We start from the raw sequence: 115343 nt of genomic DNA, 5'->3' as shown, positions 1-115343 counted from the left end.
TCACAACAGCCACGGCAATGCCGGGCACGTCAAAAGCTTTAAGAGCAATCTGCGCCAGGCTGTCGATTTTGGCCGGGGTCATCTGGGCTTTTACGCTTAGCGAGCAAGTGATGGTAGCTAAGGATAGGATGTATTTAAGTTTCATTGCGTGGTGTAGTTGAATGCTAAATATAGGCAAAGTACGGCACATCAATAAACTATTTTGGGCATTGCCTTCGCCCGGGTTTTACGCTCATACTGCGCAGGCCTTATTCACGGGCCGGTATCCGCTTCACCCCCTAATGCGGGTTAAGTGTTTTGTTGCGCTTCGTTAAAACCGATTTGAACCCCACAATCGTTTTCCACATCAATCCAAAAATTCCGGATAACCTTATCTTTGCTCCATGCTGCACGAAGACCAAACATTCACCAAGATCTCCGCCGACCAACTTACATCCGCCCAAACTTACGAGCATTGCAAATTTATCAGCTGCAATTTCACCAATGCCAACCTGGATGGCCTGGTTTTTATGGATTGCACCTTCGAGGATTGTAACCTGCTGCTGGTCAGCGTGGGCAACACCGGTTTTCAAAACATTGTGTTTAAACGCTGCAAACTAAGCGGTGTAAACTTTAGCAAGGCCCTCGACTTTTTGTTCGAGGTGCACTTTGAGGGCAGTATCCTGGATAACGCCATCTTCTACCAAAAGAAAAACAAAAAAGCAAAGTTTACCGATTGTTCCATGATAGAGACCGACCTCACCGAGACGGATCTCACCGATGCCAAACTGATCAACTGCAACCTGCACCGCGCTTTCTTCAGTCGTACCATTCTAAAAGGTGCCGACCTCCGCTCCTCCTACAATTTCACTATCGATCCGGATGACAATGCCATCAAAAAAGCCCATTTCTCTCTGCATGGTTTGCCGGGATTATTGGCCAAGTATGATATTAAGATAGAAGGGTAAGGTTCAACCAACTCTTACAACAATAACAATAATCAGAGCAACCCTTCTCTTTTTCTTCCTGTATTCGGTACACCCATCCATCGCAGACTCATTTACGTAAGTAAATAAGTTGCGCCGGGTATTTTACACGCCCGAAACAATTTAAGTCATATTACTATTGTACCTCTATACATTGCCCTCTTTTATATGCCATCTATAGCTTCAGTATCAGGCGTAAGCCTTCCCTATAAAGTAAAACAGCAGGATGTAAAGGCCCAGGCCCGTGCCTTGTTTGTAGAACATTTCCCGCAGGTGGACCGCCTGATGCCCGCCTTTGATAATACGGAAATTGTTACACGCAACTTCTGCAAACCCATCACCTACTATGCCGAATCCAACACTTTCGAGCAGCGTAACGATGACTATATTACCAATGCCCTGGAGTATTCTATTCGGGCTATCGAAGATGCGGTTGCAAAAGCTGGCGTAAACAAAGAGGGTATTACCGACCTGATCTTCGTTTCTACCACAGGCCTGGCAACGCCAAGCATCGATGCGCTCATCATTAATAAAATGCGCCTCAACCCGCATATTAACCGTATCCCCGTTTGGGGGCTGGGCTGTGGCGGGGGAGTATCGGGTATGGCCAAGGCAAACACGCTTGCAAAAGCAAATCCCGATGCGGTGGTGTTGCTGGTAGCAGTGGAACTATGTTCGCTTACCCTCATTAAAAACGATTACAGTAAAAGCAATTTTATTGGCAGCAGTTTGTTTAGCGATGGTATAGCCGCGGTTATTGTAAAAGGCGATAATCATAAAACGGAAGAGAAGATCAGGATCCTGGCAGCAAGCAGCAAGCTTTATTACGATTCGTTGGAGGTAATGGGCTGGGATTTTAAGGACACAGGTTTTAAGGTACTGTTCTCCAAAGATATCCCTACCTTCATCCACGAGAATATCCGGAGCGATATCGACGCCTTCCTGGCCAAACAAAACCTGGAGCTGGGGGATATCAAAAATTTTGTTTTTCACCCCGGCGGCAAAAAGGTGTTGGATGCTTACGCGGATGCCCTGCAGGTGGAAGGCGATTTTTTGCACAACACGCGCCAGGTTATGAACGAAAACGGCAACATGAGCAGCGTAACGGCGCTCTATGTATTGGAAAAATTTATGGCCGAAGGTTACGAAGATGGTTACGGATTGATGCTGGCCATGGGTCCCGGTTTTAGCAGCGAGATGGTTTTACTGGATATGAAAAACTAACCTATGTATTTCACACTATTTATCTGCTTCGTTATATTCCAGCGATTGCTGGAACTGGTTGTAGCAAGGCGCAACGAGTCCTGGGCCCGCGCGCAAGGCGCAGAAGAATTTGGCAAGGCGCATTATCCATTCATCGTGGCGCTGCACACAGCCTTTATCATCAGCATGATTGCCGAATACTTTTACCTCGGCGGCGAGTTTAGCCTGTTTATGCTCATTATCTTCCTGCTGCTTATCTCCCTCAAAATATGGACGATAGGCTCATTAGGCAAATACTGGAACACCAAAATACTCCGCATTCCCAATTCGGCTTTCGTGCGCAAAGGTCCCTATAAAATGTTCAAGCACCCCAATTACTTCATCGTTATCTGCGAGATCATTGTTATCCCCCTTGTATTTCACCTTTACGCTACTGCTATTGTGTTCAGCCTGCTAAATGCTGTTATGCTAACGGTAAGGATACGGGAAGAGGAGCGGGTTTGGGGTGTGTAGGTTTGATGTATTCGTTATCTGTTAGTGCGTTATGGTCGGTTGTGCGCTGTTAGGAACGGGTTTCGTGTAGGCTTGTTCAATCTATTAGATACGAGAGAGAATAATTCTGCGGAAATTCTCTGCCCTATTCCGTGATAAAATACATGCAGGAGAACCTAACAAATTCCTAAAAAACCGGCATCAGGAACGTTTGGGTGGCACAGACTCTGAACGCTCACTAACTTTCACAAAACGGAACGTGGCCGGCACTTTTCTTTGGTTCGTTTCTTTTGATGCCAAAAGAAATGAACATCCACAGGTTTAGCATAAATCATAATCCGCTCCTAACAAGGCACAATAGAACAATCAGCAGAAACCGCTCCGACTTTGCAAAACGTATGACATCGCTCCAAATGCCTAAATCTCTCTTGCATCCCTCCCCAAAATCCCCTAAATTTAATCACCACTTATGAAGAAGCTCTTAACCGGCCTTATCGCCCTAATTTTTACCCTTCCGGCCCTCGCGCAAACCGATTCGGGTAAATATAAAGATTTTAACGCTTTCAATAACGAAGTGCTAAAAGGCCATGTAAAAAAAAAGGAGGCTCAGATCGTTATTAGCAGGTTTGTACAACAGGTAACAAAAGACTATTTATTGCATGGCCAACCCGGCGTTGCGCAGCAATGGATCTTCCCTTTACAGAGCTACAACTACCGCGCCGCAGGCGGCACAAACGGCAACGGCTATAACGATAAAGGCTTCAATTACATCGACGGCAACAAACACGGCGCCCACCCCGCTCATGATATTTTCATCAACGATAAAAACCAGGATTGCCTGGACGACCGCACGGGTCAGCCGGTAAACGTAATGGCCATAGCACCGGGCATTGTTGTAGCCTGCACCAACGAGTGGGACCCGGCCGGCGATATGCGGGGCGGCAAATACATTTGGATCTATCACCCCGGTTTAAATGCCGATGCCGGCTACTTCTCTTACTACGCTCATAACCGCGCCATTTTTGTCAACCCGGGCGATTATGTTAAAGCCGGACAAAAAATAGCGGAGGTTGGCCGCACAGGCCTTAATGCCTACAAAAAACGTTCGCCAACGCACCTCCATTTCTCTACCTTTAAATTGGTTCAGAATATCCCGGTTCCATTTAATAGCTTTAAGCAACTTAAAACAGCAGCAAGCAAATGAAATACCTTATTGCCATAACCTTATTCGCCTGCATTAGCTTTATCCCGGCAGATAAAATTTCCAGCCGCTTTAAAATACCCGCCGGCTATCGGCAAGTGGCAGTTACCCCCGGTAGCTTTGGTGCCTATCTGCAAAATCTGCCGCTTTTACCCTCGGGCACCCATGCCAAAACTTATGCGGGCGACATTGCCCGTACCGACGCATATACCGCTGCTATTATTGATATGAGTATTGGCAGCCAGGACCTGCAGCAATGCGCCGACGCTGTTATGCGGCTCCGTGCCGAATACCTTTTTCAAAAGCAGGATTACCAAGCCATCAGCTTTAATTTCACCAGCGGCTTTAAATGCGATTTTGAGCATTATGCCAACGGCTACCGCTACAGCAAAGAACGCTGGGCATTCAAAGCAAAAAAGGATTATAGCTATACTAATTTTATACGTTATATGACTTTGGTATTCAGCTACGCGGGCACCCTCTCGCTGGAAAAGGAACTGAAACCCGTGCCCGACGCCAATGAACTAAAGGCCGGCGATGTATTCATTCACGGCGGTTCGCCGGGGCATTGCTTTATTATTTTGAATGTTGCGGAGAATGCGGTTCATAAAAAAGTATTCCTGCTGGCGCAGAGTTTTATGCCCGCGCAAAATATACAGGTATTACAAAACGATAGCCCCTGGTTCACCCTTGGTGAAACGGCTGCTATCCCCTACGGCGAATTGGTGGATAAAAAATATTTGCGGAGGTTTTAGGGTTTAGAGGCCAAAGAGCGCTTGCATTATTTGTAGTGTTAACAATACACTATTATCCGGTTGCTACCCAATATTTTAGCATTCCCTTACTAATAAGAATATAGCTATTCCTCGTACCTTTCCCCTATAAAAATGCGCTTTTCAAACTATCTTTTGCCAAAACGGGCACGGCTATTGCCTTACCGACAATGAAAAAAAGGATTCAACTATGCGACATTTGCTCACAGACGCGCTCCACATATTTATCATTTTCATGATCGCCGCCTTTGTTATTGGCGGCATAATGGCCGTAGCGGGTACGTTCGATCATTGGGGTTCACGCTACATTCTCAAACGCCGCCGCAAACGTTTAATGCGTAACCGCCGCGCCGATAATAGCGACAACAAACAACAAAAGGTTAACACCACCCCCTACTATTCTACAGACGAAGACCGGGCGGTTACCGGCCAAAAAAGCAAATATGTTTAGCTGTAGTTTTGCATTTAACAATATGCGGCCTCCTTTAACAAGGGAGGCTTTTTTTATAGCAAAATGCGCAGGGCGCCCCACATCGGCGCGTGCAGCTCATTCAACTGTCGAGTGTGTTTCTCTTCGGCACCATAGCACAATCCCAGACACGTTATAAATATTTAAAACACCACAGGGCCAATGGGGTTACAGATAATACATAACACATATATATTATACGTGTTACATATTAAACCTTAGCCCCGTAAACCTATCTACATACACATAACAACAAAAGAGACCTCATGAAAAAATTAGTATTAGCAGCCATTTTAGTTGCATCAGCATTTACAACAACGTTTGCGCAAACTGTGGATCTGCGCCGCAAAATAGAAGTTACAGGTATTGCCGAAATGGAGGTTACTCCCGATATCATCAACGTAACCATCACCCTGAAAGAATACCTGGATGGTAAAAAGAAAACAACCATCTCGCAACTGGAGAGCCAGCTGGAGAAAGCCGTTGCCGAAGCCGGGATAGCTAAGGAAGACTTTACCGTTAACAGCCTTTCATCATGGAATTATGCCACTGAGAAGAAGAAGAACCCTGATTTCTTAGCAAGCAAAGCCTATGGCATCAAATTTCGCGATCTGAACAAATTCGACCAGATCCTGAGCAAGATAGACGCTAAAGGCATCCAGGCAACCAATATTGATAGCTACGACTATTCTAAGATAAATTCGTTGAAGAACGACCTTAAATTAAAGGCGCTTTTAGCAGCGCGCGATAAGGCAGCATTTTTAGTTGCAGGCCTTGGCGATAAATTGGGCAGCGCAATAAATATTACTGAGAACGATAACAGTAGCTTCCCGCAGTCAAGAATGTATATGGCTAAATCATTTAGTGCTGCAGACGCTACGCCCGAGTCTGACATCGATTTTAAGAAGATCAAACTAAGCTTCCAGATTCAAGCTGTTTTCGAAATAAAATAACCTTCTAAGATATTTTTCCTACGCCGGGCTTAATTTTTAAGTCTGGCGTTTTTTTTGCCCGTTTATTAATATAAATACAATCATTAATAGTTAAATAATATGAATTTTATAGGTAAAAAGGCTTGATAATATAAAAAGTACATTTTACCTTTACGTACCCTATTTCATTTGAGCATGATTCGTTCGCGTACTAAAAAGGTGCTTTTGGTAGCCCCAAAAGCTTTCCCCGATGCGTTAATGGCCGGTTACAATACCGTGCGCCAGGTCTCTGTCCAAACAGCGATCTTCCCGTCCATCCATGAGGTGAAGCCCGACGTGATTTTGTTTGATTACGAGCACATGGGGGCTGAATTCGAAAAGGTGCTCCGCCGCCTGCAATCCAACAGTTTTTATCGTAACATTAAAATTTGCTGCTACAAAAACAAAGAACACACCCGCATAGATGGGATGCTTAAAGTGTTAGGCGTAAGCCACTTTTTTTACCAGGAAGATTTAGAAAGAGTATCAAAAAGCAAAGCGGCCCTCAACGCCGTAAACAGCGTAATAGATGCATCGTTAGTTAACTGGGTAGCCGGGGTTGCTTAAGTAGCTTATTGGTGCGGCACTGGTCGCTAATATAATTCCCTCCCTTGGGAGGGTAGGGAGGGGTTTCGCCGCCATGCTTATTCGCTAACCCCTCCCTGCACTACACATTCTTGCGCACCTCCTCCAAGGAGGGATTAGCTGCACCGGCGTCAATATTTCTTGTCTTAATTCTTGTCTCTTGATTCTTGCCTATCCCCTCCCCAAACTTTTACACGCCGGTAACACATTTATAATAAAATGCTGTTAAACTTGTACGCTTTATAACGGCTATCTGTAAACCTCATATTGTTGTAATATTTGGAGCGATGATTTTATAACAGCTTAAATCGTATCAGCATAAAATGAAGATCGGAATTGTTTGTTACCCTACATTTGGCGGTAGCGGGGTTGTAGCCACAGAATTAGGTAAGGGCCTGGCCGACAGGGGACACCAGGTTCATTTCGTTACCTATAACCAGCCCGCACGGCTGGATCTTTTCTCGGAGAACCTTTTTTACCACGAGGTTGCCGTATCCAATTATCCATTGTTTGATTTTCCGCCTTATGAGCTTGCCCTGGCCAGCCGTTTGGTAGACGTGGTACGCTTCGAAAAACTCGACGTACTGCACGTACATTACGCCATCCCTCATGCCTCAGCAGCCTTTATGGCACAACAAATACTGCTTACCTATGGCATCAATATCCCTTTTATAACTACCCTGCACGGTACGGATATCACGTTGGTTGGGCAAGACCGCACCTATAAACCCGTAGTTACCTTCTCCATCAACAAATCCAACGGTGTAACCGCCGTATCTGCACATCTGCGAGATGATACTTATAAGTACTTTAAGATAGAGAAAGACATTAAGGTTATCCCAAACTTTATTGATCTTACCCGCTTTAGCCTCAAACCAAAGGACCACTTTAAAAAGGCTATTGCGCCAAACGGCGAGAAGGTTTTGGTACACACCTCCAACTTTCGCAAAGTAAAACGTACCGAAGATGTGGTGAAGATATTTGCCGAAGTGGTAAAAACGATCCCTGCTAAACTGCTGATGGTTGGCGATGGCGGCGAACGCTCAATTTGCGAACAATTGGGCCGCGACCTGGGCATCTCCGAACATATACGCTTCTTGGGCAAACAGGATGCGATTGAGGAAATTCTGTCCGTGTCCGACCTTTTCCTGATGCCATCCGTATCAGAAAGCTTCGGTTTAGCCGCTTTAGAGGCCATGGCCTGCAAGGTGCCTGTTATCAGCAGCAACGCTGGTGGCTTGCCCGAACTGAACGTAGAAGGCGTTACAGGCTTCCTGAGAGACGTTGGCGACGTGGCCGGCATGGCAGAGCGCGCCATTTATATTTTGGAAGATGAGGAGCGCCTTAACCAGTTTAAAGAGAACGCCCTTGCCCGCGCCAAAGAATTTGAGCTAAGCAACATCCTGCCCGAGTACGAAAACTATTACAAAGAAGTAATAGAGAAGAGCAAACAGGAGCAGGGCTAATATTCTGCTTCATGGTGAGCCTATCGAATCATTAGCGCATAATATCCATTACGTATAACTTGGGCCGACGCGGAGTTAAATGTTTTCACATTTCGCGGTTTAACCCACACTATAATAAATTACGGCCGTAACCTTTTGGCAGGATTTGTGTTATGTTGCTATAGTATTATATATAAAGAAACCATGAAAAAGATATTCCAAACATCCCTTGCTATTTTAGCTCTAAGCTTTGTTTTTACAGCGTGTTCAACCCCGCAAAATACCAACACTACGCCATCTACCGAAACATCGGCCACCAGCGTATCGCGCGGTAAATTTGTTGGCACTTGGACATTGACAAACGTTACTTACGACGGCCTTGTACCAAACGCGGTACAAAACGTTTTCGACCAGGGAGCACCAAGCGCATTTATTGGCAGCACCTGGAAGTTCACTAACAGCGGCAATGGTGTTTATACCTTAACCAACGGGCAGTCGCAAACTATCTTCTGGTCGGTATTTAATGGTGGTACCACAGGTACCCAGTTGCAGTTTAAAAAATTATACGAAGGTGATAAGGCCAAAAACGTACAGGAAGGTTACCGCCTTAACGTCGGCACCGTTAGCGGTACTGGTATGACGCTGATGTCGCCCGTTGCAGTAGGCAGCGGCACCGGATATATTGTTTATACCTTTGTGAAAGCGTAATATTTAGTTGAAGGTTTAAAGTTAAACCGGAGCTATTAAAGAGCCGAAAGTTAAACACCTTTACAAGAAAGCCGAAAGCATTATGCTTTCGGCTTTCTGTTTTATATCCAGTCAACTTTTTACTTTCGACTTTTTACTTTCAACTAATTCGCTGGTGCAAATTTTAAACACACCGGGTTACCAATATCTATCTTGTAAACAATGCCCAGCATTTTACCGGTGGTTTTATCCAGGCGATAAACATAAACCGAGTCGCTGTTTTGATTGGCTACGATGAGGAAAGTACCGGTAGGATCGATAACGAAGTTACGTGGAGCTTTGCCATTGGTAGCGCGACGATCCACAAAGGTAAGCTCGCCGGTTTCCTGGTTAATGGAAAACACCGAAATGTCATTGGCGTCGCCACGGTTGCTGGCGTAAAGGAACAAGCCGTTTGGCGATACATGGATATCTGCCGCGCCGGTTGCGCCGGTAAAGCCATCCCTAAGCAGCGTAACGCTTTGTTTTTGGGTAAGCTTACCGTTGTTATAGTCAAACATGGTAACGGCGCTGCCCATCTCCTGTATCAGGTACAGGTGCTTCTTATCTGCCGAAAAATCTATGTGGCGCGGACCACCACCGGGGGTGATTGCCACAAATGCAGGTTTAACACCTGTTAAGGGGCTCGATTTACCGGCTTTGTAGCGGGTAATATGCAACTTATCGGTACCCAAGTCGGTGTAAAAAACGTATTTTTCATCGGGACTAAGCACAGCAGTATGCACGTGAGCTTTCTCCTGCCTCTCTTTATTAGGGCCGAATGGACCGTCGTCCTTGATGGTTTGCACCGCCTGGCCTATAGAACCATCCTCGTTTAAAGGCAATACTGCAATGTTACCACCACTGTAGTTGGCCACAAACAGGCTTTTATTTGCTTTATCAACCGATACATAGCAGGGTGAGCCACCGAGGGTAGATTGTTTATTGATGAATTTTAAAGTCCCCATCTTCGGGTCGAAGTTGAAAGAGCTTACCTCGCCCTGGTCGTTCTCATTGACCGAGTATACAAATTTACTATCGGCAGATACGGCAAGATACGATGGATTGCTCACGCCGTCTATCTGGCTCAGGTAGGCCAGCCTGCCGGTTTCGGCATAAAAGCGGAACACCGAGATGCCCTTACTGGTTCCGCTGGTGTAAGTACCAACCACCAGGTCGAACGTTTTTGGTAAAGGTTTAGGTTTCTGTGCAAAAGCCGCTACCGGCAAGAGTATGGCAACAATTAGCGAGAAGTTTTTCATTGATCAAATATTGGTTTATGCGTGCAAGTTAATAAAATCTGTCTGAATCAGAATTCGCAGAATTTTAGAATATACAGAATGTAAAAACACTGCGCTATTTTGGGTATGACAAACAATTTTGAAAAACGTTTAACGAGACCCGCTTTCCATCCGAAACTGAAATGCTGAACCCGCGGTAGGGATTGGCGAGGATGCCGGCCTCGAGCTTAATGCCCTGTGCCTGTATGAGCAGAAAGCCCGGGCTAAAAGCACTGCCATTATTAGATTAAAGACGGCAAGATTAAAGACACAAAAAAAGGCCCCATAAATGGAGCCTCAATATATTCTGAAAATTCTAAAATTCTTTAAATTCTGATTCAGATTACGTTAACTGTATCAGGTGCTTTAGTTGGATCACTTCTTTCTCATCCAAAAATCTCCAGCGACCGCGGGGCAAATCTTTCTTGGTTAGGTTGGCGTAAACCGACCTGTCCAATTTCACCACATCGTAATCAAGGCTTTCGAAAATACGGCGCACAATGCGGTTTTTACCGCTGTGGATCTGTATGCCTACTTCTTTTTTGGTACCGCCGGCAACGTAAGAGATGCTATCGGCCTTTATAAAACCATCCTCCAGCTCTAAACCGAAAGAGATCTTGTTCAGGTCGCCCTGGCTAAGCGCCTTGTTCAGTTCTACGTTATATAGTTTTGTGATGCTGTTACGTGGGTGCGAAAGTTTATCGGCAAGGTCGCCGTCGTTGGTCATGAGTAATAAACCGGTTGTGTTACGGTCAAGGCGACCAACGGGGTAAATACGTTCTTTACTGGCTTTCTCTACCAGGTGCATTACGGTACGGCGCTCCTGCGGGTCGTCGGTAGTTGTAATGTAGTCTTTTGGTTTGTTCAGCAGTACGTACACCATTTTCTCGCGCTTAAGGGCCTCGCCGTTGTAGCGTACCAGGTCCTTCATCGGGTCAACCTTGTGTCCAAGCTCACTGATCACTTCACCGTTTACCGATACCACACCTGCGGCGATCAGTTCATCGGCCTTACGGCGACTACAAATACCTGCATTGGCAATGTAACGGTTAAGGCGTATTTGCCCGTCGTCCTTAGCTTTTGGGGCAGCAGGGTTTTTACGCCCACGCATGGTGCGGGTAGGTCCGTCCGTCGCAGGGCGGTCCTCATCGCGTTTCTTAAAGCCTGATGTAGTGTTCGCGAAATCCTTTTTACCGGTACCGCTGGCACTACTTGTTTTTGGCGTACGGTTATATGGTTTACGCTCGCCGCTGGTATCGCCAAAGGCACGCTTTGGTTTATCCTCGCCGCCGAAGCTGCGTTTTGGGCGGTCGCTATCGGTGCCGGTTGTACGGCTGCCGTATGGCTTATCCTTACCGAATGTTTTTTTGTTGGGGAACGATGAGGGGCCTAAACCACGTTTAGGGCGATCGTCGCCGCTATCGCCCGTTGGGCGGCCGCTGTATGGGCGGTCTTTAGGGCTGAAAGTTTTGCGCTCGTCGCCGCCGAAGCTGCGTTTCGGGCGGTCGCTGTCGCCGGTTGGGCGGCCGCTGTATGGCCTTCCTTTTGGTGCAAATGCTTTTTTCTCGCCACCGCTAAATGACGAACCTGATGATGTGCCGCGTTTTGGGCGCTCGCTGTCTCCTTCGGTACGGTCTGCGTATGGTTTTGAGTTCGTTGATGACCTCTTATCGGTACTGTAATGGTTCTTACTGTCGGCACCGCGGCTACCGTAAGGCTTGCCTGCTGATGAAGATGAGGTACGTTTTGATGGTCCGTCGCCTGATTTTGGGCGTGCTGAGGATCTGTTTGGCTTGTCGTCGCGACTACCGATTGGCTTCTTAAATACCATGTTATTTTTAATTTGCGCTTTCGCAGCGTGAGGGTCAAAATTACGAAAATATACCGGCTTTTAATTAAAAAAATCAAAAAACTATATGGGGTCAAAAACGGTGTTTAAAGTAGTTTAAAGCACGTTTTTAGACGGTTCCGGAAAACGGTCAGTACACTATCCCCCTACTAAGTGGTTGACAATGTGATTTATATAGCATACCTTTGCAGCACATCATACCAAATGTTTAATTAATGAGTAAACTCGAAATGCTAAAAAAACACTTAATTACGTGCTCCGTAATCCTGGTGCTGGTTACCATTTCCGCGCTTAACATCTTCGGTACAAAACCTGTACTTTTAACAAAAACTACTCCAAAAATTAAAACTTATATGCCGGCTTCGCTTGTATTTTACAAGACCGAAGAAGCTGAGGCAGGTTTTAGTTTCGCTAATGAGGCGTTGCCGCTTAATGACAAACGGGTAGACCTAAAACTGAAAAAATCAATCACAAAAAACAGGTTCCGCAATGTGCAATCTAACATCCTGCACAGTAAGGCCGACAAGCTTTTCCCCATCATCGAACCTATCCTTAAAGCCTACGGTATCCCCGAAGACTTTAAGTTTGTTCCCCTGGTAGAGAGCGGTTTATGCGAAGGTACATCGCCAAAGGGCGCACGTGGTATATGGCAGTTTATGCCAGGCACCGCACGCTCCTACGGACTTAAAGTACGCGACGGAATAGATGAACGCCTTAACGTGCGCAAATCAACCATCGCTGCCTGCCGGTACATTAAAGAACTGTACGGCGAATTTAACAGTTGGACGCTTGCCGCCGCCGCTTACAACAACGGCAGCATTAAACTGGCCCGCGCTATTAACAAGCAAAATGAGGATAACTATTTCCGCATGAGCCTTAACCGCGAAACTGGCAGCTACGTTTACAAGCTTATTGCCATGAAAGAGATCATCAACAAGCCGCGCAAGTACGGCTACAACAACTACTATGGATATCTGCAAAAGCCGATACCCTACATGGTTGCATCAAATTAATTAGTAATTCCTTAAAAAATTACGGAGCACATGCAAAAAGCCGTCCCACAGTTGGGGCGGCTTTTTTTTTATGGGTTTCAATTATCGTCCTCAAAGGAGCTCTTCCTCCCGCCCACGGTGTTTTTACCCTTTTTAATTCGGTATTTATACCCACCTTCAATTAGTTTATTATCAAAAACTTAGAGGAATAAAAAACCCTAACAATACCAGCTTTATGACAACACCTATCACCCAACCAGCTACCGAAGCAGACGCACCTGGATCTGAAGATTCCACTCCCATTACAGGCGAAGAAATCCCCGCCGATGCCGCCGCCATCGAAACGCCGCCTCCCGGTACTTTTACCAACAAGCAGCTGTACAATTTGGAAAACTTGAAAATCTACATCGATCTGTTAAAATGGGTGGTCATCTCAGTTGTTTTTGGATGGATCAGCCTGCAGTTTAGCCAGGCCATTCATGACAGAAAGCAGGGTGCCGAAGAAATTGGGCTATATGACGACTACCTGAAATATGTGATCAACAGCAAACTGGACGATTCGTACCAACTGGCGCGCTATTTTTCTAAAGTAACCGCTTCAGAAGACCTGCGCAAAGGATGGGAAAGATACTTTCAGGCGATTGAGCCGGAATACCTCACCTATAAACGTAAGACTGATAGCGCGAAACGGCCTATCGACTCCTTAGCGCTATTACTGCCCACTAAACATGGGGTTGACAGTGCAGCGCTTAGCAAGCAAATAACCACCTACAGCGCCAAGCTGGTTAACATAGAAGACAACTATAACAAGGTACTTATTGGCGAAGACAGGTCGGTTGCTAATTTAAGCCAGACCACTGTATATATCCAATATGGCAAAAATAAAAACGGGGCCGAAAAATTAGCTACCCTGATAAAAACCTTTGGCTGTATTGTGCCCGCAATAGATAATAAGCTTTTGTATACCAAACCGAACGCGGAGATCAGATACTTTACTAAGGCGGATAAGATTAACGCCACCGAGTTAAAAGCCCGCATCAAAAACGCCAACCCCGGTTACGATATCCCGATAGTACCTTTTTTCGGTGTAAAAAATGCCAAACCGTATACGCTTGAGCTATGGCTCAATTAAACTGATAAGTTTTATTGAGCCATAGCTCAAGCCTGGTGGCTTGCAGCTCTTTTGCATAGCCACCACTTACTATCCTGCGCATCACTCAACACCTTGCCATCTCGAACGAGCCGCAGTGGAGCGCGCGCCACTGCGGGGAGAGACCTTATAAGCCCCGCTATCTCCACATAAAATTACTCCAAATGCAGGGCGTCGAAGTTTTCTCTTTCGCGCCCTGCTCTTGCCTCCCCTTGCTCTATCGGATGACGACCGGGGCGGGCGCTATTCCTCCAACCCTATTCACCACTCTCCACTCACCACTCCCTCCTCCCCTTTCAAAATTTTTTTTTATCTTCGTTTGCCCTTGCCCCCGGCCTTAACATAATTGTGTTGTATGCTGTTCAACTCGCTGCATTTTGTTGTATTCTTCCTGGTTGTTACGCCGCTTTACTTTATTTTACCGCATAAGTTCCGTTGGATATTGCTGCTGACTGCCAGCTGCTATTTCTACATGACGTTTATCCCCATCTACATCCTCATCCTCATTTTCACCATCATTGTAGATTATTTCGCAGGGATTCTGATAGAAAAATCGGAGGGGCGCGAGCGGAAATTCTACCTCATTATATCACTGGTGGCCAACATTGGCGTACTGGCGTTTTTTAAATACTTCAACTTTTTAAACGAGAACCTTACCCTGCTCATGGGCGAGTTTGGGTTGAGTAACGTCGTACCTTACCTATCCATTATATTGCCGGTTGGCTTAAGTTTCCACACCTTCCAGGCCATGAGCTATACCATTGAGGTGTATCGCGGCAATCAGAGCGCCGAGAAGCATTTTGGTATTTACTCGCTTTATGTAATGTTTTACCCGCAGCTGGTTGCCGGCCCTATAGAGCGCCCGCAGAACCTGCTGCACCAGTTTTACGAGAAACACCCCATCACCTATGAGAATTTTTCCATCGGGTTTAAAATGATCCTTTGGGGCTTTTTCCAAAAGTTGGTGGTGGCCGACAGGCTCTCGATATTTGTATCCGCGGTATATCAAAACCCGGGGGCTTACAGTTCCTCCATGCTGTTGGTGGCTATCCTTTTCTTCGCCTTCCAGATCTATGCCGATTTTGCCGGCTACTCTAATATCGCTCTCGGCACGGCCCGCGTTATGGGCTTTAAGCTGATGACGAACTTTAACACCCCGTTCTTCAGCACCAGCGTTACCGAGTACTGGCGCAGATGGCACATCTCGCTCAACACCTGGTTTAGCGACTACCTGTTCACCCCCATTATGATAGCCAACCGCGACTGGGGTAAAGCTGCCGTTGTTTTTGCGCTGATGATAACCTTTGGGCTAAGCGGCCTATGGCACGGCGCCGGGTGGACCTACATAGTTTACGGCCTGCTGCATGGCGTGGCGGTTACCTATGAGTTCCTCACCAAAAAGTTCCGCAAAAAGCTATCCAAGGCTATCCCGGCTGTAATTTATAGCAACCTAAGCATGCTGCTGGTATTTATTTATGTATGCCTTACCTGGGTATTTTTCCGCGCGCAAAGCTTTAGCGATGCACTCATTGTGTTGAAACGGCTGTTTGCTTTCCAGGGGAGTTTCTTCGTGTTCGATAATAATTTAGGGGTGATCATTTACTCGCTGGTAGCCATTGCCATACTGCTTGCGTATGATCTGAGCGTGCATTTAAACCACGGCAAGAGTTACTTTTTATATCACAAATCGGCCACGGTGCGCATGGCTACTTATTGCTTTATACTGGTAACCATAGTGCTTATTGGTGTGTTTGATGGCGGGCAGTTTATCTATTTCAAATTCTAAACATGGCGGATTATAAACTCATACTAAAACGCTTTGCGATCCTCATCATAGCCCTCTTTGTGCTGGATCTGGGCATCGGTGCTGTGCTCAAACATTTCTACTTCACCAAAAAGAACGGGGCAGATTACCGCACCAATAACGTTATTAATACTGTTAAGGCAGATGTGCTGGTGTTTGGTTCCTCCAAAGCGGCTTATCATTATGATACCGAAATTATAGGCGACAGCCTGCACCTTTCGGTTTATAACGCCGGCCGCGACCTGAGTTACATTTACTACCACTATGCCCTGTTAGAGGCCGCCCTGAAGCGTTACAGCCCCAAGCTGGTAGTACTGGATACCCGCGCCAACGAGTTTCAGCAGTTTAAGAACGGCGAGGACCGCGACCGCCTCAACGTACTGCTGCCCTACTACGATTCGCACCCTGAGATCCGCGAAGTTTGCTTGTTGCGCGGCGATTTTGAACGTTACAAACTGCTCTCTAAAATGTACCCCTACAATTCGCTTATCCTGAGCGAACTGGTTGAGCTGCTGCCGATAGCACGCTACAAAAAAGACGATTCGGAGAACGGCTACATTGCCAAACACGGGCAGTTTAAGGGCGGCCTGCAGCCTTACCTGGTGAATGACGCCGTAGATACCACCGCCGCCCGCTACTACAAAAAATTTGTGGAACTGTGCAAGGCAAAGAACATCCCGCTGGTGGTCACCATGTCGCCTATCTATCAAAATATTAATGCGGCGGCAAACCGCAACGTGCAGTATGTAGTGCAGGTTTGTAAGCACAACAACGTACCCGTGCTGAACTACCTGCGCGATACCACTTTTAACAACGAAGGGTATTATTACGATGCACTGCACCTTAACCGGGAGGGATCGGTTGTGTATAGCAGCATGGTTGCAAGCAGGTTAAAGCAGTTCCTCACTCATAAATAAAGCTTATTATTGCAGCATGAAGGATTTTGCCAACCTGAAACGCAACCTCAAGAAAGATGCATCGGCACTAAAGCCCATAAAAGTGGCGCTGCTGGGCGATACCGCCACCCAGTTCCTGGCTAAAGCGATACAGGGCGCGGGTTACGAATATGGCTACAACCTGCAACTATGGGAAGCCGATTTTAACCAGGTAGAACGCCAGGTAGCCGACCCATCTTCTGAGCTGCACGAATACGATGCCGAAGTGGTCATCATCTTTCAATCATCCCACAAACTACTGGGCAAATACAATAAATTTAAGGCAAACCACACCGCTTTTGCTGCCGATGAACTGAACGGTATCAAAGCCCTGTATGATACCCTTGCCTCGGTAAACCCGAAGGTGAAACTCATTTACTATAACTATACCGAGATAGACGATAACGTGTTTGGCAATTACGCCAACAAGGTTACCTCCTCCTTCCTTTTTCAGCTGCGGAAGCTGAATGTGCTGCTAATGGAGTACGCAGCAGAAGTATCTAACTTCCATATCTGCGATATTTCTTCGGTGCAGAATTTGGTAGGCAAAGCAGCCTTTTTCCAGCCATCGGTTTATATCAATTCGGAGATGGTTTTAAGCCTTGAGGTGCTTGCCCCCATCGCTTACAAAACCCTGGGCATCATCAGTGCCTTGCAGGGCAAGTTCAATAAATGCGTTATCCTCGATCTGGATAATACCACCTGGGGCGGCATCATTGGCGACGATGGCATCGAGAACATCCAGATAGGCGCGCTTGGCATTGGCAAGGCATTCTCCGAGTTTCAGTACTGGGTAAAGAAGCTAAAGAACCGCGGAATCATCGTAGCCGTGTGCAGCAAGAATACCGAGAGCATCGCTATAGAACCTTTCGAGAAACACCCGGATATGGTGCTGAAGATGGAGGACATTGCCGTTTTTGTAGCTAACTGGGAAAACAAGGTGGATAATATCCGCAAGATCCAGGGCATCCTCAACATCGGGTTCGATTCAATGGTGTTCCTGGATGATAACCCCTTTGAACGTAACATGGTGCGCGAGAACATCCCGCAGCTTACCGTACCCGAACTCCCCGAAGACCCTGCCGAGTACCTCGAATACCTGTACACACTCAACATCTTCGAAACCGTTTCCTTTACCGAAGACGATGCCACCCGTACCAAACAGTACCAGGTAGAAGCGCAGCGTGCCACCCTGTTCGAAAAATTCACCAACGAGGACGATTTTCTGCAAAACCTGGCTATGGTAAGCGTTGTGGAGCCGTTCACTAAGTTCAACACCCCGAGGGTGGCACAGCTATCGCAACGCAGCAACCAGTTTAACCTGCGCACTGTACGCTACACTGAGGCAGACCTCGAAACTCTCGCCGCATCGCCCGATCATTTTACCTTCTCGTTTACCTTAGAAGATAAGTTCGGTAATAACGGGCTTATTTGCGTACTGATACTCCAGCAGGAAAGTGAAGATCTACTCTTTATAGATACCTGGCTGATGAGTTGCCGGGTGCTTAAACGGGGTATGGAGAACTTCACGCTGAACACCGTCGCCAATTTCGCGCAGCAAAAAGGCTATAAATATTTAAAAGGCGGGTATATTGCCACGCCAAAGAACGGCATGGTGGCAGATCATTACAGCAAACTGGGTTTCGAGCCGGATGGCGATAATTGGCTGCTGAACCTCACCCAATATCAAAACAAAAAAAGTTTCATCGACAAAAAATAACACCCGTGGAAAGACAACAGATTTTAGACCAGGTTACCGATATCTTTCGTGATGTGCTGGATAACGACGACATTACCCTTACCGACGCCACCACCGCCCGCGATGTGGAAGACTGGGACTCCCTTAACCACATCCAACTGGTAGTGGGCATAGAAAAACACTTCAAGATCCGTTTCACCGCCAAAGAGATCCATAGCTGGCAAAATGTAGGGGAACTGGTAGATAGTGTAGCGGCTAAGTTGTAACCCAACAGGGATTAAACGAATTTGGACTATTTATCGGGCCTTTTTTAATTCCCGTTCCCAGCTACCCACTACCGGCTTCCCTTTAAAAACGTAGTGCGCGTTAAACACCACCACCGCTAAAAATATAATGCAGTAGGCGGTGAATTGCAGCAGGCTGATATGCTCGTGATACACCACATTGGCCAGCGCGAAGGCGATAATAGGGTTGATGTTGAGTAACATGCCCACGGTAGAGGAGTTGAGCCCCTTTAACGCGTACAGTTTAAAAACAGCGGGATAATGGTAAACGCCACGGCAATAACTTCTATATACAGCCAAAACTTGCCTTCGGTAGGGACCGGACCGCTGTAGGCCGGGTAAAAAAACAACAGCAAAATGGCCGACAACCCAATGTGGAACGTTAACAGTATAAACTTATCGAACCCGGTGTTCTTCCGCTGGCTCACCAGGTAGCCGGCATACGTAAATCCAATGATTACGCCGTAAACCATATCCATAATATTGGCGTACGATAGTAGCAGGCAGCCCAAAATGCTCAGCGCCACCGCCGCGCGCTGAAACTTGTTCAGCTTCTCGCGCAGTAAAAAGAAGGCCAGCAGGGTGGTTAAAATGGGGCAAACCAAATACGCCAGCGACGTAGCTTTAATGCTGACATGGTTGAGCACATAAATAAACGAGAACCAGTTAATATTTAAAAACACGCTGCCACCCACGTTCAGCAGCACTACGCTGCGCTTTTGGGCGTAGGGCAGGGCTTTGAATTTTGCAACTGTTTCTGCCAGGGCCTTCCGCTTAAAAAGCGCGGTGATCAGCAGCATAAGTATGGCGCAGCTAAAAATGCGGTAGAACAAAATATCAACCGAAGCATACGCCTTTAGCGGCTTTAGCACCAGGCTAAAAAAGCCCCAGGTAGCGTAAGCGAATATAGCGGCCAGGTAATATTTTGCGTTCGTCACGGTGATGTACGTTTGCGTTTTGCGCGCAAATATCTACAAAAGCCATGGGCATTACCGCCATAGGAGTGTTAAATTAGGGCAACAGCGCCGGGAGGTTGAATGGTTTGAAGTGGGTTTATGCTTTACCAAGCGTCGACCTTTAAGACGATAATGAAAAGCACTTACAGAAGCATTTATGCCCCGGCAGCCCCGCTTTTACTGCAAGCCGCCGGTAGAAGCGGGCTTTCCGTGCAATCGGGTTTATGTGGGGAGGGGGTTGTGCGGTTGGGTTGGAGAAGTCACGAGTACGCCACGCGCTGGGCCTGCGCTGCATACTCGCGCCAAAGGGGAGGGACACTTGTATTTAGATTGATGTCCTGCGCTAAACTTCGACGGATGAAATGACGGTAGTTAACTTAATATGCTCAAATTGTGTAAACGAAAAGTCATAGCAGGAGAACTAACCCTAAATGTTTTCGCGAGTTTGTCGATGAGTTGAAGTTCGGAAAGTTCCGAATAAAAATTATTGTTCCTTACCTCACATTCAATTAGATGTTCGGGCATAAGTATAGCTGCAGCGAACGCATTTGCTTCTTGTTCTTGAATTAATTCAATTTGAGTATAATTTCTATCATTGCGTCGTCTATACATTACTATGAAGTCTTTATCAACAAATACGTCATTGTGGTTTTTTCTGTGTAATATATAATGACCTAATTCATGGGCAATTGTGAATCTTGATCGTTGTTCCGAGTGATCTTTATTATATCCAATAGTTCCAACGTCATTGTTTAGGACTAAAACACCCGACATTTCATTGCCAAAATCATAGGGCATGACAGATACCCCCAATGAACTTGCTATTTTTTTTATATCAATGGGTGTTTTTTTAAAACCAGCACTTTCTATCAGACCCAATGCCAATTCTTCTATTTTTCGTGTTCGAACAAATGAGATTGCCATAATTATTATGTCTGTTTGATGTTGTTTATAGTTTCAATAAAGCCTTTAACTTTTTCTATCGATGAAAAATCACCTCCAGCCTTATTGACTTTATCGGTTACCTTATTGCTAATAATATCAACGCTTTTTTCAGGCATTAGTTTATCGATAGATACTTTTAAATAGTCAGAAATCTTAAATAGGGTATAAATTTGAACTTTTTGTTTTCCTTTTTCAATATTAACAATTGAAATCCTCGACAAGCCTAAATGCTTGGCTAACGTTTCTTGGCTTAAACTCTCCTTTTTTCTAAAATTCTTAATCGATTCGCCAAGATTCTTATAAAAGGTTACCTCTTCCTCTATCACGTATCTAATATACAAACAATGTTTGAATAATAGCATTTAAAATTGTTTTTATTTTAGTACGTAAGTATTACTTACGTACTAAAATAAAAAGTAAACAAAATTTGGTTTTTTAAAATGTAGATTTTATCTTTACGGCTCATAATTAATTAATTAAAATATGGCAACCAACGGCAAAACAGGAGATGGGCATCGTAATGGTGCAGTAAGGCAACGTAGTCAGGCTTATAACCCAGTTACTGAAACTTGGACTAAGCGGGATACAACAACGGGTAGATTTATGGATGGCAAAGCCGATGGCACACCATTCAAAGGCGTAAGAAAGGAAAAGTAAGGTGAAGAAAAACCTAAACAAAGTGCCTGATATATTTAGAGTAAAAATAGAAGGTTCCAATAGCAATTTATTCGTAGCATCAACGACATTAGAAGCCACAAAAAGCGAAATATTATCAGGCAGGTATATTGATTTAGGTTTGTCAATTTCTGAACAAGGTCAATTAGTCGTTATTGGTGAAGTTTATCCGGTAGCTGAAAAGGGAAGATATTCAAAGCGGAATAGAGATGGTTATTTCACAACCCGGAAGGATTTGCCCAAAATATCAAAGACGTTCTACTGTGGAGAACGTCCGATATTTGGCGATTATTCAAAGGGGACCTTTTCTCTTAACGTTACTAAATTAGTTTATCAAAAGGATTTTACCCCTCCTGCTGACTTAACTATGTCATTAGAACTGATTAAAACCTATCCGTCAAACAATGAAGAAAATTATGTTTTTAAACTAAGCGTAAATAATATTTTGGACAAAAGAAGGGATAGCTTTTATATCGACCTACTTTTCTGTGCTAATATTTTACAGGAAAATATATTTCAATCCGATGTCTTTGAATCGCAAGCAAACAGCGCTGAGTATTTACGTACGCTGCGTATAGGTTGGGAGTTACTTCCATTTGGGGACGCCGATTTACTTGACAGTATATTTGGGGGTAGCAGCGGGGGGCGATTAACTGACGGGCAAAAGACCACGATACAGGAACGATACAATTACCTGGAGTCTTTGGGTCCAATAGCTTGGATTAAAGGTGTTAGTGGAATGCGTAGGTATTTTGGAGCGAAATTCGCAGATAATTTAGTAGTTCTTGAAAACATGGACTACGGTAATGCTATATATATAATGTTTGATAACTGGGAACAACTTAGCCAGTTGAGTAGAACTGAACTATTGCAGCGATCAAATAAAGACTTTGAACGAATTAAGCATAACGGTACAGGTTGGAGAACGAAGCTTAAAATGATTATTGATAGTAAGTTATCAAGGAATTAAAATAGTGATAACAAAGAATACAGATTAATATAGAATATAAGAAATATGGCTTATTCAAGAGAGAGTATGTATTACGATGATTATAAGTGGTCGGCAAGAGCTGATCACGACAATCCTAAGATCATCGGGGGAACTGACCACGCGGAGCTGAATCGCACGGAAGGATATGAAATGTTATATTTTATTAACAGCTTGGCGAGGTCGTGGAATTGGAATGACAACTTAGCATCCTATAGAAATTTGGAGAAAATCATCAGAAATGATGTGCCGTCAAGCATGCGCACTCATTCAGGAATAAAATCTTGGATTGAAGCACATCATAAACAAATTTAATGTGCCCCGCTGGCACGCGAGAAACAGCAATAGCTATTCATTAGCGATTTTGTTTCAGGGAAAAGACTAAGTAAGATACTTTAAACTTGAAATATGTATCCTCATAAAGAACAAGAAATAATTGCCAAAGCGAGAAATTTAACTGTGCATCCTAACGATCACCCAGACAATGCCATGGTTATAACGACTCATCTATTCGAACCTACAGTCGAGTATAGCGTGACGTTTTATAAAGCCAAAGTAGCGGGAGAGATAGGATGGGCCGTTCAAGGAATTAGGGTAATAGGATGAGCAAATTCTTGATTTCTACTTTCTCAGTACCGCAAGCGTTCCCGTCTTGTAGTCTCCGTTGGCACGCGTGCGCCAGTTATAATGTTTTTTCCGCATGCAATTCTGGTCCTGCGGGCGGTTAAACTAAACCTGATAGGAGAGGATACCGGCTTTGTGGCTAAGGCTTGCGCAGTATGAGCGGAAAGCGGGGCTACCGCAACCCAAGCACCATTGCTATTGCTTTTCCATCGGTGGTTCTACAGGTTCACAGTTACTCGCGGTTATTGCATGGCGTTTACCTGTATGCTAAGGTTGCCACGCCGCGCTCGCAATGACAGGGTGGAGATGGGGCTGTGAGTGCTTCGACAGGCTCAGCATGACAACCCTACACCAGCACCAGGCCTTCTTCCAAGGCTTTTTCATAGGTAGGTTCGTCGAACTTGTAGTAGGTGGGCGAGCGGTGGCCGCCGATGCTGCGCTTTTCGTCCAGTTTGGTGAGCAGGCCAAGCGCCATGAGTTTATTGGGGAAATTGGTGGCGTTGAGTTTTTTTCCGGAGAGCACTTCGTACAAAAGCTTGATCTCTTTTAAGGTGAATTTGGGCTGCAACAGGTTTTTACCTATCGGGAAGTGGTACAGGTCTATCCACATAGATGATATGGCGGCTTTAACCATTTCGCCATGGTCGAAACCCAGTTCGGGCAGGCTGTCTATAGAGAACCAGGCGCACTCGCTGGAAACAAAATCGGGTTTCGGCTGGGCGTTCACAATATCTGTGATGGCATAAAACCCTACCGAAACGGTTTCGGCCAGCAGCCAGCTATCGGGCTCTATTTTAAAGCCGAGCAACTCGTTAAACTTATCCTCATCAAGCAACCCCGGCGAACTGGTGCGCCCCGGGTTGCCAAAGGTTTTAAATTGTTTCAGGAACAGGTTGTCGAGCCCCGTCCGCTCGGCGGTAACCCTTGCCGCGGCCTCGTCTAAATTTTCGGCCCGTTTTACAAAGCCACCGGGCAGGCACCATTTGGTTATCACTTTGTTTTTGCAAAGCAGGAGCTTCAGCTCGCCGTCGTGGTAGCCAAAAATGGCACAGTCTATACTTAAGCCCGGGCGGTAATCTATATAGCCCTTATTAAAAAAATGCTGTATTTGCTGTAAGGTCTCCATCCACAATAAAGGTGGTGAAAATTTATTTATTAAATTTTAATAAATGTAAAACTTATTTTCTACCTTCATTTATTAAGTTCTAATAAATTATAAGCCCCGGTTAACGGATATTTCATGAAAGCATTAAAAATTGTACTCTGGTCAGTACTGGCAATTATTGTTTTGGCAGTTGGCGGCATGGCGCTGTTTGCGTATAAGGTTACGCACGGCTTCCCGGTTTCGTACGAAACGGAGGTGCCTGTTATCAGTTTCCCGGCAGGCCAGCCCGCGGTGTTGCTGTTCTCCAAAACGACCGGTTTTCGCCACGGCGAATCGATAGAGGCGGGGAAAGTGGCCTTTTCAGCAATGGCGAAGAAGAATAACTGGTTTTTATACAGTACCGAGGATGGCGGCGTATTCAACACGGCGCAACTGGCCAAATTTGATGTGGTTATTTTTAACAACTGCACCGGCCGACTGCTTAACGATGAGCAGCAGGAAGCCCTCGAAGTTTACGTGAAGCAGGGTGGCAACTGGCTGGGCATCCACGGCGCGGGCGATAATTCGCACCAATGGGCCTGGTACGCGCAGAATTTGGTAGGCGCAGGGTTCTCGCATCATCCCATAGAAAAGCACCTGCAGGAGGCTGCCGTTACGCTTAACCCGTTACCCGATAGCGCACTAATACAAGGCCTGCCAAAAACCTGGCCCCAAACCGACGAATGGTATGTGTTTTTTGATAACCCGCGTACCCACGGCGCGCACGTGATCTGGTCTATCGATAGCGAAAAGATTAATCCCAGCGGTAACATCCTTTTTGTAAAGGATAAGAACTTCGGTATGGGGAAAGACCACCCGGTGGCCTGGTACCGCACGGTAGATAAAGGGCTTGCCTTTTACACCTCCATCGGCCATGATGCTTCGGCGTGGAAACAGGCACCTTTTATTAGCCTATTGGAAAACGAGGTGAAGCGCGCAGTAAAAAAGTAAGTAATCAATAATAAGTAACCAATTTAATAACCCTGATCTATAAACAACAACATGAGAAAATTCAACTTAATGCTGGCCGGCTTAATGGCTTTTATGTTCATCGCTACAAAAGTACAAGCGCAAACAACTCCCGGTTTTTACGCCGGTAAATGGGACGTACTGATAAAAGGCACGCCCAATGGCGATGTGACCCTGCGTTTCACCCTTACCGAAAAAGACGGTAAACTGGATGGCAGCTTTGTGGACCCGGAAAGCAAAAAAGATGTACCGGTAAGCAAAATAGAGGTTGCAGAAGGCAAAGCAACTATTTACTTCACCATATCCACTTACGATGTTAACCTGGCTATGGACAAAGTTGACGACACCCACATTAAGGGCAGTCTGATGGGTATGTTCGATTCCACCGGCGAGCGGGTGAAACCATAAGGAATAGCTTTTTTAATTATACTGATCGTAGGACCGTATCCGGCATAGCCGGGTGCGGTTTTTTGCTGTAGAATAACCTTGCGTGCTTTTTTTCAACACAATAGCTTTTATTTTATGGTAATGATTTACATAACTTAATCTATCTTCGCAGTCAAAATTTTACAATAGTATTTACATGGCAAAGGCATCTGAAATTAAAGTAGGAAATATTTTACGCTACAACGGCGAATTAGTAATTACCACCGAAGTAATGCACCGTACACCGGGCAAGGGCGGCGCGTTTTATCTGGATAAGTTTCGTAACATTAAAACTGGGCGAATTGTAGAGGCCCGCCTTGGTACCGATGAGCAGGTGGAAATTTGCCGCGTGGAAACCAACGATTACCAGTACCTGTACGAAGAAGGCGATTACCTGGTAATTATGGATAACACCACTTACGATCAGCATAGCATCCCTAAAACGTTATTTGGCCCGGCGGTTAAATTTTTGAAGGAAGGCATGAGCGTTGTGGTTTCGTTTGAGAGCGAGGAGCCTATAATGGCAACCGCACCAAACTTCGTAGAACTGGAAGTTACCTACACCGAGCCTGCTGTAAAAGGCGATACCTCATCTGGCGCGTTAAAATCTGCGACTACAGAAAACGGCGTGGAGATAAAAGTTCCGCTGTTTGTAAATCAGGGCGATAAAGTAAAAGTAGATACCCGCACCGGCGAATACGTGGAGCGCGTAAAATAAACGCAACCAATTAAAATAATGAACGGCCATCTGCACAAAACAGGTGGCCGTTTTTGTTGGCGGGATTTTGTAAGAGGTAATGATGTGTGATGATTATGCTGCCCTTTAGTGGGCCGGGGATAAAAAAGTAAAGCCCCTGATGGGCAGGGGCCTTTACTAACCAATTATAAACCTAAATTATGAGAAGACTTGTTACGCGTAATTAATATTACTTCGTGTAAAGTAAACACTAAGTAATTCAATATCCAAATGTTTTCTTGATTTTTTTTGCGCGCATACTTTTGCCGCCGGATCGTGGCTGGCTAACTTAAAAGGAGGGTTGTAAATAAGTGTAGTCGGGCTTATTTCCCTACTCCGTTTTGTTTGAGCAGTTTGATGATCTGCTGGCCGCGCAAGCGGCTTCCCTGCGGTATCAAATGATATTCGGTGTCATAAAAAAGGCTGTCGGGCAAAACCGAATCTTCGGGGTGGTTCAGCATGGTTATGCTCATGTTTTTTCTAAACTCGGCATCAATGGATGCAATGAGCTTAGATTTGGCGTTGTAAGCGAGCTGGTCCAGGCTGGGGTATATAAAATAAACCCTGATGTGGTGCGCATCGGCAAAGCTTTTAAAATCGTTCAGCAGAGGTATATCGGGGTTCTTTTGATAATCCAATACAAACTTTTTAAGGAAGTCGTGTGATGGGTGCGGGGCAAAATTGCGCACCACATCGCCGTTTTGGTTAAACGAACCGCGCGAGTAAACCACGTTTGTAGGGAAATGGCGTATTTGGTGCCCGGTAAAGTGCGAAAACGTGATGAAGAAGTTTTTCTGCAGGTCGTTTATAAAAAAATCGTGCAGGAACTGCGCGGGCGTTTGCTTAAAGTATTTACCGGCAGGTGGGTAAATGCGCTGGGCCTCTTTTTTAAACTTATAGTCGCCATATACCGATAGGTAATACTCCGGGGAAATTACAATAATATCATTTGGGCGGGCAATGTCGCGCAGTTCGTTCAGCATAAAATCTAACCCCAGGCTGGCGTTTAGGCCCATATTCACCACTGGCAAACCGGTTGCATTTTGGATGCTCTTGCTATCGGTACCAAAGGCCACGTTAGAGCCACCACAGAAGATGATTCGCGGCGACGTGAGTTTTTCAGCGTAGGCGTGTTTATCTACCATAGCGCCGAGGTAGCCATCGCTGCCCATTGCTTTGGTAGGGAAGTAGTTGCGGTTCATCACAAAAACCAGCAATACCACCAACAGCACAAAAAAAAGGCAATTCAAAATGAGCTTTTTCATATCAAAACTGAAAGTAAACAAACTGCTGAGATACGCCCGTAAAATAAAATATGCATACGACAACCGAGAGGTAAAACACCCACCTCACGGGTTTGGGCCAGCCGAGGCCCGTTTTGGCGATGGCAAACTGATGTTCGCGCCCAATCCATTCTACTACCGTAAACAATACCACCAACACGATAACCGCGCCCACATTTACCGTGCCGCCCATAAAAGATTCGCCGGTAGGCAGCACCAGTATCGACCTCGAAAATATACCGCTGATATAGCTAAACGCGTGCGGTATATCTTCCGCCCGGAAAAATATCCAGGCGAATACCGTTAAGGTGAAGGTAAGGCTCATTTTCAGCACATCGGTAAGGCGGGGCAGCAATTTGCCCTGTGCCACGGTTTCTATATTGTTTCGGTTGCGTTTCAGCAGCAACAGCGGCATAAAGTACAGGGCGTTTAAAGCGCCCCAGGCAATAAACGTCCAGCTGGCACCGTGCCACAGGCCGCTAACAATAAAAATGATGAAGATATTGCGTACCTGGTTTAGCTTGCTGCCCTTGCTGCCGCCCAGGGGTATGTACAGGTAATCTCTAAACCAGGATGATAGCGAAATATGCCAGCGCCGCCAAAACTCGGCGATATCGCGCGAAAAGTAGGGGAATGCAAAGTTACGGATCAGTTCGATGCCGAAAAGCCGGGCCGTACCCAGCGCGATATCAGAGTAACCTGAAAAGTCGCAATAGATCTGGAAGGCGAAAAATACGGCACCCATTGCCAGCACGCTGCCGGGGTAATGGGTATAATTGTTAAACACCATGTTGGCGTATTCGGCGCAGTTATCGGCAATCACTATCTTTTTAAACAGGCCCCACATGATCTGCCGCAGCCCGTCGGTGGCGGTGGTGTAGCTAAACTCGCGCTTTGCCTTTATTTGCGGTAGCAGGTGCGTGGCCCGTTCAATAGGGCCGGCTACCAGCAGCGGGAAAAAGCTGACAAAGAGAGAGTAATCGACAAAGTTTTTGGTTGGTTCGATGCGTTTTTTGTAGATATCGAAGATGTAGGATAGTCCGTGGAAAGTATAAAAGGAAATACCTACGGGCAATACCACATCTATCACCCCGAAGTTTGATCGGAACCCGAAACCGGAGAGCAGGGCTGCGAAGCTGTCTGTAAAGAAATTGTAGTATTTAAATACGCATAAAAAGCCCAGGTTGATGATAACGCTGAGCCACAGCCAGAATTTTTTAAGCGCTTTGCTTTCGGCCTCGTGTACTTTAATACCTGTGGAGTAATCCAAAAAGGTAGAGAACATGAGCAGGAAGAGGAAGCGATAATCCCAAAAAGCGTAGAAAAAGTAACTGGCCACCAGCAATAAAACATTCTGGAAGCGCAGGTGCTTACTGCCTATAAGCCAGTAAAGTATAAAAACAATGGGAAGAAAAACAGCGAAGCTGAGGGAGTTAAACAGCATATTATGATAATACGAACCATCGCAAAAAAACGATAGCGGGCGCTGTTACTAAGATAGGGTTTCTTTTGGAAGTTTCAAAAAAGGGGAAGAGGAGGTTTTAACCCGGGCGTACGCGAAGAGGATTGTCAGGAGAGGCATAGAGACTGTCAAGGGGGTTTATTGGCAACCAATGTGAAAGATTATGCATGGTGGCGAACCACCCCCGCCTTTGCGCTTATGACCAGCACGGTGATGGGTTGTTAGTATCCTTTTATGTGCAGAGGCTGGCGCGGGGTTCGACGAGGGTGGAAAAAAACAAACAAGAATTAAGACCGAAAGTACCGATAGAGGGTACGGTGGGAGAAGCAAAAAATCGGGTCGAAAAAAAAGGCTAAAAATCACCCTCGAAAAATGATAAAAAGGCATGTAATTTTCCTTTTTTTGTGCAAAAAAGACCAAAAACATGGAAGTTTTAGCAAGTATTTTTGGCGGGTAGCCAATAGCATCCAATGCCGTCCGGGTGCAGGTAAAAGGGTCCAACCCGTCCATCATTTAAAAATTGCACGCTTTGGACGGACGTTCAACAACGCAAAATTTTACATAAACAGTATCTTTTGGGCGGTGCTAACTGTATGAAAATCCGTCACTTTTAAGTATATTTGCCAAAATTTTTAGTATAACCGTTGCCCGCGCAAACCGGGGCGCATGTTATACGTTTTCCAAAGTATATATGAGTGAAAAAACAATAGACCTGGGCGAGCAAAGCGAAGTTGAAGTATACGGTGCCCGGGTGCATAACCTCAAAAATATCGATGTGTCGTTCCCGCGCAATAAACTGGTGGTTATCACCGGGTTAAGCGGCAGCGGCAAAAGCAGCCTGGCCTTTGATACCATCTACGCCGAGGGTCAGCGCCGCTATATGGAAACGTTTTCGGCTTACTCGCGCCAGTTCATGGGCGGCATGGAAAGGCCTGATGTAGATAAGGTTAGCGGGCTTAGTCCGGTGATTGCCATTGAGCAAAAAACCACCAGCAAAAACCCGCGCAGTACCGTGGGTACCATTACCGAGATCTACGATTTTATGCGCCTGCTTTTTGCCCGTGCGGGGGATGCTTACAGCTACACCACTGGCGAAAAAATGGAGCGTATGAGCGAGGACCAGATCCTGCGCACCATTATGGAAAAATTTGACGGTCAGCCGGTTAACATCCTGGCCCCAGTGGTAAAAGCCCGTAAAGGCCACTACAGGGAGCTGTTCGAGCAGATCCGCAAGCAAGGTTTCCTAAAGGTTTACATAGACGGCGCCATTGCTGATGTAGAACCCAAAATGCAGGTAGACCGTTACAAGATCCACGATATTGATATTGTGGTAGACCGCCTGGTGGTGAGCGAAGCAGATAGCAAACGGCTGTACCAATCTGTACAACAAGCACTTAAAATAGCCAAGGGCATCATCCGTATATCGGATAAAGATAATAATGTGGCTTATTTCAGTAAGTTTCTGATGGACCCGGTATCTGGCATTTCCTACGATGAGCCGCAACCAAATACCTTCTCGTTCAACTCACCGTATGGTGCCTGCGAAAAGTGCAACGGCCTGGGCTATATCTTCGAGGTAGACGAAGCTTCGGTAGTGCCTAACCCAAAACTAAGCATCCTTAACGGCGGCCTTGCTCCCATCGGCGAATACCGCGAAACCTGGATCTTCCAGGTATTGAAAGCGCTGGCCAAAAAATATGAGTTCAGCCTGAGCACCCCGATAGAAAAACTTACCCGCGAGCAACTGGACATCATCCTGAACGGTTCGCCGGATATGATCTCGGTAGCCGTAGAATACAACAAGTGGAACGTTCAAAACTACCAGATAACCTTTGATGGCATCATCCGGATGCTGGAAGAGCAGCAGGAACGCCGCAACGACGAGGGTATGGACGATATGGAGAACTACCGCGTACTCCGTACCTGCCCTACCTGCCATGGCGCGAGATTGAAGAAAGAATCGCTGCATTTTAAGGTGGATGAGAAGAACATCTTCGAGCTGGCCACCATGGATATCACCACCCTGAGCAAGTGGTACGAGGGGCTGGAAACCCGCCTTACCGAACGCCAGAACGTTATTGCCAAAGAGATACTAAAAGAGATCCGTGCCCGCATCGGCTTTTTGCTGGATGTTGGTTTGAGCTATTTAACCCTTGACCGTACCGCTAAAACTCTCTCGGGCGGCGAGGCACAGCGCATCCGATTGGCTACGCAGATAGGCTCCCAACTGATGAACGTAATGTACATACTGGATGAGCCGAGCATCGGCTTGCACCAACGCGATAATGAGCGCCTGATCAACGCGCTCAAAAACCTGCGTGACCTCGGCAACACCGTACTTGTGGTGGAGCACGATAAGGATATGATACTGGAAGCCGACCACGTAATAGACATGGGCCCGGCAGCCGGCGTACACGGCGGGCAGATAGTAGCACAAGGCACCCCAGCAGAACTGATGGCTTGCCATACGCTCACTACCTCATACATCAACGGCGAGCGGGAAATTGCCATACCGGCAAAACGCCGCGAGGGCAATGGCAAAACCCTGAGCCTTAAAAAAGCTACCGGGCATAACCTCAAGAAGGTATCGGTAGATTTCCCATTAGGTAAACTCATTGGTGTAACCGGCGTATCGGGCAGTGGTAAATCCAGCCTGATTACCGAGACGCTGTACCCAATACTGAATCAGCACTTCTTCCGGGCCAAAAAAACACCGCTGCCTTATGATAAAATTGAGGGGTTGGATAATGTGGATAAAGTAATTGAGATAGATCAAACACCAATAGGGCGCACACCAAGGAGTAACCCGGCTACGTATACAGGCGTATTTTCGGATATCCGTAACCTGTTTGTTGCTCTGCCCGAGTCGAGGATTAGGGGGTACAAGCCCGGTCGTTTCTCGTTCAACGTAAAGGGTGGCCGCTGCGAAACCTGCCAGGGTGCCGGGCAAAAAGTGATAGAAATGAACTTTCTGCCGGATGTGCAGGTTCCTTGCGAAGAATGCGGAGGCCGCCGTTACAACCGAGAAACGCTGGAAGTACGCTACCGCGGCAAATCCATCAGCGATGTGCTGGATATGAGTATTGAGGATGCTACCCCGTTCTTTGAGCATATCCCTGCCATCTATCGTAAGGTAAAAACCTTGTTCGATGTGGGATTAGGGTATATCACGCTTGGGCAGTCGTCTACCACCCTATCCGGCGGTGAGGCGCAACGCGTAAAGCTGGCTACCGAACTCTCCAAAAAAGACACCGGCAATACTTTTTATATCCTGGATGAACCTACCACAGGCTTGCATTTCGAGGACATAAATGTATTGCTTGGCGTGATAAACCAACTGGTTGACAAGGGCAATACGGTGCTGGTAATAGAACACAATCTCGACGTAATAAAAACGGTTGACCATGTGATAGATCTCGGCCCGGAAGGCGGCTCCGGCGGTGGTAAAATATTGTACAACGGCACGCCCGAAGGCTTGTGTAAAGTGAAAGATAGCTTTACCGGACAGTTCCTGAAAAAGGAGATGGGCATCAAGTAAAAGAATAACGGTATATTGTGGATTGAAATAATGCCGATGAAACGAAGCAGAATTATTTTAGCCACAATTGCCTTGCTGTTTGGCATTGCCACTACATTTGCTTTTACCCAACAGGATGATGTTTTCCTCAGTTATCGCATCGACCCAAAGAAACAGGAAATAAAGCTTTACTGGCAAAACAAGCAGGGGCAAAATTTCGCCAGTATCCAAAACCTGAAGACATCGCTCGAAAAAAACAAGCAAACGCTGCTCTTCGCCATGAACGGCGGGATGTATAAGCCAGGTGGTTCGCCGCAGGGCTTATACATTCAAAATAAGGTAATGCTGTCGCAATTGGATACCATCACCGCAAGCGGCAAGCGCGACATTGAAGATGTTATTTCGCGTACAGGAGCAACTTTAAAGTTAGATGCGTTTAAAAGGCTAACCGAGAAGGTAAAGGAAGTTATATTTAATAGGATAACTCATTGTCCCACCCAAACAAAACCTCAAACTCCTGCCTTTATGTTAATATGCTGCCTCTTTTAGTTGCCTCCCAAATTCGCGAAGCGGATGCTTATACCATAGCCAACGAGCCTATCAGTTCTGTTGACCTGATGGAGCGCGCATCCAAGGCTTTTGTGGGCTGGTTCATCAACCACTTTCCGGATAAAGGGAAAAGTATTTCGGTTTACTCCGGTACGGGCAATAATGGTGGCGATGGCCTGGCGATAGCGCGCTTGCTGGATGATCATGGCTACAACCTCATCAACATCAAAATAATCCGCTTTAGCGATACGGCAAGCGATGATTTTAATGCCAACCTCAAGCGTCTCGGCAAAATAAAAGCTACAGAACTAAAAGCAGGCGATGCTATTCCCGAAGAAAACTGCGATATCATTATAGATGCTATGCTGGGCAGCGGATTAAACAAGCCCCTTGCAGGCGATTATAAAAAACTGGTAGAATATTTAAATAGTTTAGAAAAAATAGTTGTCGCGGTAGATGTACCTACCGGGTTTTTCACGGATGGCGAAATACCTGAGAATGCGGTTATCCTGAAATCGGACTTGGTGATCACCTTTCAGCAACCTAAGATCAATTTTTTATTACCCGAATCGGGACCGTACATCGATTGCTGTGAAGTGGTAAAGATAGGTTTGAGCGAAACATTCATTAACTCTATTAATACCTCTTATTTATTTGTGGAAGAATCCGATGCCCGCAAAATGATCAGGCATCGCCACCGTTTTAGCAACAAGGGTACTTACGGACATGCGCTTATTATAGCAGGCAAGGACGAAACCATGGGGGCGGCACTGCTATCTGCCTCCGCTTGCGCACATGCAGGGGCCGGCCTTACCACTGCCTGTATCCCGCAGAGCGGATTAATTGCGCTAAACACCTCGATGCCCGAAATAATGGCTGTTCCGAGAATAGATAAACACTTACCCGAAATTGCCTGGGATAAATACAGTTCGATAGCCATTGGCCCCGGTTTAGGTACCGATGCGGCTGCTTTGAAGTTGCTAAAAGCTATCCTCAAAAATTATAATAAACCGGTTGTGGTTGATGCGGATGCACTCAATTTGTTGTCGGCCAATAAAACTTTATTAAAAAAACTCCCGGCGGGTAGCATCCTCACCCCGCACATGAAAGAGTTTGACAGGCTTTTCGGCACACATACCAGCTGGTGGCAGCGCCTGCAAACCGCTAAAGAAAAGGCTGCGGAATTTAATATAAATATCGTTCTTAAAAACGACTACACCATATCCGCCACACCAGGCGGCAAGCTGTATTTCAATTCTACCGGTAACGCCGCTATGGCCACCGGTGGCATGGGCGATGTACTTACAGGTATTATCTCCTCATTATTGGCGCAAAAATATTCGCCGCAGGACGCCTGTTTATTAGGGATCTACATCCATGGGAAAGCAGGAGACGAACTGGCCCTGCCAAACCGGATGTACGTTACGCTCCCCAATAAGGTGATTAGTCAGTTGCCAATTACCATGGTAAAATTAAAGGCATAAAAAAAGGGATGTAAGTATCAAACATCCCTTTTTTCTTATTAACTATTAACTGATCTTATAAAGAACTAAATACTTCAAACTAAGTATGTATATGACGATGGAAAATCATAATAGTTACTCTAACAGTGCAATTTATTTAAAGTTTTAACAAATTTTAACAAATTAAAAAATCCCGGCGCCTTCGGGCTACGGGATTTTCAACTTTTTATAGGCCCTAACTATTTTGATGCACCCGAAGCTACCATTTCTGTAATGGTTGGGTTAACGCTTCCGCCCATCGGTTCGATGGTTACTGCAAATGCATCAGCCGCTGCTATGGCTTTCATTTCTTTCATGCCCGATGTATCAATGCTGTTAGCGGTATCAAATACACCCAGGTCTACCGGTTTGCCGCCCACCAATGCCCAAAGCTGGTACTGGTGCTGCGTATCATGATCGGGCAGTTTCATGCTCTTCATATCTACTATAATTTTCTTATTTACGGTGTTCCAGGCGAGTGTCACGGCTGCAGAAGGCGCCTTAGCGGTTCCTTTTAGCCTCAACACGCGATAAATAGTGTCGCGGTATATATCCAGTTCTTTATCCTTAAAGCTTGCCTCGTTAGCAATCTTTTGCTTATCCAGCTGCATTGCGGTAAGCTGTGTGTTGGTATCCTGCAATTTGTTATACATGGTAACCAAACCATACACGCTTATAACCAATAAGGTAAGGCAGGCAGCAAACGCGTATTTAAAAAACGTGGTTTGCCTTGCCGGCATGGCTATCACGTTGTCTGCGTTCCTTTCGTCGTCTTCAAAAATTTCATCGGTGCGGGTGTGGGCTTTTGTGAATACTCTGTCGTCGCCCAAGTTGGTGACCATGCTTCCCATGATCCTACTTCTCAATCCTTCGGACGGCTCCACGGCGTGCTCTTCAGCAAACAACTCCATCGACCGTTCAATATCCTCAATCTCTGCCTTAACGGCTGTATGCTCAGCGGCCATCTTCTCCACTTGCAACCTTTCGTCCGGGCTTATATCGCCCAAAACGTAAAGTTCCAATATCCCCGATTCTATATACTCCTTGATGGTTTCCACTTTCAATTAAAATGTTTTCTGAGCTGCAGAATTGCCATCCGTAATCGTGTTTTAATGGTCCCCAGGGGTACGCCAAGTTCTTCGGCAGCTTCCACATGGGTGTAACCTTTAAAATACACGAGATCGAGAATAGACTTTTGTTCGGGCTTTAGCGTAGATACTAATTCCCTGATACCAAGCAGCTCAGGCTTGTAAACGGTATTTCTTTGTTCGTCTATGAAAGTTACGTTATTTTCAAGCTCATGGTTTTTGGCCTGGTTCTTAAAATCTTTAGAGCGTATTTTATCGATAGCCAAATTGCGGGCAACATTCACCATCCAGGTAAATAAACGCCCTTTTTCGGCACTATAGCCCGAAAAAGAATTCCAAATTTTTACGAAAGTTTCTTGCAAAACATCTTCGGCAACCGGGATATCGGTAATAATACGGGATATCACACCGAATAGCGATGCGGAATACATATCGTATAGCGCTTCTACCGCGATCTTCTCGCGGTTACGAAGGGCCGATACAAGCTCCTCCTCGGATAGTGATATTTTTCGTTTTCTGCTCAACTTGGGCGAAAGATAGACAGGATTAATTACATTTCAAACAAATGCTTTTCAGCATGATAGGATGAACGAACCAGCGGCCCACTCTCTACATATCTAAATCCTTTTTTCAATCCCCATTCCTTGTAGCTGGCAAACTGATCCGGGTGGATCCAATCAATAACCGGGTGGTGGTTACGGGTTGGCTGCAAGTACTGGCCCAGCGTTAAAATATGTACCCCGGCGTCCAGCAGATCGTCCATGGCTTCTAAAACATCTTCTTCCTTTTCGCCCAACCCGAGCATAATACCCGATTTGGTGCGTAAACCGGTTTCTGATACATGGCGCAAGGCTTCCAGGCTACGATCATACTTAGCCTGTATGCGCACCTCTTTAGTTAAGCGGCGAACGGTTTCCAGGTTGTGCGATACCACTTCTGGCCGGGTTTCCAGCACACGGGCCAAATTATCCCAATTGCCACGGAAATCGGGCAGCAGGGTTTCTAAAGTTGTTTCGGGGCTTTCGCGGCGGATGGCGTTGATGGTTTCCGCCCAAATAATAGAGCCACCATCTTTTAAATCATCACGGTCTACAGAGGTTATTACGCAATGCTTTACCTGCATCAGCTTTACCGAGTTGGCTACGCGGTTAGGCTCGTCGATATCAACAGCCAGCGGGCGGCCGGTTGCTACCGCGCAAAAAGAGCAGCTGCGGGTACAAATGTTACCCAATATCATAAATGTTGCTGTGCCTGCTCCCCAGCACTCGCCCATGTTGGGGCAATTGCCGCTTTCGCAAATGGTATGCAGCTTATGGGTATCCACCAAACCGCGTACATGAGCGTATTCTTTCCCTACCGGGAGCCTAACTCTAAGCCAATCGGGCTTGCGTTGGGGCTGATTAGCGGGCACTACGGGCAAATCAATCATAGTGCAAAAGTAATTAAAAACCCCCTAACCCCCTAAAGAGGGAACAGAAGTTTTAATTACAAATAATAATATTACAGTTTAATGTAAAAGCTTTAAATTGGTAATCGTTTTAGGCAGTTTTCAATTTACCTAAACCCATAGATACGAAACCCGATGGCAGAAAAGAAAGTTAGAAAGACGCCGGAAATATTCAGAAATATTATTTCTCCATCCAGTAATATGCCTCTTTTAGAATTCTACAAGGGATATTACGAATGCATATACCTGATATTACATCCTTTTTACAAAGTTGTAAAAAATAAAAATGAGGCGTTTTCGAAAAAGGAATGGCCTGGCAAGGAGAAAATTACAAAGCTCACAAAAAGCGTTTCATGGGCTGAGGTTATAGAACTTTCAGGGTTGCCTAATATCAAGACTGTGGATATCGCTTTGCGAAATTCCACTTACAGCCTAGCTAAGAAGCATCAAAATGAGAACCAGTCAAAAATGCTTAACGATACCTGCCAGAGGTATAATTTATTAGAACCAAATCACGGGGATTTTAGCGAATTACTAATTGATGATATGCTAAAGCCTCTTTTGGAGCTTGGGCACGAATGGGTTTTTATTGGAGATGAGTTTGGGCACGAGCGTAAACTTCAATATATCAATGATATTATTCGCAATAAAGTTGACGTGAACTATCACCACGAAAATTGGTACACTCCTCAAAATGAAATATTATATACAACGCATTGGGATAGCCATTTCACATTGCTGTGTTCTGATAGGGAGACCACTAAAAAAATACTTGAGATACGTCCATTCGAGGGCTTTTACTGTGACGCCGATACTGGAGTCTACTGGAGCTTGACATAAAAAAAGCCCCGTAAGCTGTTAACCTACAGGGCATATATAGTCTTATTGTATGGCTTCCTGATTCCTGACCTCTTGATTCTATGAAAGAACGCTCACCGTTTCATCAACAGAGATACCGCCGTGCGATTGATCCAGCACACATTCGCCATCTTTTATCAGCAGTAATTGAGGCGATTCGTGGTGAACCTGGAAATCCTGGGCAATTTTAGCGGAAATATCGCGATGTTTAATAAGGTCTAAAAAGTAGAGGGGCATATCTCCCGGCAGGTCTTCCCAATCCAGCTCGAAACGCCTTTTAGCCATCATGCTGATGCTGCAGCGCGTGCTGTGTTTAAATATCAAGCTGTAACCTTGCTGTTGTTTTATATTATCAAGCTGAGAAGCCGTCTCCAACGATATCCATTCCATAGCGCAAAAATAAAAGTATAAACCCGTTTAAAAGTAAATACAATGTAAAACTGCGTTAAGTTTTAAGCATGGGGTAAAAAATGACAATTAGCCGCTTACTTTCTGTTTGGGTACGAGCCGTAAGCGGGGCATAGTTTGTTTGAGCAAGAGGAAACGCTGATGCCAACTAAAAGGGCCATAACAATTATGTAAACTATCTTTTTCATTCTATGGGTTTATAATAACTCTGTTTTATACGCTTTTAGCCTTGCAAAGTTTCAGCCAATTTAGCCATTTTTATGGCAGTTACTGCAGCTTCGTCGCCCTTATTGCCGTGTTTGCCACCTGCCCTATCTATCGCCTGCTGCTGGTTGTCAGTAGTAAGCACTCCAAATATAACAGGTTTTGAATATTTTATAGCAACATTGCTTACACCATTTGCAACCGCGTTACAAATAAAATCAAAATGGCGGGTTTCGCCTTGTATTACACAGCCCAGGCATATCACGGCATCAAACTTCCCGGTTTGTAAAAGCAGTTCGGCGCCGCTGGTAAGCTCAAAGCTGCCGGGTACCGGGTAGCTATGGATGTTCTTCTCCTTAGCGCCATATTTTACCAAGCTATTGTATGCGCCCTGGTAAAGCGCGTTGGTAATTTCGGCGTTCCATTCGGCAACAACAATACCAAAGGTAAACGCCTCTGCCGAAGGGATCTCGGTAGCGGTAGAAAAATCGGAAAGGTTTTTTAATGCTGAAGACATAGTTTGATTTCGGATTTGAGATTTTCGATTTCGGATTTGGGATTTTCCCGTTAGTTCAGATTGTAGTAAAACAAAAATGTTCGATCTCTGATCTATTTGTGAATATATGCTATCCAGTTATAAATCCGAAATCGAACATTCGACATCCGAAATAAGTATTGCTACTTAGCTTCTGCGCGTGCTATGTAAGCGTCGATGCTTTGGGCTTCGGTGCTTGTTGGGTAATCGGTTTTTATCTTTTTGTAAGTATCAACTGCCGATTTGTTGTCGTTTTTAGCTTCGTAAACCAAACCTAATTTTTTCAGGTAAACCGGAGAAAGGAATTGGTTGTTAGCTTTATCAATCGCTTTTTTGAAGTAGGTTTCCGCTTTGTCGTAATCTTTCAATTCCACGTAAGCATCACCTGTGCCGCCGTAAGCTTCAGCTGCAACCATCATATCGTCACCACGGTAGTTATTAAAGTTATCTATCGCTTTGCGGTATTCGCCTTTGTTTAAATAAGCAACGCCTAAGTAAAAGTAAGCAAGGTTTGCGGTTTTTGTGTTGCTGTAGTCGGCAACAATTTTTTCTAAACCAGGGTAGCTGTCGGCACCATTAATAGCTTTATCCCAATTCTTTTTAGCCCAGTAATCCTGTGCTACGTGTATTTGGTTGGCGGCTTTCACTTCCCTGTCGCCCAGGTAAAATTTGGTATAAGCTATGTATATCACTACCATTAACACGATAGCGCCTGCTATAAATAATAAGCTTTTTTGATTCTCCTGAACAAAGCTGCCACTCTTCACTGTTTCTGTATTTGCTGGCGTAGCCTTTGTTTTCAACTCGGTTGCTGACATTTGTATTTAAAAATTAAGTTTGCAAAACTACGGTTTTCAAAACTTTTAACAAATAATTATTTTTGCTTAGTTAATTGTTGATTTGATTGATTATGAGCGTGTTTTTGTCTGAACTCGAATTAAACCAATTTATGGAATTCATCTAATTAAGAGTTTTACGGCTGCGTTTAAAGCGTTAAGTTCTGCCCATTCAAAAAATTCGTTTAATTCGAGTTCAGACAGACCATTTATGGCGTTGCCTTCGGCCCGCGCTTTTCGTTACAACTCCTCATTTCGCGCCGCTGATAGAAGCGCCGCTGCATTCCGGGGTTTCCACTGCAATCGCTAACGCATTTTTAACCATGATTTTATTGATCTAACGACTAATAATGGTCATGTGTCGTCCTAACTAAATCTGTGAAATCAACCTACAATCGGTGTAATCCCCCAAACTAATTGCGTAATTTTGCCATCCCATGTACCTGCAGCAACTTTCCTTTTTAAATTTTAAGAATTATACCGAAGCCGAGCTTACCCTCAGCACCGGCGTTAATGCTTTTGTAGGGAATAATGGTGCTGGCAAAACCAACCTGCTGGATGCGGTACACTACCTCAGCCTGTGTAAAAGCTATTTTAACCCAATAGATAGCCAGCAGATAAAACAAGGCGCCGATTTCTTTATGATCAACGGCGTTTTTGAGAAGAACGGCAATAAAGAGGTAGTGGCCTGCGGCGTAAAACGCAATCAGAAAAAACAATTCAAGCGCAATAAAAAAGATTACCAGCGCCTTGCAGATCATATAGGGCTGCTCCCATTGGTAATGGTATCGCCATATGATATCAGCATTATTATTGAAGGCAGCGAAGAGCGCCGCAAATTCATTGATAACGTGATCTCGCAAACGGATAACCACTATCTGGACGAGCTGATCGCCTACAATAAATTCCTGGCGAACCGGAACGCCATGCTGAAGCTGATAGCCGATACCGGCCGGTACGACCCCGATCTGCTGGCTGTGCTGGATGAGCAGCTCACCGCCTCGGGCGCGCGCATATTTGAAAAGCGCAGGGCGTTTATGGAAAGCTTCACCCCTATTTTTAACCAGCATTATAGTTTTATAAGCGGCGATGCAGAACAGGTGGAACTGGTGTATGAGTCGCAATTATTAAATGATAACATGGCAAGCCTGTTGAAGAAGACCATTGAGCGCGACCGGATATTGGAGCGCACTACCAGTGGCATCCATAAGGATGATCTTCAATTCAACATCCATGCCATGCCCATGAAAAAATTCGGGTCGCAGGGGCAGCAAAAATCCTTCCTCATAGCGCTAAAACTTGCGCAGTATACCTTTCTTACCCAAAAGAAAGGTTTTAAACCGCTTTTGCTGTTGGATGATATATTTGATAAGCTGGATGAGGGCCGGGTAACCAAACTCATGCAGATGGTGAGCAATAATGATTTTGGGCAGGTGCTCATCACCGATACCAGCATTAGCCGGGTGCAGAATATATTTGAGGCGATAAACGTGGATGTAAAATTATTTAAAGTAGCGGAGGGAAACATTGATGCGTAAAACAAACGACAAATCGCTTAAAGAAGCTATTGAACAAATGCTGAACGTTTACAAAATAAAGCGCCGGTACGATGAAACCCATGTAGTGGCCGCCTGGCCAGACCTGGTGGGCAAATCGGTAGCAAACCGCACAAAGGAGCTATTCATCAGAGATAAGAAACTTTTTTTACGGATAGAATCATCGGTAATAAAAAATGAACTGGTGATGATGCGCAGCCAAATCATCGCCAAAATAAACGATGAAGCTAAAACGGTACTGGTAGAAGAAATTGTGTTTTTGTAAACTACTTCCGGCCTAAGCGGATGCGTGAAGAGATCCCGCGCAGGGCATCATCCATAATATGCGAGAAAGCTAAAAGAAAGATCCCCGGGAAGATGAACGCGAATTGCGCTTCGGGGTGGTACCTGAAAATATCCAGAGACACCAATAAAATAGTCACAATTATTACCGAATAAACAACGTACTTGAATAATGCTTTCATGACTGTGACCTGCTAACTGGCGCGTGTTGGAGTAACAACGTAAAGTTAAAAACAAATATTGTACAAAGCAAGGTCAAATAAAAATAAACCGGCTGTAATAAACAGTATTACAGCCGGTTGAAGTATACTGGTTGTTAGAATTTTTCGAAAGCCGAGAAGAAGAAACTGCCTTCAATTTCAGCGTTTTCGTCAGAGTCAGATCCGTGCACTGCGTTTGCCTCGATAGATTTTGCAAACAGGTTACGGATGGTGCCTTTATCAGCTTTAGATGGATCGGTAGCGCCAATTAACGTACGGAAATCCGCGATAGCGTTATCTTTCTCTAAAATAGCCGCTACGATAGGTCCCGAAGACATAAAACTTACCAGGTCGGCATAAAAACCGCGTTCGCTGTGTACCGCGTAAAATTCGCCGGCTTTTTGCGCGCTTAAAGCTGTGTATTTTAGCGCTACTATCTTAAAACCTGCTTTGGTGATATGATCTAAAATAGCGCCAATGTGGCCGTTAGCAACTGCATCCGGCTTTATCATTGTAAATGTTCTGTTGGTTTTCATTTTTTGGAGTTAATCTCTTAATTAGATTATTAAAATTGGCGCAAAAATAGCGTTTTACAACTGAAACATAAAGCTTTTACTGCTAAATAAGCTGTTTGTATTTAATTAATTTATTTAGCTTTGCACTTCTTTTTAAAATTGATGTTGGATTTAGCCTCGCTTGCAGAACTTTTAGCTCAGCCCCAAAAAATAGTTATTACTACCCATCACAAACCCGATGGTGATGCGATGGGTTCATCGTTAGGATTGTATAATTATTTAATACAACTTGGGCACCACGCTACCGTTATTGCCCCAACAGATTATCCCGACTTTTTGGCCTGGATGCCTGGTAACGAAGAGGTAATGATCTACACCGAGCATACCGAAGAAGCTGCCGTTTTGATAGCAGATGCCGACATCATTTTTTGCCTCGATTTTAACAACCTCAGCCGCATTAACCAAATGGGTGAACTGGTAGGTGCAAGCAGTGCCTACAAAGTAATGATCGACCATCACCTGGAACCACAGGATTTTGATGATTACCGTTATTGGGATATTAAGGCTTGTGCTACCGCGCAACTGGTGTACACCTTCATCGCAAACGAGCTTGGCCGCAAAGATCTGATAGATAAAGACGTAGCCACCTGCTTATATACAGGCATCCTTACCGATTCCGCCTCCTTCCGTTTACCAAATACCACATCAGATGTGCACCGGATAGTTGCCGAACTGATAGACTGCGGCGCGGTAAACTGGCGCATCCACGAATTGATATACAACAGCGCATCAGAAAACCGATTGCGCTTTATAGGGCATTGCCTGGCCAACTGCCTGGAAATACTGCCCGAATACAATACCGCCATAATTGCCGTTAGTAAAACAGACCTTGCTAAGTTTGATGTTAATACAGGCGATACCGAGGGCATCGTAAATTATGCCCTATCTATAGCCAGCATAAAACTGGGCGCATTCATTGTGGAGCGCAACGATATGGTAAAACTATCGTTACGTAGCAAAGAAGAGTTCCCGGCAAACGAAATTTGTAAAAAATATTTCAATGGCGGCGGGCACCGCAATGCGGCGGGCGGGCAATCAAATGATAGCTTTGCGGTCGTAGTACAAAAATTCAAATCAATATTACCAGACTATAAAAAACTATTAATACAGTAAAAACTAAAATGAGGAAAAATGTAATGCTTATCGCGCTTGCAACAATAGGGTTAGCAAGTTGTAAAGGTGGATTTAAACAGGCCGACGGTGGTTTGTTATATGATATAACCGTAGATAAATCGGGCCCAACCATTAAAACAGGCGACTTTATGAGCCTGAATCTTGTATTAAAAACCGAAGGAGATTCGGTTGTATACAGCACTTACGAATCTGGCCGCCCAGTGTTGGCCCCAATGCCAAAAGAACAGAAAAAAGGTGATATCACTACCGGTTTCCTGCTGCTGAGCGAAGGCGACAGTGCAACCTTTAAAATGAATATCGATTCGGTATTTAAAAAAGGCCAGCCAAAACCTCCCGGCATTAAAGGCAAATACATTATTTACAATGTTAAAGTAGATAAAGTAATTCCTCGTGGAAACCTTAGCGAAGTTGTTTTTCAGGGCCGTATATCTGAGTTTGTTAAAGCACAGTCAGAATTGATTAAGAAAAGCGAGCCTGCAAAAATTAAAAAGTATATTGAAGACAACAAGCTAAAAACTACTGTTACGCCATCGGGCTTAAACTATGTGATAACTACACCAGGCACTGGCTCAGCTATTGCAAAGGGCGATACCGCTGTTGTAAATTACGCCGGCACACTGTTAAACGGTAAAATGTTTGATAGCAGCCTGAAAGAAAACGCTGCAAAGGTTTCTGCTTACACCAAACAGCCTGCAGACCCACGCCGCGTTTACGCGCCTATGCACCTTGCAGTAGGCGAAGGCAAAGTGATAAGAGGTTGGGACGAAGGCTTACTGTTGCTAAACAAAGGCGCGAAAGCAACTTTTGTAATCCCGTCAGACCTTGGCTGGGGCGAACAAGGCGCGCCGCCTATGATCCCTGCTTTTGCAATTACCGTGTTTACTGTAGAAGTTGTTGACATTATTCACGCAAATCCGAACGCTCCAAAACCTGCAGCACCACAACCGCCTGCATTTAGATAATATTTAACCCCACTACAGCCTTCCGTTCTAAAACGGAGGGCTTTTTTATTATGAAAAAAGCTATTTATACATTGTTGCTGCTTACCGGTTTTGCGGTAACAGCCAATGCGCAGGGCTTAAAAACCCTCCCAAGCGGCATACAGTACCAGATACTTACCCCAAACACCGGCGAAAAAGTTAAAGCGAGCGATGTGGTTACCTTCCACGTTACTCAACGCACCGACAAAGATTCGATACTGTTTAGCAGCTACAAAATGGGGCAGCCGGTTAAAGTACAGGCACAGCCGTCGCGTAACCCGGGCGACTTGATGGATATTTTGCCTTTATTGGCAGTTGGCGACAGCGCCATTGTGAAAATACCTGTTGATACCATTTTTAAAGGTAATGATGCGCAGCGCCCGGCTTTTTTAGCCAAAGGCGGCAACATTTTATGCACCTTAAAAATTGTACAGATCCAAACATTAGCCGATGCCATTGCCGAGCGTAATGCAGGAGTTGCTAAATTAAAAGCCGCCGAAGGTACCCAGGGCGATGCTTACATAAAAAAACACGGTTTGGTTACAAAAGCTACCCCATCGGGCTTGCGTTATGTGATCACCAAAACAGGTGTTGGCCCTTACGCCCGTAAAGGCGACTCTTTAATGGTACACTACGCCGGGCGTTTAACCACCGAGGAAGTATTTGATACCAGCATTGAATCGGTTGCGAAAGCCGCCGGTACATACCAGCAAGGGAACCCATACCAGCCGCTAACATTTGTACTTGGCGTACAGCCTTTAATTGCAGGTTGGGTAGAAGGTTTGCAGTTGCTTAACAAAGGCGCTAAAGCAACGTTCATCATTCCATCGGCCATTGGTTATGGCGAGCAGGGCAGCGGCATTATTAAGCCGTATAGCACCCTCGTGTTTGATGTGGAGATGGTGAGCGTTATCCCCGGCAAACATCCTGTTGTGAAACCAGCAGTTGCTACCAAGGGCAAAACACCGTTTAAAAAGCGACCTATTGTAAAAAAGAAAAATTAATAAACATAAAAAGCCTCCCGCAACGGAGGCTTTTTTATTTTTGCAGCATGGTATTAACAGATACGCATACTCATTTGTATTACGAAACCATCGATACAAAACGGCAGGCCTTAATGCAGCGCTGCTTTGATAACGGTGTTACCCGGCTGTTTTTGCCTAACGTTGATGCAGCTTCTATCCCCCTGATGGCTGATTTGCTGGATGCTTACCCCGATAACTGCTTTGCCATGCTTGGCTTGCACCCCTGTTCGGTAAAAGAGGATTGGGAACACCAGCTGATGCTGATGCAGCCCATACTTCACCAGCAAAAAATTTACGCTATTGGCGAAATAGGGATTGACCTTTATTGGGATAAAACCTTGGTGACTGAGCAAACCCATGCCTTTAAACTGCAAATAAAATGGGCTAAACAGTTAAAGTTGCCGATAGTGATCCACTGTCGCGATGCTTTTGATGAGGTTTACGAAGTATTAATGCAAGAACAGGACGAGCACCTGCGCGGCATATTCCACTGCTTTAGCGGCACGCTGGAGCAGGCCCAAAAAGTTATTACCCTCGGTTTTTATTTGGGGATAGGCGGCGTTGTAACGTATAAAAACGCGGGGTTAGACAAATTCTTACCACAAATTGACCTGAAGCATATCGTTTTAGAAACTGATTCTCCGTATCTTACCCCTGTTCCGTACCGGGGAAAACCTAACGAAAGCTCTTATTTAACATACATAGCCCAAAAAGTTGCGGAACTGTATCAAATTACTGTAGAAGAAGTGGCAAACACCACCACCGAAAATTCCAAACAGATCTTCGGGGTGTAATTATTTATTAAAAGTATAAACCTGAGCAATGAGCCAAATACTGATCATCTATACCGGCGGCACTATTGGTATGATGACCGACCCGATAACCAAAGTACTGGTACCCATCAATTTTGAGCAGATAATGGATAATGTGCCCGAATTGGAGAAACTTAACTGTAAAATTAAGGTTCATTCTTTCGAGCAGATTATCGATTCATCAAACATGAACCCACAGGTTTGGAGCGAGCTGGCAGGATTGATAGAAGCCAGCTACGACGAGGTGGACGGTTTCGTAATTTTGCATGGTTCGGACACCATGGCGTATACAGCATCGGCGTTGAGCTTTATGCTGCAAAATTTAGATAAGCCGGTAATTTTTACCGGTTCACAACTTCCTATCAGCGCCGTACGTACGGATGCCAAGGAAAACCTGATGACCGCCATAGAAATAGCCAAAGCTAAAAAGAACGATAAAAGTCGCGTACCCGAAGTTTGTATCTATTTTGATTATAAACTATTCCGTGGTAACCGTGCATTTAAATATAACTCCTCAAAATTCGAAGCGTTCCGCTCGCCCAATTATCCTATCCTGGCCGAGTCGGGCGTACACCTGCGTTTCAGCGCGAATGACATCCGCCAGCCGGGCGAAGGTCCGCTAAAAGTGCATAATAACCTGGTAAGCGATGTAGCGGTACTAAAACTGTATCCCGGCATCAGCCCCAAAGTAGTAGAAACCATTTTAGGCGCGGATGTACGCGGTATTGTAATGGAGACCTTCGGCGCCGGCAACACCACTACCGACCAATGGTTTATAGACCTGCTGAAAGCAGCCATAGACGCCGGAAAAGTGATATTGGATATCTCCCAATGTAAAGTGGGCACCGTAGAACTTGGCCGCTATGAAACCAGCAAGGAACTTAAAGATATGGGCATAGCCAGCGGATTCGACATGACCTTTGAAGCAGCCGTTACCAAAATGATGTACCTCCTCGGCGAGATAGACGACCCGCAGGAAGTAAAGCGCTGTTTGGAAAAAGACCTGAGAGGCGAGCTGACGGAGTCCTAAATCCCATCAAACCACAATATTTATTGTTAATAACCAAAAAAAGCCACCCTTTACACGGTGGCTTTGACTGAATATATGTTGAACTTTTGCAAAAGTATTACTTACAAGATAGCTAATTCTGCTTTAGCCGGGGTAAACCTGTTGGTGATCTTCTCTGTTTTGCTGATTGAAGCTAAATCAGTGTTGTTAACGGTTGCAGACTGATCACGAACCAGGTTATACTCGCTTACGTTACCGGTAACATCTGCTTTAGCGTGGTCGTTTACGGTGATGTTTGCTTTAAAAGCATCAAGGTTCAATTTTGCTGATGCGTTGTTGTACAGGTTAACATCCAGGTCTATCTTAGACAGGTTACCGAAAGATTTTACTTCAGCGTTGTCATAAGCAGAGATGCTGCGCAGGTCGGCGGCTGTAACCCAAACCACTAAGGTTTTTGCGTTGTATGATGCGATGCGCAGTACACCGTTCTCGTTTTTAACCACCGCGCTCTCTGCGTAGTAACGGTTGTAAACTTTTACCTGGTCGGCAGTACCATCTGACACGAACAGCTGCACATTACCGCGGATCTCTATTTTGTTGATCTGGCTTAAGTTTGTTAAAACGGTTGCTACTTCTTCCGGGTTATTATTTGCTGCAGCGAAGCTGGTTGTTATAGTACCTATGGCTAAAGTGAAGATGGTTGCTATGGTTAAAAATGTTGTTTTCATGATTCCTAATATTTTGATTGTGAGTGCTATTTGTGTTTTTCGTTTTATTAAATACACCAATATGACGCCCTCACATAGGAAACGTTACAGCGCAATACGACCAATTAGACGTACGGGGGAATTACATCGGTGAACGGCTGAAATAGGTCGGCGAAAAGCATGGAGAAAAACGTGCAGATGAGCAAATTTCAGATGTACAGATGAGATTCAGCGATTGGATATAAGCGTTTAAGCCGGAGTACCTTGTGCCGGGTAGCGCTTCCTAAAACAAACTCAAGCCCACATTCCAGCCAAAAAACCAGTTGGCTCTTTTATTCGGGTTGAAATTGTGGTGCAGGTTTAGCCGCGGCGATTTTTATGGCACCGGTGTTTCTGTTGGCCCGGTATCGGCTTAATACCGGCATAGCGTATTTCTTAAACAGCCATGTAATTAATTCTATCATCATTGTGTATGTTTTGCTTTTATACACCTAGTACAATGATGGCAGGGTTTACCCCTATTGTGCTCCCAACTTTTAACACGATTTAGGGATTAAAAGATTTGACAGGATATAGCAGCCCGGGCGACGACATTTTTTTTTTAAAATCTAAAATTATTTTACCTTAACTATTGCAACGTACGTTTTCAATACATACCTTTGGTTTATGATGTTGTTTAAGAAAGATAAACCCGCTGATAACGTACCTACCAAAACCGAGATGGATGTGCTGCAAATACTTTGGCAGGATGGCCCTTCAACGGTGCGTTTTGTGCATGATAAGCTGAACGAGCAAAAAGAAGCGGTGATATATACCTCTACCCTGAAGCTGATGCAGGTGATGAAAGAAAAAGGTATGTTGGAGCGCGACGAGACCAACATGAAACACATTTACAGCGCCGCGCTGGAAGAAGCCAAAGTGAAAGGCAACATGCTGGGCCGCTTTGTAGATTCCATGTACAATGGCTCGGCAAGCAGCCTGATGGTTGCTTTACTGGGTAACGATAAAACATCAGAAGAAGAATTGCAGAAGATAAAAGAGTTGCTTAACAAAATGGACAAAGCCCAATAATACGCAAAACCATGCACCTGCTTACCCTCATCACCACCAACCGCGTTATCCAGGCATTTAGCTGGATGCTCATCCACTCGTTATGGCAGGGCTTGCTGCTGGCGATGGTTGCCGCGCTGGTATTGATGGCCACCCGCAAGGCAAGCGCGGCAGTAAGGTACAACCTGGTGCTTGCGCAGTTCGCGCTTTTTATAGGGGCATGTATTTACACGTTTGCCTGGGTTTGGAACCGGGAGACGGCGCAGGTGCTTACGCAGCCGTTTAACGGCAAATTAGCAGCGGATGCCACCGTACTGTTTAATATAGATACCCGCAGTATCAGCCAGTTTGGCTATGCCTGTATCAGTTACTTTACTGTGAACGCGCCTATGGTGGTGCTGGTTTGGTTTATCCTGTTTCTGTTCCGTTCGGTAAAGTTTATAGGTGGGCTGGTATTTATCCAAAGGGCGCGGCACCGCGATATTGCAGCATCCAATATTTACTGGCAGCAGCGCATGGCGATACTCTGCGAAAAACTGCAGTTGAAACGAGCAGTACAATTACTGGAATCGGGCTATGTAAAAGTACCTTTTGTAATAGGCCATTTAAAGCCGGTGATACTGATGCCAATGGGCTTGTTGGCAGGGCTTCCACCCGAACAGATAGAGGCTGTACTACTGCACGAACTGGCACACATCCGCCGGAACGATTACGTGGTGAACTTTTTGCAAACCATCACCGAAACGGTGTTCTTCTTTAATCCCGGACTAATGTGGATCTCGTCGCTGCTGCGCGATGAGCGCGAGAATTGCTGCGACGACATTGCCCTGGCGCAAACCAAAAACAAGCGCGAATTTGTACAGGCGCTCATCAGCTTTAAGGAATATTCGCTGTATGGCGCGGTTTGCCAGGTGGCTTTCCCCGGTAAAAAGAACCATTTGCTGCAACGCGTAAGCCGCATTTTGCAAAACCAAAACAAGGCGCTTGGTACCGCCGAAAAGGTTTTCTTTATGGCCGGTGTATTGATCCTCTCGACAATGGTGGCAACGGCGGCTATTACACAAATAAGGGTGATCGCTCATCGCGAAGCAAAACCAAAGATGGTAGTTACACAGCGGGCTATTCAACCGAAAAATGCAGTATCGGAGCCAGTAAGCATCGTTAAGAAAGAAGATAAGAACAAAGCAAAAGAGCCGCTTCCTCTCATTCAAAAAACTGAACCTGCAGCTTTTGATAATGCCATGGTATCGGCCAAGGAGAAAGCAGATATGGAAATCGTTTTAAAGCAAAAGTATGCTTCTGAACTGGCCAAAATGGAAGCAGACCGCGCTAAAGAAGTTTACGACAGGACCTTGTACGAAAGCCAAACCAACGCCAATACACCTGCAAAACAAAAAGACCAGGCCGAACTTGACCAACTGCAAGCCAAACGCGATAAAGAGCAAGCCGAACGCGATATGAAGCAGGCCGCAATTGACCAGGCACAAGCAGCCAAAGACCAGATCCAAGCCAAACGCGATCAGGAGCAAGCCATCCGGGATCAGCAACAGGCTGGTAAAGACCAGGAACAAGCCAAAAAAGACCAGCAACGAGTACAGCAAAATCAAAAAAACAACCTCAGCATTCAACTGTAAACACAACACCGCTAAAACTTTAGCGTGGGGAAAGCGCGCCCTGCCCTGTAGCAAATAGCAACAAGCAAAACCAACCGGCACCGCATTTTTTAAAACTCACCAATGGTGAGGCGGAATTGTATTGCCCAATTTTTAACCTTTAGATCAAATAAAATGAAAACAAAATTTTTAAAACAAGGCCTTTTACTGGCCGCAATGGCCGCGACTACCCTAAGCTATGGGCAGGCGAAGAAAAAAACAGTCCGCGATAATTCGCCTAACAGCAATTACATGACCACCTCGCGCAGCAACGGGCAAGAGGTGGAGGAGTTTCGCACCAACTGGAATGGCGTAATTTACAAAGCCAAATTTGTGATCGATAAAATGACAGAGCTTTATATAGATGGCGAACAGATCCCCGCCGCTAAATGGGGTGATTACAGCACCGTGCTCACCAAAATAAAGGAGCAGATAAAGCGGGATAAGATCCAGGCTAAGAAAGACCAGGAACAGGCCGCCCGTGACATGGTGCAAGCCAAACGCGACCAGGAGCAGGCGGGTCGTGATCAACTGCAGGCTAAGCGCGATGCGGAACAAGCGCAGAAAGACGCCTTACAAGCAAAACGTGATGCCGAGCAGGCACAAAGAGACCAGGCCGGTGCCGGTGAGGCGCAGGTGCAAGCCAAACGCGATCAGGAACGGGCTAAGCTTGACCAGTTACAGGCAAAAAAAGACCAGGAGCAGGCAGCAAAAGATATGGTGCAAGCAAAACGCGACCAGGAGCAAGCCGCTAAAGACCAGATCCAGGCTAAAAAGGATCAGGAACAAGCGCGTCAGGATCAATTGCTGATGAAAGCTTTGATTGGCGACCTTATTAAAGACAAAATTATAGATAATGAAAAGAGCTTGCACGACCTCACCCTCAACAACGAGGAGATGACCGTGAACGGAAAAAAACAGCCCGAAGCTGTTTTTGCAAAGTATAAAGAGAAATACAAACGCTTCACACATCTTAACTTCAGCTATGGTAATGCTGATGGGGTGCATACTTACCAGGGTTTACATATTAGCAACTAATACACGATTTAGGGTTTTTAGGATTAACACGATTTGTCTCAATAAGGTCCTGATTGCTGCCCATATTTCTTATCCCCCTCGGCCACCGTGTGCCCAGGGAGGGATTTAAAACGGCTTTTACTTACCAAACTTGGGTAAAACGTTAGTGGTAGCAGCGGACATTTTTACTTTGTAGCGGTACATGCCTGCAAAGTTGTCCTCCTCTTTTAAAAACTCGTGGTTCTTTTTGCTTATCCAGAAGGTTTCCGTGGCGTGGCGGCCGGCGTTATCGCTTTCATTGAACAAGATCCAGCAATCAACTTTTTGGTTATCGTAGGTGGTAATTACTTCGCTTCCGGTTACTTTGTAGATAATGTACTCAGGTTTACTATAGCCCGCGTCGTAGAAATTAATGGCGAACGTTTTACCGGCGGCCAGAGGCAGCATCTCAAAAGTTTCCATATCCAGGTTCCAGTTGTAGCAGGGCCCGGTAAAATCAAGCGAGTAGGTTTTGGCTGTGTTTGCGGCCACCGTATCGGCACCTACAATTTTCTGGTTGCTCCAGTTAAAGGATTTGTTTTTGCCGTTCACCGTTTCCGAATGGTAGATGGGCGAAAAATCGCTGGCCTTGTTTACCGAATATACCGTGCGGTAGCTGGTGGTATCGCCGCCATACCAGTGCTGGTTGGTAACAAATACTTTCTGCCCGTTTTGGGTTTCTATTTTAGTATCGCGTAGCCAAAGCCAAAACCGCATTACTTTAGGGCTTTTTGGATTTTGGAAATAAACTATGTATTGGCGCACCCCCGGTTTCAGGCTGGCGGTGTTCAGGCGGTTATCTTTCAGGCGAATGGTGTCTACCTGTTGTGCCAGCGTATATTTCGGCTGTGCCGATAAAAATAAGGTGATCAGGCAAATTACGATGGCAGGTATAGTGCAGTTAGTTTTCATGTTATTGAATTGTTAATGGTTTTAAGTTTCTTATTTATCGAGGCAAATTTGTGCCTCTTCAAAAGCATTCCGAAATCGTTTCAACCCTATACCCATTATATTTAGCGTTTGGCCTCCTCAATTCAATAGGCGGTAAAACAGCGGCCTAAACCGCCAATTGGTGTAAGCATTGACAAAACAACCCTTTCTATTGAATAAATAAGACCCGGCGTTTAAAACTATCGTGGGGCACCAAAAAGCTTCGTATTTTTAAACATGAAATTATTCTCCGGTAAGCTTACCGCCATCCAATTGCAGCAAGCCGTTTGGGTATCTGTTTTTGTGGTGATCATGCTCTCCCTGTTACCGATGGACCCCTTTGGGCAGGCGTTTGCTTATGCTATTATATACACCGCTTTTTACGCCGCCATTATTTATGGTAACATCCTTTGGCTTTTCCCAAAGCTTTACCAAAAAGGGCGCTTTGTATGGTATGTACTGGCTGTTATTGTATTCCTTTTTGCGGTGGGTATCATCCGGGGCTTTATTACGCTTACGGTTTACAACACCTTCTTTGCCCCCAAGCCCGAGGCAATGACCTTTAAAATACTATCAGGTTTTATTGTAGGCGGCATACTCATTTTCCTGCTTAGCTTTATCTTCCGCATTGCGATAGCTTATTTCGATCTGAAGCGCCAATCCGAAGAGATCATCGTACAAAAAACACAGGCCGAACTCAACCTGCTCAAATCTCAGGTGCAGCCGCATTTCCTGTTCAATACACTCAATAACATTTATTATGAAGCTTATTTGGAAGCGCCGCGCACGGCAGGGCTGATAGAGCAGCTCTCCAACATCATGCGCTATTTTGTGGATGAAAGCCCTAAGCAAGTGGTATCCATCGGTACCGAGATCCTGTTTATTGAGAATTATATTGAGCTGGAGAAGATCCGCATCCGGTACGAGATCCATCTTACGTTCAGCAATAATTGCGACGCCACACTCAGCATCCCGCCAATGCTGCTGATGACATTTGTGGAGAATGTTTTTAAGCACGGCATCGATAAATCGAGCGTGGATAATAAAATAGATATCTCTCTTGTACAGGAAAACGGCAGGCTGATCTTCACCACGGAGAACACTATCCCGGATGTGCCGCTAAACCCCAACTCCACCGGCTTTGGTATAGAAAATCTGCGCAAACGGCTGGTGTTATTGTACAAAGATGATTTTGACCTATCCACCAAAAATAAAGGCGATATTTACGTAGCCCGCTTAAACATCCCGCTGCTATGAATTTAAGGTGCATCATTATAGACGACGAGCCCAATGCGGTTAGCTTGCTGGAAGTGCTTATAGGCCAAACCACCCAATGGCAGCTTTTGGGTAAATGCTATAACGCTTTGGAGGCGATAGAATTCTTAAAAAAGCACACCGTTGACTTTATTTTTCTGGATATCAATATGCCGCACCTTACCGGCATGGAACTGGCGGGACTGCTGCCAAAGGACACTAAAATTGTGTTCACCACTGCCTATGCCGAGCACGCCGCCGAAAGCTACGCCTACCAAACCATTGATTACCTGCTGAAGCCTATCACCCTGAAACGCTTTGTGGCTGCCACGCAAAAAATAGATGCCTGTTTCGGCAAACATGCATCCCCGCCGGAGTCCATCACCACCAAGCCGGAAGCCGACTACTTCTTTTTTAAAACCGGCAAAACGCTGCGCAAGATCTTGCTGGACGAAGTGCTTTATTTCGAAAGCGAAAAAGAATACGTGCGCCTGGTAACCGGCACCGAAGAACTGCTGATATACCGCCGTTTAAAAGATATTGAGGAGCAACTACCGCAGCCATTTGTACGGGTGCACAATTCGTACATTGTAAACACACGCTTGCTCAATAAGATTCAGGATAACCACATTTACATCGGCACCAAACAGATCCCCGTTAGCGACAAATTCCGCGAAGGGTTTATGGAGGTGATACGGCAGCGGATATTTTAGCCAATTAGTACACGAATTAAATCGATGTAATTGGTGCTATAAATCGGTGTAATCTAAAATCACTACCTTTGCGGTAATGCAATCAGTATCAGAAACACAATCGGTGCCATCGCTTTTAAAACCGGTGGAATCCCCGTGGGAGAAGGGCTATAACAATTATGGCCCGTGGCTTAAGGAGAAGTACAAGGGGCACCGTGTATTTAAGGTTATTGTAGATGGAGGCTTCACCTGCCCCAACCGCGATGGCAGCAAAGGCTATGGTGGCTGCACATATTGCAATGTAGATTCGTTTACGCCATCGGTTAGTCGCAATGCCCCTACCGTGCGCGAGCAGGTGATACAGGGTATGGAACGCGCCCGCAACGGCAACAAGGCCGATAAATTCATCATCTACTTTCAGCCCAATACCAATACTTATGCCCCGGCGCATTATTTAAAAATGATGTATGATGAAGCACTAAGCTACGGTACCGAGGACATTGTTGGCCTGAGCGTAGGCACCCGTCCCGATTGCATCGACGCCGAAAAAATAGCCTTACTGGAAAGTTATACAGATAGGTTTGATGTAGACCTGGAGATGGGCATGGAAAGCATTTACGATGAAACACTTAACCAGATCAACCGCGGCTGCAGCCACGATGAATTGCTGAAAGCACTAAAACTGACCGAGAACACCAAACTGGATGTTTGCGTGCATACCATCTTCGGTTTCCCATGGGAAAGCCACGAGATGATGCTGAAATATGCCGACGAGATCAATCGCCACGCGCAGATAAAATTCGTAAAATTCCACCACCTGCATATTGTAGAGGGCAGCGTAATGGGCGTAAAATACAAACGCGAGCCCTTCAAACTTTTCGGGCTGGATGAGTATGCGGAGTTTTTATGCGAACTGTTGCCGCGCGTTAGGCCGGATATCATTATTCAGCGCCTCTTCGGCCTCAGCGATCGCGAATTACTCATAGCCCCTAACTGGGGCTTGAAAAAAAGCGAGATCCAATATTACATCGACCAAAAGATATTGAATAAAGGGGTGGTACAGGGTTCGGCGCTTTAAGCGCATCCTTCCAATTTGTGATTCTATGTTTGCATAAGGTAAAATGGTTTATTTTTCTGTTAAGCTAAAATCACCCCGCGTTTCAGGAATAAAGCCAGTCCGTGGCGCAAATTTTGCATATCCTCCGATATAAAAATTATCTTTAGGGACGAAAAAACTGATCCGTTTTGGCGCAAAAACCTTTACTTACCTATATTCCGGCTCTTACCGGGGTACGCGCACTTGCTGCATACCTCGTTTTTATATCTCATTACGCTTACGCGTTTGATGAGAACTTTCCCCATGCTGTGCAACGTTTTCTTAACGAATTCCACATCGGGGTAACAATCTTCTTCACGCTTTCGGGTTTTTTAATTGCTTTCCGTTATTTCGATAGCTTTGAGTTAAGCAGCGGTTGGTTTAAACAATACCTTAAAAACCGTGTTGCCCGCATCTATCCCATGTACTTTTTGCTCACGCTGGCGGCTTTCGTTTCTTTCTATTTTACGCATGACGAAAAGGTGACCAATGGTTTCGCAAGCCCCATCGGTTTGTTCCTGATGCATATTACCTTTGTACGCGGCTTTTTCGATCAGCTAAAATTCACCGGCATTGCCCAGGGCTGGAGCTTAACGGTAGAAGAATGCTTTTACTTTTCGGCCCCGTTTATCTTTTACTTCGCGCAGCGCTACAAAAAATTCTACATCCAACCCCTCATTATTACCGGCATCGGCGCCTTACTGGTACTTATATTCCGCAATGTTAACTGGTACGGTTTCTTCAGCAATTTTACGTTTATGATGCTGTACACCTTTTTGGGGCGCTGCTTCGAGTTCTTTGTGGGCATCCAACTGGCGCTTATCGTTCGCAAAAAAAAGCTGGATGGCAGCAGCAAGCAAAAGCTTACTTATCTTGGTTTTGTGCTGATATTTGCCTGTGTATGGTTCATGAGTACATTGCCCATACCTAAGGGCGAAATTGCAGGGCTTCACCATCCGCTGGGTATTATCACCAATAACTACCTGCTGTCGGTAAGTATCGCCTTGTTTTTTTACGGCCTGCTTACCGAGACATCCCTCCTGAAAAAAATATTATCAAATAAATTTGTGGAGCTACTGGGCAAAAGCTCCTACATATTTTACCTCATCCATTTAGGCTGGATGTATGATGGCTTGCACTTTAGTTTCAACTGGCTTAACGACTGGGTGTTCGAGCTTTACGATAAATGGGGCGTTGACTGGAGCTCGCCTTTTCAATACGATAATTTAAATGTGCTGTACGCTTTTATCATCCTCAACGGGGTATCTGTTTTGTTGTTTAAACTCATAGAAGAACCGCTGAACCACTACATTCGCCAATCCAATTTTTTGATCAGGAACAAAAAGCGCGCAGTATCCGTATAAAACCAGGCTTTAAAAAAGAGAATCATAAAAATGCAATTACTACGAGGGTTTAAATTTTATGTTGTTACCGTAAGCATCATCCTGGCAGGCTGCTATAGCACCTTTGCACAAGACGAAAAAAAGGAAGAGGGTGAAGTATTTATAGAGGTAAAACCGGGTTCTAAAAACGCCCTCTTTAAAGGCGACGACAACATTGAATTTAAGCTGAAGTTAAAAAGCACCTACAAGGATAACCAGGACGGCAAGCTTACCTATAACGTCCTGAGCGACGATTTCAGGCAGCTATCAACCAATAGTATGCCGGTGCATCTCATCAAAAACTCGTCGGAAACGTATAGCGTTCTGCTGCCAAAGCGCATCCCGGGTTTTTACCGCGTACACTTTATGTTTAACCTTACCACTTATGACGATACCGTAAAACGCGTGTTCGGCATCGACCCCGAAAAAATAAAAACCGCCCTGCACAAACCTGCCGATTTCGAAGCGTTTTGGAAAGGCACCATCGATACCTTAAAAAGCATTAAACCGGAGTTTAAGTTCACCGAGGATAAGAAAAGATCGACCAAAGAAAAAATTGTTTACCTGGCCGAGATGAAATCCTGGGAAGGCATCACCATCCGTGGATGGCTTACCGTGCCAAAGGGCGGCAAAAACTACCCGGTTTTATACCGTGTGCCCGGCTATACCATTGAGATGAAGCCCGATTATGATAAAGAGGATTTCGCGGTATTTACCATTAACGTACGCGGTAACGGTAACAGCCGTGATGTAATAGCGCCCGATTATAAGCAATACAATTTAGTGAATATAGAAAGCCGTGATAAGTACATCTATCGTGGCGCCTATATGGATTGCCTGCGTGGTGTAGATTTTATTGCCGCCAACGCTTCTAAGCTGCGCCTCAACCCCGAAAAGATAGTGGTAGAGGGTGGTAGCCAGGGCGGGGCACTTGCCGTGTTTGTAGCTGCTATGGATAAGCGTGTAAAGCTTTGCACTTTCCAGGTGCCATTATATGCCGATATGCACGACTCCTACGCCATTGGCAGTTCGTATCCTACTGATACCTGGCCAACGCTTGTTTTTCATGATTACATAAAAAAACACGCGGGCTTCAGCAAAGAAAAACTACTTGCCGTTTGGGATTATTACGACCCGCAAAACTTTGCCGACAAAGTAAAATGCAAAGTACTGATGGGCATAGGCTTACTTGATGAATTTTGCCCGCCGCGATGCAGCTTTGGCATGTTTAATAAATTTGCCAGCACCAGTAACGAATATTTTGTTGTTGCAGATAAAGCGCACGAGGTTAACTTTACATACTTTACATTTCAATATTACTGGCTGAAAGAAGATTTCAGGATGCCGTAAACAGCACATACCATGAAAAGAATTTACATATTTTGTTTATTACTGGTTATCATCGGCTCGGCCCGCCAGCAGGCTTTTGCAGGCTGGCCTATAGGCAAGTACCGCAACATTGTGGTGCCATCCTTCAACTACTACACCTCTAAGGATGTATACAACTCCAGCGGTAAAAAGGTAAAACCAGCGGGGAACAGTTCATTCACCAGCTATGCTTACGGCTTATATGTTGGCTATGGCATCACCCGCCGCTTAGATCTCATCGTAAACGTTTTAGCGCCCGACCAAAACAGCCAGTATACTACTGCGGCAGGTACTACTTACCAGGAAAGTTTTGGTTTTGGCGATATCCAGGCAGGTTTAAGCTACGCGCTTGTTAATTTTGATTATAAGGCGTATTTCTCGGTACAGGTATCGGGCATAGCACCGCTTTATAAACATGATGAGGATGTGCTCGACCTGGGTTACGGCGTTTTTGGTTCCGAAGTAAAGTTTATGTACACCGGCAGCTTTAATAAAAACTTTTTACGAGGCTGCTATTTTAACGTAGAGGCCGGTTATCGCCGTTACTTTGATAAGCAGGGGCCAAATGTTATTGTATACTCGGCTTTGTTAGGCATCCCCATCAATAAAAAAAACCAGGTAAGTTTTGAAATTGGCGGTCAAAACTCCTCCAGCTCCAACAAATCTTTCAGCCAGAACCTGAGCGTGAACCGGGATTTCGCTTTCACCAAGGGAGCTGTAAATGTGGGGCATACTTTTACACGCCGTATTTCGGTTTTCGCAAGCGGATTTTACACCTTTATGGGTAGAAATGCAGGTGTAGGCTACGGCGGCGCATTGCAGGCGGTATTGAAAATATAATTTTAGGATTACACAGATTAGGAATCGATTTCACACATTTTAATACTGCCAAACAGGTCGCATTTCTTTGCGGCCTGTTTGGTTAAATGACTATTCCCTGGTTTTAAAACTGGAAATAGATAAAGGATTTGCTTGATTCCTGACTGAGGAAGATCATCACCAGCATGAACGACCACGCCAACGCCACACCCCACCATGGCAGCTTACCTGCTGTTTTTAGCACGGTAGTTTTGCGCATGGTCCAATGGCATACCAGCATCAGTGTTATTACAACTGCTACTTTTACAATGGCAATGCTGGTTAATAAAGGCGCAGTACCGGGCCGGGGAGCAAACATGGCGTTAAGTAGTACCCATGCCCCACCAAACGTTGCCGAACGGAAAAATACCCAGGTAATACAAACCAGGAAAAACGTAAGCAATGCTTTTAAGAAATTCTCTTTGATCTTAACTCCCGGGATAACAGAAGCCGTAGCCACAACTGCATCATCCGAAGATAAATTTGTTGCCTTGCGGCGACTGTCTTGCATAGCTTTTTCTATCCAGAGGAACAATCCATGCAGGCCGCCCCAAACTACAAACGTCCAGTTGGCACCATGCCAAAGCCCGCCGATCAGCATCGTGATCATCAGATTGATGTAGGTACGGAAATGCCCTTTACGGTTACCGCCCAATGGGATGTACAGGTAATCGCGCAGCCATGACGAGAGCGTGATATGCCACCTGCGCCAGAAATCAGAAAAACCGATAGCCGCGTATGGGTACGCAAAATTTTGCGGAAGTACAAAGCCCAGGCACAGAGCAACACCAATAGCCGCTGTAGAATAACCGGCAAAATCAAAAAATATTTGTCCCGAGAAGGCGAGCACACCTGCCCAGGCATCAAGCGAGCCCAGGGGCGCATGAGCACCAAATACGGCATCGGCAGTTGCGGCCAGCATGTTATCGGCCAGGGCCACTTTCATAAAAATACCGAGCGTTAACAATAGCAAACCATCCAGCAGTTGCTGTTTAGTGGCTTTACGTTCAGTCTCGAACTGTGGCACCAACTGCGGCGGGCGTACAATAGGCCCTGCCACCAAATGCGGAAAGAAGGTAACGAATAGCGAAAAATCCAACATCGATTTTACCGGTTTGCTTTCGCGCTTGTACATATCTATCGTATAGCAAAGGGTGGTAAAAGTATAGAACGAGATACCGGCAGGTAAAATAATGCTTGGTTGCGCCGGGTGATAATCAAAGCCCAGTACATTACAAAGCGCCACAAAATTCTCTAAAAAGAAGGTTCCGTATTTAAAGAAGCACAGCATACCCAGGTTGCCTATAAGGCTAACTACAAGCAGCGCATGGCGTTTCACCTTGTTCTGTTGCGTATATAAAGCGCGCCCCACAAAAAAGTCTACCACGGTTGATAGCCAAAGCAGCAGTATAAAGGGTGGGTTCCAGGCGGCGTAGAATATGTAGCTGGCGAGCAGCAGATTGATTTTTTTTACCTTCCAGGATAAAGGAAGATTATGTAGTAGCAGCATTACTGCAAAAAATACTACAAAGGTATAGGAGTTAAAAACCATGATGAGATAGGTGTAGAATTAATATTTGTATTGTATAATTATAGTTTCCAGTCGGTTTGCTGTTTAAGCGCGGCTATCATGCCATTGGTATACACTACGGCGTCGCTGGGCTTCAGGTGCGAAAATTCGGGGCAAACTAAGTTGGCCAATGCCGGGTAATCTTTAAAAAACACCCCTTTGCAGCCGGTTGTTACAATAAGCCTGTCCCAATATTTAGCGCGAGGGTAGCCCATGCTTTCGCCCATAAAAAACGGACCGCTGGATGGTGTGCGTAAGAATACCACATCACCGCCGCGCGCTTTTATCTTATCCACATCCTGCTTAACCGAAGCCAGGATGACATCGAGTGCCTTACCGGTTACGGGCGGCGTTGGGTCCATCTTGGCTACAAAACCCCATATACCGCGCACCTTATTAATACGGTTGGTATCGGCCAAAAACGCGGCGCTCATGGCAGTTTGCCGGCTGTATGCGGTTTCACCAAAGCCAACCGGGAAATCGAGCCCGGCGTAAACGCCCATGCGATTGGGCACGTACAGGTGGGTAAGCAAACCGTTAAGCGAGTAAAAATCCTGATTTAGCATTACCAGGTTTGCTTCGAGGTATTTATCAACCGCGAAACTCGCCGCTTGTGCAGGCGTGCGCTTTGTATAGTAGTTTATACCGGCCATTGGTGATATGGCCAAACGCGGCGACTGGCTAAAAAACAACACTTCGGTAATATCTACAACCAATCTGCCTTTAAATTCAGGGTCGTTAGCGAGGTTGGTGAGCAGGGCACGCGGCGAAGAACCCACCATAGCCAATTGCACCGCCTGGGTTTTGGTTGCGCTTTCCCAGGTTGGGATATCCAGGTCATATTTAATGCGCGATGAGCCGATAAATACAGTTGCCTTGTTTGATGGTTGGTAAACCATGGCGCGGCTATTGGCCCATAGTTCGGGTCCGTCATCAAAATTAGGTTTAAGTCCTTTGCTTCGTAGAAATAATTCCCAGCATACGGCAGCACTTACTGTAAGTGCCAGCGCTAATAGTAGTGATTTTACAGGTAGGTTTAATTTCATTTTATTATAAGTTAATTAATTAAAAATAACCAATACATAAACTATTGTAAGTTAGGTATTTAGTTTTTAAATATAAAATATTAAATATATTTTAATTATTGTTTAATATTTTCCAATGGCCATTTTAGTGGGAGTAGACTTTCGAAAAAATAAATTCGTTACAGGGATTGTAAAAAAGCGTTACTGATTTGCAGACACATCAGCGCGGGGTGTAAAATAAAAAGGGCCGCAAATAATGCAGCCCTTCCAAATACTATTGTAGTAAATAAAATCTATACGGTGTATTTCCCAAATATCTCTTCTACTGTTTTCACTCTAAATTCAAACACTTTTCTAATTTTTTCGCGCACCAAAACGGCGTTGGTTAGCTGGCCAATTACACCAAAAGGGATGGCGTAATGCAGTAGATCAGTCATCTCCACCCCGCCGGGGATCTCTTTAAAATGGTGCTGATGATGCCATAAAGCATAAGGCCCAAAGCGCTGCTCGTCCACAAAGTATTTGCCCGGTTCTACATGTGTTATTTCGGTCATCCAATTGAGTTTAATACCCAACAGGGGCGACACCTTGTAGGTAATGATCATTCCGGGATACATTTTGCCGTCGCCGTTATAATCGCTGGTTACCACAAAGTTCATTTCGGGCGGGGTAATTTTAGCCAGGTTATGCGGCGACGAAAAAAAATCCCATGCCTCATCCAAAGTGATTGGCAGGTTTTGCTTAAGCTTTAAAACGTATGTTTTCACAATGGAGATTAACGCATTTTAGTTTGCCCCGGTTTTACGTCCGGTAATTATTGCTCCGTTGTGGCAATCGGCAGATCCCTGCGGCTCCATTCACTCCATGACCCTACATAGAGCTTCGGCCCGGTAATGCCCGCATGTTCCATCCCAAGCAGCGTGTGGCAGGCCGTAACGCCCGACCCACAATGCACAATCACGTTCTGCGGCTTTACATCGCCAATGGTGTCTTTATAAAGCGTTTCGAGGGCTTTAGAGGTAAGGTATTTCCCCTCCGGCGATAGGCTGGTACTGTAAAACAAATTCACCGCGCCGGGTATATGCCCCGCAACAAGGTCCAGCGGCTCGGTGATGCCCTGGTAGCGTACGCCTTCGCGCACATCAATCACCACCCGATTATCATCCTTAGCGGCCTTTTTTACCTCTTCTATATCAACCGTGTTGGTGTACTCGGCAGCTATGGGGTAGGTACCTACCGCAGCGTTCTGGTATTCGCCGGTGGTTAATTGGATCCCGGCATCAGTGGCGGCCTTTAAGCCACCGTTGATCACCTGTACATTGGTGTGCCCTATCGACCGCAGCATCCACCAGAGGCGTGCTCCGCCCATGGCAGCGGCCTTATCATCGTAAACTATTATATGGCTATCGGGCATAACACCCCAGCGGGCCAGCGTTGCGGCAAAATCTTCCAGGGCTGGCAAAGGGTGGCGGCCACCGTTGGCAGCATTCTCGGGATGGCTGGCCAGGTCGGCATCCAGTCCGGCGAAAACGGCTTTGGGCAGGTGCCCGGCAAGGTAGCGGTCGTGCGCATCGGCACCGCCGCGTACATCTATTAATATGGCAGAGCCATCCAGGATATGAGGATCGGTAATTTCAATAAGCGGCGACATAGGTATTAGCGATTAGAGTGGCGTTTTGTTCAACTCAAATATCGAACACCGAATGCAGAATATCGAATAATGAAGGAAAAAAAAGAAACGTCATGTTGAACTTGTTTCAACACCCCATCATAAAAGTTGCCGCTATGCTACGCGGATCTGCTTAATCGCGAGCTTTGCATAAGGGGTGCCGAAATAAATTCGGCATGGCGAGGAGGCAAATCAACTTCTAAATTCGAAATTGAAAATCCGAAATCCGAAATTTTTTCCTCCCCTCCCTATTGCACCATCTTATTGGCGCAGCACGAACTTGCAAATGCTTCCGGCTTGGCTTTGAACACGAAACCCATGCTGAGGATGTAACCCATGGCCTCGTGCAGCGCCTGGTTGCTTTTAAACATGGGGTTAGTGTTGATGTCGGCATGTACTTCCAGCTCAACCTCATACAGGTCCAGCAGGTCGCAGAGTTGGTAGGCAATGTCTATGGATTTTTGCACTTCGTTAAGCATCCGCTCTTTGATGGTCATTTTTTGGGAGGTACGCTCCTGGTGGATGAACATAAAGGCGCCGCGTGCTTCGCGGATAAAGACGATAACTGTAGCAAAATCGGTAACGGAACCTTTTACCTGCGAATCGGTACCAATGCAGACTTTTAGCTTGTTGCCGAGAGCGGTTTCGCGCTCTATGGCAGCCTCTACTTCTTCTAAAATGGGGGTTTGAATGATCTCTCCGCTAAATTTTTTCCAGGCCATAAAAATATTTTTAGATGATTTTTAGTACTGACCTTTTTACGGTCTATAAAAATAAGCGATTAACTATTACTTAAACGTTACGAACCGGTAATTTATTTGTTAACATTTTGCTGAATATTAACACGTTAGGGGATGTGAGGATGTGCAGATTTCAGATGAGTCATTGAGCCATTGGGTATGTCGCGATTGTTAGGGCTGCTTCTCTACACTACCGAATCCCCAAAAAGTGTTCACGAGCCACACCGTGAACATCGTGAACACTTTTAAGTACCTTATAATCAATTATTTGAAAAATACCGATTGGTGACAAAATCGTGTCACCACTGCTGTTGGGTGCTATATTTGCACTCGTTGGGGCAAAGCCGCCCGGCATTGTTAAGCACGAGTAGCCCGGTGCTTTGGCCAACGCGGATACTCGCGCCAAGATGGGGGGGGGGGGGAAGGGAGTTCATGGTTGATGGTTCGTAGTTCATCGTACGATTGCACAGGAAGAGAAATATTGAGTGGAAGTGCGGATGGAGTGGGGTTGTTCTCCTTTCTTGAATCTTGTTTCTTAAGTCTTGAATCTAAATATGGGCGTTGCCTGCAGCCGGGCTATACGTTGCAACTCCTCATTCCGCGCCGCTGATAGAAGCGGCGGATTATTCCAATAGAAAATGGCTTACCATTTAGGGGAAACGGTAGAATTGAAACGATGTGTTCTCAGGGAAGTGTAAATTTAAAGGCATTAGCTATTTGCGTATCCCAATTTTTGATACATGGCATCAGCCAAATTATTTATACGGTCTATTTTTTTCTCATTGGTAAATTTCACCAAGTTTATAATGTCCTTGTTTTTTAGCTCGGAGCTGATACGGCCCAAAAATTTACTCGCAAAAACAGTTAACCAGATACTCGTTGGACGATATTGCATTAATTTATATAACAATATTTCATTACTCTGAATGCACTCATTAAAGAAGTAGATCCACCGATCAGTAGTTATGTTTTTCAAAATAGCATTTGCTCCATCTTGGGCTGCATTAGAAACGCCATAAGAGTTGCCGAGTCGTACACATAATACAGCCGTAACGCAAACTTGGAAAGCGGGAGAGGGTATCACGCTACCCATCCTTAACAAAGTATTTACCGGAGCCGGTTCGTTGTAAAAATTATTCATTCCGTTATGTGCTGACAAAATATCATTTGCAACTTTAATAAATGAAGATGATCTTAAGTCTTCTGGCACGAAGTCAAAGCCTTTAACTTTTAATAAGACTCCACGTAATCCATTGGCAGCTTTTGACTTTCCATCTGAAAATAGTTCAGAGTAAGTGCGACCAACTTGATATCGTTCTGGGTGTTTTAAGTTAGGCCAAAGCTGAGGTATTATTAAATTGGCATTTGCCAACGCATTTTCAAGCTGAGCCCCCAACTTTGTTTTTACCAAGAGCATTAAAATTCTAATGGTTGTCCTTTGAAAAAAATAAGGATTTTGTACCAATTTAATAATTATTGGGCTGTCTTCATTCAACGTTAGTTCTTCAAGTTCGTTTCTGAAATTTTTAAAGTTAATTGCGGCCTCAACTTTATCATATATTAAGATACTTTGTACGCAGGTTCGTATTATAGTTTTAGTTTCATCATCGCTTAATTCATTCTCTGGACTGTCCTCAAGTTCTGGTTGATTGAAATGTGTAACCAATTCCATTGCTTGCTTCAATCTAAAAGCGGCAGTCCCGCTTATCACCCCCAATTCTTCCGCCAAACGAATAGCTTCAAAATCAGATATAGCTTGTTGTACATTTGTATGTTCGCTAATATCTGGCCTATCTAACATTTCAGCTATAAAGGATATTCCCATTTTACTCAATTGATTTCTCAAAGAGTTGATTGCCTTTGTCCAAATAAATGTTGCAACCATTTCATAAGACCCGTCCTCGAAAGATCTTATTATTTGTCGTTGGTCTTTCTGCGATAGCTGAACACCAAGATTGACTATTTGCGATACATTGTTCGTCTGCTTTGGTATAATTACCTCATCAGTCTTTTTCCAAAGGGTTACATCATTCGTCATATTATTTATATTCTATTTTACCATCTTGCGATTGAATGTAGGCTGCCTCCAAGCCATTTCCAATCAGAATAGATAGCGTTAAAAATGTTCTGCTTCTCGCACCTCCAGTAGTTATCCCTTTTAGAAATTTCTCAGGATGCTTTACAAAAACGTTATAGGCCGCAACTTCCCCCTTATCCGTAAAAACAGTTATGCCATCAGATTGCATCATTCCAGCAATTAATGAAAATCGTCCCTCTAAGATCGAATTAGCTTTTAGGTCGCCTTTATCAATAAGCTCAGCAATCATTTTAGGGACATTTATTCTTTCACTTAATTTTATGCCATCTTCCAGCCGCTTCGGGATTTCATTTTTACTGCCCTTGATTACGCAAGCCAAAGTTCCGTGTCCTTTTTGTAGAACTTCCAAGAAAAGTTTCACAAAGAAGTTTTTAGACGCTTCCTTCAGTGTTTCAGGAACATTTAAAATTATTTTATCAACAAATTTAGAAAGATTTTCTGTAGGAGAATTTGTCGAGTCATGTTGACTTCCAAAACTAATTAAAAGAGAATCAGCTGTAACTCCCCTTACTTCAATAATCTTTTCGGCAACTTGATGAATCAATATTGCTTTCAAATCTTCTGACCCACTATCAATTAAAGCTTCTGAAATAGAAACAGAATGTATCGGTGTGCCATTTCTAAAGACTCCATAGTCAAATGCATTTTCCTTCCTCAATATGTATATGACCCAACCACCATCTGTTAACGGAGCACATTTTTTTAATGCTTTCAACATCGTGGCTTTTGTTTTTTCTCCTGTTCCTATTGGGCAAAATTGAGAGGTTGGAATAACCTTTTTTATTAAGTCAATATCATCAAATACGTAGATCTCAGGATATAGTGATTTGCCCTCTTCTTTATAATAAACCAGTTGGCTAATTAATTCAACCAACCCCTCCTGTGTAACCGGGCAATCCATTTTTTCTTGATTAAGAAATGCTACTGTTTCCCCAAGAATTTGGTTTTTCATGGAAACAGATTTGATATCTTTCATTGATATTAGTTTCGGATTTAATTATTAGTACAATATAGGTTTTCTATTTAATATTTTCCCGATTGACCCCTCAAACGCTTCTACTCCAAAAAATAATTAAATCCCCTCTTCCCTGCCAACAAAAAAGCCGCTACTTTTCAGTAACGGCTCATATCATATAAAAAGCTGGTTCTTGTTATTTAGCCTTGTAAGGCTTCGCCTTTTTAACAGGCAGGTGTGGCTTGCCTTCGGGGTGGATCTCCGGGGCGCCTACCATGGTCATGGCGCAACGGAAACCAACTTCGGCGCTGCTTTCGTCTTCATCCATAAAACGGCGGGTTGCGGGGTTCATCCAGTAAGCCAGATCGTTCCACGAGCCTCCTTTAAAGATCTTGGAATGGTCGTTAACCAGCGTGGTTGTACCGTATAATACGGTGTTCACAGAGTCGCTTGCGCCACGGAAATCGGGGTTGTAAGCTTTACCGCTGTATTTGATAGAGTTTGGCGTTGTTAGCGGCACGGTAGCGCCGGTAGCAGGTGTAGTACCTGCGGCAGTGCCGTTATTAAGGCCTTGCTGCTGCGCTATCATATCACTGTATTTTAATTTTTTGTTAGACTTTGCGGGGTCCTTAATAGGGCGGCCATACTTGTCTTTAGCATATAAGCCCTTAGCGGGGTCGGCCAAGCGTTTATTTGTAAATTCGTTACCACGGAAAGGGTTAAAATCTTCCACCTCTTCAAACGAAGTTTGGCGGTAGGTATCGGCAACCCACTCGTTTACGTTACCTGCCATGTTGTATAAGCCAAAATCATTGGGCTCGTAAGAACGCACAGGTCCAGTAATATCCGCCTTATCATTTAAGCCACCACCAACACCCGCGTTATCGCCGGCGCCGCGTTTAAAGTTAGCCAGGATCAAACCACGGGTTTTACGGTTTGGTGAGCGTACGCCCAGGCCATTCCATGGGTAAATTTTACCATCATTAATATTCTCAAATTCGGTGTTACCGGCAAGCGATAAAGCCGCGTACTCCCACTCTGCCTCCGAAGGCAGGCGGTAGCCTTGTTTCAAAATACCATCCTCAATACGTACCGGCCTGCGCGGGCCACCTTTGGCGGTACCCGGTGCTACGTTAGGGTTATTATCCTTAGGCATGTTCTTGCCGTCAACCCCGGCGCCTCTTATTTGCCCGTTTAAATAAATATCTGTGTTAAATGGTTCCTTTAAGCCGCCTTGCGCGCCTGCTGCTGGGGCTGCTCCTTTTTTACCGCCACCCGCTGCGTCTTTCCAGGTCATCATGTAATTGTTTTCGCGCAGGATGTTTTCGTTGGTACGGTCGGTACGCCAAATGCAATAATCTTGTGCCTGGTCCCAGGTAACACCCACAACCGGGTAATCCTGAAACGCCGGGTGGCGCAGGTAATTTTCTACGTAAGGCTCGTTGTAAGACAGTGGTTTACGCCATACGAGGGTATCTGGCAGGGCGTTGTAATATAATTCGCCATCGTTAGGGAAAGTAATGTTTATCCAGTGCAGGTAATCCAGCCAATCCTGGTTGCTTACCTCAGTTTCGTCCATATAAAAAGATGGCACGGTAACCCTGCGGCGTACGTTGTTATAATCGTAAGTAACATCCTGGTCGGCGCTGCCACCCAATACAAAAGTACCACCCTCAATTGGCACCAAACCAGGGCCAGGTGTTGGGTGAGTTTGCTTAAACCGCAGATAACCACCGTTATTCCTGTTGTTGTAAGTCATCCCCGTTTTTTGTGATTGCGGGGGTTTACTGCAGCTGCTTAGCAATGTGCCAAAACTCAACAACACTAAAGCAGTATTAGTAAAAAGTGCTTTCATACTTTGCAAAATATCTATTTGGAGGTAAATTTAATAAAAATCAATAATAAAATAGCCTATCGGGGTACCAATTTAAAAAAACTGTTACGCCAGTACCCCCTTTTAAACGGATTATTTATTTGTTGAGTTACAATAATTTGATGTATTATTGGTTTTAACCTCAAAACTTAACGATGGCCCGGTTTTATTATTTTAAATATTAAAACTAAATTGCACGCAATGAAGTATAGCTATACTAAAAAATTTGCTCTATATATATTGTTGGCCATTCCTGCTGTTGCATCGGCGCAAACCAATGCCGATGGTAGTTCTAACAACGCAATTTCTACGGCGGTACCGTTCCTTAACATCACGCCCGATTCACGTTCGGGCGCTATGGGCGAGGCTGGCGTGGCGCTATCGCCCGATGTGAACGCCAACTACTGGAACCCCGCAAAACTGGCGTTTATGGAGACCAACAATGATGTATCGCTCTCTTACAGTCCCTGGTTAAGGCACATGGTACCCGATATTAGCCTGGCTTACCTTAGCTATGCCCATAAGCTTGATGACCGTAACACCTTTGGCGCCTCGCTGCGGTACTTTAATTTAGGGTCGATACAGTTGATAGACCGAGAGCAGAACGATCAGGGTGTTTACCGCCCCAGCGAGCTTTCGCTCGACGGCTCTTTTGCCCGCAAGTTTGGCAATAACTTTTCGCTCGGCCTTACGCTACGCTACATCTACTCAAACTTTTCTGCAGGCACTTTTGAGGCGGGAGGCGGTTCGGCGCAAAATAAAGCCGGTAACGCCATTGCGGCCGGGGTATCCATGTATTATAAAAAAGAATATGGCGATAGCTCTGTATTTGCTTTCGGCGCGCACATATCCAACATAGGTTCAAAAATTGCTTACAGTGATGCAGGTAACAAGTACTTTTTACCAACTAACTTAAAGTTAGGGGTTGCCAATACCTGGCGACTGGATGGCGCGAGCAAATTCACCGCCACTTTTGATATTAATAAGCTGTTAGTGCCTACACCCCCTATCCGCGATAGCAACGGCAATATCACCTCCGGTAAAAACGATAATGTATCGGTACCGGCGGGTTTTTTTCAGTCCTTTGGCGATGCGCCGGGAGGCTTTAGCGAAGAACTTAAAGAAATATCCTTTTCGCCGGGTGTTGAATATATTTATAATGATGTGATAGCGCTGCGGGCCGGCTATTTTTACGAAAACCCAAACAAGGGTAACCGGCATTACGCCACTTTTGGCGTAGGGCTTAAATATCAGATATTTACCTTTGATTTTGCCTACCTGGCTGCCAATCAGCAAAGCAGCCCGCTTGCAAACACACTCCGTTTTACTTTATCTGCCAATTTTGGCGGCACCGGCTCTTTCAAATAATAATGGCTAAAATAAAAGTTGGTTTTGGATTCGATGTACATCAATTAAAACAGCAGCACCCCTTTATTTTGGGCGGCGTAAACCTGGAACATACCAGTGGTGCCTTTGGCCACTCAGACGCGGATGTGCTGCTGCACGCTATTTGCGACGCGCTTTTAGGCGCGGCAAACCTGCGCGATATCGGTTTCCATTTTTCTAATAAAGACGACCGCTGGAAAGGCATCAGCAGCCTTATTTTACTGCAGCACGTAGTAGCCCTGCTGGCCGAAAAAAACTGGCAGATAGGTAACATAGATGCGATGGTATGCCTGGAAGCGCCGAAGATAAACCCGCATATCCCCACCATGCAGGCCAACATAGCTAAAGCAGCAGGGATAAACGTGGAAGATATATCCATAAAAGCCACCACTAACGAAACTCTTGGTTTTATAGGCCGCGAAGAAGGCGTTGTAGCGTACGCGGTTTGTCTGATAGAGAAGATTAGTTAAATGAAGTTCACCCCTCGTCATTGCAATGACGAGGGGTGAACTTCATTTGCACATCTAAAATTTGCACATCTGCACATCTAACCAATCTGCACATTTCCTATTCCTCTCCTATCAGGTCTTCTTTTTTGAAGGTGCTGTTACCTGTGCGTTTTAACACACCCCAGCCGCTTAATTCGCCTTTTAAGGCTTTGCGGATAGCTTTAAACAGGATATAATACATGAGCTGGCGCCAGATGAAGCGCTGCGGAATAATGTAAATAAGCTTTTTGTAGCTTTCCTTTTCCATCTTGAAAGCGATAATGGCCACCAGGAAATCTATTAAAACAAACAGCACATAGTAAATTATTATCTTCTCCGGCTTGTCGCCCAGTAAGCCGAAGATCATCATCAGATCCGCCAGCGGTGAGAACAACGGCAGCACGATCTGGAAGATGAGGATATTTGGCATCCCCACCATCCCAAAGAATTTATACTTTTTATTGAACAGTGCGTCGCGGTTTTTCCAGAAGCTTTGGATCACCCCAAAACTCCAGCGGAAACGCTGTTTAAGCAGCATATTCAGTGTTTCGGGTGCTTCGGTATAGGCAACAGCTTCGGCACTGTTCCTAACAATATAGCCCAATTTGAGGATGCGCATGGTTAGGTCGCAATCTTCGGCCAGGGTATCGTAAGTAAAGCCGCCTGCCTCAAATATCGCCTTTTTGCTAAACGCGCCAATGGCACCGGGAACAACCGTAATGCTGTTGATAAGATCGAACGCGCGGCGATCCATATTCTGGGCGGTGATGTATTCTATCGACTGCCAGCGAGTGATGATATTGGTTTCGTTGGCAACCTTAACGGTACCGGCAACCGCGCCAATCTCTTCATCGGTAAAATAAACCATCAGCTGGTAAATAGCATCGCTGCGAAGCTGGGTGTCCGCGTCTATACAAACTACGTAATCGTAATTAGCGTGTGAGATACCAAAGTTAAGCGCCGATGCTTTACCACCATTCGGCTTGGTTAAAACGCGCACCAAAGGATGGTTCTCGTAAGCTGCCTTCACCACTTCAAAGGTATTATCCTTTGATCCATCGTCTATAAATATCACCTCAAAGCTGGGATACTCCAGTTTCAACAAACTATCTATAGTAGCGGCAGCGGTAACTTCTTCGTTATAAGCCGGCACTATGATACTTACCGCCGGCAGCTTGGCCGTTGGGTCTACTCTTTCCTTCTTGTCTTCAAAAAACTGCCTTACGGCCAGGATTCCTATCAGGATAATGCGCCCGATAGCCAGGAATATGGCCGACAGGAACAGGTAGAAAATAAATTTATTCCCGAGGAAAAACCCTACGATAACCACATCATAAAACCTGCCCCAAACGGTTTTATCATCCGAGGTGGGCATAGGCATCAGGTCGTCTTTGGTTTTATCCAACACATCGGCAATGGTGGTAAACTGGTAACCGTGGCTTTTAAAATAATGGATAATGGCAGGTAGCGCCTTTACGGTTTCCTCGCGGGTATCGCCACCGGCATCGTGCAGCAATATCATTGAGCCATTATCTTTCTGCTTAATGGTGCGGGCAATAATGCTATCGGCGGTTACACCGGGCTGCCAATCCCAAGGGTCGATAGATTCGCCGATGGTAATATAGCTTTGCCTGCGGCTTTCGGCCACGGGTATAACTTCTGCAAGGGTTTGTGGCTCGGCATCGGCGTTAAATGGCGGACGGAAAAGAATGGTGCTGCGCCCGGTAACCGATTCTATGAGCTTGCGGGTGGCGTTCAACTCCAGGTTCACCCGCTCAATACTGATGGTAGAAATATCGGGGTGAAAGAAGGTGTGATTGCCTATCTCATACCCTTCATCGTAAATACGTTTCAGAATAGGGATGTTCTTTTCGGCCATAGAGCCTACAATAAAGAACGATGCGGGCACTTTCTCGCGCTTAAGGATATCCAGGATGCGGGGCGTAAAATCAGGATCGGGGCCATCATCAAATGTTAAAACTACCTTGCCCTTTTTAAGCCCATACCTGCGGATAACATATTTGGTTGGCAGCTTAATGTAAGTTTGGTTGGTGATGGTGAAGTTTTTAAGGTCCATCTTCACATCAATTTTACCGGTATTTGGTGTGGTGATCAGATCCAGTACCTCACCGCCTTCACCAGCATAATCGATCTTATCATTTAAGCCTACTGTGTTAAAATGCCTAATATCGATCCCTGTTTTATTAAGCGAATCGATAGAAAGATTTTTTTGAAAGAACGACCATAACCGTGGATCTTCGGCACCGAGGCGCCAGAGCGCTACCCCGCCGGTAGACCAATCATCGGCCATGCGGATGATGTTGAAGTTAGTAGCCGCATCTGTAAAGTAAACGATGTGGTTAAAGCCATCGTTACCCAAATAGTTATAATGCAGGTTGGCAGATACAGGGTCGAAGATGATCTTACTCTTTTTTTGCTGTGCAGTACTAATGGCTTGCTGGTAACCGGCAGATACGCCTATGCTGTTTTCGGGCCAGTCGTACCCGCCGGCGGCTATGGTAAAGATCACCTTATCGCTGGGGATAATGGAGCATACCTCATCCAGGATCTCTTCGGCCCAGTGCTGGTTACTTATCTCGCCAGAGTTGCTGCCATCGTAATGCTGGTCTATAGCCATTACGAATATAAAATCGTTTATGTGCTGCAGGCGTTTCAGGTCATAGGCCTCATCTTCGGGTACTACGTTTTGGGTAACCAGTAAGCCGTTGGCGTGCAGGGTGGCGTACAACTCATTCTGGAAAGCGATGTAGTTTTTGCTGTTGCGATCTTTCACGTCGTCCAGGTCAACATTCACACCCTGGAACTTGTAAAAATTGAGCTTGGCAACAATGCTATTGATAAATGCGGTTCGCAGTTTTTTATTACCGAAGATGTGTTCCACTTCGTCTACATCGTAACCACCTTTGGTATTATCGTAATTGGACAGGGTTACCAATATCTGTTTCTTATATTTTTTATTGAGGTTGATGAGGCCGGTATCCAGTACGGTTTTAAGCGTATCCGCTTTCTGGCTGAAGGAAAAACCTTCGGTAACCACCATATCCAGCCGGTGCATGTGAAGTAACAGCGAATTATAGGCTTGCGGTTCCCATGGGCGGTAAAACGCGGCGTTTATGCGGTTGGCATTGTTGGGGTGTTTAACCTGATGCTGGCGGCGGGCACGGGCAATTTGCTCTATCACCGCTTTCTCTACCTTAAAGTCTTTATAGCGTTTTGATTTTTTCAGTGCCTCCAGGTCCTCCTTGGAGATCTTCTTAGGAGCAGGATCAAGATTGGGCAAAATAGGGTACTCGGTAGAAGTAACCGTTATGGCTGCTGCTACGGCGCCGAATAGAAATACAATTAAAATTATACGGCTAAGCCATTTAAAGCGGTTCCACCTGCCGGGGTTATCAGCCTGAAAGACCTGTTTGTTGGACATGAAGAGTATTTAAAATACGATTAGGTTATGGTTGGGCAAAAATTATTTGGCTTGCTTTTGTGGTTCAATGGCAGAAAAATCTACTCCGCACTTACAGTTGCCTCCGCAGCTTTTTTTTGCGAATAAGCTTTTATACATAATACGCCCTACGTAAAAAACCGCAGCTGCAAATAAAAGAATGATTATGATCGTTTGTACGTTCATGATGCAAAATTAATACAATTCTAATACGTACAGAAAATTAAAAAAGTATAAAGTTTAGTATCAACTGTTAAACGCTAATCAATATCGATACAAGTAAAGGTAAGCCGGTTGCCAAAAGGGTCGCCTACTTGCATGGTGATTACCTTTGGGTCCCAGGAGGCTTTTTCTAACCCGGGATTATAATACTTATACTTTTTTCCCTTCAATTGTTTGTGGTATTCGCGCAGGCCCTTAAAGTCCTCAATATGTATCCTGCCGCCGGGTGTGCAATCGCCGTAATGTTCGGTTAAATGCAATACGATGCCTTGGAACGATACCTGCAAATAAATGGGCGAGCCATCGGGCTCGTGTTCCCAATCGATGGTAAAACCAAGCCAATCCACATAAAACTCAATGGCTTTATCGTAGTCGAATATCCTAAAAATGGGCCTTGCTATAGCCATAAGTCAACCTGTTAAATTATTTATGCATGAAAGCTACGGTACCGCCCACCCAATCGTAATCTTTATTGTAGCGCACGCCTATCATTTTGCCCTTGCTTAGCCTCGCCAGGTTTACGGCAAGGGTTGGTTTTTCGTCGCCATCGGGCCAGAGGTATAGCAGCCTTATCTCTACCTTCACGCCCATATCCGGCGATTCCAGCACCGGTTCGTATTGCACTTTCTCCTGTAATATCCAGTTCTGAGGGTCGGGGATCTGTTCGATATCGCCATCCATAATATCGATAATAACGCCCTGCCCGGCAAAGCTGAACAACGGTTTTAGCACGTAGTTCTGCAGGTCGGCAGGTATTTCCTTTACCTCGTGCAAAAACCGCGTTTTGGGAATATAGTCGCCCTCCAAAAAAGGCATGGTGAATTTACTGATACGGTAAAACCAGTTGGGGTGTGCTACCCATTCCACATCCAGCGGTTGGCGAATATCTACCACGTTGTTAAATATATCCGGGTCGCCTTCAATCTCGTCAAATATCAGGCGGTTGTAGATGCGTTTGATGCGCTTTTTTTCGGTGCCATGCAGGTAGAAAAGCTGGTCGCCCTCCTGGATCAGATCGGCAAGCGATACCACCGGCGTGCCGATGTAGCCTTCGGTAATATAAAAATCCACGGCAGTTTTTTGGGTGTGGGCGTTCACATCCATCAGCACCACTTCATCCGGCTGGTATGGGCCGAGGATAGTTTTTTTAAGCAACGCCAGGTAGCTTGCCTTATCCAACCCGTTAAAATAAATACTCTGGTTGCCCGGGATGTGGAAGGTATGCCTGTAATTCTCCGCCAAATGGACCTGGAAACCATACAGCGAGGGGAAGCCCTGCATCTCTATCAGTTTAGGCACAATATTGCCTGCCGCATCCTTACAAACCCCAAAATCCAGCGCTATGAAGTGTGAATGCCCGTTCTCTTTAGCTACCCGCCATTGCTCGGGGATAGCGCGCTCTGTTAAGGCTTTAAAATCGGGCTTTAAAATAGTGGCCACAATCTTTTCCCCGGCTTTGAGCAACTTATCCCTAAAATCGTCCGTCAAAAAAACCGGCGTCTCCGCAATACGGAACTCTATCGGGGTCTTTAAGCCATCGTTAAGGGAGAGTAGGAACTCCGCGTACTTTTCTTCGGTGAAGTTTTGGTTGTAGGTGCTTCTGATGGATGGGTTCATACGCTATGAGTTTTGTATTAACTTTAACCTATTTTGTCATCCTGAGCGATAGCGAAGGATCTGATAACGAACTATGCAAACGGTCATACATATCGCGGCTTAACAAGCCCTTTTATCTATTTTGTCATCCTGAGCAACAGCGAAGGATCTATTAACGAACTGTGCAAACGGCCATGCAAGTCGGCAAATAGACGCTTCGCTATCGCTCTGCCAGACAAGATTTTTAACCGGTAAACACCGGCGGCCAATCCATTATGTCACTATTTAAGAAACGCCAACCCGGATTTTCTTGTTTTATTAAACTTATCTTTTTTGCCCTTAGCCATCCTTTAATTTCTTTTTCACGCTCAATAGCGTGATTTACATACTGATGCCTTTCGTACCAAACCAAATAAAAACATTTGTATTTAGCGGTAAAGCTATTTACATTGTCTTTGCCAAAATAATGCTCGTATAATCGCCTATCCAAATCGTTGGTAACGCCCGTGTACAGTACCTTTTTTGTATAATTTGTTAGGATGTAGGTGTAAAAATTATATTGTCGCATTACATGGTTGTTACTGGGCGGCGATTAGATCCTTCGCTGTCGCTCAGGATGACAAATTTAACTTACACCTCCACACTCAATATCGCCTCATCCAAAAAGTTGGGGATGATGGTGCTTTGCGTATGGGCTATTTTATCCGGGTCGTCTAATCTCCGTAGCATTTCTTTGTATTTGGCTTCGCCATGCTCGTTTATTACCTCGTCTTTTTTTTCCTCGCGTAGCAGCATGGTTTTGATGCCCAGTGGGTCTGCCTCGGGGTGAAACTGGGTTGCAATAAAATAATCGTTGAAACGGATAGCCATCATGGCGCGTGGCAGATCAACATGCGGGCGTTCTTTTTCCAGCGCAAGCAGTTTCATGCCCAACTGTTCAAACCTTGCCAGATCCGGGCTAATCACCTGCCAGCTGCGCGAATCTACAGTGTAGAAAGGATCGTACAGGTTTTGGAAAACCTGGTCCTGCTTGCCTTCTTCGGTTAAATGCACCGGTAGTATCCCGAAGGATGGTGAACGGCGCAGGCCTATTTCGCCCACCCCGTATTTGCGGCACATCAGCTGGAAGGAATGGCATACAAAAAATACATGCTTTTTATTGGTGCTATCGCTTTCGTTATGGGCCTCCAGTTTATCAATCAGCCTGAAATATTTTTTCTCCCACTCGGTGCCTTCGCTATCTATCGGGCTGCCGGGGCCTCCGCTTGATATGTAGGCATCAAAATTTGTGCCCGGCACCTGTGCCTTACGGCGCACATCAAAAACTTCGTAACTTAAATTAAGGTCATGCTTCGCCTTATAGCGTTCCAGTATCTCCCGGAAACCACGCATCCCCTCATTTGCAATACCATCGTACAAATCCAGTATAGCAATCTTTATTTTCGGTTTATCTGTGCTCATTTTTCTCTTATAATTGAAGCCTCACCCTGCCCTCTCCAAGGGAGAGGGTTCTAAAATTATTTTTCTCAAGTCCTCTCCTTTGGAGAGGATTAGGTAAGGCTTTAAATCCCCTTCAACGTTTGCGATGTTATGTAATCTACAACGTCTTCAAAGTTATTGTTTTGGTTGTATACAGCCAACTGCCTGTCGGCCCCGGTACCGTTCTCCAGTATCTTGTGTACGTATTGCAAATCGTCGCGGCAACCCAGGTCATCCACCACATCATCAATAAAATCAAGCAGTTCCAATATCAGGGCGCGGGTGTTTACCTCCAATTCTTTACCAAAATCTATCATTTTACCATCGATGCCATAACGCGCGGCACGCCATTTATTTTCGTTAATAAGGGCACGATTATAGGTGATAAACTTCATATTGCTCAACCTAAGCTTGTACAGTTTGGCGCAAATACACTGAAAGAGTGCCGTAAAAGTCATGGTCTCGTCTATCAGCATGGGGCAATCGCATACGCGGAACTCGATTGTTTGGAAAAATGGGTGAACCCGCAAATCCCACCATATCTTTTTGGCGTTATCTATACAATTGGTTTTCACCAGCAGTTTTACGTAGTTATCGTAATCCTCAATACTGGCAAAATAATCAGGAATTCCCGTTCTCGGGAACTTATCAAACACCTTGGTACGGAACGATTTATAGCCCGTATTTCTCCCCTCCCAAAACGGCGAGTTGGTGCTTAGCGCATATACGTGCGGCAAAAAATATCGTGCCTGGTTGGCAATATGGATCGCCATATCTCTCGACTGGATCCCTACATGCACATGCAGCCCGAAAATGAGGTTAGAACGTGCCGCTTCCTGCAATTCATCCACTATCTCAAAATAACGGGGGTGGTCGGTGATCAGTTGGTGCTGCCAATGCGAAAAGGGGTGTGTACCAGCCGCGCCAATGCGCAAGCCAATATCGCCTGCTAACTGGGCCACCGTTCCACGTAGTTTGGTTACTTCTTTGCGCGCCTCTTCGGTATTGCGGCAAATATGGGTACCCACCTCCACAACCGCCTGGTGCATCTCGGCCTTTACCTGGTCCTCGTGGATCTTCTGCGCCGCATCCACAATTTTTTGCTCATGCGATTTTAGTTCCCTGCTCACAGGGTCAATCACCATAAATTCTTCTTCAACACCTAAGGTGAACTCGTTCATAATTGGTTAGGGGGTTGGGTTACCTATAATTTGGTTTTCTTCTTTTGTCTTTCAGTCCTTCGTCCTTTATCAAACAAGGGCGTTACCTTCGGCCCGTGCTTTCCGCTCATACTGCACAGGCCTTAGCCACAGGCCGGTATCCGCTGCAATCCCTAACGCAGGCATTTCGGTTAGAGACGCAAAATATTGCGTCTCTACGTCCATCCTAATTTACCTCTTCACCACCTTTTTAGGCGCTGCCGCTTTTTTTGCTTTCGGCTCGGCTATAGTGGCTACCGTAACATCATTTGCCTTGGCTGCTTTTGCCGATGCGATAAGCGGTTTCCCTGTTGCGCCGGTCTTCACATATTCGCCCCAGGTAAGGTTATCGCGGTCGTCTTTTTGGACTTTGGCGCGCTCTATGGCGTAGCTAGCGGCGGTTTCCACCACCCACTCAAAGTTATCCTGGCCTACGCTGGTTACTTCGGCATCGGGTGCCGGGTTACAGAAATCGATAGCGTACGGGATGCCATCGCGTACAGCAAATTCTACGGTGTTAAAATCGTAACCTAAGTATTGGTTTAGCTGTAAAACGTATTTGGTGATGGTATCCAGCATGGCTTTTGCTGCCGGTGCTTTGCCATGCTCGTAGCGCAGGTGGTGCGGGTTGCGTGGCTCGTATTGCATAATGCGCACGTGCTTGCCGCCTATACAATAGCAGCGGAAATAATCGTCAAAAATAATTTCTTCCTGTAGCAGCATTACCAGTTGCTTGGTTTGGGCGAATTTCTCCCACAGGTCTTCCTTATCACTTATCTTGTACACATCGCGCCAGCCGCCACCGTCAAACGGTTTCATATATGCCGGGAAGCCTACGTAATCAAATATGCCGTCCCAATCCAGCGGGAAGGCCAGGTTACGAAAGGAGCGGTCTGTAGTGCTTGATGGGTGATCTTTAGAGGGCAGCAGCACCGTTTTTGGTACCGGTACGCCAAGCTTTACGGCAAGGGCGTTGTTAAAAAATTTCTCGTCGGCACTCCACCAAAAGGGGTTGTTGATAACCGCCGTGCCGGTGATGGCGGCGTTTTTTAGCGATGCACGGTAAAAAGGCACGTCTTGCGAGATCCGGTCTACAATTACCGAGTAGCCCAGTGGTTCGCCCTGTAATATTTTATCAATGCGTACAAATTCGGCAGAGATGTTTTTCTCTCCCTTCTCGTTGATCTTGTCAACAAATGCCTGCGGAAACGAATTTTCCTGCCCGAATAAGATGCCTATTTTTTTCATGGTGATGTGGTTAAAATCCTAAAGCCTAATTTCTAAATCCAAATGAGAAGAAACGCTAAGCCTATTATCTATATTCTAAAAAGGGGCTCGCTTCCTGTCTCAAATCTCATATCTAACGTCTCAAATCTATTTAATGGTAGATAAATAATGCGGAAACATCTCCCGCCATACCGGCCAGTCGTGGTTGGCGAAGGGTCGGATGTCCAGCCAATGGTTAATGTTCTTGGCCTTCAAAATGTTTGACATTTCGATATTATAATCCTTACACATATCATGTTCCGACGTGCCCAGGATGATGTTCATCTTCCAAAGCCACTCGTTATTGCTGCCCGGCACAAAATCTACCGGGTTGTTGTAATACACGTTCTCATCATGGTGGCCATCGGTAAACATCTTAATATCAAACGCGCCACCCATGGTAAACAGGTGCGCTACTTTCTCGGGATGCTTAAACGCGAAGTTTGCCGCATGGTAGCCGCCAAAGCTGCAACCTGCGATTGCCACCCGATGCACCCCTGTTTCGTGCTGTGCCCAGGGGATCAGCTCGTCGGTCAGCATTTTATCGTACCAGGCATAGTTGCGGGCACGGTCTGCAGGGTGGATGCCTTTGTCGTACCAACTGCGGTCGTCAACGGTATCGGGGCAGTAGATCTTCACCAGCCCTTCATCTACAAACCAACGCGCGGCATCTATCAGCCCAAAATCTTTATTCTGATGGAAACGCCCCCGGGTGGTTGGGAACAGGATAACCGGATAACCCCTGTCGCCAAAAACCAGCATTTCCAGGTCGGTATTCAGGTTTGGCGAATGCCAGCGGTGATATTGTTCAGTCAAAACGTTTCGTTTAAGATGGTAAGATAGCAGTATCGCGTGTAAATGTCAACACCACGCCAAATAATTCTGTTTTAGTTAATTAATAAAAGTATTAGCCTATTTTTGTACCCTTTATTATTAATTTAAACATGTACACATACCGTACAGCTATTGAAATGGCCATAAACGCACAGGAACTTACCATCACATCAACCGTACTCGAACGCGAAGTTACCTGTACCCTACTACTGCCCGATAACGCGGGGATCGAGCCCCTGCACCTTTTACTGCTTAACGACGGGCAGGAAATAGAAAATTTAACGCTTACCCATACTTTAGAGAATCTATACGACCGCAATTGCCTTAAACCCGTGCTCATAGTAGCCATACACGCCGGCGACGATCGCATACAGGAATACGGCATTGCCGGCCAGCCCGACTATAAAAAACGTGGCAGCAAGGCCAATCTCTACACCCAGTTCATCGTTACCGAACTACTGCCCGAGATCCACAAAGCAACCGACATTGAGCATTTTGAAAGTACCGCCTTCGCGGGATTTTCGCTTGGGGGCTTAACTGCTATGGATATCGCCTGGAACAACCCCGAACTGTTTGATAAGGTTGGCGCATTCTCCGCATCGTTCTGGTGGAGGAGTAAAGACCTCAGCAAGGGCTATACCGAGACCGACCGGTTGATGCACGCCCAAATTGCCGCCACCGAAGGCAAACCCGCCCTTAAATTCTGGCTGCAAACCGGCACCAAAGACGAAACCGCCGACCGCAACAAAAACGGCATTATCGACTCGATAGACGATGCCATAGACATCATTAAAGCACTGGAAGCCAAAGGCTACACCCGCCCCGCCGACATCCAATACCTCGAAGTAGTAGGCGGCAGCCACGATACCGAAACCTGGGGCAAAGCCATGCCTAAGTTTTTGCAGTGGGCATTTGGGAAGTAAGGAATGAGGAAGATTTGAGATTTGAGACAAAGGCTCTCCAAGTCACCAAATTGTATTTATGGACGGGTTGGACACCCGCCATTTTTTACTGCCAAAATTTGCGATCTTTTTAAAGGCGGCAAAAGCGAGGCACTTATCAGTATCAAACACTCAGTTTTAGCAGTGTCTTGTTGCCCGACTGTTCGGGGCTAAATACCCGGTAAAATTGCTTAAAAGTGTTTTTATTATCCTTTTACAACTTTATTTGCTGAATTTTATTTTTCGGAAAACTTATTTAAAATAGGTAAGTTAGAGGAGTACTGTTATCAGGTATTTATCCAATTGCCATTTATATTCCCCTCAAAATATAAAGTGCCGGGGATAACTTTTTTGCCGCTAACATTTACGCCAATAACCTGCTCTTATCTTAAATATTTTGTCGATGTATTTACCCTTAAAACTAAAAGCCGTTGCGTATACAGGGTTAATAAGTGTTGTTATTGGCTTTATCGTAATTATTGGGTGGGTGTTTAATATCCTCTCTTTCCAAACTATTATCCCGGCCTACGCGTCCATGAAGTTTAACACGGCGTTGGGTTTTATTTTATTGGGGTGCATCTTGCTTCTTACACAGTTTCGTGTCACCAGGTACTATACGGCGCTTTCTGTTTTTTTGTCAATACTCGTAATGGCTATAGGGCTTATATCGCTGTTGCAAACCTTATTTCATTTTACCCTGGGTATCGATCAGTTTTTTATTACCGATTATCCGTCCATAAACCTCCATCGCCCTAATCCGGGCCGCATGTCGGTAAATACCGCTGCTTGCTTTATTTTGTTGGGGCTGGCCTTTGTGGGCTTTAATTTCAAACACCGTTTTATCCATCTGTTTGCCCAGTACCTGCTCACCTTTGTTACGGCCATTTCTGCCGTTGCGCTAATAGGTTACTTATACGGGTTTTCGTTATTTTATAACGTAAGTTATGCAAGCGCTATGGCCATCCATACGGCTCTTTTATTTTTATTTATATCAATCACCGCCTCTTTATTGCATCCCGGGATTGGCGTAACCGGGCTGTTTACGGGTACACGCGTAGGCAATAAGGCAGCACGGCGGTTATTGTTCCAATTTGTTTTTATAGGCTTGGTGTTTGGGGCGTTTCGGATGGAGTCGCGTCACCTTAAACTATTCTCGTTTAACGGCGGGCTGGCGGTGCTTATAATTTGTTTTTTGTGTGCGGGGTTGGCCCTGGCATGGTATCTGGTAAACTGGCTAAACGCGCTTGACCATAGTCGCCACCAGGCCGAACAAGAGGTAACGCTGATTAACAGGGAGCTTGAAAAAAGGGTTAGGGAACGCTCTGCAAAATTGACTAACCTGTTAGCCAAATTCAGAGAGAGCGAATCAAAGTTCAAGGCCGCTTTTGAGCATTCTGCCATTGGTATGGCGCTGGTATCGTTAAAAGGCAGATGGCTGCAGGTGAACAAAACACTTTGTAATATGGTGGGGTATAAAGAACAGGAACTGCTTTCCATGTCGTTTTTGGATATTACGCACCCCGATGACCATAACGAATATACTACCCTTGCCGATGAAATATTAAAGGAAGAGAACCGCACCGGCAGGATAGAAAGGCGTTATATATGTAAGGATGGTGCGGTTGTGTGGATATCTGTAAACGTAGCAACGGTGACCGATAAGAGGGGTGGACCGATATATTTTGTAAGCCAGTTTGAAGATATAACCGAAAGGAAAAACGCAGAAGTGAGCTTAAAAACAGCTTATTGCGAAATAAAGAAGCACATGCACAATATAGAAAATATTGCCTGGAAACAATCGCACCTTATCCGCAGCCCGCTTGCCAACCTTAAGGGCCTCACCACTATTTTACTGGAAAACCCGGCAGACGGTGAAACTTTGCTTTACATAAAAAATGAGCTGGACAGGCTGGATAAAGTGATCATAGAAATGGCGGAGGATGCCGCCGGCCGCGGTGTTAAAAAAATCATTGCCCGCAACCGGTCCTTTAAGCGATAGGCTGCCCCCCTTACTTCCTGCGTAACGAAAGAAAATCATCGGTTTTAAAATATGTTGGCTTTTCGTTCGTCAGCATAAGAGTATGTACAACCTAATTCTTCCGCTCCATTCTTTAGTTCGCTGGCTGGTATTGCTTAGCCTGCTGATAGCTATTTACCGTGGGTACCAGGGCTGGCTGGGCAAAAAAGCGTATAACAAGTTCGATGACAACCTGAGGCAGACCACCGTTTCCATCATCCACCTGCAATTTATAATAGGCGTGTGGCTCTATGCCATCAGCCCCATTACCAACTGGTTTATTCACCATTTTAGCGAAGGTGTGCGCCTGCGCGAGATCCGTTTCTTTGGGATGGAACATATCACCATGATGTTCATTGCCATAGCGCTTATCACTGTTGGTTCCTCTAAAGCCAAACGGGATATTACGGACCATGATAAATTCCGTACGCAGGCCATCTGGTTTACTATTGGTTTGTTGGTGATATTGAGTTCTATCCCCTGGGCGTTTTCGCCGCTGGTGCATCGGCCTTGGTTGAGGGGGTTTTAATCCCACGTCATGCCGAATTTATTTCGGCACCCCACATGCAAGGCAGCCACCGTGCATCACCACATAGCCCTTATTGAAATAATAGTAAATACAAAATATGAATATATCTTTATGTCGTTTACATATTGCTACATTTACTTATAATATTTTATATTGTTAATGCGGAATGTATATTGTATGAAAGATTTTGCAGTTGAGCAAATATCTTTTTTGGAGAATTATAGTATTCAAAATATCCTAATCAGCAACGATGGCTCTCGACATACGTTAATACCGCAAAGTAAAAGGACTTGTAGGTTTTGTAATAAGAGTAGTCCAGATGTCACATTTAACTGTGTTGCTCATTTAATACCTCATTCTTGGGGGAACAAAAATTTAAAATCAGATTTCGAATGTGATGATTGCAATAATAAATTCTCATTATTTGAATCAGATTTCAGTTCGCTTTTAGGTATTTATAAAACCTTAAATAACATCAATGACCAAAAGAAAACATTCTCTTCCAATACAATAAAAGCGAAAGAGATTGTGTTAAAATCAGGCAAAACTATTACATGGATTATTAATAGAAACCCAAATGAAGAATGTTTCAAGTTGGACGTTGAAAATGGGGTGACGTCAGCAGAATATTACAAATCAGCTTACGCACCCATTAATATTTATAAACTATTCCTAAAAATAGCCTTAAGCTGTTTACCTCGAGAAGATATTGGGATGTATGATAATCTAATCAATATTCTTCACAAAAATGCTAATCAGCAGTTACAAATGTTTGCACGGCAAATTAGTATTTACGAGCTATCTTTTAAAGTTGCGTCGCCAAGGGCTATTGTTTTTAAACGAAATGACACGCTATGCAAAAATTTAATGCACCATATCCAAATTTATTTCGAAGATTTCATTTATAACTTCCCAATCCCGTTAAATATTTTTGATTTTAACCCCCTTTGGCATAACAATAAAGCAATCGAAATAACTTTTTGTCCTCCTCTATTTTTTGATAAGCTCGAAGATTCCGCTCACTGTACGAGAGGATTTATTGATTTATCTCGCATCGATAAAATTAAAGAAAGGGAAAAATTTGCGTTTTCGTCCGAACCCGGCAGCTTTACCAAGCTTTCTTCTTGGGACAAAGTTGTAGGGGTAAAGGACAATGTTAATTTATCAGATGTCCCTATCGATGGTGTTGTTATGACGGAAAGTGGCGTTGAATTTGACGTTGATGATTTAGCAGAAATTCAAAGCATTTTCAAGAAAACAAGAAAAGAAACGGGCACTTTGTAAAACATCTGATAAACACCCTCTATTTCCGCTGCTGCAATTGTCATCGCTTGTGGCCCGCATACAAGGTAGTCACTAAGTAAACCGTGCAGATTGAACTGCGAAGCCGCTATGCAAAGGCACCACGAGGACACTTGCCCCCATCACTGGCGCACGCATGCGCCAGTGATGGTTTGCGGGGTAGGGATTGCAGCGGATACCAGCCCCGCGCCTAAGGCCTGTGCGCGTATGAGCGGAAAGCCCGGGCCGAAGGTACCGCCCTTGGTAGAGAGGCAAGAGTTTTGGAAGCAGAACGCAAGAGAGAAGCAAAGTGCAAATTGCACATCTAAAAAGATTCCTCGTCGCCCCTTCGCGCCATCCCCCACCGGCTCGCTCGGAATGACAGAGTGGGTACTGAGGTAACCTGCATGTTTCAGCTTTGCATATCTTGAACTGCTTGTGAGGTTGCCGCGCTATCGCTCGCAATGACAGGGTGGAGATATAAGTGATTAACTTGCACGGCCGGCTCAGCATATTGAACTGCCTATGAGGTTGCCGCGCTATAGCTCGCAATGAAAGGGTTTGGTAGTTTATTTGATGTTAAATGTTACTGCATAATACGTTAACCCTAAGTAATTCCGCTGTAATTTATTCATGGACTTTAAATTCCCCTTGCAAACGCTTTAAAATACCATATATTAAGCGTACCTTTGCGCCAAATTTAGAGGCCGCATTTTATGCAAAAAATAAGAAATATAGCGATCATCGCACACGTTGACCACGGTAAAACCACATTGGTTGACAAAATTTTACACAGTTGCGCTATCTTCCGTGATGGGCAGGAAACTGGTGAATTAATATTAGATAACAATGACCTGGAACGCGAACGTGGGATCACCATCGTATCGAAAAACGTTTCGGTAATGTATAAAGATGTTAAGATCAACATTATTGATACCCCTGGTCACGCCGATTTTGGCGGTGAGGTTGAGCGTGTATTGAAAATGGCTGATGGTGTGTTATTATTATGCGATGCATTTGAAGGCGCGATGCCTCAAACCCGCTTTGTAACCCAAAAGGCTTTGGCCCTTGGCTTAAAACCTATTGTGGTTGTAAACAAAGTGGATAAAGAGAACTGCCGCCCTGAGGAGGTTTACGAGCAGATCTTCGAACTTTTCTTCAACCTTGAGGCTACCGAAGACCAACTGGATTTCCCGGTTATCTACGGTTCATCTAAACAAGGCTGGATGAGCACCGACTGGAAAAAACCTACCGAAGATATTTTCCCGTTGATGGATTGCATCCTGGCGAATATCCCGCCGGCACCTGTTAACGAAGGTACTTTGCAAATGCAGATCACGTCGTTAGATTACTCCTCTTTCGTTGGTCGTATTGCTGTAGGTCGTGTTGCCCGTGGTACTATTAAAGAAAACATGCCGGTATCGTTGGTTAAACGCGATGGTACTATCCAAAAATCACGTATTAAAGAATTATACACCTTTGAAGGCTTAGGTAAGGTTAAAGCTACCTCTGTTGCCGCTGGTGATATTTGTGCTGTTGTTGGTATTGAAGGTTTTGACATTGGTGATACCATTGCCGATTTTGACAAACCGGAGCAGCTGGCCGTTATTAAAATTGACGAGCCTACCATGAACATGCTGTTCACCATTAACACCTCACCGTTTTTTGGTAAAGAAGGCAAGTTTGTAACATCACGCCACCTGCGCGATCGTTTATACAAAGAGATGGAAAAAAACCTGGCGCTGAAGGTTGTTGAGACCGAATCACCAGATTCTTACCTGGTATACGGCCGTGGTATTCTCCATTTATCGGTATTGATCGAGACCATGCGTCGCGAAGGGTACGAATTGCAGGTTGGCCAGCCGCAGGTTATCATCAAAGAAATTGATGGTGTTAAATGCGAGCCGGTTGAAACCCTGATTGTTGATGTACCGGGCGAAGTTGCAGGTAAAGTAATTGAGCTGGTTACACAGCGCAAAGGCGACCTGTTGGTAATGGAGCCTAAAGGCGATCTGCAGCACTTAGAGTTTGATATCCCTGCACGTGGCATCATCGGCTTACGTAACAACGTATTAACTGCAACCGGTGGCGAGGCTATTATGGCTCACCGCTTTAAAGCATACGAGCCTTGGAAAGGCCAGATCCCTGGTCGTTTAAATGGTGTATTGGTATCTATGGATACCGGTAAAACCACTGCTTTCGCTATTGATAAGTTACAGGATCGTGGCAGGTTCCACATTGACCCGGGAACTGATGTTTACGAAGGACAGGTTTTAGGCGAGCACATCCGCGATAACGATTTGGTTATCAACTTAACCAAGGGCAAGCAGTTAACCAACATGCGTGCATCTGGTAGCGATACCAATGTGCGTATTGCACCTGCTATTAAATTCTCTCTGGAGGAGTCGATGGAGTACATCCAGGCCGACGAATACATCGAGGTAACTCCTCAGAGTATCCGTATGCGTAAGATCTACCTAAACGAAAACGAAAGAAGGATCAACGCTAAAAAGTTCCAGGCTCAATAATATTGAGAATGGTGAGTAGAGAGTAGTTCTCACTCCGATATAAGGAAAGGCTGTCATTTATTTGACGGCCTTTTTTTGTTTAGCGAGGTTTGATTTGTCCGCTTGTTGCCCGTTTTGTCCCGCTCTGGTTTACGGAAGGACGACAGGGTTAGCTATTATGCGTCGAATCCCCGATCTATGCATTCAGGTTCTTGATTCTTATCTCTTGGTTCTTGTCTCTTGGTTCTTGATTCTATCCCCGCAATCAACTAAAATAATATATTTGCAGCACACTATGCGTATACCCGCCATTAAAGGATTCGACCAGCAGGCACTTGAAAAGTATTTTAAAAATACGGGGATGCTTTTTGTGGGGCGTGTAGGTGGCCTGCTCATCAACATGGTTGTTGGCATATTAGTGGCGCGTTACCTTGGTAGGGCGTTAAACGGCATCTTTAGCGGCGGCACCATCTACATCTATTTTTTCTCGGCAATTGCTACCTTAGGGCTCGATCAGTTCATCGTAAAAGAACTTCATCAATACCCCAACAACCGCGATCAGATCCTCGGCACCTCTTTCTGGCTTAAAATAATGGCTGGCGTTTGCTGCGTACCATTAATATGGCTTGCTTACCAGCTTTATCCTGCCAGGGGCACACCGTATTATTTTGTGTTGATACTTTCTTCCATTGGTGTATTGCAAGCGCTAAACGTTATCGATTCGTACTTCCAAAGTGAGGTACAGTCCAAATACATTATGCAGGTGCAGGTAACGGGCAAACTAATATCGGCAGGTATTAAACTTTGGCTTATCTGGGCAAAAATGCCGCTGGTATTTTTTGTTTATGCCTACGCTTTCGATTTCCTGTTGCTCTCCATAGGGTATTTTTTTACCTACCAGCGTAAAGGGCGCAATATTTTTAACTGGACGTACAACAGCGCGCTTGCTAAAAAAATGCTGCTGCTATCGTGGCCGTTGATCATCTCGGGCGTTATGGTTGCGCTCTACATGAAAATAGATGCCATTATGATCCAAAACATAAGTGGTGTAAAAGAAGCTGGCGCTTACGCTACCGTGGCGCAATTTAGCGAGGCCTGGAATTTTCTGCCCTCGGTTATTGTTACTTCGCTTTTCCCGGCCATTTTAAATGCCCGGCGCGATGACCCGGAGCGCTACCATAAACGGTTACAAAACCTGTACGACCTCATGGTTTACCTCAGTGTGCCGGTAGCCCTTGTAATTACCTTCGCTTCGCCGTTGATATATAAAATACTTACGCCCGAGTATGCTTACGCGGCGCCAACGCTATCAGTACATATATGGTCGGGAATATTTGTGTTTTTGGGGGCAGCCAACGGCCAGTACCTGGTTGCCGAAAACTTTGTGAAGCTCACCTTTATCCGTTCTGCTTTCGGGGCTATAGTAAATATTGTACTTAATTTATTGTTGATACCGCGTATGGGCATGATGGGGGCCGCTATTGGTACTCTAATTGGTTATGCGTGTTCAACCTTCTTTATACTGCTCATTCCCAGGACGAGGCCGCAAGGTATCATGATGCTGAGGTCACTTTTATTTTTTTCATTAAAGAATAATTTTTTAAAGAAATAGCTTATATTTGAGTGACTAAACCTTCACAATGAGGAAATTATTTACTTTTTTTACAATAGTTATTGGCGCTGCAACTGTTTTCAGTTCTTGTATTAAGGAGCCCACCGCTATAGACGACCTTAAAAAATCGTGCCTTTACGATGATAAGGTAGATTATTTTAACAAATGGGCCAATACCTTCACCGAAATTGACACCTACAATGCTGCCGGCGTAGTTGAAAGCCGGGTATTTATCCACCCTATAGGATACTTCCAATTAAACAGTAATGCTACTTATAATGTATTAAGCGATAATGTGCCGTTGAGCGGTAAATGGGATATTACCGATAGCTGCCAGCTGGTATTGGACCCGGGAATTACCCTCGAACGAAAGTTTGAAGTAGTAAAGCTTACCAACGACTCGTTAACCCTGCGCCGTAAAGACGGCAACAAGCTTTATACGCAGCATTACGCGCCCTATAAATGCCCTACACTGGCGCAATTGCAAAAACGCTGGGATAATACCTATACCACTATAGAAAACTACACCCCAACGGGCATAATAGGCCGTTATGACATATTCCCTAATGGCTTTTTTCAGCTCAATGCCGATGCCTCCTACTACAGGGTAAGCGATGGCGTGCCGTTGGATGGTACATGGAGCATTACCGATGGATGCCAGCTGCTGCTGGATAAAGGCACATCCTTAGAGCGGAGTTTTCAGGTTCAGAAGGTTACGGCCGATTCGCTTACTATATGGAGGAAAGACCAGCCTACGCAAACCAACTACCTGCAAAACTACGTTAAGCACTAAGCAGTATATTTAAAAAAGAGGGTGCGCAACGTTTTGGCAACTAACTGGTACCCACGTTCATGTAAATAGGCGTAAACTTCGGAGGTGGTTAGGTTTTCAAAATCTATACGGTCTTCAACCAGGATGTACAATGGTTTGTACTTTGCCCAGTTGTTTGATTGCAGCACTTGCAGGTCCAGGCCTTCTACGTCAATAGTTAAAAAATCTATTTGCTGACTGGGTGGCAAATATTTATCCAGCACTTCAGATAGTGGCCAGGTCTCTATCTCTACTTCGCTGGTAATGTGGTATTTTGTTGATGTCGAATCGCGTTCCTGTGAGATCTCTTTAGAAAAACCGTTGAGGGCGGGCTCATTGAAACAATAAAAGGTTAACTTATCCCTTACGGCGCTAATGCCGATATTTAAGTTAACGTCGTTCTTTCTGAAAATGTTGAATGCTTTTATAGCGCCGGGGGTAGGCTCGATATTGATACCGCGCCAGCCATTTTTATAAAAATGCTGCGTGTTAGAAAAGCGGTATGGGTGATGGGCGCCAACGTCCACAAAAAAGCCTTTGTAGTTTTTTTTACCTTCATAAAAAGAGCGGAGCACCATGTCTTCCCCTTCTTGCGAGTAAGAGTTTAGCGCCTTAAAATAGTGTATGGGCAAATATTTTAAAATAGCTTTTTTTAAATCAAACATAAGGGCAAATAAACGATAATCTTTACACACTTAAAAATGAAAAAGCCCCGGTGTTTGCCTGTCGTCAGGCGGTAGTGGGGATATTAAATATTACATTCGGTACAAATTAATACATGATAAAAACTTTACTACGCTTATTCTTAGTATTCCTGTTACTGTCTCCGCTCACAGGGTATTGCCAATTGCCGTTCCCAAAATGGGTGAATGATATAGGCGGCACAGGTGATAGTAAGCCAACTGGGATGGTTAGCGACAACCTGAACAACATATACGTTGCGGGCTATTTTAGCGGAACCGTAGATTTCGACCCCTCTGCCGGGGTAAAAAATTTAACATCGGCGGGCGGCTATGATATTTATGTGGCCAAGTACGATGCCAATGGTGCCATTGTTTGGGCGGTATCAATGGGTGGGAACGACCTTGACCAGGTTAACGCCATGGGGATAGATGCCAATGGGAATCCAACCATTACCGGCCAGTTCAGGTCATCTGACCTTAACGCAGGCGGCACAATACTGCAAAGCACAGGGGACGAGGATATATTTGCCATCCACCTGAACACCAATGGCAATGTATTGTGGGCCAGAACCATAGGCGGCTCTGGCACCGACAGGGGCGAGCAGGTTACCAGCGATGCCGTAGGGAACGTGATCGTTACATCCATATTTCAGCAAACCATTACCATTGGCGGCCACTCCGAATCTGCCTCCAGCGGGTTTAACGCCCTGATAGTTAAATATAACGCTGCGGGAAATTTCGTATGGGATATAAATCTGGGTGGCACTGGTGGCGATACCCAGGTATTTGGCAATGGTATAGATAGCCAAAACAACGTCATTGTTTCAGGTTCGTATTCGGGCACGGTAGATTTCGACCCGCTGGGCACGCATCAAAGTTTCGGAGGAGGCTTCAACACCCCCTTTCTGGCTAAATACACACCGGCCGGTAAATTGGTATGGGCTAAGTTTGCAAGCGGTAATTTCACAAACAACGGCTCCGAGCTCAGCATTGATGTAAATGACGACATCTACTTAACCGGCTCCTTTAGTTCATCCCTTACCTTCACCGGCACAGGTATCACTTTAAACGCAACAGGTAATAAGGATAGTTTCCTCGCCAAATATTCATCCGCAGGAAGCCTTGTTTTTGCAAAAGATATTGGCGGCAGCGGCGCGGGAGCATTCAATTACATGATACGTAACGATAAGAGCAAAAACGTTTACATCACAGGGTATTTTACCGGCACTATTGATTTCGACCCTTCTGCCGCTGTGGCAAATGTATCGTACCATGGCCAGCGCGATCTTTACGTGGCTAAGTACGATGTTAACGGTAATTACCAATGGGCCTTTAGTGCCGGCAGCCCCAATTGCGATCTTACCCTGGGTATTGAAATGGCAATCATCAATGTAGATGATGTTGTATTAGGCGGCTCTTTTTGCTCTACGGTAAATTTCGATCCCTCAACCTGTACCATAACCAACCGTACCGCGCAAAATTTCATTTCGGATAGCTTTGTTGCACGCTACTTGCAAACCAGCGGCACCACTGGGCAAATAACCAGCTTTACGCTTCCGCAGCAAATTGCACCGGCCCTTATAGATCAGGCTAATTTAACCGTCACCCTGGTAGTGCCAGTCAATACCAACGTTACTGCCTTATTGCCAACTATAACCGTAAGCAGCGGTACGCTTTCGCCATTATCGGGCACGGGCCAAATTTCTCCAGCCCGGTATCATACACCCTTAGCGGCGGCTGTACCCCAAAAGTTTATAAGGTAACGGTACAGGTTGCCAAAGCAGTTACTACCTGCGTTGGCACGGCAAACACAATAACAGGCGATACACCTGCCCCCGCAGGCACTTACGCATGGCAGGTTCTGCAGGGCAATAACTGGGTAAACGCGCCGGGTACCATCAACACTGCCAACTATCAAACCTCGGCGCTTGGTAATAATACCACTGTAGATATAATTTACACGCTACGCCGCCAAACTATCGGCGCGGGCGGCGTGCTCACTTACGATTCGTTTTACCAGGTTACTGTGCAACCCATAGTAGCTATAGCTAACAATACGGCTACAGCACCCGCTGTAAGCGCCTTTTGCGCTACCGGCGATCCTGCCATCATCACCGCTTCTGCGCCAACGGGTGGTAACAGCGTTTTCACTTACCAGTGGCAAAACTCTGCAGATAACTTAACCTTCGCCAATATCACCGGTGCCACAGCTAAGGATTACGACCCTGCTGTACTAACAGCTACCACATATTACCAGCGCATCGTATCATCGGGCACCTGTAACACGCCTACCAAAAGCACCGTTGTTAAAATAACAGTGATCCCTGCTATTGATAACAATACCATAACAGCACCTGCTGTAACAACATTTTGCAGCACCGGCGATGCTTCCGCTATCACCGGCAGCACCCCAACCGGTGGCGATGGCACTTACCAGTACCAGTGGCAAAGCTCTGTTGATAATGTAAACTTCAACGCCATCCCCGCCACAGCCATAAAAGATTACAACCCTGCGGCAACAAGCGTTACCACCTACTATCGCCGCCAGGTAACATCGGGCGCTTGTAATTTGCCCGTGTTCAGCAACACGGTTACCATTACTATTTTGCCGCAGCCGGCTAACGTGATTTTAACACCAGTGGCAGCCGTATGCACGGGCAGCAGGGCAGTAATTTCGGTAAGTTCACCAAATGCAAGCCTCACTTACCTGTGGTATAGCTCCCCGGCAAAAACTTCGGTGCTTTTTACCGGGCCAACCTACACCACCGATCCGTTGAACGCGAGCCAACCTTTTTATGTTGAAACATCAAACGGTATCTGCACAAGCGCCATTTTAACCAGCATCACGGTAACGGTTACACCCGCGCCTGTAGCACCTACCTTGGTTACCAACCCGTTATTCGTATGTAGCGGCACGCCTGCTACTTTAGATGTGGCGAGTCCACAGGCCGCGTTAACTTATAAATGGTATAGCGCGGCGGCAGGCGGCACACCGGTATTTACCGGCCCGCAATTTGTAACAGCGCCGTTGACAGGCAATACCATTTATTATGTCGATGCTACTAATACTACAGGCTGCATATCGCCTCGTACAGCCGTCAACGTAACAATCAACGCCGCGCCTTCAATTGCCACCCAGGGTGCTACGGTTTGCGCCGGTTCCGGCACTACACTTACAGCCACCAGTACCGATAACAATGTTACCATAAATTGGTACGCCAACGCTACAGGGGGAAACAGCATTTTCACGGGCGCTTCTTTTCCAACCCCTGCGGTTAATGCGGCTACCACTTACTATGCCGGGGCTACAAATAATTTAAGCGGTTGTGTTTCGCCGAGCCGCGCGGCAGCCGCCATACAACTCGCACAACCGCTACCGGCTCCCGTGGTAACCGCTGGCGATGTAACTGCAACAAGTGTATCCTTCAGGTGGGAGCCTGTACCAAATGCAACGGGTTACCAGCAAAGTCTTGATAACGGCTTAACATTTACAAACGTAGCAACAGGCAATGCCGGGGTAACTACCAGCGTACAAGGGCTTACTGCCGGGCAAACGGTTACGGTTATTATACGCGCAACCGGGCCCTTAAACTGCCAGGTAAGCAACAACTCTAACGCTGTTACCTTAACCGCGACAGATCCTCTTGCCAACCAGCTATACGTCGCCAACGCGTTTACGCCTAATGGCGATGGCAAAAATGATATTGTTTATGTGCATAGCGAAAACATCAACACCCTTAAGTTTTCTGTATATGACCAATGGGGCGAGATGCTGTTTTCATCCATAAGCGTTCAAAATGGCTGGGACGGCACCTACAAAGGCAAGGTACAACCTGCGGGCGTGTATGTATACTACGTACAGGCAACTATGAAAGATGGCAAAGCATTGAATAAAAAAGGAACCATTACGCTAATCAGGTGAAAAAACTAATTATACTCATCACATTTCTGCTCCAGCTGGGGGCTATCAGCAGGTTACAGGCCCAGGTAGATCCTCACTTTTCGCAATATTATGCCTACCCGCTTTGGCTCAACCCGGCGTTAACAGGCGTTATTGATGGCCAAACCCGCGTTAACGCTAACTTTAAAGAGCAATGGAGCGGGCTGCCAAAAGGCTATAAAACCGGCGGACTATCATTAGATACCCGTGCAAATAATAAAGTGGGGTTAGGTTTCAACATCATTAACCAGGCTGCCGGCACAGCCGGGTATAATTATTTTGCGGCTTACGGCTCATTTGGCTACGGTATCGCTATATCTGATGATGGGACCCAAAAGCTTCATTTTGGCGTACAGGCAGGCGTAATTAACCGCAGTTTCGACCCAAGCAAACTACAGCTGGATAACCAATATACGCAGGGCGGCGGCTTCGACCCTAATTTGCCCAGCTTTGAAAACTTTACAAGCACAAGCGCCACCGTTTTTGATGCAAGCGCAGGTATCTTTTATTTCGATGGCGACCCAATGCATACGGCAAATGTATTTGCCGGCGTCAGTCTTGCACATTTAACAGCGCCTAACGACCCATTTGCTGCCGGGGGGGTAAACAGCAAGCTTCCTTACCGTTTAAATGTACACGGGGGTATTAAAATAAAAGCGGCTGATGGTTTTGATATTACGCCACACGCTGTTTACATCAGCCAGCAAAAAAACAACATCAAGGCTATAGGGCTATATTCCGAATTAAAACTCAACGACGATAACGGGCTGATATTAGGCGGTATGTACCGCCTTGGCGATGCTGCCGTTGCCAGCGCCGGCTATCATGTAAAAAGCCTGGTTATTGGCACGAGCTACGATTTTAATGTTTCTTCACTAAGGACTGCAACAAATGGCGTGGGCGGCTTCGAGCTCTCTATTAGCTACGTGTTCCGTAAACATACTACAGGCCCTGCAGAGGTTTGCCCGAGGATCTAACGCAAAAAAATATGAGATCAATAATTTTATTCCTTTTTGCTTCTTTCATTTTTACAGGTGCATTTGCGCAGTACAGGGAAATTAAAAAACTGGCCGATAGGCGTTTCGATGAAGGAAAATACTTTGAGGCCGCATTTAATTATGAGCAGCTTACCGATAGCAGTAAAAGCGCTAACATAAACGTCCCCACTTATGTGGGGCGCAGCGAAAGCAAGAAGAAATTGCTTGAAGAACGCCCCTACATTTATTACCGGCTTGCGGAGTCGTATCGCCTTTATCAAAACTATCACAGCGCCGAAAGCTGGTACGCTAAAATAATTGAGAATAATTATGATGTGAATTACCCGCTAACGCGCTTATGGTATGCCGTGTGCTTGAGGGCAAATGAAAACTTTGATGCATCTGTAGCGCAGTTACACCTTTTTAAAACAGGTTTTAAAGGCGATGCTCAATTTAAGGCTTTGGCAGAGCGAGAACTGGCTACCAGCATCCTGGCAAAACAACAATATACATCGCATTCGCTCACCACCATTAGCAAAGTAAATGCGCCATGGAACAACGAGGGCGGAAACTACGCAATGATAAAAAATAATGCTGCGGTGTGGTTAACCTCAACAAAATACAGCCCGACCGCCAAAAAATACCTGAGCAACATTTACAAAACAGAGGCCGGCAATATTGGCACCGAAGGTTTTGTAAAAAAAGATGGCAGCAATACAGAATACGGAACCCCTTCGCTTACCAAAGCCGGCAACCGTATGTATCTAACCGGCTGGCATAAAAACGGGAGCAAAGTTAGCCTGGCCATATATTATAGCGAAAATGTAAACAACACCTGGTCCCCCTTAAAACAGCTTAATAAAAACGTAAATACCGATAGTTATAACGCATTGCAGCCACGAGTAACTGAGGACGGCAACCGCCTCTTTTACGCGTCAAACAAACCCGGCGGGCAGGGCGGACTTGATATTTGGATGAGTAATCTGGATAGCAATGGCGACGCGGTAAATTCGGTTAATTTGGGCAGCGGGGTAAATTCTGCTGATGATGAAGAAACACCTTTTTTTGATACCGCTAAAAACCGGTTGGTTTATAGCTCAAAAGGATTTGCAGGCTTAGGCGGGTTCGATCTTTTTGAGAGTTACAACGAAAACAACCAGTGGCTGGCACCAAAAAACCTGGGATATCCTGCAAATTCTTCCAAAGACGATCTCTATTATTTCCAGGATCCTAACAACGACCTCAAGGCGTACATAAGTTCCGACAGACAATCTGATTGCTGTTTGGCTGTGTTTGAATTAAATGAGAAGTCAATTTATATTCGCGGCAGCATAACGTCCTGCGACTCTGGCAAGGTATTGCAAGGGGTTAAGATCACATTGATAAATGTTGAATCGAAACAGTTAGTAAGCGTGACCCAACAGAACGCAAACGGCACTTACGCTTTAAAAACCGACAACCGTTATAATTATCAGCTTAAAGTTGAAAAAGACGGCTATTTCACCAAAACCATCCCGGTGATGCTCAAATTAAGTACCGATACTTTATACAGCCCGCAAATTTGCTTGCAGAGATTTATTGTAAAAAAACCAATTACACTAAGCAACATTTTGTATGACTATAACAAAGCCGACCTGCGCGCAGAATCCAAAACTGCGCTGGATGGCCTCATAGATATTTTAAAAGATAACCCTACGCTTAAAGTTGAATTAGCGGCACATACCGATTCGGTGGGGACGGTTTCTGCTAATTTATCGCTTTCACAGCAGCGCGCGCAGGCATGTGTGGACTACATTACAGCCAACGGGATAGATAAAAACCGTATATACGCTAAAGGATATGGGGAAAGCAGCCCTATCGCGCCAAACTCGCTTGCCAACGGTACCGATAACCCTGCCGGCCGCCAACTGAACAGGCGAACGGAATTCACTATTTTAGGTAAATAAAAATATTTTAAACGTTTGTGCAATACGCTAACTTTACACGCTTAGGATATATTTATATTGATGCAACAATCTGCCATTAGCGGCAACGTAAAAACCGCGTACGACGAATTTTATCAAAAACACGATGAGGCCTGGCGTATGTTGGGCGCTAAATATAAAGCACAGCATATTGTTGATGTTTGCGCCGGCAAAAGCTTTGCCAAAGTACTTGAAGTTGGCGCGGGCGACGGCAGTATATTGAAATACCTGTCAGACCAAAACTTTGCGCCTGAGTATCACGCGGTGGAAATATCGGCGAGTGGTGTTGACCATATCCGGGCGGCCAATATAAAAGGTTTAAAATCGGTACTGGAATTTGACGGTTATAAGTTGCCGTTCGGGGATAATAGCTTCGATCTTATTATTCTTTCGCACGTGTTGGAGCATGTAGAGCACGAGCGCATTTTATTGCGCGAGATGAAACGCGTAGCCCGCCAGTTTGTTATAGAAGTTCCTCTTGACTATAAGGCCGGGGTAGATAAAAATATTAAACACTTTTTGGCTTACGGCCATATAAACGTATACACGCCTACCAGCCTGCGCTATTTGCTCATGACCGAGGGTTACGAGGTAGAGAAGGATCTTACATCGATGATTGAGCCAGAGGTAACTCAATTCAACACCTATATCAATCAAAAGAAACCGAAGAGCTTGCTTACCGATATAAAAATAGCGGCAGAATACACCATAAAAAGCAGCATGGCCAAATTAAGCGGCGGGAAACTGAACGAACGTTTTGCGAATGCCTACACCGTACTTTGCAAAAAAACCCATAAACAGGCCGATATTTTTTAATAAAAATACGAATTTCACGAATGAAGGCTTTTGCTACCGGTGAAAAAAACTCACTAACTCACTAATTCACTCAATCAAAGTTGTCCTCCCCTGCCCCAATAGCACTATTTGTTTATAACCGGCCCGACCATACGCGCCGTACCATAAGCTATTTGCAAAAAAATTTACTGGCAGAGGAGTCGCGTTTGTTTATTTTTTGTGATGGTGCCAAAACAGAGGCAGATAAAACCAATGTAGACGAAGTGCGGCAGCTGGCCAGGCAAACAACGGGCTTTAAAGCGGTAAAAGTTATCGAACGTAAACAAAACCTTGGGCTTGCAGATTCCATCATTGCCGGGGTAACGCAACTGGCTGCCGAGTATGGTAAGGTGATTGTGTTTGAGGACGACCTGCTCTCTTCCCCACATACCCTACAGTATTTTAACGACGGATTGCTGCGCTATGCCAAAAATGAGCAAGTGATGCACCTGAGCGCCTACATGTTTGATCTGAAGGATAAAAACCTGCCCGAAACGTTCTTTTTCCGCGCGGCATTCAGCTGGGGCTGGGCAACCTGGGCACGCGCCTGGAACCACTTTGAACCCGATGCAGATAAATTGATAGCGCAATTTGATAAGGAGAAGATAGATAACTTCTCCATCAATCACAGCATGAATTTTTGGAAACAGATACTGGATTTTAAGGCAGGGCGCAACAACTCCTGGGCCATCCGGTGGTATGCTTCTGTTTTTTTAAACAATGGCTTAACCCTAAACCCGCTGCATTCGCTGGTGCATAACATCGGGCACGATGGAAGCGGAACGCACTCTAATATAGAAAATACCTACCGGGTGCAAATAGCGCAAAAACGGGTCACATATTTCCCCGATGTTATCAAAGAAGATAAAAAAGCCTATGAAGCCATTAAGTATTTTCTTAAAAACCGGAAAGGGAGCTTGTTTAACCGCGGATTACAATTTCTTAAACAACTGAAAGGCAAATACCTACGCAAAAACAGTTGATCTTTACAATATGTTAATAGATATGGTGCTTGTTAATAAATATTTTTCAAAAAAATTAGTCTGCTAAATCTATAGACATTATATTTGTGCGTTATTAAACCAATTATAAACCAATCGTTCTTTATGATTTAATAATAAGATCAGTAAAAAGCAAAAAAAGAGAGAGCCCCCACAGGTTCTCTCTTTTCGTTTTTAGAAACATGATGAAGCTTTTTGTGTTATACCTACAAACAGCTAAACCATGATTGACGAGAAAGACACCCACCCTGCAGATAAAGACGGTAAATACGAGTTTATTATCCATTACTCGGGCCGCGAGGTTCCATGTACAGTAGTTAAGGAACAAAACAAGCTCAACGTTTGCATAGAAGACAATATCAGCTCCGAACTCACCTTAAATGACGATGGCACACTGATACAAACCGGCGGCACCGACCTGGCCGATTCGGCAGTGGAATTTATCAAAAAAAGAATTATAGGATAGTATAGCATTCATCCGCCGCGGGCGCTTTGTTCGCGGCCAACACTATCTACTGTCAATTACCGCAGCGCCAAACTATTACCGGCACCGGCTACACCTTTTACATGCAGCGATATTAAACTGGCGTGCTTCATGCCAAGCGTTTCCCCCGGGATATTACAAAGGTATTGCTTTATGTAACTGTTCATGACAGCTGTGGACTTAAGGATGTAATTATCCCGGTATGTCCCCTCAGGGAAAGCGGTGAGTGGTTCACCGTAATACATTTTGCCTTCTTTATCAACATACACCGAAAAGGAGTAATCAAAATCTCCGTAAGCTTTATTGATGGTAATATTGTATTCCGGGTCCATGTAGTCGGCAGAGGTATTATTATTATTTAGCGCCAAATCGGCTACGTTTGTGAACTTGTGAACAGCCACCCGTGGGCTTTTGCTAATGAGTTGCACAGGTTGCTGAGCAGCAAAGCTGTTTTTCATATCCAGGTTTGCCTTTGCTACCAGTTACATTACAAATAATGTATCCTGCGTTTTATAATGCTGCAGCGTAGCGGCGGTAGTGTGCAGCTTATCAGTGATGTATTCATCGGCATAAAATTTCATAAAAACTTTGGCGCCGCCTACGTCAAGGCTGTCGTTTTTGGCGAGGAGTAATTCAAACACCAAACTATCCTTACTCATGTGCCGCATCTTCAGAAATGAGTGGTTGGTGTAGATCACCGAATCGAACCCGAGCGCCAACGGGAAATTAAGAAAGGTCTTTTTAACCGGGCTAAACAACGCTACCGAATCGTCTGACACAAAGCGCATCCTCCAATCAGGATTCAGATGATACCCGTACTCGTTAAATGAGAGCCCGTTTTGCTGCGTGCGCGCCACTTCGGTGTAGGTGATACCCTCTATCGATTTAAAAGATATTTGCTTTTTGTTGGCCTTTAAATTTGGGTTGCTTTTGCAGCCAGTTATGGCCAAACTTGCTAAAAATAGCAGGGCAGCAGTTTTTATCGATATTGTTTTTAAAGGCATATGTGTAATTGTGCCTGTAAGATAATGATAGAAAACGAATTACAGAAACTACTATTGTAATGTACGGCACTAAAATTCGAAATCGAAATTAACTTACCCCAACACTTCCTCCAGCACCTCGTGCGATTTAATATAACCGAAGCCCTCTATATGCATGGCATAATATTCCAGCAGCTTATTGATGAGATATCGGCGTTCGTCGTTACTTAGTTTAATATCCTCTATTTTACCAAACCCACTCTGTAGCAGCGCTTCAAAATTTTTGGTATGCGGTGGCGAGAGGTACGATAGGCTATCGGGCCGGTAATTGCTGAACACGCCGTTCTTCATATCAAAATAATTAGCCCCTGATGCGCCTTCGCTATGCGGATAAAAGCCTAAATAGCGCGTTAGCTGAATAAGGAACACAAGGTGAAAATTAGCCAGCCCACGCGTAGCATTATCCAGCCATTCAATGGCGTTGAAAATAAAATCGAAGATGTTCTCATCCGGCGTTTGCTGCTTTACGGCTTTGTACAGCACCTCGTTTAAAAACATGGCGAGGCAGCTTTTAATAATATCATACGGAATGCTGAGCAGCACCGGGGCGTTCTTCAGTTCGGCAATGCGCTGGATATTACCGGCAGCTTTATGGTACACAACCATATCTATCAAGTGCAGTGGCTGCAGCATGTTACGGCTTATTTTTGCCTTTGGCTTTTTTACCCCGTTGATGAGGTAGGATTGCAGTCCGAATTTTTCGGTAAAGATCTGTACCACTACGCTGCTTTCGCTATAATCGGTAGTTTTAAAAACAATGCCGCGGGTTTTATGCAGCATAACCCACAAGCAATAGAATTTTTGGCAGGAAAATGATAAGGCCTGTTATAAGCGCGAAGAAAGCCACCACCAATACAGCGGCTGCGCTAATGTCTTTTACATGCCCTGCAAGTTTGTTATAACCCGGTGATACCAGGTCGGTTAGGGTTTCTATACCGGTGTTGAGCAATTCAGTAAGCAGCACCATGGCAATACAAAGCAGGATCCAGTTCCATTCGGCGGTGCTGATGTGCAGATAAAAGCTTAAGCCAATAACCGGCAGGGCAGCAAACACATGCACCCTAAAGTTTATTTGAGTAGCAAAGGCGTATTTTAAACCATTAAAGGCAAAGCCAAACCCGCGGATAAATTTTTTCATTACCTGTTAAGATACGCAAATCTGCACAAATTAATTTACTGGCAGCGTAAAGTAAAAGGTTGATCCCTCCGCCTTTTGGCTCTCTACCCCGATCTTGCCATCGTGGCGATGCACAATTTCGGCACAAAGGTACAGCCCGATGCCAAAGCCCGATACCGTTTGCGTATGGCTGCTTTCTACGCGGTAATAGCGGTCGAAGATCTTTTCAATATCCTGCGGCTTTACCCCCATGCCCTCATCTTTCACGCTTATTTGCGCCATGTTGTTTATCAGCCGGCATTCTACCTGTATGTTTTTGCCCCGGGGCGAATATTTAACAGCGTTACTTAACAAATTAGATATCACCGATCCTATCTTATCCCGGTCAGCATTTAACATTAAGGGTTCCGAATGGGTAAAATTAATATTATGGCTGGCTATGGTAAGCCTGGCATCGTCAATCATCTCGGCAACCAGCTCATCTAAGGCAAAGTCGTGCTTATTTAAAAATATCCTACCCGATTCCAATCGCGATACATTTAAAAACCCATTGATCATGGTGCTCATTTTTTTCACCTGCGTATTCACCTTTTCCAGGGCACCAAGGGTAAAGCCATCATCATTATTACGGGCCTTGTTATAAAGCATTTGGGCGTAAGCACTCAGCGATGTAAGCGGGGTTTTAAGTTCATGGCTCACCATACCTATAAAATCGTTCTTGCGCATTTCGTCCTGCTTTTGCTCGGTAATATCAATAATAAGGCCCGAAAAGTGCGAGAGCTTTCCGCTATCATCAGGGTACAGTTTACCGTAAGCGCGTACCCAGCGTTTCTTTTGGTCGTGGTGCCCTATTACGGGATGCTCCATTACATAATCGCGCCCGGTTGTAATCGCTTTTTCAACTGCTTTCATTACTTTTTCTTTATACTCATCGGGGATAGCCGCGGCCGCCATTTCGTAAGTAACCTCTTCATCGGCGTAGTAGCCAAACTGTTCCTTCAATCGCGCCGAAACTACAAACTCACGTGTTTCCACGTCCAGAAACCAGGTGCCAACATTGGCTGCTTCGAGGGCAAACCGTGTTTTCTCTTCGGCCTTCTCTAATTCCTTGCGGGCTTGCACTTGTTCGGTAACATCAGTGGCCACCACAATAATACCTGTAGTGTTGCCTTCCGCATCTTTAAACGGGTGATTAATAAAATTATAAAAGCCCTCTTCCATACGCCCATTCCGTTCCAGCATTACCTTCGCCTCGTTACCAAAGTAAGGCACATCGGTAGCGTAAACCCCCTGCATTATTTTGATGAAGGGTTGGTCCCGCAATTCGGGCAGGGCGTCCTCCAGGCGTTTGCCCAACACACTCTTATCTCTACCCCACAATTGCAGGAATTTATCATTGATCATATCCAGCACCATATCGTAGCCTTTGAAAAGCCCGATAGCAACTGGTGCCTGCAATATCATGTTGCGGAAATTGGCTTCGCTTTTGGAAAGCGCCATTGTGCGCCTGGCAACACGGTCTTCCAATTCGGTATTTAATTGTTCCAGCTTTTGCTGGGTATCTTTTAGTTCTTTGTTGGTTGCGCTAAGTTCCTCAATAGTTGTGGCAAGTTCTTCGTTAAGGGACTGTTCCCGCGCCAGCGCCGCCTCTGTTTTTTGCGCGCTTAAAAGGGCTTGGTGTTTTAAATAACGGTCGGTAACATCAGTAGCCGTATGCAACAGGCAATAGGTTTCGCCCTGTGCGTTTTTAATGGCTCTGTAGGAGAAATCGAAATAAAACGTTTGCAGCTTTCCGTTTACAACCAGGTCGGCCGGGGTATTCACATCCTCATGGGTGATGCCGGTATTTAAAACAGCCTGCATCATGCCGATGAATGGCTGTCCCTTCAGTTCGGGCAGGGCTTCCTCCAGCGGAAGGCCAATTACGCTCCTGTCTTTACCCCAGATAGCAAGCATAGCATCATTTGCCGTTTGCACGGTTAGCGCCATAGTACTATGTATCGCAGTTGCATTATGCGATAATGATAAAATTTCCAGCAGTTCATCACTACTAAACCTGGAACTACTATTCATTTAAACGATGTAAAGGATTTTATTAATAAGCTATAATTAATGGCATGGAGATAACAACAATAACGAAGCGTTCGTTTATTGCAGTTTGTCAAAAAAATAGTTCTTATTTAGGGGATAAGACTGTAAATATAATATACTTTGGGTAACAATAAAAAATGTTGTTACGACACTTTTTTCCTCCCTGTCAATTCATCTTTTAGTAATAAAATGAAGCTGATGCAACCCGCCAGGCCAAAACCACCAGATGCTCATCTTAATATATCAAACAAAAGCGGATTTTTAGGGGCCGGCACCCAAACTACAATTGCAAACAACAGTATGGAGACAGCAAGAAGTAAGATGGTACGGGTAACCTGATTTTTCATTGGCGAAAGATATTAAATTTTCGCGACACACCCCCGTGCCACGCCCTCCAAACGAGAAGGCAGCACAGAGGCTTCTTCACTATAGCCATCACCTAAATAACAGCCGCCTGGGAAAACTTAGGGATGGATATGCTATTTAATATTCGCATCCAGCCAGGCAATGCGCTTTGTAAACCAATCTTTTACATGGGCCACCTCTTTAGGATAAGTGCCTAAAACAACAGGGTTTGGCCAAACATAGGTATTCAGAATATTCCACCTGCGAAAATTTTTCCGTTGCGAAAACTCAAAGCTGGCTTCCGTTTTATCCAGATTATCCAGCATTGCGGGGATAGCGCCCCCTTTTAATTCGGCCCATTTAGCCTTCACCTTAGCCGCGAAGGCAGGGTCATCATAAAGGCGGCCTATCCACCTCCCGTCCTTCACCCACCAGCCTTCGGGTTTTACCGCGTCGCTATAGTCTACATTACCGGCACCGAGGTCAAAATCCCAGGCGGGGCCCATACCCAATTTACCGCCCCTGTCTTTATAATAAAACATGCTCGAAAACTTTTGCGCGTCCTGGTTTTTAAATATTTCGTTCACCAGGTACCAACTGATAAACGAATCTACATTGATGTACTTGGCGTATCCCTTATCCGCGTCAGCAAAATCTGCCGAAAATATGGCGTTTTCGGTATCCTGTATATAGGTTTTAATATAAGCCAACTGTTGCGTATTGGGTGCCTCGGGCGAGCGCAGATTCATTGGAAGGTTTTTGTCTGTTACCCAGTTCACTATTTCGCCGTTACGCTGGTCCAGCTCAATTAAATACCCCCCGGTGATAGCTGTAGTGCTTACATCGGTCGTCTTAAGTTCGGGGATATTTACCCGGGCAGCATTAATTTCCACCTGTTCGGTAAGCGTGTAGTTGCCTACCTGGTCGCCGTTCAAAATAACTTCTACCGGCATACCGTGAGGTGCAAAATCAGACTTCGCACCCTGTGCCAATCCAAAGGCAAGGTAATTTCGCATCAATGTTTTATCGGCATAGTTTGCCAGCAGCACCCAATTTTTAGCGCTTGCTAAACCAAGCACTTTATTCTTTGTATCAAACTTTAGCCTGTACGGTTTTTTAGGCATATCCCAGGTAGAATTGCCGCGGCCTTTTATTTGCAGTGGGATGCTTTTCACCTCCTGATCATATAAGCCCATGGTGTTGATATTAAGCGTACCGGTTACATAATCATCTTTAGAAACTACCGGCCCCGAGGTGGTAATGGTAAACACGGGCAACCCGGTAAAATTTGAGATAGTTACCGTATACGTTTTTACATCGCTGCCATTGTTCACGGTATAAACAACGGGTTTAGAAAAATCGTTGCGGGTAACCGCTGTGGTTTGTATCACGCCAGCTACTTTTACCACGGCCCCGGCCTTTGTAGTAAAAGATGGTACAAAGTTCATATCGCTTTCGGGCTCGGGGGTGGCGCCGCTAAGTTTATCTCCGTTAGCCTCAACATATACGTCCTCGCTTATCTTGCCGGTATTATTTTTTGTTTCTAACAAAAACACAAAATCTGGCGTATTATCTATTAGAGGTATCTTTGGCGCATCTTTTTTACAGCCGAGTGCAAATAAAACAAGACACAGGAAAGTAAGGGTTTTTTTCATAATTAGGTTTATACATAAAAAAGCAGGCCGCAAAGCTACTCGCCTGTGTAAAATATATGTATAGTATTGTTTGGTTTATATTGGTATATAACTGGCACCTAAATTATGATATTTTATTGATAATTAAACGAATGCGCAGAATGAGTAAAATAACTATCATTGCATACTTATGGATTTGAAACTGCACAACAAAGTAGCCCTGGTACTTGCGGCAAGCAAGGGCTTGGGTAAAGCAATAGCCACTACTTTATCTGCCGAGGGCGCGATAGTAGTTATTGGCTCGCGCGATAAAACTGCACTGGATAAAACCGCTTCCGAAATAACAGAGCTTACCGGCAACCAAGTGCTGGCCCTAACCGTTGATGTATCTGACGCCGGCGAAATAGCCGCCTTTGTTAAACAAGCAGCCGATACCTTTGGCCGGATTGATATTTTACTGAACAATGCCGGCGGGCCTCCCTTTGATAAATTTGAGAATTTTGATGATGAACAATGGCTACAGGCTTTCAACCTCAACCTGATGAGTGTGGCGCGTACCAGCAAACTGGTGCTGCCTTACATGAAACAAACCGGCAGTGGGCGCATTATCAACATCATTAGCGGGTCTGTAAAAGCGGTGCTGGCCGGCTCGGTACTATCCACCACCATGCGGATGGGTGTGGTGGGTATGGCGAAATTGATGGCCGATGAATTTGGGCCTTACAACATCACCGTTAACAACGTTTCGCCGGGTTTAATACTTACCGACCGGATAAAACACACCCTACCTAAAGATGTTGATACAGAACAGGCCATGAAGGACAAAGCCAAAAGCATCCCCCTCGGCCGCATTGGCGACCCGGAAGAACTGGCCGCCTTAGTAGCGTTTTTAGCATCCGAAAAGGCGAGCTACATTAGCGGGCAAACCATACAGGTGGATGGTGGTGCGAGCAGGGCGATATATTAAATGAACATAACTGAACGTAATTCTAATATTCGTTCAGCCTTAATTACATATCCTAAATTAAGCATCAATTGAGTATTACTTATTGGCTGCTTAACAGTTGGAACATCAATCACTTGAATCTCGCCGCTTGCTGTATATTGGGGCCCCGCGTATAGCAACCCAAGTAAATATACGCGAGCTCCCATATTAAGGCCGCCATTTTTGGGTGAATAGCTGTTAGTGTTAAATATCAAAACAGGCGAACCACTTGACCCTGGAAAGCAAGCTGCGTCGATCACAAATTCTTTTATTCCACGATAGTCCATTGCCGGATGAGTAGCCGTAGAACCTCTTCTGAAAATAGGTTTATTATTGAAATTATCCCATAGGCCATTTGGGTATCCAACCATAAGTATATCTTCTACTGCATTAAGCTCTTTGAGCTGCTCTATCGTTGGAATAATTGTTTCATCCAAGAAGATTGTGAAGACCTTTATTTTTTCGTTATCAAAATGGTTAAAAGCTTGCCCCGTTGAAATCGCGCATAAGTCCACACTTGGATCAGGGTGATATATAATGGAGTTTGACAGGTTGGCGAAGTGTATTTCAAAATGTTTGTTGTCAATAGGATTCCCATTTTCATCCGCATGACAAACAACTATTTGGGCAAAAGTCATATTACTGACTACGTGCTTATTTGTAATTATAACTGGTGCAAATACGCTCTCACTTATTTTAAATCGAAAATGAAAACCTGTCCCTACACTGGATTGGCCTAAGTTGTTCTTACATTCTATCCTAACAGTTGAATACATTAACTGTTCTGCGGGCGACAATTGCATAATTGTATATTTAATAAAAGGTTACATTATTGGAATACTAAAGGCGATAAATTATCTTTCAAAGCTTTCTGTTTAGTGGGCGGCGCAAGTGGGACGACATATTAATAAGGAGGTGAATTCAGTAATCGGTATTATTGTGCAAGAGTATTACGAGTTGCTATTGAACAGAGGCTTGTGCATCCTTCTCCCGTTTCCATTGCACGCCCCAACTGAGGGTTGCTATTAACGCGCCGGCAGCCAAGCCGCCCGAAAAACCCTGCATGAAATCGGCCATCTTGTTACCCCGAAAGTAGGGTGTAAAATTTGTTAAGATGAACACGATAACGGCCAAAACGGTAACCACAAGGGCGATATAGAATTTCTTTTTCATGATGGTAAGTTAAGTAAAAACACGAACAAGCACCAACCAACAAATGCCCTAATTCATTCTCATTCGTGAAATTTACTTAATTCGTGAAATTAGTGTTTCATCGATTTTTCGCGTATCGCTTTAAATTCCGAGCCGGGTTTCCAACCGGGGAAAGTGGTTTCGCCCGCAAGCTTAACGCCAAGCTGGTACATCAGATCGGTAGTTTGTGCCATACCGAGGGTGTTCATGCTATCGCTGTAATTGTCTGATGGCTGATGGTAGCGCTGGTCGTTGTATTCCTTAGCTTGCTCTACGCCGTATGCTTCGCCTTTTGCTATGGAGTTTGCACCATTGTGCAGATCCAAAGCGGGCACGCCAACCTTCGCAAAATTAAAATGGTCCGACCGGTAGTAACTGCCAGATCCCGGGGTTTTATCGCCCACAACGGCCCAGCCATATGGCTTGGTAAGGGCAACTACATAATCATCCAAATCATTTTGCCCTTTACCCGTGATGGCAAAATCGCTGGTTTCGCCGAAGTCTGATAGCGCATCAATATTTAGGTCGGCAACGGTTTTATTCAATGGGTATACAGGGTGCGTGCCATAATATTCTGATCCTAAAAGGCCCTGCTCCTCGGCTGTAACCGCCAGGAACACGATGGAGCGTGTCGGTTTATCCTTTGCCTGTGTAAACTTTTTAGCAACGGCTAAAATAGCCGCTACACCGCTGGCGTTATCAACGGCGCCATTGTAAATGCTATCGCCTTTTATTGCCGGCATTTTCACCCCAAAGTGGTCCCAATGAGCCGTATACAGGATATATTCGCCCGGCGCAGTGCTGCCTTTAAGGGTAGCTATCACATTATGCGAGGTAGAGTATTTCAGTTTGTTTTTTAACGTTACCGATACAGAGCTGTTCAATGGCACCGCCTTAAAGTCTTTTTTGCGGGCGTAAGCGCGCATATCTTCGGTAATACCGGCACCGGCAAGCAGTTTTTTGGCGCTCTCTTCGCTTAGCCAGCCTTCTACCTTGCAGCGGTTCATGTGCTTATCGGCCTGTGTTAAATACAGTTTGGAACCTGTAAAGCTATTCTGAATAACCTGCCAGCCGTAGCTCGCCGGCTCCGTTTGATGAACGATGAGCACACCCGCAGCACCCTGTCGGGCCGCTTCTTCGTATTTATAGGTCCAGCGGCCATAATAGGTCATGGTATCACCTTTAAATAGTTTTTCGGGGGCTTTAAAGCCGGGGTCATTCACCAAAACCACAACGGTTTTACCTTTTACATCCAGCCCGGCATAATCGTTCCACTTATATTCGGGCGCTACAATGCCATATCCCGCAAAAACAAGCGGCGAGTTTTTTAACTCCAGCGAGGGCAGTTCCTGGCGGGTTGCGGCAACAAAATCAATCGTAGCTTTCATATCCATAGCTGCCTTGCCGATTACCTGCATGGTTGGCGCGGCGGCGGGGCCAATCTCCACCATCGGCACATCCTGATAATAGCTGCCGTTATTGCCGGGCGCTAAACCTAATTTTTTAAACTGCGATGATATGTACGCGATAGTTTTATCCTCGCCAGCCGTAAATGGCTTACGACCCAGCAAGGAGTCGTTTGCCAAAACGGCTATGTGTTGTTTAATATCGGCAGCCAGCGCCGTATCTGTAGCGGTGACAACTTCCTTTTTCTTATCGGATGAACAGCTTGCCAAAACAGCGGCGAAGCCGGTGATGGCAATAAGAGCGATGGATTTGATCTTCATGGATTTGTGCCTGTTTAAAAATCAAATATATAAAAGGGGCAGATTGTTTGCTTGTATTATATTTGATAGAAAAGGTAAGAGCGCAGGTTATTAACACTGTGGGTAAATAACCTTTTTTGCCGATACCTCCTTCAACCAAAAATTTGCACATTTGCACTTCAGCAGATTTGCACTCCCATGGACCAATATTTCATTATAGATTTCGATAGCACTTTTACCCAGGTAGAAGCCCTTGACGAACTTGCCCGCATTTCCCTTAAAAACCATCCCGACCGGGAAGCTATTTACAAACAGATAGAGGACCTCACCAATGCTTCGATGGAAGGGCGCTTGTCGTTCACCGAAAGTTTGCAGGCAAGGGTGAAGCTTTTATGCGCTAACCGCGACCATTTAAAGCAGCTGATAACGCACCTGAAAAAGAAGGTATCTCCCTCATTTTCGCGTAACACCATTTTCTTTAAAAATCATCAGGACGAGGTACTCATCGTATCCGGTGGCTTTAAAGAGTTTATTATCCCGGTAGTTACCGAGTACCATATCAAAAAAGAAAACATCTACGCCAACACTTTTGAGTTTGACGAAGAAGGCAATATTGTAGGTTACGACCGCGAGAACCCTCTCTCGCAGGAAGGCGGCAAGGTAAAATTGCTGAAAGAGCTTAACCTGCCGGGCGAGATCTTTGGTATAGGCGATGGTTATTCTGATTTCCAGCTTAAGGAATCGGGCATGATCAAAAAATTCTTCGCTTTTACCGAGAACATCGAACGCAAATCGGTAGCTGAAAAAGCCGACCACATCACCCCAAGTTTTGATGAGTTTTTATACATCAACAAACTGCCGAGGGCTATATCTTACCCAAAAAACCGCATTAAGTGTTTGGTAGTAGGTAATATTGACGATGAAGCATTAGCACAAATGAAACGCGAAGGTTACAACCTGCGCCATAAAGACGTTATTGAAGAGAAGTACCTGGAAGAAGCAGGTGTATTATTCTGCGACGAAGCCAACCAGCCAACGCCGGAGCAGATCCAAAACGCGGGCCGCTTAAAAGTGATCGGCTGTTTTGGCAGGATAGGCCGCAAATTATCAGAAGCCGCCTGTGATGCGGGTATCATCATATTCGACGACCCGAAAGACAACCCCCGCAATTCAGATTTTATCCCTAAGAGGGTGATAGCTTTTATGAACGAGGGCCGTACCCACATGAGCTGTAACTTCCCCGATCTGCAGCCGCCACGCAACAACAACGCGCACCGGTTGATCCACATTCACAAGAACGTACCGGGTATCCTCGCTAAAATAAATGAGGTATTTGCCCGCCACAACATCAACATAGTAGGTGAGTTTTTGGTGACCAATAGCCAGATAGGTTACGTAATAACCGATGTAGCCACAGGCTACGAAGCCGGTGTGCTAAACGAGTTGAAAACGATTGAGCATACGATAAAGTTTAGGCTGCTTTATTAGGAGGAGTTTTAATATCGAATGATGAATTTCGAATATCCAATAATGAAGTAAAACTTCGAAATTCATTATTCGGTGTTCGATATTACTTTTCTGTCAACGGAACTACAAGTACCGGTATATGCGAATTGCGTACCACGCTTTCGGCTACGCTGCCCATCAGCAGGCGGTCGATACCTGTTCTGCCATGTGTCCCTATAACAATCAGATCTGCTTTAAACTCTTTACTGCAATGCAGTATGCCATCGGCAGTTGAGCCGTATTCATTAAAGTGGGTAACCTGCAAATCGCCGGCATACTTTTTTATGGTGCGGTTAACAATATTATCGCTCATGTCTTCCTGCATGTTCAGCAACTCCACCTCGTTCACGCCCGAATCCTGAAAAGGTAGCCCGGTAATGGTATCGTTACTGGTTACCGGTGTTACCATAGGCTCTACAATATTTACCAGCCCCACGTGGGCATTAAAAGTTTTGGCCAGGTCGAAGCCATAAGAGGCCGCGTACTCGGCATACTTGCTGTCGTCTATACCGATAAGGATCTTGTTGATATGCATGGTTGTAAGGGTTTTGGGTAACACTTGTTAAACAATTTGCAGGCGATATGTTTTTGCAAAGATGCCGAAGCTATAATTTATATTTTGCCAGCATCCGGTGCAGGTACTTAGGTTTAGCCGCCTCGCCCACGGGCAATTTAGTATGGGCCACCCGCTGTGCAGGATAAATGCCGCCTTCGCCGCTAAAAAAGTAAGCGGTAAAACAGGCCACCGCGAAAAGCAACGCGTACTCGCCGCCAAAAAGTTCTATCCCCATTATAGTACAAGCTAAAGGCGTATTGGTAGCGCCTGCAAATACCGCAATAAAACCAAGCGCGGCGAAAAGGCCTATAGGTGCGTTCATCAATTCGCCAAGCGTATTGCCGAGCGTAGCGCCGATATAAAACAATGGTGTAACCTCACCACCTTTAAAGCCTGTGCCCAAGGTTATGGCCGTATAGGTCAACTTCCATAACCAACTGAACGTGAAGCTGCCGCCCTGTTGAAATGCCGACACAATAGTAACCGCGCCGGGGTGCTCCGGTGCTACACCCAAGCCCAAATAATCGGGCCTGCCCAATAAAAAGGTCAGGCCGATAATTACCGAGCCACCGCAAACCGGTATCAGCCAGTTTATTTTTATCCATTTTAAAGAAAAGTTTTTAACTAAATGCACGGCCTTTGCAAAGGCCATACTTACCAAACCAAAAATGGCAGCCGCAGCTATCACCTTGGCCAGCAATATCAGGCTCACCGGCAAATGCTGCCCGTACAGTACCTGCCCGGTATCAACAATATCTACGTGGTACAGGGTATGCTTAATGCCCCATGCCGATACGGTGATATCGCCGATAAGCCCGGCGATGAGGCAAGGCAGCAATGCCGTATAGTTAATGCGCCCGATGGCAATTACTTCCAGCGCGAAGATGGTACCCGTAAGCGGTGTGCCGAATACTGCGCCAAAACCTGCCGCTACCCCTGCGGTAAGCATGGTTTTTTTATCTGCCTCATCCAGCTTAAAAATGCCCGCAAACAGGTTGGCCAGGCTGCCGCCAATTTGCACCGCCGTACCCTCGCGCCCGGCAGAGCCGCCAAATAAGTGGGTAATAACCGTTGTAATTAAAATGAGCGGTGCCATCCGTTTGGGCACGCCGGCACCTGGCTGGTGAATCTCATCAATAATAAGATTATTGCCTTTCTCGGCAGATTGCCCGTACCATTTGTACAGGAGATGGATGACCACACCCGCCAACGGCAACAGGTACAACAGCCAGGTATGCCCAAACCTGAAAAGCGTGGCCCAGTTAAGCAGCCAAAGAAACAACGCTACCAAACTACCTATAGCAATAGCGACAGGGGTTACAATAACAGCCCAACGGGTGAAATATTTTAAGAGATCGAGTTGATTGGAAAGGAATTTTTTAAACATAACCTACATGCAAATAAACAACTTATTTGGGTAGGCGTCATCAGCTTTGCAGCGGTTCAAATAGGCAGAACACCATTGCCTTACCTTGCAAATATATCATTATTTCGAATTGCGAAAGTTCAATTTCAAATTTGTTCTCCCAGTTGAGCCTTTTACATTCGAAATTGAACATTCGAAATCCTTCCCTATCTTTACCCCCATATATGAGCATCTCCCCGGAAATAGAAAATAAAATAGCGCTGCTGCAAGAAAAGTACGAGGCCATGGGGCAGGATATGAGCAGCTACCTGGATGGCCTGCTACACGCCGATTTCCTTACGTACTGGGATTATATCCACCTGGATACTTTACTGAGCCTGCAAAGCCCTAAAACACCATTCCCCGATGAGGAGATCTTCATCATGTATCACCAGATAACAGAATTGTATTTTAAGCTGAGCCTGCACGAATGTAAGCAGATAGCCGCCGTCCAGCCTTTAACTTCCGAATTTTTCACCCGCCGTGTGCAACGCATCAACCGCTATTTTGAGGCGCTTACCAATTCCTTCGAAATTATGGTAGATGGGATGGAGAAAGAGCAGTTCCTGCAGTTCCGCATGTCCTTATTGCCGGCGAGCGGTTTCCAGAGCGGGCAATACCGCATGATAGAGATCTATGCTACCGATTTTATTAACCTCGTAGCAAAAGATCAGCGCGAAGAATTGCGCGTCGCATCTATTGAAGAACAATTTGAATATATCTACTGGAA

At 45.2% G+C, this 115343-nt stretch carries 112 protein-coding genes and 1 riboswitch (2 of these 113 only partly in view); of the genes, 61 read left to right on the top strand and 51 right to left on the bottom strand.

The annotated features are described in order from the left end of the window. Positions 1-145, bottom strand: the beginning of a protein-coding gene (locus tag EPL05_RS18380; protein WP_128535448.1) for a serine hydrolase. The gene continues 1403 nt to the left of window position 1, outside the view; 145 of the gene's 1548 nt are visible here — the first part of the coding sequence; its start codon is at positions 143-145; its stop codon lies beyond the left edge, outside the window. Positions 146-383: 238 nt separating this feature from the next. Here EPL05_RS18380 and EPL05_RS18375 point away from each other — a divergent pair, with 238 nt between their 5' ends. The 10 genes from EPL05_RS18375 (at position 384) to EPL05_RS18330 (ending at position 8812) form a co-directional block, all read left to right on the top strand. Further along, a complete protein-coding gene (locus EPL05_RS18375) occupies positions 384-947 on the top strand; it encodes a pentapeptide repeat-containing protein (protein WP_128535447.1) in 564 nt (187 codons plus the stop codon). A gap of 186 nt (positions 948-1133) precedes the next feature. Further along, positions 1134-2189, top strand: coding sequence for a type III polyketide synthase (locus tag EPL05_RS18370; RefSeq protein WP_128535446.1), 1056 nt, complete (start codon positions 1134-1136; stop codon positions 2187-2189). Positions 2190-2192: 3 nt separating this feature from the next. Next, positions 2193-2681, top strand: a complete 489-nt coding sequence (locus tag EPL05_RS18365; protein ID WP_128535445.1) for an isoprenylcysteine carboxyl methyltransferase family protein — start codon at positions 2193-2195, stop codon at positions 2679-2681. A 448-nt stretch (positions 2682-3129) separates the two neighbouring features. Then, on the top strand, positions 3130-3864 hold the full coding sequence (locus EPL05_RS18360; RefSeq protein WP_128535444.1) for a M23 family metallopeptidase: 735 nt from the start codon (positions 3130-3132) through the stop codon (positions 3862-3864). Beyond that, positions 3861-4616 (top strand): DUF4846 domain-containing protein, encoded by a 756-nt coding sequence (locus EPL05_RS18355; RefSeq protein ID WP_128535443.1) that lies wholly within the window; start codon positions 3861-3863, stop codon positions 4614-4616. Before EPL05_RS18360 ends, EPL05_RS18355 begins: the two co-directional genes overlap by 4 nt. Before the next feature lie 253 nt (positions 4617-4869). Beyond that, positions 4870-5085, top strand: coding sequence for a hypothetical protein (locus EPL05_RS18350; RefSeq protein WP_128535442.1), 216 nt, complete (start codon positions 4870-4872; stop codon positions 5083-5085). Between the two features lie 284 nt (positions 5086-5369). Then, complete coding sequence (locus EPL05_RS18345) at positions 5370-6056, top strand: SIMPL domain-containing protein (protein ID WP_128535441.1); 687 nt, start codon at positions 5370-5372, stop codon at positions 6054-6056. A 174-nt stretch (positions 6057-6230) separates the two neighbouring features. Further along, positions 6231-6641, top strand: a complete 411-nt coding sequence (locus EPL05_RS18340; protein ID WP_128535440.1) for a hypothetical protein — start codon at positions 6231-6233, stop codon at positions 6639-6641. A gap of 341 nt (positions 6642-6982) precedes the next feature. Beyond that, positions 6983-8125 (top strand): N-acetyl-alpha-D-glucosaminyl L-malate synthase BshA, encoded by a 1143-nt coding sequence (bshA, locus tag EPL05_RS18335; RefSeq protein WP_128535439.1) that lies wholly within the window; start codon positions 6983-6985, stop codon positions 8123-8125. 183 nt (positions 8126-8308) lie between these two features. After that, entirely contained in the window at positions 8309-8812 is a 504-nt protein-coding gene (locus EPL05_RS18330) for a hypothetical protein (RefSeq protein WP_128535438.1), read from the top strand. A gap of 143 nt (positions 8813-8955) precedes the next feature. On the opposite strand, the gene EPL05_RS18325 is transcribed toward EPL05_RS18330, so the two are convergent. Both EPL05_RS18325 and EPL05_RS18320 read right to left on the bottom strand, forming a co-directional pair. After that, positions 8956-10092, bottom strand: a complete 1137-nt coding sequence (locus EPL05_RS18325) for a lactonase family protein (protein WP_128535437.1) — start codon at positions 10090-10092, stop codon at positions 8956-8958. A gap of 361 nt (positions 10093-10453) precedes the next feature. Beyond that, a complete protein-coding gene (locus EPL05_RS18320) occupies positions 10454-11941 on the bottom strand; it encodes a pseudouridine synthase (protein WP_128535436.1) in 1488 nt (495 codons plus the stop codon). A 233-nt stretch (positions 11942-12174) separates the two neighbouring features. On the opposite strand from EPL05_RS18320, the gene EPL05_RS18315 reads away from it, so the two are divergent. The 6 genes from EPL05_RS18315 to EPL05_RS18290 all read left to right on the top strand — a co-directional run bounded on the left by EPL05_RS18315 (position 12175) and on the right by EPL05_RS18290 (position 18805). After that, a complete protein-coding gene (locus tag EPL05_RS18315) occupies positions 12175-12972 on the top strand; it encodes a lytic transglycosylase domain-containing protein (RefSeq protein ID WP_243837324.1) in 798 nt (265 codons plus the stop codon). 214 nt (positions 12973-13186) lie between these two features. After that, positions 13187-14083: a hypothetical protein gene (locus EPL05_RS18310; RefSeq protein ID WP_128535435.1), complete on the top strand. Its 897-nt coding sequence runs from the start codon at positions 13187-13189 to the stop codon at positions 14081-14083. A 373-nt stretch (positions 14084-14456) separates the two neighbouring features. Further along, complete coding sequence (locus EPL05_RS18305; protein ID WP_128535434.1) at positions 14457-15887, top strand: MBOAT family O-acyltransferase; 1431 nt, start codon at positions 14457-14459, stop codon at positions 15885-15887. 2 nt (positions 15888-15889) lie between these two features. Further along, positions 15890-16822 (top strand): SGNH/GDSL hydrolase family protein, encoded by a 933-nt coding sequence (locus EPL05_RS18300; RefSeq protein ID WP_128535433.1) that lies wholly within the window; start codon positions 15890-15892, stop codon positions 16820-16822. 16 nt (positions 16823-16838) lie between these two features. Continuing rightward, complete coding sequence (locus tag EPL05_RS18295; protein WP_128535432.1) at positions 16839-18560, top strand: HAD-IIIC family phosphatase; 1722 nt, start codon at positions 16839-16841, stop codon at positions 18558-18560. Positions 18561-18565: 5 nt separating this feature from the next. Beyond that, positions 18566-18805: an acyl carrier protein gene (locus EPL05_RS18290; protein WP_128535431.1), complete on the top strand. Its 240-nt coding sequence runs from the start codon at positions 18566-18568 to the stop codon at positions 18803-18805. 30 nt (positions 18806-18835) lie between these two features. On the opposite strand, the gene EPL05_RS24230 is transcribed toward EPL05_RS18290, so the two are convergent. From EPL05_RS24230 to EPL05_RS18275, 4 genes are all read right to left on the bottom strand, one after another. Then, positions 18836-19027 carry a hypothetical protein gene (locus EPL05_RS24230; RefSeq protein WP_243837323.1) on the bottom strand — a complete coding sequence of 64 codons (192 nt, stop codon included), beginning with the start codon at positions 19025-19027 and terminating at the stop codon, positions 18836-18838. A gap of 26 nt (positions 19028-19053) precedes the next feature. Beyond that, on the bottom strand, positions 19054-19761 hold the full coding sequence (locus tag EPL05_RS18285; RefSeq protein WP_208394781.1) for an EamA family transporter: 708 nt from the start codon (positions 19759-19761) through the stop codon (positions 19054-19056). Positions 19762-20151: 390 nt separating this feature from the next. Beyond that, positions 20152-20703, bottom strand: coding sequence for an ImmA/IrrE family metallo-endopeptidase (locus tag EPL05_RS18280; protein ID WP_128535430.1), 552 nt, complete (start codon positions 20701-20703; stop codon positions 20152-20154). Between the two features lie 5 nt (positions 20704-20708). After that, positions 20709-21050, bottom strand: coding sequence for a helix-turn-helix transcriptional regulator (locus EPL05_RS18275; RefSeq protein ID WP_166727745.1), 342 nt, complete (start codon positions 21048-21050; stop codon positions 20709-20711). A gap of 157 nt (positions 21051-21207) precedes the next feature. Between EPL05_RS18275 and EPL05_RS24065 the strand changes: the two genes are divergently transcribed. From EPL05_RS24065 to EPL05_RS24060, 3 genes are all read left to right on the top strand, one after another. Then, positions 21208-21381 (top strand): hypothetical protein, encoded by a 174-nt coding sequence (locus tag EPL05_RS24065; protein ID WP_166727744.1) that lies wholly within the window; start codon positions 21208-21210, stop codon positions 21379-21381. A gap of 1 nt (position 21382) precedes the next feature. Then, the gene (locus EPL05_RS18270; protein WP_128535428.1) at positions 21383-22369 is read left to right on the top strand and encodes a hypothetical protein; all 987 of its coding nucleotides are present in this window, start codon (positions 21383-21385) and stop codon (positions 22367-22369) included. A 797-nt stretch (positions 22370-23166) separates the two neighbouring features. Beyond that, positions 23167-23307: a hypothetical protein gene (locus tag EPL05_RS24060; RefSeq protein ID WP_166727743.1), complete on the top strand. Its 141-nt coding sequence runs from the start codon at positions 23167-23169 to the stop codon at positions 23305-23307. Positions 23308-23357: 50 nt separating this feature from the next. Here the strand turns inward: EPL05_RS24060 and EPL05_RS18265 are convergent, their stop codons facing one another. Next, on the bottom strand, positions 23358-24137 hold the full coding sequence (locus EPL05_RS18265; RefSeq protein ID WP_128535427.1) for an NUDIX hydrolase: 780 nt from the start codon (positions 24135-24137) through the stop codon (positions 23358-23360). A 114-nt stretch (positions 24138-24251) separates the two neighbouring features. Here EPL05_RS18265 and EPL05_RS18260 point away from each other — a divergent pair, with 114 nt between their 5' ends. The 3 genes from EPL05_RS18260 to efp all read left to right on the top strand — a co-directional run bounded on the left by EPL05_RS18260 (position 24252) and on the right by efp (position 26268). Further along, positions 24252-25106, top strand: coding sequence for a ThuA domain-containing protein (locus EPL05_RS18260; protein ID WP_128535426.1), 855 nt, complete (start codon positions 24252-24254; stop codon positions 25104-25106). 51 nt (positions 25107-25157) lie between these two features. Beyond that, complete coding sequence (locus EPL05_RS18255) at positions 25158-25532, top strand: hypothetical protein (RefSeq protein ID WP_128535425.1); 375 nt, start codon at positions 25158-25160, stop codon at positions 25530-25532. 175 nt (positions 25533-25707) lie between these two features. Further along, positions 25708-26268, top strand: a complete 561-nt coding sequence (efp, locus tag EPL05_RS18250) for an elongation factor P (protein ID WP_128535424.1) — start codon at positions 25708-25710, stop codon at positions 26266-26268. 341 nt (positions 26269-26609) lie between these two features. Here the strand turns inward: efp and EPL05_RS18245 are convergent, their stop codons facing one another. After that, entirely contained in the window at positions 26610-27551 is a 942-nt protein-coding gene (locus EPL05_RS18245; protein ID WP_128535423.1) for a hypothetical protein, read from the bottom strand. 1 nt (position 27552) lies between these two features. Next, positions 27553-29013, bottom strand: a complete 1461-nt coding sequence (locus tag EPL05_RS18240; RefSeq protein WP_128535422.1) for an MBOAT family O-acyltransferase — start codon at positions 29011-29013, stop codon at positions 27553-27555. Positions 29014-29722: 709 nt separating this feature from the next. Between EPL05_RS18240 and uvrA the strand changes: the two genes are divergently transcribed. The 3 genes from uvrA to EPL05_RS18225 are packed head-to-tail and all read left to right on the top strand — an operon-like array spanning position 29723 to position 34581. Next, positions 29723-32569, top strand: coding sequence for an excinuclease ABC subunit UvrA (gene uvrA, locus EPL05_RS18235; RefSeq protein WP_128535421.1), 2847 nt, complete (start codon positions 29723-29725; stop codon positions 32567-32569). Positions 32570-32605: 36 nt separating this feature from the next. Then, the gene (locus EPL05_RS18230) at positions 32606-33097 is read left to right on the top strand and encodes a hypothetical protein (RefSeq protein WP_128535420.1); all 492 of its coding nucleotides are present in this window, start codon (positions 32606-32608) and stop codon (positions 33095-33097) included. Beyond that, positions 33082-34581 carry an NAD(P)H-hydrate dehydratase gene (locus EPL05_RS18225; protein ID WP_128535419.1) on the top strand — a complete coding sequence of 500 codons (1500 nt, stop codon included), beginning with the start codon at positions 33082-33084 and terminating at the stop codon, positions 34579-34581. Before EPL05_RS18230 ends, EPL05_RS18225 begins: the two co-directional genes overlap by 16 nt. A gap of 218 nt (positions 34582-34799) precedes the next feature. Here the strand turns inward: EPL05_RS18225 and EPL05_RS18220 are convergent, their stop codons facing one another. The 3 genes from EPL05_RS18220 to lipA are packed head-to-tail and all read right to left on the bottom strand — an operon-like array spanning position 34800 to position 37116. Beyond that, positions 34800-35657, bottom strand: coding sequence for an anti-sigma factor (locus EPL05_RS18220; protein ID WP_128535418.1), 858 nt, complete (start codon positions 35655-35657; stop codon positions 34800-34802). A gap of 2 nt (positions 35658-35659) precedes the next feature. Beyond that, positions 35660-36211 carry an RNA polymerase sigma factor gene (locus EPL05_RS18215; protein ID WP_128535417.1) on the bottom strand — a complete coding sequence of 184 codons (552 nt, stop codon included), beginning with the start codon at positions 36209-36211 and terminating at the stop codon, positions 35660-35662. Positions 36212-36237: 26 nt separating this feature from the next. Further along, positions 36238-37116 carry a lipoyl synthase gene (lipA, locus tag EPL05_RS18210; RefSeq protein ID WP_128535416.1) on the bottom strand — a complete coding sequence of 293 codons (879 nt, stop codon included), beginning with the start codon at positions 37114-37116 and terminating at the stop codon, positions 36238-36240. A 153-nt stretch (positions 37117-37269) separates the two neighbouring features. Here lipA and EPL05_RS18205 point away from each other — a divergent pair, with 153 nt between their 5' ends. Beyond that, on the top strand, positions 37270-37974 hold the full coding sequence (locus EPL05_RS18205; RefSeq protein WP_128535415.1) for a DUF2711 family protein: 705 nt from the start codon (positions 37270-37272) through the stop codon (positions 37972-37974). A gap of 78 nt (positions 37975-38052) precedes the next feature. Here EPL05_RS18205 and ytxJ read toward each other — a convergent pair whose 3' ends face one another. From ytxJ to EPL05_RS18190, 3 genes are all read right to left on the bottom strand, one after another. Continuing rightward, entirely contained in the window at positions 38053-38382 is a 330-nt protein-coding gene (ytxJ, locus tag EPL05_RS18200; RefSeq protein ID WP_128535414.1) for a bacillithiol system redox-active protein YtxJ, read from the bottom strand. A gap of 241 nt (positions 38383-38623) precedes the next feature. Next, the gene (gene ribH / locus EPL05_RS18195) at positions 38624-39121 is read right to left on the bottom strand and encodes a 6,7-dimethyl-8-ribityllumazine synthase (RefSeq protein WP_128535413.1); all 498 of its coding nucleotides are present in this window, start codon (positions 39119-39121) and stop codon (positions 38624-38626) included. A 161-nt stretch (positions 39122-39282) separates the two neighbouring features. After that, positions 39283-39957 carry a tetratricopeptide repeat protein gene (locus EPL05_RS18190; protein ID WP_128535412.1) on the bottom strand — a complete coding sequence of 225 codons (675 nt, stop codon included), beginning with the start codon at positions 39955-39957 and terminating at the stop codon, positions 39283-39285. A 455-nt stretch (positions 39958-40412) separates the two neighbouring features. Here EPL05_RS18190 and recF point away from each other — a divergent pair, with 455 nt between their 5' ends. Together recF and EPL05_RS18180 are read left to right on the top strand one after the other, a co-directional pair. After that, positions 40413-41513, top strand: a complete 1101-nt coding sequence (gene recF / locus EPL05_RS18185; RefSeq protein ID WP_128535411.1) for a DNA replication/repair protein RecF — start codon at positions 40413-40415, stop codon at positions 41511-41513. Beyond that, positions 41506-41796 (top strand): DUF721 domain-containing protein, encoded by a 291-nt coding sequence (locus EPL05_RS18180; RefSeq protein WP_128535410.1) that lies wholly within the window; start codon positions 41506-41508, stop codon positions 41794-41796. Before recF ends, EPL05_RS18180 begins: the two co-directional genes overlap by 8 nt. A 1-nt stretch (position 41797) precedes the next feature. On the opposite strand, the gene EPL05_RS18175 is transcribed toward EPL05_RS18180, so the two are convergent. Together EPL05_RS18175 and EPL05_RS18170 are read right to left on the bottom strand one after the other, a co-directional pair. Next, entirely contained in the window at positions 41798-41995 is a 198-nt protein-coding gene (locus tag EPL05_RS18175; RefSeq protein ID WP_128535409.1) for a hypothetical protein, read from the bottom strand. Between the two features lie 134 nt (positions 41996-42129). After that, positions 42130-42549 carry a nucleoside-diphosphate kinase gene (locus tag EPL05_RS18170; RefSeq protein ID WP_128535408.1) on the bottom strand — a complete coding sequence of 140 codons (420 nt, stop codon included), beginning with the start codon at positions 42547-42549 and terminating at the stop codon, positions 42130-42132. Positions 42550-42690: 141 nt separating this feature from the next. On the opposite strand from EPL05_RS18170, the gene EPL05_RS18165 reads away from it, so the two are divergent. From EPL05_RS18165 to EPL05_RS18145, 5 genes are read left to right on the top strand one after another with little or no spacing between them, the layout of a single operon-like run. Continuing rightward, positions 42691-43701: a DHH family phosphoesterase gene (locus tag EPL05_RS18165; protein WP_128535407.1), complete on the top strand. Its 1011-nt coding sequence runs from the start codon at positions 42691-42693 to the stop codon at positions 43699-43701. An 8-nt stretch (positions 43702-43709) separates the two neighbouring features. Next, the gene (locus tag EPL05_RS18160) at positions 43710-44684 is read left to right on the top strand and encodes an FKBP-type peptidyl-prolyl cis-trans isomerase (RefSeq protein WP_128535406.1); all 975 of its coding nucleotides are present in this window, start codon (positions 43710-43712) and stop codon (positions 44682-44684) included. Positions 44685-44734: 50 nt separating this feature from the next. Further along, positions 44735-45706 carry an FKBP-type peptidyl-prolyl cis-trans isomerase gene (locus EPL05_RS18155; RefSeq protein WP_128535405.1) on the top strand — a complete coding sequence of 324 codons (972 nt, stop codon included), beginning with the start codon at positions 44735-44737 and terminating at the stop codon, positions 45704-45706. A gap of 47 nt (positions 45707-45753) precedes the next feature. Beyond that, a complete protein-coding gene (locus EPL05_RS18150) occupies positions 45754-46521 on the top strand; it encodes a TatD family hydrolase (protein ID WP_128535404.1) in 768 nt (255 codons plus the stop codon). Between the two features lie 28 nt (positions 46522-46549). Further along, complete coding sequence (locus tag EPL05_RS18145) at positions 46550-47569, top strand: asparaginase (protein WP_128535403.1); 1020 nt, start codon at positions 46550-46552, stop codon at positions 47567-47569. 101 nt (positions 47570-47670) lie between these two features. Here the strand turns inward: EPL05_RS18145 and EPL05_RS18140 are convergent, their stop codons facing one another. Together EPL05_RS18140 and EPL05_RS24505 are read right to left on the bottom strand one after the other, a co-directional pair. After that, entirely contained in the window at positions 47671-48276 is a 606-nt protein-coding gene (locus EPL05_RS18140; RefSeq protein WP_128535402.1) for a GIN domain-containing protein, read from the bottom strand. A gap of 311 nt (positions 48277-48587) precedes the next feature. After that, positions 48588-48722, bottom strand: a complete 135-nt coding sequence (locus tag EPL05_RS24505; RefSeq protein WP_262708200.1) for a hypothetical protein — start codon at positions 48720-48722, stop codon at positions 48588-48590. Positions 48723-48921: 199 nt separating this feature from the next. Between EPL05_RS24505 and EPL05_RS18135 the strand changes: the two genes are divergently transcribed. From EPL05_RS18135 to EPL05_RS18125, 3 genes are all read left to right on the top strand, one after another. Beyond that, positions 48922-49326, top strand: coding sequence for a BlaI/MecI/CopY family transcriptional regulator (locus tag EPL05_RS18135; protein WP_128535401.1), 405 nt, complete (start codon positions 48922-48924; stop codon positions 49324-49326). An 11-nt stretch (positions 49327-49337) separates the two neighbouring features. After that, a complete protein-coding gene (locus EPL05_RS18130; RefSeq protein WP_128535400.1) occupies positions 49338-50939 on the top strand; it encodes a M56 family metallopeptidase in 1602 nt (533 codons plus the stop codon). A gap of 153 nt (positions 50940-51092) precedes the next feature. Beyond that, the gene (locus EPL05_RS18125; protein ID WP_128535399.1) at positions 51093-51995 is read left to right on the top strand and encodes a hypothetical protein; all 903 of its coding nucleotides are present in this window, start codon (positions 51093-51095) and stop codon (positions 51993-51995) included. Positions 51996-52112: 117 nt separating this feature from the next. Here the strand turns inward: EPL05_RS18125 and EPL05_RS18120 are convergent, their stop codons facing one another. Next, positions 52113-52925 (bottom strand): DUF3108 domain-containing protein, encoded by an 813-nt coding sequence (locus EPL05_RS18120; protein WP_128535398.1) that lies wholly within the window; start codon positions 52923-52925, stop codon positions 52113-52115. Positions 52926-53180: 255 nt separating this feature from the next. Between EPL05_RS18120 and EPL05_RS18115 the strand changes: the two genes are divergently transcribed. The 6 genes from EPL05_RS18115 (at position 53181) to EPL05_RS18090 (ending at position 59575) form a co-directional block, all read left to right on the top strand. Then, positions 53181-54200, top strand: coding sequence for a sensor histidine kinase (locus tag EPL05_RS18115; protein WP_128535397.1), 1020 nt, complete (start codon positions 53181-53183; stop codon positions 54198-54200). Beyond that, positions 54197-54910 (top strand): LytR/AlgR family response regulator transcription factor, encoded by a 714-nt coding sequence (locus EPL05_RS18110; RefSeq protein WP_128535396.1) that lies wholly within the window; start codon positions 54197-54199, stop codon positions 54908-54910. Before EPL05_RS18115 ends, EPL05_RS18110 begins: the two co-directional genes overlap by 4 nt. Before the next feature lie 76 nt (positions 54911-54986). Beyond that, on the top strand, positions 54987-55967 hold the full coding sequence (locus tag EPL05_RS18105) for a TIGR01212 family radical SAM protein (RefSeq protein WP_128535395.1): 981 nt from the start codon (positions 54987-54989) through the stop codon (positions 55965-55967). Positions 55968-56134: 167 nt separating this feature from the next. After that, positions 56135-57349, top strand: coding sequence for an acyltransferase family protein (locus tag EPL05_RS18100; protein ID WP_128535394.1), 1215 nt, complete (start codon positions 56135-56137; stop codon positions 57347-57349). 30 nt (positions 57350-57379) lie between these two features. Then, the gene (locus tag EPL05_RS18095) at positions 57380-58717 is read left to right on the top strand and encodes an acetylxylan esterase (RefSeq protein ID WP_128535393.1); all 1338 of its coding nucleotides are present in this window, start codon (positions 57380-57382) and stop codon (positions 58715-58717) included. A 12-nt stretch (positions 58718-58729) separates the two neighbouring features. Next, positions 58730-59575, top strand: a complete 846-nt coding sequence (locus tag EPL05_RS18090) for a hypothetical protein (RefSeq protein ID WP_128535392.1) — start codon at positions 58730-58732, stop codon at positions 59573-59575. Between the two features lie 103 nt (positions 59576-59678). Here EPL05_RS18090 and EPL05_RS18085 read toward each other — a convergent pair whose 3' ends face one another. From EPL05_RS18085 to EPL05_RS18050, 8 genes are all read right to left on the bottom strand, one after another. Further along, a complete protein-coding gene (locus EPL05_RS18085; protein ID WP_128535391.1) occupies positions 59679-61145 on the bottom strand; it encodes an MBOAT family O-acyltransferase in 1467 nt (488 codons plus the stop codon). Positions 61146-61183: 38 nt separating this feature from the next. Then, positions 61184-62209, bottom strand: coding sequence for a hypothetical protein (locus EPL05_RS18080; protein WP_128535390.1), 1026 nt, complete (start codon positions 62207-62209; stop codon positions 61184-61186). 272 nt (positions 62210-62481) lie between these two features. Beyond that, entirely contained in the window at positions 62482-62955 is a 474-nt protein-coding gene (locus tag EPL05_RS18075) for an SRPBCC family protein (RefSeq protein ID WP_128535389.1), read from the bottom strand. Between the two features lie 47 nt (positions 62956-63002). Continuing rightward, the gene (locus EPL05_RS18070; RefSeq protein ID WP_128535388.1) at positions 63003-63839 is read right to left on the bottom strand and encodes a sulfurtransferase; all 837 of its coding nucleotides are present in this window, start codon (positions 63837-63839) and stop codon (positions 63003-63005) included. 266 nt (positions 63840-64105) lie between these two features. After that, complete coding sequence (locus tag EPL05_RS18065; protein ID WP_128535387.1) at positions 64106-64579, bottom strand: ribonuclease H-like YkuK family protein; 474 nt, start codon at positions 64577-64579, stop codon at positions 64106-64108. Between the two features lie 727 nt (positions 64580-65306). Beyond that, positions 65307-66635 (bottom strand): hypothetical protein, encoded by a 1329-nt coding sequence (locus EPL05_RS18060; RefSeq protein ID WP_128535386.1) that lies wholly within the window; start codon positions 66633-66635, stop codon positions 65307-65309. A gap of 1 nt (position 66636) precedes the next feature. Next, positions 66637-67671: a hypothetical protein gene (locus EPL05_RS18055; protein ID WP_128535385.1), complete on the bottom strand. Its 1035-nt coding sequence runs from the start codon at positions 67669-67671 to the stop codon at positions 66637-66639. 175 nt (positions 67672-67846) lie between these two features. Continuing rightward, complete coding sequence (locus EPL05_RS18050; RefSeq protein ID WP_128535384.1) at positions 67847-69505, bottom strand: SUMF1/EgtB/PvdO family nonheme iron enzyme; 1659 nt, start codon at positions 69503-69505, stop codon at positions 67847-67849. Positions 69506-69724: 219 nt separating this feature from the next. Here EPL05_RS18050 and porV point away from each other — a divergent pair, with 219 nt between their 5' ends. Both porV and ispF read left to right on the top strand, forming a co-directional pair. Beyond that, positions 69725-70891: a type IX secretion system outer membrane channel protein PorV gene (porV, locus tag EPL05_RS18045; protein WP_128535383.1), complete on the top strand. Its 1167-nt coding sequence runs from the start codon at positions 69725-69727 to the stop codon at positions 70889-70891. A 2-nt stretch (positions 70892-70893) separates the two neighbouring features. Next, positions 70894-71379 carry a 2-C-methyl-D-erythritol 2,4-cyclodiphosphate synthase gene (gene ispF / locus EPL05_RS18040; protein ID WP_128535382.1) on the top strand — a complete coding sequence of 162 codons (486 nt, stop codon included), beginning with the start codon at positions 70894-70896 and terminating at the stop codon, positions 71377-71379. Positions 71380-71476: 97 nt separating this feature from the next. Here ispF and EPL05_RS18035 read toward each other — a convergent pair whose 3' ends face one another. From EPL05_RS18035 to EPL05_RS17995, 9 genes are all read right to left on the bottom strand, one after another. Beyond that, positions 71477-74839 (bottom strand): glycosyltransferase, encoded by a 3363-nt coding sequence (locus EPL05_RS18035; protein ID WP_128535381.1) that lies wholly within the window; start codon positions 74837-74839, stop codon positions 71477-71479. 42 nt (positions 74840-74881) lie between these two features. Further along, positions 74882-75043, bottom strand: a complete 162-nt coding sequence (locus tag EPL05_RS18030) for a FeoB-associated Cys-rich membrane protein (RefSeq protein ID WP_128535380.1) — start codon at positions 75041-75043, stop codon at positions 74882-74884. A 74-nt stretch (positions 75044-75117) separates the two neighbouring features. Then, positions 75118-75486: a glyoxalase superfamily protein gene (locus EPL05_RS18025; RefSeq protein WP_128535379.1), complete on the bottom strand. Its 369-nt coding sequence runs from the start codon at positions 75484-75486 to the stop codon at positions 75118-75120. A gap of 16 nt (positions 75487-75502) precedes the next feature. Beyond that, entirely contained in the window at positions 75503-76696 is a 1194-nt protein-coding gene (locus EPL05_RS18020; RefSeq protein ID WP_128535378.1) for a hypothetical protein, read from the bottom strand. A 223-nt stretch (positions 76697-76919) separates the two neighbouring features. Further along, entirely contained in the window at positions 76920-77243 is a 324-nt protein-coding gene (locus EPL05_RS18015) for a GIY-YIG nuclease family protein (protein WP_128535377.1), read from the bottom strand. A 62-nt stretch (positions 77244-77305) separates the two neighbouring features. Next, the gene (locus tag EPL05_RS18010; protein WP_128535376.1) at positions 77306-78136 is read right to left on the bottom strand and encodes a type 1 glutamine amidotransferase; all 831 of its coding nucleotides are present in this window, start codon (positions 78134-78136) and stop codon (positions 77306-77308) included. Between the two features lie 101 nt (positions 78137-78237). Further along, the gene (locus EPL05_RS18005) at positions 78238-79335 is read right to left on the bottom strand and encodes a carboxylate-amine ligase (RefSeq protein WP_128535375.1); all 1098 of its coding nucleotides are present in this window, start codon (positions 79333-79335) and stop codon (positions 78238-78240) included. 210 nt (positions 79336-79545) lie between these two features. Beyond that, positions 79546-80601 carry an ATP-grasp domain-containing protein gene (locus tag EPL05_RS18000; RefSeq protein ID WP_128535374.1) on the bottom strand — a complete coding sequence of 352 codons (1056 nt, stop codon included), beginning with the start codon at positions 80599-80601 and terminating at the stop codon, positions 79546-79548. 126 nt (positions 80602-80727) lie between these two features. Next, complete coding sequence (locus EPL05_RS17995) at positions 80728-81435, bottom strand: esterase family protein (protein ID WP_128535373.1); 708 nt, start codon at positions 81433-81435, stop codon at positions 80728-80730. Positions 81436-81563: 128 nt separating this feature from the next. On the opposite strand from EPL05_RS17995, the gene EPL05_RS17990 reads away from it, so the two are divergent. The 4 genes from EPL05_RS17990 (at position 81564) to EPL05_RS17975 (ending at position 86224) form a co-directional block, all read left to right on the top strand. Next, positions 81564-82376 (top strand): alpha/beta hydrolase, encoded by an 813-nt coding sequence (locus EPL05_RS17990; RefSeq protein WP_128535372.1) that lies wholly within the window; start codon positions 81564-81566, stop codon positions 82374-82376. Positions 82377-82797: 421 nt separating this feature from the next. Then, positions 82798-84393, top strand: a complete 1596-nt coding sequence (locus tag EPL05_RS17985; RefSeq protein ID WP_128535371.1) for a PAS domain S-box protein — start codon at positions 82798-82800, stop codon at positions 84391-84393. Between the two features lie 82 nt (positions 84394-84475). Then, positions 84476-84940, top strand: a complete 465-nt coding sequence (locus tag EPL05_RS17980) for a hypothetical protein (protein WP_128535370.1) — start codon at positions 84476-84478, stop codon at positions 84938-84940. Between the two features lie 177 nt (positions 84941-85117). Continuing rightward, complete coding sequence (locus EPL05_RS17975) at positions 85118-86224, top strand: HNH endonuclease (protein ID WP_166727742.1); 1107 nt, start codon at positions 85118-85120, stop codon at positions 86222-86224. 140 nt (positions 86225-86364) lie between these two features. Here the strand turns inward: EPL05_RS17975 and EPL05_RS17970 are convergent, their stop codons facing one another. After that, entirely contained in the window at positions 86365-86544 is a 180-nt protein-coding gene (locus EPL05_RS17970; RefSeq protein ID WP_128535368.1) for a hypothetical protein, read from the bottom strand. Positions 86545-86937: 393 nt separating this feature from the next. On the opposite strand from EPL05_RS17970, the gene typA reads away from it, so the two are divergent. The 3 genes from typA (at position 86938) to EPL05_RS17955 (ending at position 91133) form a co-directional block, all read left to right on the top strand. Further along, the gene (gene typA / locus EPL05_RS17965) at positions 86938-88749 is read left to right on the top strand and encodes a translational GTPase TypA (protein ID WP_128535367.1); all 1812 of its coding nucleotides are present in this window, start codon (positions 86938-86940) and stop codon (positions 88747-88749) included. Between the two features lie 274 nt (positions 88750-89023). Further along, positions 89024-90340: a flippase gene (locus tag EPL05_RS17960; RefSeq protein WP_128535366.1), complete on the top strand. Its 1317-nt coding sequence runs from the start codon at positions 89024-89026 to the stop codon at positions 90338-90340. Positions 90341-90368: 28 nt separating this feature from the next. Then, the gene (locus EPL05_RS17955; protein ID WP_128535365.1) at positions 90369-91133 is read left to right on the top strand and encodes a hypothetical protein; all 765 of its coding nucleotides are present in this window, start codon (positions 90369-90371) and stop codon (positions 91131-91133) included. Here EPL05_RS17955 and EPL05_RS17950 read toward each other — a convergent pair. Next, positions 91130-91816 (bottom strand): FkbM family methyltransferase, encoded by a 687-nt coding sequence (locus tag EPL05_RS17950; protein WP_128535364.1) that lies wholly within the window; start codon positions 91814-91816, stop codon positions 91130-91132. The two genes, EPL05_RS17955 and EPL05_RS17950, sit on opposite strands and share 4 nt — an antisense overlap. A gap of 113 nt (positions 91817-91929) precedes the next feature. On the opposite strand from EPL05_RS17950, the gene EPL05_RS24055 reads away from it, so the two are divergent. The 7 genes from EPL05_RS24055 (at position 91930) to EPL05_RS17920 (ending at position 101016) form a co-directional block, all read left to right on the top strand. Then, entirely contained in the window at positions 91930-93597 is a 1668-nt protein-coding gene (locus EPL05_RS24055; RefSeq protein WP_166727741.1) for an autotransporter outer membrane beta-barrel domain-containing protein, read from the top strand. A 230-nt stretch (positions 93598-93827) separates the two neighbouring features. Continuing rightward, a complete protein-coding gene (locus tag EPL05_RS17945) occupies positions 93828-95756 on the top strand; it encodes an Ig-like domain-containing protein (protein ID WP_208394780.1) in 1929 nt (642 codons plus the stop codon). Next, on the top strand, positions 95753-96751 hold the full coding sequence (locus tag EPL05_RS17940) for a PorP/SprF family type IX secretion system membrane protein (protein ID WP_128535362.1): 999 nt from the start codon (positions 95753-95755) through the stop codon (positions 96749-96751). Before EPL05_RS17945 ends, EPL05_RS17940 begins: the two co-directional genes overlap by 4 nt. Positions 96752-96762: 11 nt before the next feature. After that, complete coding sequence (locus tag EPL05_RS17935; RefSeq protein ID WP_128535361.1) at positions 96763-98697, top strand: OmpA family protein; 1935 nt, start codon at positions 96763-96765, stop codon at positions 98695-98697. A 60-nt stretch (positions 98698-98757) separates the two neighbouring features. Beyond that, on the top strand, positions 98758-99531 hold the full coding sequence (locus EPL05_RS17930; RefSeq protein ID WP_128535360.1) for a class I SAM-dependent methyltransferase: 774 nt from the start codon (positions 98758-98760) through the stop codon (positions 99529-99531). A 152-nt stretch (positions 99532-99683) separates the two neighbouring features. Beyond that, positions 99684-100532: a sugar transferase gene (locus EPL05_RS17925; protein WP_394342738.1), complete on the top strand. Its 849-nt coding sequence runs from the start codon at positions 99684-99686 to the stop codon at positions 100530-100532. A gap of 241 nt (positions 100533-100773) precedes the next feature. Then, on the top strand, positions 100774-101016 hold the full coding sequence (locus EPL05_RS17920; protein WP_128535358.1) for a hypothetical protein: 243 nt from the start codon (positions 100774-100776) through the stop codon (positions 101014-101016). Between the two features lie 56 nt (positions 101017-101072). Here the strand turns inward: EPL05_RS17920 and EPL05_RS17915 are convergent, their stop codons facing one another. From EPL05_RS17915 to EPL05_RS17890, 6 genes are all read right to left on the bottom strand, one after another. After that, positions 101073-101492: a hypothetical protein gene (locus EPL05_RS17915; RefSeq protein ID WP_128535357.1), complete on the bottom strand. Its 420-nt coding sequence runs from the start codon at positions 101490-101492 to the stop codon at positions 101073-101075. A gap of 24 nt (positions 101493-101516) precedes the next feature. Then, positions 101517-102038 carry a hypothetical protein gene (locus EPL05_RS17910; protein ID WP_128535356.1) on the bottom strand — a complete coding sequence of 174 codons (522 nt, stop codon included), beginning with the start codon at positions 102036-102038 and terminating at the stop codon, positions 101517-101519. A gap of 93 nt (positions 102039-102131) precedes the next feature. Next, positions 102132-102857 carry a DNA repair protein RecO gene (gene recO / locus EPL05_RS17905; protein ID WP_128535355.1) on the bottom strand — a complete coding sequence of 242 codons (726 nt, stop codon included), beginning with the start codon at positions 102855-102857 and terminating at the stop codon, positions 102132-102134. Beyond that, positions 102847-103215 (bottom strand): diacylglycerol kinase family protein, encoded by a 369-nt coding sequence (locus tag EPL05_RS17900; RefSeq protein WP_128535354.1) that lies wholly within the window; start codon positions 103213-103215, stop codon positions 102847-102849. Before EPL05_RS17900 ends, recO begins: the two co-directional genes overlap by 11 nt. A 30-nt stretch (positions 103216-103245) precedes the next feature. Further along, a complete protein-coding gene (locus tag EPL05_RS17895; protein ID WP_128535353.1) occupies positions 103246-105267 on the bottom strand; it encodes an ATP-binding protein in 2022 nt (673 codons plus the stop codon). Positions 105268-105764: 497 nt separating this feature from the next. Continuing rightward, positions 105765-107285: a CotH kinase family protein gene (locus EPL05_RS17890; RefSeq protein ID WP_128535352.1), complete on the bottom strand. Its 1521-nt coding sequence runs from the start codon at positions 107283-107285 to the stop codon at positions 105765-105767. A 169-nt stretch (positions 107286-107454) separates the two neighbouring features. Here EPL05_RS17890 and EPL05_RS17885 point away from each other — a divergent pair, with 169 nt between their 5' ends. After that, positions 107455-108231 (top strand): SDR family oxidoreductase, encoded by a 777-nt coding sequence (locus tag EPL05_RS17885; RefSeq protein WP_128535351.1) that lies wholly within the window; start codon positions 107455-107457, stop codon positions 108229-108231. On the opposite strand, the gene EPL05_RS17880 is transcribed toward EPL05_RS17885, so the two are convergent. The 3 genes from EPL05_RS17880 to EPL05_RS17870 all read right to left on the bottom strand — a co-directional run bounded on the left by EPL05_RS17880 (position 108228) and on the right by EPL05_RS17870 (position 111167). Next, entirely contained in the window at positions 108228-109025 is a 798-nt protein-coding gene (locus EPL05_RS17880; protein WP_243837330.1) for a S1 family peptidase, read from the bottom strand. The genes EPL05_RS17885 and EPL05_RS17880 overlap by 4 nt on opposite strands. Positions 109026-109209: 184 nt before the next feature. Next, a complete protein-coding gene (locus tag EPL05_RS17875) occupies positions 109210-109422 on the bottom strand; it encodes a hypothetical protein (protein WP_128535349.1) in 213 nt (70 codons plus the stop codon). Positions 109423-109511: 89 nt separating this feature from the next. Beyond that, a complete protein-coding gene (locus EPL05_RS17870) occupies positions 109512-111167 on the bottom strand; it encodes a M28 family metallopeptidase (protein WP_128535348.1) in 1656 nt (551 codons plus the stop codon). Between the two features lie 177 nt (positions 111168-111344). On the opposite strand from EPL05_RS17870, the gene EPL05_RS17865 reads away from it, so the two are divergent. Next, the gene (locus EPL05_RS17865; RefSeq protein WP_128535347.1) at positions 111345-112634 is read left to right on the top strand and encodes an HAD-IB family phosphatase; all 1290 of its coding nucleotides are present in this window, start codon (positions 111345-111347) and stop codon (positions 112632-112634) included. A gap of 82 nt (positions 112635-112716) precedes the next feature. On the opposite strand, the gene EPL05_RS17860 is transcribed toward EPL05_RS17865, so the two are convergent. Beyond that, a complete protein-coding gene (locus EPL05_RS17860; protein WP_128535346.1) occupies positions 112717-113187 on the bottom strand; it encodes a universal stress protein in 471 nt (156 codons plus the stop codon). 70 nt (positions 113188-113257) lie between these two features. Continuing rightward, a complete protein-coding gene (locus tag EPL05_RS17855) occupies positions 113258-114595 on the bottom strand; it encodes a voltage-gated chloride channel family protein (RefSeq protein WP_128535345.1) in 1338 nt (445 codons plus the stop codon). A gap of 24 nt (positions 114596-114619) precedes the next feature. After that, positions 114620-114684, bottom strand: a riboswitch (Fluoride riboswitch). Positions 114685-114798: 114 nt separating this feature from the next. Between EPL05_RS17855 and EPL05_RS17850 the strand changes: the two genes are divergently transcribed. Beyond that, positions 114799-115343 carry the 5' portion of a tryptophan 2,3-dioxygenase family protein gene (locus EPL05_RS17850; RefSeq protein ID WP_128535344.1) on the top strand. It continues 409 nt past the right edge of the window, so only the first 545 of its 954 coding nucleotides appear in the window; its start codon is at positions 114799-114801; its stop codon lies beyond the right edge, outside the window.

It is taken from the genome of Mucilaginibacter gilvus, from assembly GCF_004054195.1.
Lineage (GTDB): Bacteria > Bacteroidota > Bacteroidia > Sphingobacteriales > Sphingobacteriaceae > Mucilaginibacter > Mucilaginibacter gilvus.
This window is presented reverse-complemented; position numbering and strand designations above follow the sequence as displayed.

Bases quoted from the DNA above. Each gene is read 5' to 3' on its own strand.
- EPL05_RS18105 (WP_128535395.1), top strand. From the start codon at position 54,987: ATGCAATCAGTATCAGAAACACAATCGGTGCCATCGCTTTTAAAACCG.
- EPL05_RS17930 (WP_128535360.1), top strand. From the start codon at position 98,758: ATGCAACAATCTGCCATTAGCGGCAACGTAAAAACCGCGTACGACGAA.
- EPL05_RS17885 (WP_128535351.1), top strand. From the start codon at position 107,455: ATGGATTTGAAACTGCACAACAAAGTAGCCCTGGTACTTGCGGCAAGC.
- EPL05_RS18095 (WP_128535393.1), top strand. From the start codon at position 57,380: ATGCAATTACTACGAGGGTTTAAATTTTATGTTGTTACCGTAAGCATC.
- bshA (WP_128535439.1), top strand. From the start codon at position 6,983: ATGAAGATCGGAATTGTTTGTTACCCTACATTTGGCGGTAGCGGGGTT.
- porV (WP_128535383.1), top strand. From the start codon at position 69,725: ATGAAGTATAGCTATACTAAAAAATTTGCTCTATATATATTGTTGGCC.
- EPL05_RS18350 (WP_128535442.1), top strand. From the start codon at position 4,870: ATGATCGCCGCCTTTGTTATTGGCGGCATAATGGCCGTAGCGGGTACG.
- EPL05_RS18150 (WP_128535404.1), top strand. From the start codon at position 45,754: ATGGTATTAACAGATACGCATACTCATTTGTATTACGAAACCATCGAT.
- EPL05_RS17990 (WP_128535372.1), top strand. From the start codon at position 81,564: ATGTACACATACCGTACAGCTATTGAAATGGCCATAAACGCACAGGAA.
- EPL05_RS18165 (WP_128535407.1), top strand. From the start codon at position 42,691: ATGTTGGATTTAGCCTCGCTTGCAGAACTTTTAGCTCAGCCCCAAAAA.
- EPL05_RS18145 (WP_128535403.1), top strand. From the start codon at position 46,550: ATGAGCCAAATACTGATCATCTATACCGGCGGCACTATTGGTATGATG.
- EPL05_RS18240 (WP_128535422.1), bottom strand. From the start codon at position 29,013: ATGCTGTTTAACTCCCTCAGCTTCGCTGTTTTTCTTCCCATTGTTTTT.
- EPL05_RS18085 (WP_128535391.1), bottom strand. From the start codon at position 61,145: ATGGTTTTTAACTCCTATACCTTTGTAGTATTTTTTGCAGTAATGCTG.
- EPL05_RS17855 (WP_128535345.1), bottom strand. From the start codon at position 114,595: ATGTTTAAAAAATTCCTTTCCAATCAACTCGATCTCTTAAAATATTTC.
- EPL05_RS17890 (WP_128535352.1), bottom strand. From the start codon at position 107,285: ATGAAAAAAACCCTTACTTTCCTGTGTCTTGTTTTATTTGCACTCGGC.
- EPL05_RS18230 (WP_128535420.1), top strand. From the start codon at position 32,606: ATGAAACGAAGCAGAATTATTTTAGCCACAATTGCCTTGCTGTTTGGC.
- EPL05_RS18170 (WP_128535408.1), bottom strand. From the start codon at position 42,549: ATGAAAACCAACAGAACATTTACAATGATAAAGCCGGATGCAGTTGCT.
- EPL05_RS17935 (WP_128535361.1), top strand. From the start codon at position 96,763: ATGAGATCAATAATTTTATTCCTTTTTGCTTCTTTCATTTTTACAGGT.
- EPL05_RS18370 (WP_128535446.1), top strand. From the start codon at position 1,134: ATGCCATCTATAGCTTCAGTATCAGGCGTAAGCCTTCCCTATAAAGTA.
- EPL05_RS18180 (WP_128535410.1), top strand. From the start codon at position 41,506: ATGCGTAAAACAAACGACAAATCGCTTAAAGAAGCTATTGAACAAATG.
- recF (WP_128535411.1), top strand. From the start codon at position 40,413: ATGTACCTGCAGCAACTTTCCTTTTTAAATTTTAAGAATTATACCGAA.
- EPL05_RS18245 (WP_128535423.1), bottom strand. From the start codon at position 27,551: ATGAAAAAGCTCATTTTGAATTGCCTTTTTTTTGTGCTGTTGGTGGTA.
- lipA (WP_128535416.1), bottom strand. From the start codon at position 37,116: ATGATTGATTTGCCCGTAGTGCCCGCTAATCAGCCCCAACGCAAGCCC.
- EPL05_RS18080 (WP_128535390.1), bottom strand. From the start codon at position 62,209: ATGAAATTAAACCTACCTGTAAAATCACTACTATTAGCGCTGGCACTT.
- EPL05_RS18050 (WP_128535384.1), bottom strand. From the start codon at position 69,505: ATGAAAGCACTTTTTACTAATACTGCTTTAGTGTTGTTGAGTTTTGGC.
- EPL05_RS18265 (WP_128535427.1), bottom strand. From the start codon at position 24,137: ATGGAGACCTTACAGCAAATACAGCATTTTTTTAATAAGGGCTATATA.
- EPL05_RS17895 (WP_128535353.1), bottom strand. From the start codon at position 105,267: ATGAATAGTAGTTCCAGGTTTAGTAGTGATGAACTGCTGGAAATTTTA.
- EPL05_RS24060 (WP_166727743.1), top strand. From the start codon at position 23,167: ATGAGCGGAAAGCGGGGCTACCGCAACCCAAGCACCATTGCTATTGCT.
- EPL05_RS17865 (WP_128535347.1), top strand. From the start codon at position 111,345: ATGGACCAATATTTCATTATAGATTTCGATAGCACTTTTACCCAGGTA.
- EPL05_RS18205 (WP_128535415.1), top strand. From the start codon at position 37,270: ATGGCAGAAAAGAAAGTTAGAAAGACGCCGGAAATATTCAGAAATATT.
- efp (WP_128535424.1), top strand. From the start codon at position 25,708: ATGGCAAAGGCATCTGAAATTAAAGTAGGAAATATTTTACGCTACAAC.
- EPL05_RS18015 (WP_128535377.1), bottom strand. From the start codon at position 77,243: ATGCGACAATATAATTTTTACACCTACATCCTAACAAATTATACAAAA.
- recO (WP_128535355.1), bottom strand. From the start codon at position 102,857: ATGCTGCATAAAACCCGCGGCATTGTTTTTAAAACTACCGATTATAGC.
- EPL05_RS18345 (WP_128535441.1), top strand. From the start codon at position 5,370: ATGAAAAAATTAGTATTAGCAGCCATTTTAGTTGCATCAGCATTTACA.
- EPL05_RS17985 (WP_128535371.1), top strand. From the start codon at position 82,798: ATGTATTTACCCTTAAAACTAAAAGCCGTTGCGTATACAGGGTTAATA.
- EPL05_RS18190 (WP_128535412.1), bottom strand. From the start codon at position 39,957: ATGTCAGCAACCGAGTTGAAAACAAAGGCTACGCCAGCAAATACAGAA.
- EPL05_RS18110 (WP_128535396.1), top strand. From the start codon at position 54,197: ATGAATTTAAGGTGCATCATTATAGACGACGAGCCCAATGCGGTTAGC.
- EPL05_RS17960 (WP_128535366.1), top strand. From the start codon at position 89,024: ATGCGTATACCCGCCATTAAAGGATTCGACCAGCAGGCACTTGAAAAG.
- EPL05_RS18340 (WP_128535440.1), top strand. From the start codon at position 6,231: ATGATTCGTTCGCGTACTAAAAAGGTGCTTTTGGTAGCCCCAAAAGCT.
- EPL05_RS18175 (WP_128535409.1), bottom strand. From the start codon at position 41,995: ATGAAAGCATTATTCAAGTACGTTGTTTATTCGGTAATAATTGTGACT.
- EPL05_RS18030 (WP_128535380.1), bottom strand. From the start codon at position 75,043: ATGAACGTACAAACGATCATAATCATTCTTTTATTTGCAGCTGCGGTT.
- EPL05_RS24230 (WP_243837323.1), bottom strand. From the start codon at position 19,027: ATGTTACTCAACATCAACCCTATTATCGCCTTCGCGCTGGCCAATGTG.
- EPL05_RS17875 (WP_128535349.1), bottom strand. From the start codon at position 109,422: ATGAAAAAGAAATTCTATATCGCCCTTGTGGTTACCGTTTTGGCCGTT.
- EPL05_RS18005 (WP_128535375.1), bottom strand. From the start codon at position 79,335: ATGAACGAGTTCACCTTAGGTGTTGAAGAAGAATTTATGGTGATTGAC.
- EPL05_RS18135 (WP_128535401.1), top strand. From the start codon at position 48,922: ATGATGTTGTTTAAGAAAGATAAACCCGCTGATAACGTACCTACCAAA.
- EPL05_RS18125 (WP_128535399.1), top strand. From the start codon at position 51,093: ATGAAAACAAAATTTTTAAAACAAGGCCTTTTACTGGCCGCAATGGCC.
- ytxJ (WP_128535414.1), bottom strand. From the start codon at position 38,382: ATGGAATGGATATCGTTGGAGACGGCTTCTCAGCTTGATAATATAAAA.
- EPL05_RS18035 (WP_128535381.1), bottom strand. From the start codon at position 74,839: ATGTCCAACAAACAGGTCTTTCAGGCTGATAACCCCGGCAGGTGGAAC.
- EPL05_RS18310 (WP_128535435.1), top strand. From the start codon at position 13,187: ATGACAACACCTATCACCCAACCAGCTACCGAAGCAGACGCACCTGGA.
- EPL05_RS18055 (WP_128535385.1), bottom strand. From the start codon at position 67,671: ATGAAAGATATCAAATCTGTTTCCATGAAAAACCAAATTCTTGGGGAA.
- EPL05_RS17900 (WP_128535354.1), bottom strand. From the start codon at position 103,215: ATGAAAAAATTTATCCGCGGGTTTGGCTTTGCCTTTAATGGTTTAAAA.
- EPL05_RS18280 (WP_128535430.1), bottom strand. From the start codon at position 20,703: ATGGCAATCTCATTTGTTCGAACACGAAAAATAGAAGAATTGGCATTG.
- EPL05_RS18155 (WP_128535405.1), top strand. From the start codon at position 44,735: ATGAAAAAAGCTATTTATACATTGTTGCTGCTTACCGGTTTTGCGGTA.
- EPL05_RS18260 (WP_128535426.1), top strand. From the start codon at position 24,252: ATGAAAGCATTAAAAATTGTACTCTGGTCAGTACTGGCAATTATTGTT.
- EPL05_RS18000 (WP_128535374.1), bottom strand. From the start codon at position 80,601: ATGAAAAAAATAGGCATCTTATTCGGGCAGGAAAATTCGTTTCCGCAG.
- EPL05_RS24055 (WP_166727741.1), top strand. From the start codon at position 91,930: ATGATAAAAACTTTACTACGCTTATTCTTAGTATTCCTGTTACTGTCT.
- EPL05_RS18365 (WP_128535445.1), top strand. From the start codon at position 2,193: ATGTATTTCACACTATTTATCTGCTTCGTTATATTCCAGCGATTGCTG.
- EPL05_RS18010 (WP_128535376.1), bottom strand. From the start codon at position 78,136: ATGAGCACAGATAAACCGAAAATAAAGATTGCTATACTGGATTTGTAC.
- ispF (WP_128535382.1), top strand. From the start codon at position 70,894: ATGGCTAAAATAAAAGTTGGTTTTGGATTCGATGTACATCAATTAAAA.
- EPL05_RS18330 (WP_128535438.1), top strand. From the start codon at position 8,309: ATGAAAAAGATATTCCAAACATCCCTTGCTATTTTAGCTCTAAGCTTT.
- EPL05_RS18360 (WP_128535444.1), top strand. From the start codon at position 3,130: ATGAAGAAGCTCTTAACCGGCCTTATCGCCCTAATTTTTACCCTTCCG.
- EPL05_RS18160 (WP_128535406.1), top strand. From the start codon at position 43,710: ATGAGGAAAAATGTAATGCTTATCGCGCTTGCAACAATAGGGTTAGCA.
- EPL05_RS17955 (WP_128535365.1), top strand. From the start codon at position 90,369: ATGAGGAAATTATTTACTTTTTTTACAATAGTTATTGGCGCTGCAACT.
- EPL05_RS18120 (WP_128535398.1), bottom strand. From the start codon at position 52,925: ATGAAAACTAACTGCACTATACCTGCCATCGTAATTTGCCTGATCACC.
- EPL05_RS18305 (WP_128535434.1), top strand. From the start codon at position 14,457: ATGCTGTTCAACTCGCTGCATTTTGTTGTATTCTTCCTGGTTGTTACG.
- EPL05_RS18065 (WP_128535387.1), bottom strand. From the start codon at position 64,579: ATGGCCTGGAAAAAATTTAGCGGAGAGATCATTCAAACCCCCATTTTA.
- EPL05_RS18140 (WP_128535402.1), bottom strand. From the start codon at position 48,276: ATGAAAACAACATTTTTAACCATAGCAACCATCTTCACTTTAGCCATA.
- EPL05_RS18130 (WP_128535400.1), top strand. From the start codon at position 49,338: ATGCACCTGCTTACCCTCATCACCACCAACCGCGTTATCCAGGCATTT.
- typA (WP_128535367.1), top strand. From the start codon at position 86,938: ATGCAAAAAATAAGAAATATAGCGATCATCGCACACGTTGACCACGGT.
- EPL05_RS17915 (WP_128535357.1), bottom strand. From the start codon at position 101,492: ATGAAAAACAGCTTTGCTGCTCAGCAACCTGTGCAACTCATTAGCAAA.
- EPL05_RS18115 (WP_128535397.1), top strand. From the start codon at position 53,181: ATGAAATTATTCTCCGGTAAGCTTACCGCCATCCAATTGCAGCAAGCC.
- EPL05_RS18375 (WP_128535447.1), top strand. From the start codon at position 384: ATGCTGCACGAAGACCAAACATTCACCAAGATCTCCGCCGACCAACTT.
- EPL05_RS18300 (WP_128535433.1), top strand. From the start codon at position 15,890: ATGGCGGATTATAAACTCATACTAAAACGCTTTGCGATCCTCATCATA.
- EPL05_RS18090 (WP_128535392.1), top strand. From the start codon at position 58,730: ATGAAAAGAATTTACATATTTTGTTTATTACTGGTTATCATCGGCTCG.
- EPL05_RS17950 (WP_128535364.1), bottom strand. From the start codon at position 91,816: ATGTTTGATTTAAAAAAAGCTATTTTAAAATATTTGCCCATACACTAT.
- EPL05_RS18060 (WP_128535386.1), bottom strand. From the start codon at position 66,635: ATGACGAATGATGTAACCCTTTGGAAAAAGACTGATGAGGTAATTATA.
- EPL05_RS18295 (WP_128535432.1), top strand. From the start codon at position 16,839: ATGAAGGATTTTGCCAACCTGAAACGCAACCTCAAGAAAGATGCATCG.
- EPL05_RS24505 (WP_262708200.1), bottom strand. From the start codon at position 48,722: ATGATGATAGAATTAATTACATGGCTGTTTAAGAAATACGCTATGCCG.
- EPL05_RS17920 (WP_128535358.1), top strand. From the start codon at position 100,774: ATGATTGACGAGAAAGACACCCACCCTGCAGATAAAGACGGTAAATAC.
- ribH (WP_128535413.1), bottom strand. From the start codon at position 39,121: ATGTCTTCAGCATTAAAAAACCTTTCCGATTTTTCTACCGCTACCGAG.
- EPL05_RS17975 (WP_166727742.1), top strand. From the start codon at position 85,118: ATGAAAGATTTTGCAGTTGAGCAAATATCTTTTTTGGAGAATTATAGT.
- EPL05_RS18320 (WP_128535436.1), bottom strand. From the start codon at position 11,941: ATGGTATTTAAGAAGCCAATCGGTAGTCGCGACGACAAGCCAAACAGA.
- EPL05_RS18315 (WP_243837324.1), top strand. From the start codon at position 12,175: ATGAGTAAACTCGAAATGCTAAAAAAACACTTAATTACGTGCTCCGTA.
- EPL05_RS17880 (WP_243837330.1), bottom strand. From the start codon at position 109,025: ATGTATTCAACTGTTAGGATAGAATGTAAGAACAACTTAGGCCAATCC.
- EPL05_RS18355 (WP_128535443.1), top strand. From the start codon at position 3,861: ATGAAATACCTTATTGCCATAACCTTATTCGCCTGCATTAGCTTTATC.
- EPL05_RS18255 (WP_128535425.1), top strand. From the start codon at position 25,158: ATGAGAAAATTCAACTTAATGCTGGCCGGCTTAATGGCTTTTATGTTC.
- EPL05_RS17860 (WP_128535346.1), bottom strand. From the start codon at position 113,187: ATGCATATCAACAAGATCCTTATCGGTATAGACGACAGCAAGTATGCC.
- EPL05_RS18225 (WP_128535419.1), top strand. From the start codon at position 33,082: ATGCTGCCTCTTTTAGTTGCCTCCCAAATTCGCGAAGCGGATGCTTAT.
- uvrA (WP_128535421.1), top strand. From the start codon at position 29,723: ATGAGTGAAAAAACAATAGACCTGGGCGAGCAAAGCGAAGTTGAAGTA.
- EPL05_RS17910 (WP_128535356.1), bottom strand. From the start codon at position 102,038: ATGCCTTTAAAAACAATATCGATAAAAACTGCTGCCCTGCTATTTTTA.
- EPL05_RS17870 (WP_128535348.1), bottom strand. From the start codon at position 111,167: ATGAAGATCAAATCCATCGCTCTTATTGCCATCACCGGCTTCGCCGCT.
- EPL05_RS18070 (WP_128535388.1), bottom strand. From the start codon at position 63,839: ATGTCGCCGCTTATTGAAATTACCGATCCTCATATCCTGGATGGCTCT.
- EPL05_RS18025 (WP_128535379.1), bottom strand. From the start codon at position 75,486: ATGGCTATAGCAAGGCCCATTTTTAGGATATTCGACTACGATAAAGCC.
- EPL05_RS18020 (WP_128535378.1), bottom strand. From the start codon at position 76,696: ATGAACCCATCCATCAGAAGCACCTACAACCAAAACTTCACCGAAGAA.
- EPL05_RS24065 (WP_166727744.1), top strand. From the start codon at position 21,208: ATGGCAACCAACGGCAAAACAGGAGATGGGCATCGTAATGGTGCAGTA.
- EPL05_RS18325 (WP_128535437.1), bottom strand. From the start codon at position 10,092: ATGAAAAACTTCTCGCTAATTGTTGCCATACTCTTGCCGGTAGCGGCT.
- EPL05_RS17980 (WP_128535370.1), top strand. From the start codon at position 84,476: ATGTACAACCTAATTCTTCCGCTCCATTCTTTAGTTCGCTGGCTGGTA.